Here is a 115,343-nt window from a genome sequence, read left to right as displayed (position 1 = left end):
CCGGCGGGCACGACGGCCGTCCGCTGGACCTGGCCGACGTGCAGGGCCGCCGGGTCGTGGAGACCCGGCACCAGGGCCGGATCTCGATCCGCGAGGAGAACGCGGCAGCGGCCCTCGAGGTCATGAGCCGCTTCGCGGTGGACCCACGGCTGCTGCCGTACCTCCCGCCGACCATGGCACCCACGGCGACCAGCAAGGTCGACGGCTACCTCGAGCACCCGGCCGAGGCCTTCGCGCAGTACGCGGCGGACGGTGTCGCGCGGGTCGTGTGCGAGGAGAAGCACATGGGTTCGCGGGCGGTGGCCCTGGTGTGCCGGGACGCGGAGACGGCCCGCACGCGCTTCGGCGTGGACGGACCCACCGGGTCCCTCTACACCCGCACCGGCCGCCCGTTCCTCGACGACGACACCCTCACCGAGGAGATCCTCGACCGGCTGCGCACGGCGATCGGCGCGGCAGGCCTCTGGGACGAACTGGCCACCGACTGGCTGCTGCTGGACGCCGAGCTGATGCCCTGGTCGCTGAAGGCGTCCGGGCTGCTGCGGTCGCAGTACGCCGCCGTGGGTGCCGCGTCCGGCGCGGTGCTCCCGGGGGCACGGGCCGCGCTGGAGGGCGCGGCCGCGCGCGGCGTGGATGTGACCGGCCTGCTGGCCCGCACCCGCGAACGTTCCGCCGACGCCGCCGCGTTCACCGAGGCCTACCGCCGCTACTGCTGGACCACGGACGGCCTGGACGGTGTCCGCCTGGCGCCGTTCCAGATCCTCGCGGTCCAGGGCCGCAGCCTCGCCGCCCTGCCGCACGACGAGCAGCTCGCCCTGCTCGACCGGCTCGTCGAGCACGACAGCAGCGGCCTGCTCCGGACCACCCGGCGACTGTACGTCGACACGGCCGACCCCGAGTCCGTCCGGGCCGGAGTCGACTGGTGGCTGGAGATCACCGGCCGCGGCGGCGAGGGCATGGTCGTCAAGCCGATCGGCGCCCTCGTCCGCGACCCCCAGGGCCGCCTCGTCCAGCCCGGCATCAAGTGCCGCGGCCGCGAGTACCTGCGGATCATCTACGGCCCCGAGTACACCCGCCCGGAGAACCTGGCCCGCCTGCGCTCCCGGTTCCTCAACCACAAGCGGTCCCTGGCGATCCGCGAGTACGCCCTGGGTCTGGAGGCCCTGGACCGGCTGGCCGACGGCGAACCGCTGTGGCGGGTGCACGAGGCGGTCTTCGGCGTGCTGGCCCTGGAATCGGAGCCGGTGGACCCGAGGCTGTGAGCCGTAAGGCCGGCCGCCGCGACGGCCGGCCCGATCGAATCCGGCCAGGCTTGTCCCGCCTGGGGCGATCCTGGCCGGACGTCGCCCTTCCGGTCCCATTCGTCCCTGGTTAACCGCTGGTTGCCGTGCTAACTTCGCTGGTCGATCAGGCAGGTATACCGGCTCAGGGGGAAAGTCGGTGGAGACACACGCGGGGTTCGGCGAACCCGAGGGCGGGTCCGGGCGTGCGGACGGCTTACGGCTGCTGCTGGGGCTGACCAACGCCCTGTGCGGCCTGGGCTGCATGGAGGACGCGCAGGGGCGGCTGCACTTCGGTGTCGTCCTGGGAGACCTGCTGGGGCGTCAGATCGACCTGCGCGGCGTCAAGTTGCGCGAGGACGTGGTGCTGCTGACGCGCGCCGCGCTGAACATGCCGGGCGGCGAACGCGTACTGGTCGAGGTGGTGCGGATCCTCGAAGGAGACCTGGCGGGCGACGAACTCGACCAGCTGCTCGACCAGTGGCTCGCGCCCGCCCCGCCCCCCGCCCTCCAGGGGCCCCTCACCCGCGACGAAGAGGCCGGTGCCCGCGCCGTCCTCGCCAAGGGCGAACTCCCCGCCGCCCGGCTGCGCGACGCCCTGGTCGAGGAACTCAACGGCCTCGACCTGCCCACCGGACTCGCCCCGGAACAGCTCCTCGCGCACGTCCTGGACTGGAACGTGCAGCCGGACGGACTGCCCCCCGCCGTCCTGCTGATCGACCACGCCGCCCGGCTCGCCGCCACCCCCGGGCACCGCACCGCCCTGTCCGGCTGGGCCGACGACTGGGCCCGGCGCGCCGGCCTGACCGGACCGGTGGAGGAACGCCGGAAGGCCCGCGGCACGACCCAGAGCGATCCGGACATCCCGCGCTGTCTGGTCGTCGCCGTCGAACCGGCACGCGACGGCTCCGGCGAGGTCGTCGTCCGCCCCTGGCTCAACACCGTCCCCGGCCGCTGGGACCCGCAGCCCGGCGAACCCGCCACGACCACGCTCGACGAGCTCGGCACGGCCGTCCAGCGCGCGTTACGGCAGGGCGCCCGCCTCTGGTCGGCGCCCCGCGAACCCGACCCCGACGGACGCCGGCAGCCACCGCCGTACATCGAGTTCGTCCTTCCGTACGACCTTCTCAACCACGATGTGGCCGGTCTGACCTTCCGGGTCGGGGACGGGCAGCCGCTGCCGCTCAGCCTGAAGTACGGGGTGCACCTGCGCAGCCTGGAGCGGATGCGCACGGACGACGCCCTGGTCCGGGACCAGTGGCAGGAGCGTTGGCGAACCCTGCGCGAGCACGGCGTCCTGGTGCACGGCTGGCGCGAGCCGGACGGCGGCCGGCTCGGCGCGTGGCAGGCAGGGCTCGCCGGGGAACCAAGACATACGGCGGTGGTGCTCGACGCCCCCGCCGACGTCCTGGCACTGGAGGCCCTCAAGGCCGCCATAGCGGAGGGGGTGGGGCTCGCGATCTGGGACCGCAGGGGCGTCTTCCGCGAGGAGCGCCGGGAAGTGGTGACCGCCCTGTTCGCCGCGGCGCCCACACCGGCGAGGATCCCGGTGGCCGTCCACCTCCTGCGCAGGAACGCCGAGAGCGAGGGCCGGGGCCCCGGCGAGCTGCTCGGCCGGCACATCGGCTTTTTCTGGGACGATCCGACACGTCCCGTTGACTTCCAGCCCACCGACCCAGGCGATCTCGCCAGCGAGGAGGCATCCGCATGAGCGGGCAGGAGCAGACGGTCCCGAACGGCTGGCGGATCTTCCACGGCACGGGCAGCGCCCCCGCCGTCCCGCCCGAACTGCCCGCGTCGCCGCCCTGGCGCCGCTTCCGGGGCGACCCGCCCCGGCCCGTGCCGGCGGCCGACCCGCAGGCCGCGCTGCGCCGCCTGGGCCCCGGCGACGTCACCCCGCAGCTGGGCGAGGAGGAGATCGACGTCGTCAACGCCGCGCTGCTGCTGCGCCGGCCCCTGCTGATCACCGGCCCGCCCGGTGTGGGCAAGTCCACCCTCGCCTACCTCGTCTCCCGCGAACTCGGCCTCGGCCGGGTCCTGGAGTGGAACATCGTCAGCCGCACCACCCTGCGCGAGGGCCTCTACGCACACGACGCCATGGGCCGCGCCCAGGCCATCGCCGCCTGGCGGGCCGGCCTGCGGCACGCCGCGTCCCTGGAACCGGACGACACCGCCGACCCGGCTACGGACGTCAACACCGCGCTTCCTCAAAGATCTCGTCAACTTCCCCCGGTCCTGGGCGACTTCATCACTCTCGGCCCCCTGGGGACCGCGCTGCTGCCCTACGATCGTCCCCGTGTGCTTCTCGTCGACGAGCTCGACAAGAGCGACATCGACCTGCCGAACGACCTGTTGCACGTCCTGGAGAACGGAAGCTATGACGTCCCCGAGCTGGTACGCGACGCCGCGGACAGCGCGCGTGTCCACACCAGCGACCCCGGGGGCCGCGCCGAGGTGTGCGACGGGCGGGTCGAGTGCCGGGAGTTCCCGGTCGTGGTGATCACCAGCAACGGAGAACGCGAATTCCCCGCGGCCTTCCGCCGGCGCTGCTTGCCGCTGGAGATGCGCACGCCCACCCGGGAGCAACTCCTGGCCATGGTCGAAGGGCACCTCGGAACCCGCCCGCAGGGCACGGAAGACCTCGTCGACCTGTTCGTTCAGCGGGTCCAGGCCGGCGGAACCCACTCCCTGGACCAGTTGCTCAACGCTGTCCAGATGACGACCGCGGGTGGTTTCCAGGCGGATGGTGACGGGCGTAAGCTCGTGGAAATGCTCCTGCGCGACCTCGCGAAGGGCCGCTGAATTGAAGGGCTATCCCAGGGAGCACGCATCCGGGCTCGGCGACGGTTTCCCCGTTTCGGGGTCGTCGCCTCCTTCGGCGTTGCCCGAGTCCGCCGACCAGGCGGCTGAGCACGGAGCGACGGTCCCGGTCGCCCTGGAACAGTCCGTCCCGCGCTGGCAGGACATCGCAGACGCGGTCTGGCTCGCCGCCCACTGGAACCGCCACGGCGGCCCGGCCGCTTCCGGCCCGGAACCTGCGCGGGCCCGGACGGCGGCACCCCCGGCCCCGCCTCCCGTACACCCGCGGGAAGCAGACGACATGGACCAGCCGGACACGCCGCCGGCCGGCCGGCCCCGTCCCGCCGACACCGCCCCCGGCGCAGCGCGCCCGCCTCAGCCGCTCCCCGGGCCCGGCGCCCCGCCCCCTCTCACGGACCCCACCGACAGACCGCAGCCAGGGGGTGCTCCCGTCCGGCCCGCGGGACGGGCTGCCCCGGCCCGCCTGTTACCCGACGCCGACGGCCGTTTCACCCTGCGCCTCGGGCAGCCGCTGCTGCCGGCCGACGACCCCCCGCAGCAGGCCCCGGGCCGCACCACCGCCCGGTTCGCCCGTGCCCTGCACCAGCTGGCCCGCCGCGTGCCGTCCCGCGACACGCTCGAGCTCGACGAGGAGACCACGGCCGAGCAGGGGATCATCGACGGCATGTGGATGCCGTTCCTGCGTCCCGCCCGGACGGCCGCCTTCGACCTGGTCCTGCTGGTCGACGACGCGCCCACCCTGCGCATCTGGGACGAGTCCACCGCCCGTCTCGCCCAGGCCGCCGAGCACAGCGGCGCCTTCCGGGCCGTGCGAACGGTCCGGGTGAACGTGCCGCGCACCGGGACCGCCACCCTGCGCTGGAGCGCCGGCCGGGCCGCCGCAGACCCCGCCGAACTCCTCGACGGACGCGGCGACCGCGTCTTCCTCGTGGTCACCGACGGGCTCGCCCACGGCTGGGCCTCTCCCGCCGCCGACGACCTGCTCGCCCGGCTCGCCCACGCCGGCCCCACGGCCCTGGTGCACCTGCTCCCGCCGCATCTGCGCCACCGCGCCTCCCTCTACCCGTATCCGGCCGTTCTGGAGGCCGGCGGATTCGGCGCCGCCAACGACGGACTCGAACACTGGGCGCCGCCCGGCGGCCCCGACCCCCTGCGACCGCTGCCCGACGCGGGCGACGGCTCCGTGCCCGTCCCCGTGCTCTCCCTGAAGCCCGGCTCCCTCGCGGCCTGGGCCGACCTCGTCACCGGGGAACGCGGAGTGCGCCGCGCCCTGCCCGTCGTCCTGGCCGGCACCCTCAGCAAGGGATCGCCCGCGCCCGGCCTGCGCGCCCCCCGCTTCCCGCGCGCCGCCAAAGCCGCCGTACGCCGATTCTTCACGCTCGCCACCCCCGCCGCGCGTCGGCTCGCCACCCAACTCGCAGCCATTCCCTTCGACTTCGACCTCGTGGAACAGCTGCGGCGGCGCACCATGCCGGAGACCGGCCCGGACCACCTCGCCGAGATCCTGATGGGCGGGCTGATCGACTGGGACAGCGGCGGCGAGGGGCACCCCGAGTTCGCCGACGGAGTCCGCGAGGAACTGCTCGCCACCACCACCCGCAGCCAACTCGCCCACACCGTCAGCGTGGTGGGCGAGCTGCCCGCCGCGGGCGCCCGGGGCCTCGCGCTGCGCGCCGCCCTGCGCGACCCGATGGGCACCACGCTGCCCGACCCGTCCGAGCGGAGCTGGGCGCGCAGCGAGCTGGCCGTGATGCGCGCGCTCTCGGGGCCGTACTCCGAGCGGGCCCGCCGTATCGAGCCCGGTCTGACCAGGGCCCGCGGGCCCGGTGACGCCGAACGAGTGAGTCCGGGAATGCCCGGAGCTGCAACTTCTGAGGTGAACCGCGCGGCTCCTGGGGGATTGTCCGACGGAACGGGAAGTCTGCCACCGTCGAACGCCCCCCAAGAAGCTGGAGAACCACCCGTGCCACCCCTGGTATCCGACGCCGTCCCACAAGAACCCTCGGAGGCTGAGCTCCCCATGCCGAGCACCACGACCGGAACGCCCGCCGCACTCCTGGTGAACGTACCTCTGCGTAACACGTCGTTCGTCGGCCGGCAGGCGCTGCTGAGTGCCGTGGAGGAGCAGCTGGGGGCTCAGGACACGGCGGCGGTGCTGCCGCACGCGCTGCACGGCCTCGGCGGTGTCGGAAAATCCCAGCTGGCGCTGGAGTACATCTACACCCACCAGCACGACTACAAGGTGATCTGCTGGATCCCTGCCGAGCGGGAGAGCCTCATCCTGGCCGCGCTGGCCCAGCTCGCGGCCCAGCTGGGCGTCGCCCCGACCGGCCAGGACAGCCTGGGCGCCCCCGCCGCCAACACCGCCGTGCCCGCCGTGCTCGAAGCGCTGCGCAGTGGAGCGCCCTACGACAACTGGCTGCTCGTCTTCGACAACGCCGAGGACGTCGAGGCCGTGCGCCAGTACTTCCCCACCAACGGCCCCGGAAAGGTCATCGTCACCTCCCGGAACCGCGCCTGGGAGAGGGTCGCCACCCCGCTGCCGGTGAACGTCTTCGAGCGGCAGGAGTCGGTCGAGCTGCTTCAGAAGCGCTCGCCCGACCTGACCACCGAGGACGCCGACCGGCTCGCCGAGGCCCTGGGCGATCTGCCGCTCGCCGTGGAGCAGGCGGGCTCCTGGCGTGCCGTCACGGGCATGCAGGTCGACGAGTACCTCGACCTGCTCGCCCAGCGCAGCCCGGAGATCCTCGAACTCGACCCGAACCCCGACTACCCCGTCTCCGTCGCCGCCGCCTGGGACATCTCGCTGGAGCGGATCAAGGAGAACAACCCCGGCGCCCGGCAGCTGCTGGACATCTGCGCCAGCATGGCCCCCGAGCCCATCCCGCGGTCCATGCTGCGCGGCAGCCGGGGCGTCAGCATCACCCCCGAGATCGACCCCCTGCTGCGCGAGTCGATCAAACTGAACCGCGCCGTCCGCGACCTCAGCCAGTTCTCCCTGGTCAAGGTCGACCCGCGGTCCGACACCCTCCAGATGCACCGCCTCCTCCAGACCGTGCTCCTGGCCAAGCTCAGCCGCCAGCAGCGCGAAGGGATGCGGGACGCCGCCCACCAGCTCCTCTCGGCCGCCAAGCCCGGCCCCTACGGCTCGTCCCTGGAATGGCGCGCCTACCAGGCGCTGCTCCCGCACATCCTCACATCCCAGGCGGTGACCAGCAGCGACACCTACGTGCGCGATCTCGTGTACGACACGGTGTGGTTCCTGTACTTCTGGGGCGACCACGAAGGCGCCGCCGACTTCGCCCGGCAGGCCTGGAGCGCCTGGCTCGCCGCCTCCGGCGAGGAGGACGTGCACGTCCTGCGGATGACGAAGACGTTCGCGTTCCTGCTGCGCCAGATCGGACAGGTCCCCGAGTCCATCCCGCTCACCGAGAAGGCGCTGGAGGTCTCCCGCCGCCTCGAGGGCTACCCCGAAGACCTGATCGACTCCCTGTGCGAGATGGCCGACGCCCACAACTACCAGGGCCGCTTCGAGGAGGCCCGGCAACTGACCGAGGAGGCCACCGAGCTGGCCCGGTCCCTGTTCGGCGCCGACGACCCGGCCACGCTGCGCGCCACCCACACCTACGGCGTCGCCCTGCGGCTGTGCGGCCGCTTCCGCGAGGCGCTGCCGATGGACCAGGAGAACGCCCGGCAGCGCGAGCTGCTGTTCGGCCCTGCCAGCTTCTTCGCCCTCAACACCCTCAACGCGCTCTCCATCGACATGCGTGAGGGTGGCGACTATCCCGGCGGCCGCGACTTCCAGGAGGACGCTTACCGCCGGGCCCGCACGGCACTCGGCGACGAGCACCCGCTCACCCTGCGCATTGCCCGCAACCTCGCCGTGTGCCGGCGCCGCGACGGGGCGCTCACCGAGGCCGCCAAGCTCTCCGAGGAGACGCTGCGGCGCTTCGTCGCCCGCTACGGGCCCGACCACTTCGACTCGATGTCGACCGCGACCAACGTGTTCGTCGACATGCGCCTGGCCGGGGACTTCGAAGGTTCCCGCCAGCTCGCGGAGGTGACGGTACGGCGGTTCGAGCAGCGCCTCGGTGAGAACCACGCGTACACCCTGCTGGCCCGGGCCAATCTGGCCGCCACCCTGCGGGCGCTCGGGGCCATCGACGCAGCGCAGGAGCAGGAGGACGACGCGGCCCGCAGACTGGCCGACTCGGTGGGAGCCCGCCACGTCACCACCCTGACCGTGGCCATCGGCCAGGCCAACACGGCGTACGCCCGTCTCGACTTCGACCGGGCGTGCGAGATCGACGAGGCCAATCTGCCGGTGCTCGCCGAGGTCGCGGGGGAGGAGCACCCCCTGACGCTGTCCGTGATGGCGAACCTCGCCCTCGACCTGCGGGGTCTGGGCCGCGGGCCCGAGGCGGACGAACTCCAGCGCAAGGCGGTGGAGGGCTTCGCGCGGGTGGTCCGCGCCGATCACCCCTGGCTCGCGGCGGCCCGCCAGCGCCGCCGCATCGAGTGCGACATGGCTCCGATGCCGATGTAGCGGCCGGTTCGGCCGGGGTGGCACCCGTGTGCCACCCCGGACCGGTCAGGTCGCGTCCGCCACCGGCGTGGTGGGTGCGCCGTCCGAGGGATGCGGAGGCACCGGGGCGTTCGCGGAGTGGTCCGGGCGGGGCAGGTGCACGGCCACGACCTCGGCGTGGCCCGGGGCGCGTGTCGGCTCGTGCTCCGACAGGCGGCGGACCAGGATCAGCAGGGGCTGGGTGAGCAGTGTCGTCGCCAGGGCCATGAAGACCAGCACCGTGTAGAGGGGCTTGCTCACCAGACCCGCCTGGAAACCGGCGTTCAGGGCGATCAGCTCCGTGAGGCCGCGGGCGCTCAGCAGCACACCGACGGTCCGCGCGTCGTCACGGTCGAGACCGCCCATCCGCGCTGCCACCACGCCGCTGCCGACCTTCGTGGTCACCGCCAGCACCGTCACCACCAGCAGCGTGATCCACCCGGTGGCGTTCATGCTGTTGAGGGTGACCGACTGCCCGGAGAAGACGAAGAAGTAGGGCACCAGCAGCGAGCTGACGACATGCAGCGGCCGCAGCAGATCAGGATCGAGGGTGCCGCCTTGCTCGCGCGGGCAGACGATCCCCGCGAGCAGCGCACCGCAGATGGCGTGCAGCCCGAGGAACTGCGTCACGGACGCCGACGCACAGGCGAAGCCGATGAGCAGCGCCAGCCGCAGGGACGGCTCCATCCGGGTCCGCCACAGCAGCCTGCGCAGCACGGGCCGGGCGGCCACCAGCATCAGCACGGCGAAACCGGCCGCGATGAGGGCCCGCCACTGCCAGCCCAGGCCGTGCTCACCGCTGTCGCTGTCCAGCATCGTCCCGGCCAGCACCGTCCACCCGATCACATCGAGCAGCCCGGCCGCGGACACCGCGAGGACGCCCGGCACCGTGTCGGCCAGGTTGTTCTCCCGCACGATGGCCGTCAGTACCGGTACGGCCGTTATGGACAGGGCGACGCCGGCGAACAGCACCATGCCGGTGGTGAGCGGGGGCATGTCCAGGGCCCGCAACTGCTCCCGGAACAGCAGCGCACAGCCGCTGCCCACGACCATCGGGACCACGAACGCCGCCAGCGCCACCGTCACGACCGTGCGCGCCCGGTCGCCCAGGATCTTCAGATCCAGCTCGTACCCCACCGCGAACAGGAAGACCACCAGGGCGAACTGCGCGAGCCCGGTCAGCGCCGTGCCGATCTCCTGGGGGAACAGCATCCGGTAGGCATCCGGCGCCGTACTGCCGAGCAACGAAGGACCCAGGGCGATGCCCGCTGTCAGCTGCCCCACGATGTACGGCTGCTTCAGCCGCTGGGCCACCCAGCCGGCGCCATGGCCGACCGCCAGGATCAAAGCCGAGGCGAACAGGAAATGCGTGACCACCGCGTCAGCGCTCATGCGTCCCCCTGTGTCCAGTTGTCATGGCCGGTGGTTCGGCCGCCGGCGGGTCCTCGCACGTGTGCTCGACCCCCAACCTCCTTATGATACTGGTAACTTGACGGCTTAACGGCAGTCGTACACAACTCTGTACCGGTGTCACGGGGGGCACATGGCGACGGTCGTCTTCATCCATGGAACAGGGGTGCGCGAACCAGGCTTCTCGAAGCTTGCGGGGCGCGTGGCGGCCGGACTGACCGCCCTGCGCGACGGACTACGCATCGTGCCGTACTACTGGGGCGGCACGCACGGCGCCACGCTCGCGGCGGGCGGGGCCAGCCTTCCCGCCGGGCCGGGCGGCACGTCCCGGGGCCTGTCCGAGGGCGACCCCGACGACGCGTCGGCCGCCGCGTGGGCCGCCCTCTACGCCGACCCGTACGCCGAGCTCGTGCTCGCCGCGGCCGGTGCGCCGCAGGTCAACGAGCGTCCGCCCGGTTCCCTGCCCCCCGACCAGGTGATACGGGCGGGGCTCACCGCCCTCGCGGCCCGGGGCGACACTCCCGCCGCCGAGCTGGGTCCGGGGCTGGCCCGCGCCGCCACCGATCTGGCCGCCCATCCGCTCCTCGCTCCCGCCGCCGTTGCCCTCGCCCCCGACGACCTCGCGACCCTCGCCGGACGCAGTCTCACGGCCCGGGTCATCGCCGATGCCCTGGACTCCGACGCCCCGTTGGTACCGGTCGGCGACAGCCGCGACGCCGTCGCCGACACGCTTGCCGTGGCACTCGGTGCACAGCCCCGGGGAACGGAACGCGGGGTGCGCTCCCTGGTGCTGCGGGTCGCGGGTTCGGCGGCATCCCGTGCCGTCGTGCGCCGTCGCCGCGCCCTCACCGAGGCCGCCCACCCCGCCGCTGGTGACATCCTGCGCTACCTCAGCCGCGGCGAGGCGGTCCGAGCCGAGCTGCGTCACCTGGTCACGGGCCTCGAACCGCCCGTCACCCTCGTCGGCCACAGCCTGGGCGGCATCATCGCCCTGGACACCCTGATCTCCGCCCCGCTGCCGCAGGTCCGGCTCCTGGTGACGGCGGGATCCCAGGGTCCGTTCCTCTACGAGTCAGGGTCCCTGCCCTCCCTCGAACACCCCGCCTGCCTGCCGTCGCACGTACCGCACTGGCTGAACCTGTACGACCCCCGCGACCTGCTCTCCTATCTCGGCGCGGGCCTCTTCCCCGGACGTGTCACGGACGTGGCGGTCGACAGCCGTCAGCCTTTCCCGGCCTCGCACAGCGCCTACTGGACGAATCCCGAGGTCTACCGCCACATCGTGGACCGGCTGCCGTGAACCCCGCCCGGGTGCATGCGCTGATCGTCGGTGTCGAGCGGTACGACGCCGGGTCCGGCTGGGATCTGCCCGGACCGGCGCGGGACGCCGTGGCCTTTCACCGGCTGCTGCGTACGGCCGGGGTGCCGGACGAGCAGCTCCGGCTGCACCTCGCCCCGTTGCCGCCGTACACGCCCGGCGTTCCGTACCAGTCCGCCGACCACGCCACCCTGCGCCGTGTCCTCGTCCGCGAACTGCCGCTGGCCCAGGGCGATGTCCTTTGGGTGTGGTGGGGCGGGCACGGCGTCCTCGACCGGGCCGGGCACCTGCGGTTGTTCTGCTCGGACGCCACCACCGCCGACAAGCTCGGCATCGACCTGGACTCCGCGCTCGACCGGTACGCCGGGGACGCCGTACCTGCCTTCGGGGATCAGCTGTGGATCGTGGACGCCTGCGAGACCTTCGAGGAGGACCTGGCCTTCCGGGAACAACTGCCGCCGGACGCCCTGCCGGTGGGGCGGCGCGACCTCGCCCATCGGCAGACGCTGCTGCGGGCAGCCGGGCGCGGGCGGGCCGCCGCCAACGACCCGGAGCGCGGTACGGGGCTGTTCTCGGAGATCCTGCTCGGGCTGTTGGCCGACCGAGCCGCCGTTCTGCCCGCGTTGCCCGATCCGGAGGGACTGTTTCCGGCCGTACGGTCACGTATCGCGGCCCTCAGGGAAGCGGGACGTACTCTGCAGTATCCGGAGATTCGGCTGCAGAGCCCCGAGCGCACCGAGATCGTGGCACCGGCCGCACCGCCGCCCGAGCAGCGCCCTGCCTCGCCGTTGCAGCGGGCCGTGGACGCCCTCATCGCCTATCCGCTGATGAGGGATCCCGCCGAACGGCAGACGGTGGTCGCCTCGTTGGACCCGCGTGTCACTGCCACGCTGCCCCGTCACAGCAAGGCCCGCACCGATGTCGTCGGCATCCTCAACAGGCTGGCCCGGGGCCGGCCGGAGATGCTGTGGGAGCTGTTCGACGCCGTGGTCTCCCTCGATGACGATCCGGACCTCAGGGCCGAACTGGACACTGCGTTAAGGGATTTCGAGGCCTCGGCGATGCGTCCGCGTGATCGGAAATGATCGAGTGGCGTGATCGTACGGTTTTCGACCCGGGCAGGAATGGCCATGATGGAAAAGGAGACGGGCACGGGGCATCGCGTGCCACCGTGCGAGAAGGGGGAGCACCTTGGACCAGCCGCCCGCTCTGTGCCACGCCGGAGCCGCCGTCCGTGAGCATGCCACCGCTGCGGGTACCGACGTCTGGGAGTCGGATCTTGCCGACCTGACGGGGCTGCCCCTGACCGCCCTGGACGGTGTCGCCCCGCTGCGACCCTCCGCCCGGCTGCTCGGGGAGGTACTGCGCGCCCGCGGCAGTATCAGAGGCGGGAACGACGGTCCGGGGGGTGCCAGGGCCGAATAGCCGCACCCTGCCGCACGGCAGACCCTGGGCGGGCATGCCGTGTGCCCGCCGGGGCCTGTACGCCCGCACCCCGACCGGAGGTCCCGCATGCCCAGCGAGCCGCGCCACGCCCCGTTCCGCATGCCCGAACGGCTCTTCGCGGAACTGGCCGCGGGAGGGGGCTCCGCCGAGGCCGTCGGCTTCCTCGAACGGGCGGAGCGGGCACGGCGGCTGCTGCTTCTGCGGACCCTGCTGGACCGGCTCGGCACGCTGCGGACGCCGCTGAGCCCGGCCGCCGAGGCCTGGGACGTCCTCAAGGAGGCCGCCGCCGCGGCACCCGGGCCGGTCGACCGGCTGCTGCTCGCCCCGGCGACCGGCGGCTGGCTCGCCCATGTGCTGCGCCGGCTGCACGGCACCGCGTCGGGCCCGCCGCTGTGGGCGGAGGCAGGGCACCTGTGCGCCCTGGCCGTCGCGGCGTCGCTGCACGCGGGTACGGGGGCGGACCTCAGGGTGGCCCTCACCGACGGCGGACTGCCGCTGCCGGGGCTGGGACTGGCCCGGCTCACCGGAGCGGAAGACGGATTGACGGTCGCCGGCGCCCGTACGAGCGGGGGCGAGCTGACACTGTCCGGTCCGGGTCGAGACGGCGGCACCGTCGCCGTGACGATCAGCCCTGCGACGCAACCCCTGCCGGCACCGACGGTGCCCGACACCACCCCTGGCTGGCTCCCCCTGCGCACCCTCACCCACCCCACCCCCGCCGGAACCGTCGCCATCCCCCTCGAAGACCTCGACCCCTACCGCGACCTGGACGACCCCTTGCCGCCCGCCCGGCTCGACGCCGGCGAAGCCGAGGCCTGGCAGCGGCTGTTCGAGGAGGCCGTCGCGCTGCTCGCCACGCCGGGCGGCGACGGGCCGGGCCGGTTCGACCCCGGCGCGATACGGGCCGTGGTGCCCTGGGGGCGTACCGGCACACTGCCGCCCGCGCCGCCCACCGTCCTGGTGTCCGCCTCCAGCGGTGACGCCTTCGGGGCCATGGTGATCGCCCGTCCGTCATCCGCCCTGGCGCTCGCCGAGACCCTCGTCCACGAGTTCCAGCACAGCAAACTGGCCGCCCTCCTGCACCTGTTCCCGCTGCTCGAAGACGACCGGGAGGAGCGCTACTACGCCCCCTGGCGGCCCGACCCGCGGCATCTCACCGGTCTGCTGCACGGGGCGTACGCCTTCACCGGTGTCGCGGGCTTCTGGCGGGACCGGATGGCCGTGGCGCGGGACGACGAGGCGGCCGACACGGCCGGGTACCACTTCGCGCTGCGCCGTCTGCAGAGCCGGCTCGTCGTACGCACCCTGCTGGTGGAGGGGCGACTCACCCCGCAGGGCCGGGCCCTCGTGTCGGGTCTCGCCCGTACGCTCGACGGGTGGCTGCGCGAGCCGGTCCCGTACGCCGCGCTGACCCGCGCCAGGACGGCCGCCGCCCTGCACCGCACCGAGTGGCGCCTGCGCAATGTCGCCCCGCCCTCCTCCGGAGCGGGAGGCCCCCGCTTCCGCCCCGACCGCACCTCCTGGCCCGACGTCCGCACCCACGCCTTCGCCGCCCGCCCCGTCGCCCCGCGCACCGCCGACGAGCAGCTGGCCGCCGGGGACGCCGCCGCCGCGCTCGCCCGGTACGCCGGCCAGCTCGCCACCGACCCCGCCGAACCGCACGCCCTGGCCGGCTGGATCGTCGCCCGTGCCGTGCTCGACCCGGGGCGGACCACCCGGCGGATGCTGGCCCGGCCGGAACTGCTCCAGCCGCTGCCCAGCGGATGACCGCCCCGGTTGTCGTCACGCCGACGCAAACAAGAGTGCGCGGAAACGCGCGAGCAGCGCGTCAACGGGCGCCCCGATGGTCAGGATGGAGGCATGGCATACCACGTCCACTCCGAGGCCGGGCGGCTGCGCCGCGTCATCCTGCACCGGCCCGATCTCGAGCTCAAAAGGCTCACCCCGAGCAACAAGACCTCGCTGCTCTTCGACGATGTGCTGTGGGTGCGCAGGGCCCGCGCCGAGCACGACGGGTTCGCCGATGTGCTGCGCGACCGGGGCGTCGCCGTCCACCTCTTCGGTGACCTCCTGGCCGAGACGCTTCAGGTCCCGGCGGCCCGAACCCTCGTCCTGGACCGGGTCTTCGACGAGAAGGAGTACGGCCCCCTGGCCACCGACCACCTCAGAGCCGCCTTCGAGAACCTGCCGGCGCGGGAACTGGCCGAACTCCTGGTCGGCGGCATGACGAAGCGCGAGTTCCTGGACGGGCACCCGGAGCCGACCTCCGTGCGCTTCCACGTCATGGACCTGGACGACTTCCTGCTCTACCCCCTGCCCAACCACCTCTTCACCCGCGACACCTCCGCCTGGATCTACGACGGCGTCTCCATCAACGCCATGCGCTGGCCCGCCCGGCAGCGCGAGACCGTGCACTTCGAGGCGATCTACCGGCATCACCCGCTGTTCCGGGACGAGGCCTTCCACGTGTGGTCCGAGGGACAGGCCGACTACCCCTCGACCATCGAGGGCGGGGACGTACTGGTCATCGGCAACGGGGCCGTCCTCATCGGCATGAGCGAGCGCACCACACCGCAGGCCGTCGAGATGCTCGCGCACAAGCTGTTCGCCGCCGGTTCCGCCGAGACGATCGTGGCGCTCGACATGCCCAAGCGGCGCGCCTTCATGCACCTCGACACCGTGATGACGATGGTCGACGGCGACACCTTCACCCAGTACGCGGGCCTCGGCATGCTCCGCTCGTACACCATCGAGCCGGGGGTCGGCGAGAAGGAGCTGAAGGTCACCGACCATCCGGCGGAGCACATGCACCGCGCGATCGCCGCCGCGCTCGGCCTGAACGAGATCCGGGTGCTGACCGCCACCCAGGACGTGCACGCCGCCGAGCGCGAGCAGTGGGACGACGGCTGCAACGTCCTGGCCGTCGAACCGGGCGTCGTGGTCGCCTACGAGCGGAACGCCACCACCAACACTCATCTGCGCAAGCAGGGCATCGAGGTGATAGAGATCCCGGGCAGCGAGCTGGGCCGGGGGAGGGGCGGGCCGCGCTGTATGAGCTGCCCGGTCGAAAGGGAGCCCGTATAGGCATGCTGAGCTTCGTATAGTATTCCAGGAGTCTGTGTCCCCGTATCCCTGGAGCGCCCCCATGGCGACAGCCCCGAGCGCCCTCGCCGGCCGCCACTTCCTCAAGGAGCTGGACTTCACCGAGGATGAGTTCCGCGGTCTGGTCGAGCTGGCCGCAGAGCTGAAGGCCGCCAAGAAGGCCGGGACCGAGACCCAGTACCTGCGGGGCCGGAACATCGCGCTGATCTTCGAGAAGACCTCCACCCGCACCCGCTGCGCCTTCGAGGTCGCGGCCGCCGACCAGGGCGCCTCGACCACGTACCTCGACCCGTCCGGCTCGCAGATCGGTCACAAGGAGTCGGTCAGGGACACCGCGCGGGTGCTGGGCCGGATGTACGACGGGATCGAGTATCGGGGCGACAGCCACCAGAAGGTCGAGGAGCTGGCGGCGTACGCCGGTGTGCCCGTCTTCAACGGGCTCACCGACGACTGGCACCCCACCCAGATGCTGGCCGACGTGCTGACCATGACCGAGCACTGCGCCAAGCCGCTGACCGAGACGACCTTCGCCTACCTGGGTGACGCCCGCTTCAACATGGGCAACTCCTACCTGGTCACCGGCGCCCTGCTCGGCATGGATGTGCGTCTGGTCGCGCCGAAGGCCTACTGGCCGGCCGAGGAGGTCGTCGAGCGGGCCCGTGCGCTCGCCGAGAGCAGCGGCGCTCGGATCACGCTCACCGAGACCCTGGACGACGGCGTCCGTGGCGCCGACTTCGTCGCCACGGACGTCTGGGTCTCCATGGGCGAGCCGAAGGAGGTCTGGGACGAGCGCATCACCGCCCTTGGTCCGTACGCCGTGACCATGGACGTCCTGCGCGCCACCGGCAACCCGGACGTGAAGTTCCTGCACTGCCTGCCCGCCTTCCACGACCTGGGCACCAAGGTCGGGCGCGAGCTCCACGCGTCGCACGGCCTGGCCCACCTCGAGGTCTCCGACGAGGTCTTCGAGTCGGCCCACTCGGTGGTCTTCGACGAGGCGGAGAACCGGATGCACACCATCAAGGCGGTCCTGGTGGCGACCCTGGCGTGAACAGGTCCTAGGCCGACGGGCGCCGCTGAGCCGGCACCGCGGGCAGCCTGAACCACACGGCCTTGCCGGACTCGGTCGGCCGGTGCCCGCACGACGAGCTCAGGGCGCGGATCAGCAGCAGCCCCCGCCCGTGCTCCTGCCAGGGGTCGGGCGGCCCGCCGGCCGGGCGGGTGAGGTCGCCGGGCGGGGCGGGGTCGGTGTCGTGCACCTCGACCTGACATCCCGACGGCATCAGCTCCACCACCAGCTCTATCGGAGCCTCGCCGGTGGTGTGCTCCACCGCGTTGGCCACCAGCTCCGCCGTGAGCAGCTCCGCCGTGTCGCAGTCGGCCCCGTACTCCAGCTCGGCCAGCGCCGTACGGACCAGGGCACGGGCCACGGGCACCGCCGCGACGGTGTGCGGCAGCGCGATGCGCCAGGAGGCGGGGGCTGAGGGGAGTTCGTACAAGGCGGGTCCGTTCATGGAGCAGGACATCCTGCTTTCAACCTGATGAATGGTACGGCGCCGCTCTTCAGAGGCGTCCGAGGGGCCACCGTCGGGGGGCGTCTTCGCCCCCTTGCCGGACGGCTTACCCAGGTGAACGCGGTGCCGCGCGCCGCTGCTCCCGCCGTTACGCCGGTGTGGATGATCTGTGACGGATGTGACCGGGCCGAGTCACCCCGGATCCACACAGAAGTCCTACCCGGACGGTCTATCGCGCACTCATGACGACAGTCACGGATGAGTGATAGCTTCGTGGGGTAGAGCTCAGTGAGACAGTGCCCGCCCGAGGAGGCCGCACGTCATGAGTCCCTTCACCGGCTCCGCCGCCCGCACCCCCCGCTGGGAGCACCTGCGCGTCGACCTCACCGACGGCGTCGCCACCGTCACCCTGGCCCGCCCCGAGAAGCTCAACGCGCTCACCTTCGGCGCCTACGCCGACCTGCGCGACCTGCTCGCCGAGCTGTCCCGGGAGCGGTCCGTACGGGCCCTGGTGCTGGCCGGCGAGGGGCGCGGCTTCTGCTCCGGCGGCGACGTCGACGAGATCATCGGCGCCACCCTCGGCATGGACACCGCCCGACTCCTGGACTTCAACCGCATGACCGGCCAGGTGGTGCGCGCCGTCCGGGAGTGCCCCTTCCCGGTGATCGCGGCGGTGCACGGCGTGGCGGCGGGCGCCGGAGCGGTGCTCGCCCTGGCAGCGGACTTCCGCGTCGCCGACCCCACGGCCCGCTTCGCGTTCCTCTTCACCCGGGTCGGCCTCTCCGGCGGCGACATGGGCGCGGCCTACCTCCTGCCCAGGGTCGTGGGCCTGGGCCACGCGACGCGCCTGCTGATGCTGGGCGACCCGGTCCGGGCCCCCGAGGCCGAGCGCATCGGCCTGATCAGCGAACTGACGGAGGAGGGCGCCGCCGACGAGGCAGCCCACCAACTGGCCCACCGCCTGGCCGACGGCCCGGCCCTGGCCTTCGCCCAGACCAAGGCCCTCCTCACGGCAGAGCTGGACATGCCCCTGGCGGCATCGGTCGAACTCGACGCCTCGACCCAGGCCCTCCTGATGACAGGCGAGGACTACGCAGAGTTCCACGCGGCCTTCACAGAGAAGCGCCCCCCGAAATGGAGCGGACGGTGAGTGCGACCCCCTCAGGGGCGCGGGGAACTGCGCGACAAGCCACAACGCACCCGCAGTCGCACCACGACAACAGCCACCCCCTACGCGTGGCGATCATCGGCGGCGGCCCCGGCGGCCTCTACGCCGCGGCCCTGCTGAAACGCCTCGACCCGTCCCGAGACATCACCGTCTGGGAACGCAACGCCCCCGACGACACCTTCGGCTTCGGAGTCGTCCTCTCCGACGAAACCCTCGGCGGCATAGAACACGCGGACCCCCAGGTCTACGAGGCCCTCCAAAGAGACTTCATCCGCTGGGACGACATCGACATCACCCACCGCAACACCCGCCACACCTCCGGAGGCCACGGCTTCGCCGCCCTCGGCCGCAAACGGCTCCTCGAAATCCTCCACACCCGCTGCCGCGACCTCGGCGTGGCCCTCCGCTTCCACACCGAGGCCCCGAAAGACCTCCCGCAGACCCACGACCTGGTCATCGCGGCGGACGGCATCCACAGCACCACCCGCGAGACGTACGCGGACGTCTTCCGCCCCCATGTGACGGCACACCACTGCCGTTACATCTGGCTCGCCGCCGACTTCCCCTTCGACTCCTTCCGCTTCGACATCGCCGAGACCGAACACGGCGTGATGCAGCTGCACGGCTACCCCTATGCCCCCGACTCCTCCACCGTGATCATCGAGATGCGCGAGGAGGTCTGGCAGCGGGCCGGTTTCGACGAGCTCGACGAGACCGAGTCGACCGAACGCTGCGGCAAGATCTTCGCGGAAGCACTCCGCGGCCGCCCCCTGCGGTCCAACAGCTCGGCATGGACGACCTTCCGTACGGTCGTCAACGACCGCTGGTCGCACGGCAACCTCGTCCTGCTCGGCGACGCCGCCCACACCGCCCACTTCTCCATCGGCTCCGGCACCAAGCTCGCCGTCGAGGACGCCCTGGCCCTGGCCGCCTGCCTGGAGGAGCGGGACTCGCTGGAGGAGGCCCTGGCCGCGTACGAGGCGGAGCGGCGGCCCGTCGTCGCCTCCACGCAGCGCGCGGCCCGCGCCAGCCTGGAGTGGTTCGAGAACCTCGGCCTGTACCTGGACCAGCCGCCCCGCCAGTTCGCCTTCAACCTGCTCACCCGCAGCCGCCGCGTCACCCACGACAACCTCAGGCTGCGCGACCCGGACTTCACGGAGGCGGTGGAGCGCGAGTTCGGCTGCCCGCCCGGCACGCCCCCGATGTTCACCCCGTTCCGGCTGCGCGGACTGACCCTGCGCAACCGCGTCGTCGTCTCGCCCATGGACATGTACTCGGCGGTCGACGGCGTCCCCGGCGACTTCCACCTGGTCCATCTGGGCGCGCGGGCGCTGGGCGGGGCCGGGCTGGTGATGACCGAGATGGTGTGCGTCAGCGAGGAGGGCCGGATCACGCCCGGCTGCGCCGGCCTCTACACCGGCCGGCAGGCCGAGGCGTGGCGGCGCATCACCGACTTCGTGCACGACCGGGCGCCCGGCACCGCGATCGGCGTGCAGCTCGGCCACAGCGGCCGCAAGGGCTCCACGAAGCTGATGTGGGAGGGCATGGACGAGCCCCTCGACGAGGGCAACTGGCCCCTCGTGGCCGCCTCCGCACTGCCGTACAAGCCGTACAGCCAGACCCCGCGCGCTCTGACCCGCGCACAGCTCACCGACATCCGTGAGCAGTTCACGGCAGCCGCCTCCCGTGCCGCCCGGTCCGGTTTCGACCTGCTCGAACTGCACTGCGCCCACGGCTACCTGCTCTCCGGTTTCCTCTCCCCGCTGACCAACCGGCGTACCGACGCCTACGGCGGCTCGTCTGAGAAGCGGCTCCGTTTCCCGCTGGAGGTGTTCGACGCCGTACGGAACGTATGGCCGGGGGAGCGGCCCCTGACCGTGCGGATCTCCGCCACCGACTGGGCCGAGGGCGGGACCACGGGCGAGGACGCCGTCGAGATCGCCCGGGCCTTCGCCGCGCACGGCGCCGACGCGATCGACGTGTCGACGGGGCAGGTCGTGGCGGACGAGCGGCCGGAGTTCGGGCGGTCGTACCAGACGCCGTTCGCGGACCGTATCCGGCGTGCCACCGGCGTCCCGGTGATCGCGGTCGGCGCGATCTCCTCCTGGGACGACGTCAACTCCCTGATCCTGGCAGGCCGCACGGATCTGTGCGCCCTGGCCCGCCCGCACCTCTACGACCCGCACTGGACCCTGCACGCGGCGGCCGAACAGGGCTACACGGGCCCGGGCGTCACCTGGCCGGCCCCGTACCGCGCGGGCAGCCGCCGGCCCCAGACGGGCCGCACGGACGCGCCGAAGCCGCGGCTGAGTATCTAACCACCGGGGGGTGTGAAGTCGGTTTCCTTCGCCGCGGTGATGTGGGCGCCCATGTTGCGCTCCATCATCTCCAGGGCGGCGGAGGCCAGATGCGGGTGGATGGAGGCGACGGCGTCCCTGGGGACCGTGACCTCCAGATGGCGGATGTGCGCGTCGAGGGCCGAGTAGAGGACGCACTGCTCGGTGACCTGGCCGGTCAGTACGACGTGTCCGACGTCCAGGCTCCACAGGAGGTAGGACAGCGGAGTCTCGAAGAAGACCGAATGGCGGGCCTTCACCACGAACAGCGACTCGTCGTCCGGTCGGATCGGCTCGATCAGGTCGGCGTGCGGCCGGGCCAGCGCGCTCTCCACGAGCTCTCCGTGGTGCGAGCGCCACCGTCCGAAGTTGTCGTTCGCGTAGATCACCGGCACGTCCGCCTCGCGGGCCCGGCCGATCAGCTCGGCGATGACGGGCACGACCCGCTCGACGGACGGCACGAGCAGCTCGGCGTCCTCGTGGTCGTACGTGTTGATCATGTCGACCACGATCAGAGCCGGCCGCGTCGGACCTGCCCGCCGTTCCATGGCCTCCGCCGTCCGTCCGGTGCTCATCGCGCTGCCGAGTACCCGGTGGCCCCGTGGGCCCAAACGAGGGGACGCGATCTACAGCCCCACGAATTCCGCCCCCGCGTCCCGCAGCCGCTCGTGCAGCGCCCGGAACACCGCCGACGAGCGCTCCCCGGGCCAGTCCCGGGGGAGCAGCGCGGACGGCAGGCCGGGGTCGGTGTAGGGGAGGTGGCGCCAGGAATCCAGGGCGAGCAGATAGTCGCGGTAGGCCTCCTCGGGCGGGGTGTCCTCGCGCTTCTCCCAGCCGTGCAGCACGGGCGCGTGGCGGTCGAGGAACGCCTCGTGCTCCTTGGCGATGGCGGCCAGGTCCCACCAGCGGGTCACGGCCTCGGCGGTCGGCGCGAAGCCGAGGTGCCCGCCGCGGAAGAAGTCGACGTACCCGTCCAGCCGCAGCCGCTGGAGGGTGTGCCGGGACTCCTCGTAGAGCCGCGCGGGCGCGATCCACACGCCCGGAGCGGCTGTGCCGAAACCGAGGCCGGCCAGCCGGGAGCGCAGCACGTGCCGCTTCTGCCGCTCCGACTCCGGCACGGAGAACACCGCGAGCACCCAGCCCTCGTCCTCGGGCGGTGCCGTGGCGTAGATGCGCCGGTCGCCGTCGTCGAGCAACTGTCTGGCGTCCGGTGACAGTTCGTACCCGGCGGCACCCTGAGCGGTGCGGGCGGGCACGAGCAGTCCTCGTCTCTTGAGCCGCGACACCGAGGAGCGTACGGACGGGGCGTCCACACCGACCGCGGCCAGCAGCCGGATCAGTTCGGCTACCGGCACGGGGCCCGGTACGAAGCGGCCGTACGCGCCGTAGAGCGTGACGATGAGAGACCGTGGTGCATGCTGGTCGGACACGTTGATCATCTTAGGTCGTACGGATCAATCCTGGTCGCCTTCGGTGCCGCCGTCCGGGACCCCTCCGGTGCGCAGCCGGAATCGTTGGAGCTTGCCGGTGGCGGTGCGCGGCAGCGCGTCGAGGAAGACGATCTCGCGCGGGCACTTGTACGGGGCCAGCTCGCTCTTCACGAAGTCGCGCAGTGCTCCGGCGTCCCGTTCCGCGCCCTCCTTGAGGACGGCGTAGGCCACCACGACCTGGCCGCGCGCCTCGTCGGGCCGTCCCACGACCGCCGCCTCCAGCACGTCCGGGTGGCGCAGCAGCGCGTCCTCGACCTCGGGTCCCGCGATGTTGTACCCGGCCGAGATGATCATGTCGTCGGCGCGGGCGACGTACCGGAAGTAGCCGTCGGGTTCGCGGACGTAGGTGTCGCCGGTGATGTTCCAGCCGCCGCGTACGTACTCCCGCTGCCGCGGGTCGGCGAGATACCGGCAGCCGACCGGTCCGCGCACGGCGAGCAGCCCGGGCTGCCCGTCGGGCACCGGTCGGCCGTCCGTGTCCTGCACGCGCGCGTGCCAGCCCGGTACGGGGACGCCCGTCGCCCCGGGCCGGATCCGTTCGTCGGCCGCCGAGATGAAGATGTGCAGCAGCTCGGTGGCGCCGATGCCGTTGATGACGCGCACGCCCGTGCGTTCGTGCCAGGCCCGCCAGGTGGCCGCGGGCAGGTTCTCGCCTGCGGAGACGCAACGACGCAGGGACGAGACGTCGTGGCCGTCGAGCCCGTCGAGCATCGCGCGGTACGCCGTCGGCGCGGTGAACAGCACGGAGACCCGGTGCCGGGCGATGGCGGGCAGCAGCTGCTTCGGGCCCGCCTGCTCCAGCAGCAGGGCGCTCGCCCCGGCCCGCAGCGGGAAGACCACAAGACCGCCCAGCCCGAAGGTGAAGCCGAGCGGCGGGCTGCCGGTGAAGACGTCGTCGGCGCGGGGCTTGAGCACATGCCGGGAGAAGGTGTCCGCGATGGCCAGCACGTCCCGGTGGAAGTGCATACAGCCCTTGGGGCGGCCGGTGGTGCCGGAGGTGAAGGCGATCAGCGCCACGTCGTCGGCCGCCGTCCGGACGGCCTCGTACGGCGTGCCGGGCGCCTGCCGGTTGAGCAGATCGTCCGGGGCGTCACCGCCGTAGGTCGTGATCCGCAGGTCCGGGATCTCGGCCTTGGCGAGGTCGTCGACGGCCCGGATGTCGCACAGCGCGTGCCGGACCCGGGCGATCTCGCACATGGTGCTCAGCTCGTGCGGGCGCTGCTGGGCGAGCACCGTGACCGCCACGGCCCCCGCCTTCAGCACGGCCAGCCAGCAGGCGGCGAGCCACGGTGTGGTGGGGCCGCGCAGCAGCACCCGGTTGCCGGGGACGACGCCGAGGTCACCGGTGAGCAGGTGCGCGATGCGGTCGACCCGGGCGCGCAGCTCGCCGTAGGTCCATGGCTCACCGGTGGGGGTGAGGAACGCGGGCCGGTCGGCGGGAGGGCCGTGGAGCAGTTCCTCCGCGCAGTTGAGCCGTTCGGGGTAGCGCAGCTCCGGCAGGTCGAAGCGGAGCTCGGGCCAGTGGTCCGGGGGCGGCAGATGGTCGCCGGCGAAGGTGTCGACGTGCGCCGTGTCCCGTGGATTCATACGGTTCGCCCCCTTGGCGTGGTGGGCTCGCCCCTGGAGCGTATCGTGTTGGTGACGACAGTCAACGGTCCGCGATAGCCTCGGAGTGGCCCAGCCGGGAAGCAGGGTGGCGGAGAAGGGACCGGCAATGACCGCATTCTCGCTCGAACCGGCACAACTCGCCTGGTGTGCCGAGCTGCGCACCCTGGCCGCCGAGCGGCTCCGCCCGCTGGCCGAGAAGGGGGAACCGGGTCATGTGAACCGGGCGCTGGTCGCCGAACTGGGCCGACTGGGCCTGCTCGGACGGCTCTTCACCTCCGGCGCCCTCGAGCTGTGCCTGATGCGCGAGTCCCTGGCCCACGGCTGCACGGAGGCCGAGACCGCCCTCGCCCTCCAGGGCCTCGGCGCCCATCCGGTCCACGCCCACGGCACCGAGGCCCAGCGGGCCCGATGGCTCCCCCGGGTGGCCGACGGCACGGCGGTCGCGGCGTTCGCGCTGAGCGAGCCGGGAGCGGGATCGGACGCGGCGGCGCTGGCCCTGCGAGCGGACCGGGACGGCCCGGCTCGCTGGCGCCTCACCGGCGAGAAGTGCTGGATCTCCAACGCCCCCGAGGCCGACTTCTACACCGTCTTCGCCCGGACCGTCCCCGATGCCGGGGCCCGGGGCGTCACGGCCTTCCTGGTGCCCGCCGACCGCCCGGGTCTGACCGGCACGGGCTTCGACATGCTCTCCCCGCACCCCATCGGAGCGCTCGACTTCGACGCCGTACCGGTGACGGCCGGGGACGTGCTCGGCGAGGTGGACCGCGGTTTCCGGGTCGCGATGGGCACGCTCAACCTGTTCCGCCCCAGCGTCGGCGCCTTCGCGGTCGGCATGGCCAGGGCCGCTCTCGACGCGACCCTCGCCCACACGGCAGGGCGGGACGCCTTCGGCGGCAAGCTGAGCGACCTCCAGGCCGTCTCCCACCAGGTCGCCGAGATGGCCCTGCGCACGGAGGCGGCCCGCCTGATGGTCTACGCGGCGGCGACCGCCTATGACGAGGGCGCTCCGGACGTGCCCCAGCGCGCCGCCATGGCGAAACTGCTCGCCACCGAGACCGCGCAGTACGTCGTCGACACGGCCGTCCAGCTGCACGGCGCCCGGGCGCTGCAACGCGGCCACCTGCTCGAACACCTCTACCGCGAGGTGCGCGCCCCGCGCGTCTACGAAGGGGCCAGCGAGGTGCAACGCGGCATCATCGCCAAGGAGTTGTACGCCGAGTTGTACGCCCACCAGGAGGCCCGGTGACCACCGAGCGCGTCAACCCGCCCGACCTGTCCCCGCCGACGGGCTTCTCGCACGCCGTCGTGGCCTCCGGGTCGAGGGTGGTGTTCCTGGCGGGCCAGACCGCCCTCGACGCCGACGGCAAGGTGGTGGGGCGGACCCTGCCGGAACAGTTCGCGAAGGCGCTGGCGAACCTACTGGCCGCTCTCAAGGCGGCCGGCGGCACACCCTCCGACCTCGCCCGCGTCACGGTCTACGCCACGGACGTCGCCGCGTACCGCGCCCACGCACCCGAACTGGGGCGGCTGTGGCACGAGGCGGCCGGGCGCGACTATCCCGCCATGGCGGTCGTGGAGGTCGTCCGGCTGTGGGACGAAGAGGCGCTGGTCGAACTCGACGGCTTCGCGGTGCTGCCGTAGAGCCGTCTCAGGCCGCGACGGCCAGCCCCTGCGTCGTCACCCGGTGCGGCTCCACCACACGTCCGTCCGGGAGCAGCTCGCCGGTGTCGTCGAAGACGACCGCCCCGTCGCACAGCAGGCTCCAGCCCTGCTCGGGGTGGGCGGCGACGACATGCGCCGAGGAGGAGTCGGTCGCGGGGCACTGGGTCTGGTGGGCACACATGGCGCACCTCCACGTCGGTAGGGCCATCCGGAGGATTCGTATGACTCTTACGTACAGACCATGCTCCCGACTCGAACTCATCGGAACGGCTCGTCAGGAAGCGTGACACGCCCCGGACATTCCCCGGACCGTTCCACGACGGTCGGTGCGGGCTCGCCACCGAAGGAGTGAGGGGCCCGGGCGTCGCCCCGGGCGCCGGGTACGAGTGGAACAAAAAACCACTCCTTTCGGGAGGTTCCCCCCATGCGTGTACGTCCCCTGCTCGGCGCGACGGCCGGTGCCGCGCTGCTCCTGCTCACCGGTGCCGGCGCGGCACCCGCCACCGCGTCCGCCGCGGCCCCGTACGAGGCCGTGACGGTCGACTCGGTGGGCCGGATCACCGCCGACGGCACCGTCACCCTCTCCGGCACCTACCGCTGCCGGAGCGCCATCGGCCCGGTCTTCGTCAGCTCCTCCGTGAGCCAGGGTGTCTCCACCACCCGCTACGGCATCGGCGGCACCCGGGCCGTGTGCGACGGCGTGAAGCACCGCTGGGTCAACACGGGCCGGCCCAAGCCCGGCGCGCTCGCGCCCGGAGCGGCCCACGTCGAGGCCACGCTGATGGAACTGCGCACCTTCAGCGGCCTGCCGCTGCCCAGCTTCCACGCGGTCCACGGACGGGACATCACCCTGACCCGGCCCTGAGTACCGGCCGGTGACCTGGGCCTCCCGCACCGCGGTGGTGCGCGGAGGCCCTCTTTGACTGTTTAATTGCGAGGCCTGTGCAAGAACTTGACTACAGCAACAACGGGGTGAGGTCATATGTCGACCCGTCGGATACGAGGAGCCGCCGCCACGGCGGCGCTGGCCGCGGCGGTCACCGCCTGCTCGGCCCCCGGCAGTGGCGGCGAGGGCGACGCCAAGTCCGGATCCGTCGTCATCGGGGTGGCCTCCGAGCCGGACACCCTCAGCCCGCTGCTCGGCTACGGCAAGGACGGCAACTCCAAGATCTTCGACGGGCTGCTCGCCCGCGACGCCGGCCTGAAGCTGAAGCCCGCCCTCGCGGCGGCGCTCCCCGAGGTCGCCGACGGCGGCCGCACCTACACCTACACCCTGCGCGACGGGGTGGAGTTCAGCGACGGCGAGCCGCTGACGGCCGCCGACGTCGTCTACACCTACCGGACCGTCCTCGACGCCAAGACCAACAACACCTTCAAGAGCGAGCTGGACGCCGTCAAGGAGGTCAGGGCGAGCGGCGACGACAAGGTCGTCTTCACCCTCAAGTACCCCTACGCCGCCTTCGCCGCCCGCACCGTGCTGCCCATCGTCCCGGAGCACATCGCCGGCGAGCAGGACCCCGACACCGGCGCCTTCAACACCGAGCCGGTCGGCACCGGCCCGTACGTCCTCTCCAAGTGGAGCAAGGGCGAGAAACTCACCTTCAAGGCCAACCCCCGCTACTGGGGCGGCAAGCCCAAGGTGCGCGCCTTCACCATGGCGGTCATCGCCGATGACAACGTCCGCGCCACCCGGCTGCGCTCCGGCGACCTCGACGGCGCGGTCCTCCCGCCCAACCTCGCCGCCACGTTCAAGGGCGACGACGGCAGGCGCACGTACGACGCCAGGTCCTACGACTTCCGGGCCGTCACCCTCCCCACCTCGAACAAGGTCACGGGCGACCGCGCCGTCCGGCAGGCCCTCGACGCCGCCGTGGACCGCGAGGCCATGGTCGCCAAGATCCTCGACGGCGCCGGCCGCCCGGCCTACGGGCCGCTGCCCGTCGACGACCCCGCCTTCACCAAGGCCGTCGAGCGCTCCCAGGACCTCGGCGAGGCCAGGAGGATCCTGGACGAGGCCGGCTGGAAGCCCGCCGGGGACGGCATCCGCGCCAAGGACGGACAGCGGGCGTCCTTCACCCTCCTCTACCCCTCCGGCGACAAGGTCCGCCAGGACCACGCCCTCGCCTACGCCTCCGACGCCAAGAAGGCCGGCATCGAGGTGAAGGCGGAGAGCGCCACCTGGGAGGTCATCGAGCCGCGCATGAAGAACACCGCCGTCCTCGCGGGCTTCGGCAGCACCGGCGACCCCGACTTCGGCCTGTACACCCTGCTGCACTCCTCCCTCGCCGGCGACGGCTTCAACAACATGGCCCGCTACGACAACCCGGCCGTGGACCGCGCCCTCGACAACGGCCGCCGCAGCCAGAACCCGGCGGAGCGCACGGCCGCCTACGACAAGCTCCAGCGCGCCCTGGTGCAGGACCCCGGCTACACCTTCCTCACCCACATCGACCACCTCTACGTCCTGGCCGACCGCTGGGACGGCCTGAGCACCCAGCTCGAACCGCACGAGCACGGCTTCGCCAGCGGCCCCTGGTGGAACATCGAGGACTGGCAGCCGAAGAAGTGAACCGACTCCCCTGGGGAGCGATGGCACGGCTGGCGGGGCGGCGGGCGCTGTTCGCCGTCCCCGTCCTGCTCGTCGTCACCTTCGCCGTGTTCGCGATCGCCGCCGCCTCCCCGTTCGACCCCGTCAAGGCGTACGCCGGCACCGCCGCGCTCGGCGCCGACCAGCAGACCCTGGACCGGCTGCGCGAGAACCTCGGCGCGGACCAGCCCTTCGCCGCCCGCTGGTGGCAGTGGCTGACCTCCGCGCTCACCGGCGACCTCGGCCACTCCAGCGTGCTGCGGCAGCCGGTCGCCCAGGTGATCGGCGAACGGCTCGTGTGGTCCTCGCTGCTGTGCGCGGTCGCCTTCGCCGCCGCCGTGCTGGTGGGCACGGTCCTCGGCGTGCTCGCGGCCCGCCGTCCCGGGTCGCTCCTCGACCGGGCCGTCACCTCCCTCGCCTACACGCTTGAGGCGGCCCCGGTCTTCTGGATCGCCCTGCTCGCCGTCTGGCTGTTCGCCCTCCAGTGGGACGTCCTCCCGGCGGGCGGCCTGACGGACACGGCCAGCGAACAGGTCACGGCGGGCCAGGTGGCGAGCCACCTCGTCCTGCCGGCCGGTGTCCTCGCGGTCTCCCAACTGCCCTGGTTCACGCTCTACGTCCGCCAGGGCGTCGGCGACGCACTGGCGGAGGACCCGGTACGCGGCGCCCGCGCACGCGGCCTGAGCGAACGCACCGTCCTGCTCGGCCACGCCCTGCGCTCCGGAGTGCTGCCGGTGCTCACCCTGATCGGCTCCCGCGTGCCCGAACTCATCACCGGGGCCCTGCTGGTAGAGAGCGTCTTCAGCTGGCCGGGCATCGCCGCCGCGACCGTCGAGGCGGCCACCGCCGTCGACTTCCCGCTGCTCGCCGCCCTGACGACCCTGGCCACGGCCGCCGTCCTCGCCGGGAACCTGCTCGCCGACCTGCTCTACGGACTGTTCGACCCGAGGGTGAAGCTCAGTGACATGTGACGCACCGGCGCCCGCCGCCCCGGCCGAGACCGAGTGGCGCTCGCACGGCCCGAAACGCCGCTCCACCCGCACACTGCGCGTGCGCACCTCCGCCGTGCTGGTGGGCGCGACCGTCCTCGCCGTGCTGCTCGTACCGCCCCTGGTCCAGCTCGACCAGCAGGCCGTCGACCTCGCCGCCAAGCTCCGGCCGCCGTCCTGGGCCCACCCCTTCGGCACCGACGACGTCGGCCGCGACCTGCTGCTGCGCTGCGTCTACGGCCTGCGCGTCTCGCTGCTCGTCGGAGTGGCCGCGGCCCTGACGGCGACGGTCGTGGGCACGGCCGTCGGTGCGGCCGCCGGGGCGCTCGGCGGCTGGGCCGACCGCGCCCTGATGCGGGTCGTCGACGCGTTCTCCTCCGTGCCGCACCTGCTGCTCGGCATCTTCATCGTCGCGATGTTCCGCCCCGGTGTCTGGCCGGTGGTCGTCTCCGTCGCGCTCACCCACTGGCTGTCCACCGCGCGCATCGTCCGCGCCGAGGTGCTCTCCCTGCGGTCGAGGCCGTACGTCGACGCCGCGGTCTCCGGCGGGGCGTCCCGGTGGCGGGTGACGGTACGGCATCTGCTGCCCGCCGTCCTGCCCCAGGCCGCCCTGGCCGCCGTGCTGATGGTGCCGCACGCCATGTGGCACGAGTCGGCGCTGTCCTTCCTCGGACTCGGGCTGCCCAGCCATACGGCGAGCCTCGGCACCCTGATCCAGACGGCCCGCGGCTCCCTGCTCGCCGGACAGTGGTGGCCGACCCTGTTCCCGGGCCTGTTCCTCATCCTCCCCACCCTCGCGATCGCAGGGCTCGCCGGAGCCTGGCGGGAGCGGATCCATCCCCGTCACCGATCGGAGCTGATGCTGTGAGCACCGGAGTCGAGACCGGCCCGGGCGAAGTCGCCGCGGTGCCGGCCGGAGACGAGCCCGTGCTGTCGGTGCGCGGCCTCTCCGTGCGGTTCCTCATGCCCGGCGGGCGACGTGTCGCGGCCGTCACCGACGCCCGGTTCGACGTGGCGGCCGGCGAGTGCCTGGCCCTGATCGGGGAGAGCGGCTGCGGCAAGTCCGTGCTGGCCTCCGCGCTGCTCGGCCTGCTCCCCGGCAACGCGCAGACCGCCGGTGCGGCTCGCCTCGGCCACCTGGACCTGCTCGCGGCCGACGAGCGGACCCTCGCCCGCACCGTACGGGGCCGGCTCATCGGCCTCGTACCGCAGAGCCCGGCCGCCCACCTCACCCCCGTGCGCACCGTCCGCTCCCAACTGGAGGAGACGGTCGCCGCTTTGACCGCGACCCGGGGACGCGCCGCCCTGCGCGCCGCCGCCGAGGCCGCCGCCGAACGGGCCGCGTTCCCCGCGGATCACCTGGACCGCCACCCCCACCAGCTCTCCGGAGGCCTGGCCCAGCGTGCCGCCACCGCCCTCGCCCTCGTCGGCGACGCGCCCCTGCTGCTCGCCGACGAACCGACCACCGGGCTCGACCGCGACCTGGTGGACCGTACGGTCGACGAACTGCGGCGGCACGTCGACGCGCCGGGGGAGACGGGCGGCTGGGGACGGGGCCTGCTGATGATCACCCATGACCTGGCGGCCGCCGAGCGCATCGCCGACCGGGTCGCCGTGATGTACGCGGGACGGATCGTCGAACTGGCCGCCGCCGAGGACTTCTTCGGCTCGCCCGGGCCCCGCCACCCCTACAGCCGCGGCCTGCTCCAGGCCCTCCCCGGCCGCGCCTTCACGGCCATCCCCGGCATGCCGCCCGAACTCGGCGACCTCCCCGACGGCTGCGCCTTCGCCACCCGCTGCGACCGGGCCACCGGCACCTGTGCCGCCCCGCCGCCGCCGGGCGCGGTCGTCTGCCACCACCCGCACCTGCCGGAGGACGCCCGTGCTTGAACTGCGCTCCATCACCGCCGGATACACCAGGAACGCGCCGGTGGTCCGGGGCGTCTCCCTGACCGTGGCACCGTGCGAGTCCGTCGGCCTGCTCGGCCCGAGCGGCTGCGGCAAGTCCACCCTGGCGCGGGTCGCGGCCCTTTTGCACCGGCCCGACTCCGGAACCCTCGTCCTCGACGGCGACCCCGTACGGCACTGGCGCCACCGCGCCCCGCGCACCCAGCGCACCGCCTTCGGGGTCGTCTTCCAGCAGGCCAGGCTCTCCGCCGACCCCCGGCTGCCGCTCGCCGACCTGATCGCCGAACCCCTGCGCGCCACCGGCCGTGGCAGGGAGATCCCCGGCCGGGTGGCCGAGTTGGCCCCCGTCGTCGGCCTCACCCCGGACCTGCTGGCCCGACGGCCGCACGAGGTCAGCGACGGTCAGCTGCAACGCGCCTGCCTCGCCCGCGCCCTCGTGCTGCGCCCGCGCCTGCTGGTGTGCGACGAGATGACCGCCATGCTCGACGCCTCCACCGCCGCCGCCCTGGTCACGGCCGTGGAGGACTACCGGGCCGCGACCGGTGCCGCGCTGCTGGCCGTCGGCCACGACCGCACGCTGCTCGGGCGCTGGTGCGACCGCACGGTCGACTGGGACAGCCTGTCCTGAGCCGGGCTACCGCGGGATTCGTTCGCGGTTCAGTGACGCGGTTCAGTGATCGTCCCAGTGTCCTTCGTGGCCGGCGTGGCGGTGGCCGTCGTGCACGTAGTCGGTGTGGTCGCCGTGCCGCACGGCCAGATGGCCGCAGTCGTCGCCGTGCTGGTGGTCGTGGTCGAGGTGCACCGTGTGGCCGGCGTTCACGCACTCGTCGACGTGGCCCTGGTGCATCCGGTGGATGTGGCCGTCATGGGCGTAGTCGGTGTGGTCGCCGTGGGTGAAGGCGACGTGCCCGCAGTCGTCGCCGTGGGCGTGCGGGTGGTCCTCGTGCGTGAGGTGCTCGGCGGTGGTCATGGGGTGGCTCCTCAGGTGTGGGCGCGCTGCGGTACGGCGGCAGGAATATATGGCGATATCTGCGTGTATTGTCCGAGCACTCGCCGCTACCCGCCATCTGAGGGTGCGCGAAGGGGCCATGCGGGGAGCGGGCCCTTCTGATGGATCTCCGCGGCGTCGCGACGCCCGGCACGCACGCTCGAACGCCGCTCCTTCTCCCACGGAGATCCATCAGAAGGACCCTAGCGGACCGCGACGACCACGCAGCTCTCGCCGTACTGCCAGACCGGCCCCGCTGTGCCGAACCCCGCCTGCCGCAGCAGCTCCAGATGCGTGGAGAGGGGGAGTTCGGCCGGGCGGCCGCTGTCGAGAGGCTCCTCCCGGCGGCGGCGCTCCGCGAGGAGGTCGGTCAGCTCGGGGTCGCGGGAGAGTGCGGCCCACCAGGAGCCCCAGTCCTCATGGGTGAACACCCGCTGCCGGTCGGCCCGGCACCGCCCGACATGGGCGGCGATCCCGGCCGGGCCGTCGGCGCCCTGGGGGAGATGGTCGCCGTTGACGAGGACACCCCCGGGCCGCAGCAGTGAGGCGAGCTGCCGATAGGTGCGCAGCAGGGTGTCGCGGTCGAGGTAGTGCAGGGCCGTCGTCGAGACGGCCGCGTCCAGGGGCCGGTCCAGGCCCATCGTCCCGGTCCAGCCGGGGGCGCCGATCTCCGCGTCGACATAGCGGGCCGCGTCCGGATGGTGGGTCCGGCCCAGCTCCAGCAGGACGGGGTCGCGGTCCACGGCCACGATCTCCGCGTCCGGCAGCCGCCGGACCAGCCGGGCCGCCAGGGAGCCGGGCCCGCAGCCCAGATCGACGACGAGCGGCCGGTTCCCGTGCCCCGCCGTGACGTGCTCGACGACATCGGCGATCACCGTGAACCGCTCCTCGCGGTCGACGGCGTACCGCTGCTGCTGGAGCTCCCAGCGCTCCACCCACCGCTCCGCCGTCGCCAGACTCAGCCCCATCCGGTCGCGCCACCTTGCCGTCTCGCACCTGACTCCTGCCGGGGCCCGAGCCTACAGGTGGAAACGGTTCCCATTACGCATAGTCGGCGGAGTCACTGGAGTGAAGCAAGGACGGTCAGCAGCCGGTCGACCTCCTCCACGGTGTTGTACACATGCAGACTCACCCGCACCGAACCGGTCTTCTCGCCCGCGTCGCCCTGGCAGTGATGGTCGGAGCGAACCATGAAACCGTGACTGAAGAGGATGAAGCCCAGGTCGCCCGAGTCGATGGCGCGATGCCGCAGGGTCACGATGCTCTGGCGGCGCTGCACGGTCGAGTCCGCCGCCAGGCTGAGCGGGCAGCCGAGGATCTCGTAGGCGTCCAGCCGGCGCAGCCCGTCGGTGAGCCGGGCCGCCAGGGCGACCGTCCACCGCTCGATGCGCTCGACACCGGCGGTGTCCAGCCAGTCCAGGGCCGCTTCGAGCGAGGCGATGCCCACGGTGTTCGGGGTGCCGCTCCACCCGCCGGGCGTGAACGCCGGACCGCGCGCCTGCCGGGCCCAGACCGCCCCGGAACCCGGCAGGGCCAGCGCCTTGTGCCCGGAGAAGACCACGAAGTCGACATCCAAGTCGCCCACGGACACCGGCAGATGCCCGACGCTCTGGGCCGCGTCCAGACAGATGACCGCGTCCGGTCCGACCGCCTCGCGGATCCGGTGCACATTCATGTCGCCGCCGTACACGTGGTGCACATGGGTCGTGGCGACGAACCGGGTGCGGGGCCCGGCCCGTTCGGCCAGCGCGGTGTGGTCGTAGTCCCCGGAACCGCTCTGGTACGGCATCGGCAGCACCCGGACGTGCAAACCCTCCTTCGCGAGCAGCCGCTGGGCCTCCAGCCAGGGGGCGATGTTGGCCTGGTGGTCGGCGTCGGGTACGACGATCTCGTCGCCGTCGCGCAGCAAGCCCGGCAGCCAGTCGCGGGCGATCGTCCGCAGCCCCTCGGTCGTGCCGCCGGTGAAGTGGACGGCGGACCGCTCCGGCCGGTCGTCCCCGAGGAACCGGGCGACGCGCTCGCGGGTCCGCTCCACCAGCTCCGTGGTCCGGTTGGCCCAGGTGTAGGTGCCGCGCGCGGAGTTGGCGTTGCTGGTGGTGAGATACGTCTGCACGGCGTCCAGGACGGCCTGCGGCTTCTGTGCCGTGGCCGCGCTGTCCAGATACGCCAGCTCCGGGTGCCCGGTGACGATGGGGAACTGGGCGCGCAGCGCCTGCTGCCACGGGACCGTGTCCTCGCGGGTGATCGGTGCGGTCATGGCCGTCAGTCCCGCACCAGGGGCGCGCCCGCGTCCCGCCAGGCGATGATGCCGCCGGTCAGGCTGCGCACGTCGGCATGTCCCATCCGGGTCAGCAGCGCCGCGTACCGCGCGGACTGCTCGCCCACCGGACACGCCAGCAGCACCGGCCGGCTCCGGCTGAACGGCAGGCCGCCCCGCAGGAGTTCGGCGAACAGCTCGTCGACGATGTTCACCGACCCGTCGATGTGCAGCGCCGCGTACGCGAACGAACTGCGCAGGTCGACCACGAGCGGCCGGTCGGTGTCGATCCAGCGCTGGGCTTCGGCCACGGTGACCGACGGCGCTCCGCGCACCTCGGCCTCGGTCAGGTCGGCCGGGGAGTTCTTCCGGGCCGGCCGGCCCAGCAGGTCGGGCCGCCGCAGACGGACGTAGCTCAGATAGCTCTCGACCCGGTCGCAGACGATGAACACGGCCGTCCGGCGCTCGCTCGACTCCTCGTCCAGGGCGCGTAGATGGCGGACCGCGCCGAAGTAGGCCGCCCCTGCGGTGGGGCCGCCCAGGATGCCGCAGCGGCGGTTCAGGGTCAGCATCCCCTCGATGGCCTCGTCGGCGCTCACCGACTCCATCGTGTCGTAGGTCTCCGGGTCGAACAGGCCGACCTCCTGCACCTCGTCGATCGTGCGGATCCCGGGGATGAAGTCCGACTTGGCCGCGACCAGCCCGACCACCCGCACCGAGGGGTCCTCCTCCCGCAGCGCGCGGGCCACGCCCGTGGAGGAACCGGCCGTGCCCACACACGCGACGAACCAGTCCGGCACCCGGCCGTCCAGGTCCTTGACGATCTCCGGGCCGGTCCCGGTCAGATGGGCCTCGGTGTTGCGCGGGTTGAAGTACTGGTCGGTGTGCAGACTGGCGCTGCCGGAGGCGGACAGCGTCCGGTGGAAGAGGGTCAGCGGATCGTCCGTCGCGGTCGGGTCCAGACACTCGCTCTGCCCCGGCAGCTCCTCGATCTCCGCGCCGAGCAGCAGCAGGAGGTCCTTGATCTCCGGCACCCGCATCCGGTTGGTGACGCTCTTGAAGCCCAGTCCGTGCATGCCCGCGACGACCGCCAGCGCCTTCGCCGTGTTGCCGCTGGACAACTCCACGATCTGGCTGCCGTGTTCGACGGCCTCGGGGAGCAGCGGTCGGGCCATGCTCCAGGCCGCCCGGTCCTTGACCGAGCCCCAGGGGTTGAGCATCTCCAGCTTGGCGAACAGGTCGATGTTCCGCAGTCCGTGCACGGCCGGGTCCAGCCGCACCAGCGGGGTGTTGCCTATCGCCTCCGTGATGCTGTCGTACCTCACTGAGCTCCCCCCGAGGGCGTGATCGGCCAGAACTGGTCGTCGAGGCACCAGCGCCACCCGTCGCCGTCCTGCCAGGCGGCGACCTTGCGGGCGGCGGGCTGGTGCTGGGCGCGGGTGGCGTGGAAGTCCATGGCGTACCCGGCGGTGTTGGCGAACGCCAGCAGATCGCCGGGAACCGGACGGCGGGGCAGGAACACAGTGCGCCGGGTGATCAGGTCGGTCTCCAGGCACAGGCTGCCGAAGAGGTGGACGGCGACGGGCCCCTCGCCCGGCCCCGCCCCCCTTCCGGGGACGACGACCGGGTCCATCAGCACTCCGTGGTCCTCCAGGGCGATGTCGTCCGCCTTCGCGGCCAGCCGCACGAGCAGCTCCCCGCCGGCCTCCTGCTCGCGCACCTCCAGCACCTTCGCCAGCGACAGCCCGCACTGGTCCAGCAGCGCCCGGCCCGGCTCGGTGTGCAGGTCGTACAGGTGCTCCAGCAGCAGTCCGGCCAGCGGACGGCCGCCCAGGGAGGCTGCGGGCCGGCCCAGCAGCTCGTCCAGATAGGCCGCGCCGGCGACGGGCCGGTGGGCGGGGTAGAGGCCGAGCGTGCCGCGCAGGGTGCCGGACTCGTTCCGCAGCCCGTAGCCGTGCCCGCCCCACGTCAAGGGCGGACGGCGGCCCAGGACGGCGGCCGTGAGCGCGGTCGTGTACGCCTCCCACTGCTCCCGCTCGGCGAGGTAATCGACCCCGAACCCGCCGCCGACGTCCACGGCCCGGGGCCTGAGCCCCCGGCTCCGGCACGCCTCCAGAGCGGCCAGGCACCCTTCGAGGGCGGTCGCCTTCTCCGCCACGCTGGTGGTGTCCAGATGGAAGGCCGCGCCCGTGAGCTCCACCGCGTCACCGTGCCGCTCGACCGCCTCCAGCAGCGGCTCCAACTCCCGTACGGGCGTGCCGAACCGGCTGCGCCGGCTCAGCACTCTCACCCCCGCCGTCTCGAACCCCGACAGCCGCAGCAGTACCCGCACCGGGGCGAGCGCGTGCTTGCGCACCAGGGCGGCCAGTTGATCCAGCTCGGCGGTCCCGTCCACGCTGACGGTCACGCCCGTACGGGCCGCGAGCCACAGGAACTCGGGGTTCTTCGGCCCGGTGGCCGTGATCCGGTCGGCGGTGAAACCGGCACCGAGAGCGTGCTGCAACTCGCCCAGCGACGCGACGTCCACGCCCGCGTCCGTGGCGGCCAGGCGGCGCAGCAGCGCGCTCGACCGGCTGGCCTTGTGGGCGTAGAAGACCTGGCCCGACAGATGGTGCGCCCGGTACACCGACCGGAAGCGCTCCAGATTCTCGGCGATCTGGTCCGGCACCACCACGTGCAGGGGTGAGCCGAGCGCGTCCATGAGCGAGTGCAATGTTCCGGTCGCCGCCACGAGCGACCTCAGCCGTGGCTCCAGCCGCGGTTCGAGGTATAAGGGCCGGCCGTCCATGCGCGCTCCCTCCCCTGAAGCCGCTGCGCGCGGCATCCGGGCACGTCGGACACTCCCCGCGTTTCGCCGTATAGCCCATATCCATTCTTCGGTCGCTTTACGCCCTGAAAGACCTGAAGCCGTCCCTGACATGGTCGAAGACGGGGCGGTTGGTGTCCCAGTCCTCCTCGGGCGCCGAGAGGTAGATGTCGTACTCGCGTTCGCCCTCACGGCCGTAGCCGAGGTCGATGGCACGGAACGGGCGGGCCCGGCCCTGGAAGGTGAACTCCCATATGGCGGCGGGCTGTTCGCGGAAGGTCGTCCGCTCCATGCGCAGCCGGCGGTACGAGGGGTAGTTGACCTTGGTGTTCGCCTCGATGTCGGCGAAGTGGCCGGCCGGGTTCGGTCCTGCCGGGGTGACTGTGCCGATGGTGATGCCGGCGAGGCCGGTGGGGTCGGCGTAGGTGACCTGTTCCGCGGTGCGGGTGCGGGCGGTCCAGTCGTCCGGGATGGGGAAGGAGACGCCGAGCTTCTTCTCGTGGACGAGGTGGTAGCCCTTGGGTACGGGGCTGGGGCTGGGTGTGGCGGTGGGGCGGCTTGTGGTTTTGCGTGGTCTGTCGGATTGCGGTGGATATGTGGTGTACAGGGTGGCGGTCACGGCGAGGGCTGCGGTGAGTGCCGCCGCGGCGGTGGCGATGCGGCGGCCACGGCGGGTGCGGGTTGTTCGTGGTTGATCGCGCAGTTCCCCGCGCCCCTTGAGGGCGTCCACTGCTGTCCGTAGGGAGTGTTCTGTCTCCTCTGCGGATGGGCGGGTGTCCGGGTCCCTGGCCAGGAGGGACTCGATGAGGGGGGCCAGGGGGCCGGCCTGGGTCGGTGGGGGCGCGGGGTCCGTGGCGATGGCGTAGGCCGTCTCCATTGCCGTGGGGCGGCGGAAGGGGGTGTGGCCCTCCATCGACTGGTACAGCGTCGCGCCCAGGGCCCACAGGTCCGAGGCGGGGCCCGGGGTGAGGCCTCTGACGCGTTCCGGGGCCATGTAGTCGATGGATCCGACCATCTCGCCGGTCCTGGTCAGGGTGGGCGACCCGGCTGTGGTGGCGATGCCGAAGTCGGTGAGCACGACCCGGTCGCCCGCGCCCAGCAGCACGTTGCCGGGCTTGACGTCGCGGTGCAGGACCCCGGCCTCGTGCGCGGCTCGCAGGGCGGACACCATGGCCACGCCGATCCGGGCCGCCTCGTGGGGCGGGAGGGTGCCGCCGTCCCGGAGGAGGTCGGCGAGCGTGTGGCCGGGGACGTACTCCATGACGACGCAGGGCCGCCCCTCGTCCTCCACGACGTCGTGCACGACGATCACATTGGGGTGGACGATACGCGCGGCGCTGCGCGCCTCACGGCGCATGCGCTCGTCGCGTGTGCCGAGCTCGTCGGCCGACAGGTGCGGCTGCTCGTGCAGCCGCTTCAGCGCGACCCGGCGCCCCAGCGCCTCGTCGTCGGCCAGCCACACCGTGCCCATGCCGCCCCGGCCGATCCGCTCGGCGAGCCGATAGCGCCCGGCGACGAGTCGCCCCTGGTCCGACACCGTGTGTCCTCCGCCACATTGTCCGTGTTGGGCACCTTGATGCGCCCTGGTCACCATAACTGCCGACCCTGGGTCGACCCGGGCCGGTGGTGAGGGGGATCACGGCCCCCTCGTAGTCGGCCACGTCCCCGCCCCCGACGTCGATCCCCTGTAGCGCGCCGGTGACATTCGGGACGGATCCGTAGCGGGCGGGCAGGGCAACGTATGCGGGCGGTTACGGGTCGTAGGGGGTGCGAGGGCTGAAGCCGCGCGTTCGACGAGAACAATCAAGAAAATCATGGGGGAAACATGGGGAAGACCGTGCGGATCCGCGCCCGAGGCGTCCGTACCACCGTGGCCGCGCTGGCGGCCGTGGCCGGTGTCGCCGCAGTCGCCGTACCGGCCGCCGCCGCACCGGCTGCCGCCACACCCCGGTTCCTGGAGCCGGCCGAACTGCCGCCGCACCCGACCTCGCCCTGGTACGCCGGACCCGTCACGGCCGGTCAGCCGGACCCGCTGCCGGTCTGCGTGGGCGAGGCCCTGCCGTCCATCGCCAGCCACCGCTCCTACTGGACCGAGTTCGACACCAGCGCACAGCAGATCACGGTCGTGGAGCGCACGGAACAGCGCGCCAAGGATTTCGCGGCGCTGCTGCGCGAGGACATCACCGGCTGTGCGGAGAAGCTGATGGAGCAGGACCCCGACCTGACGGCGACGCAGAAGTCCTACGGCCGGCTGAACGTCGAGGAGGGCGCCCACGTCTACGGCCTCCACACCGCCTCGGCATGGGGCTCCTCCGACATCGGCCTGTTCTCGGTCGGCCGCGACGGCCGGACCGTGACGGTCGTCCTGTGGGGCCAGATGGGCAACTTCCAGCACGCCCAGGTGGCCGACTTCAAGGCGACCACCGTCACGGCCGTCAACAAGCTGTACTGACCGCCCCGGCGAGCTCAGATGTCCCGGAACGTCTCGATCTGCGCCCCGATCGAGTTCAGTCGCTCCGCCAGGTCCTCGTAACCCCGGTTGATGACATACACGTTGCGCAGCACCGACGTGCCCTCGGCGGCCATCATCGCCAGAAGGACGACCACCGCGGGGCGCAGGGCGGGCGGGCACATCATCTCGGCGGCGCGCCAGCGGGTCGGGCCCTCGACCAGGACGCGGTGGGGGTCCAGGAGCTGGAGCCGGCCGCCGAGGCGGTTGAGGTCGGTCAGGTAGATGGCGCGGTTGTCGTAGACCCAGTCGTGGATGAGGGTCTTGCCCTGGGCGACCGCCGCGATGGCCGCGAAGAACGGGACGTTGTCGATGTTCAGGCCGGGGAACGGCATGGGGTGGATCTTGTCGATCGGCGCCTCCAGCTTGGAGGGCCGGACCGTGAGGTCCACCAGCCGGGTGCGGCCGTTGTCGGCGAAGTACTCCGGCGTGCGGTCGTGGTCGAGGCCCATCTCCTCGAGCACGGCCAGCTCGATCTCCAGGAACTCGATCGGCACCCGGCGCACCGTCAGCTGCGACTCGGTGACGACGGCCGCGGCGACCAGGCTCATCGCCTCGACCGGGTCCTCGGAGGGGGAGTAGTCCACGTCGACGTCGATGGCGGGCACGCCGTGCACGGTGAGCGTGGTCGTGCCGATGCCGTCGACCTTGACGCCGAGGGCCTCCAGGAAGAAGCACAGGTCCTGGACCATGTAGTTGGACGAGGCGTTGCGGATGACGGTGGTGCCGTCGTGCCGGGCGGCGGCGAGCAGCGCGTTCTCGGTGACCGTGTCACCCCGCTCGGTCAGCACGATCGGACGTTCGGGGCGGACCGATCGGTCCACCACGCCGTGGTACTGGCCCTCGGTCGCGGCGATCTCGAGACCGAACCGGCGCAGCGCGATCATGTGCGGTTCGACCGTGCGCGTGCCGAGGTCGCAGCCGCCGGCGTACGGCAGCTTGAAGTGGTCCATGCGGTGCAGCAGCGGGCCGAGGAACATGATGATCGAGCGGGTGCGGCGGGCCGCGTCCGCGTCGATGGCCGCCAGGTCCAGCTCGGCCGGCGGCACGATCTCCAGGTCGACGCCGTCGTTGATCCACCGGGTGCGGACGCCGATGGAGCCCAGTACCTCGAGGAGGCGGTAGACCTCCTCGATGCGGGCGACGCGGCGCAGCACTGTGCGCCCCTGGTTGAGCAGTGAGGCGCACAGCAGCGCCACGCACGCGTTCTTGCTCGTCTTCACGTCGATGGCCCCGGAGAGCCGGCGCCCGCCGACCACCCGCAGATGCATCGGACCGGCGTAGCCGAGCGACACGATCTCGCTGTCGAGGGCCTCCCCGATGCGCGCGATCATCTCAAGGCTGATGTTCTGGTTGCCGCGCTCGATCCGGTTGACGGCGCTCTGGCTGGTTCCGAGCGCCTCGGCCAGCTGCGACTGCGTCCAGCCCCGATGCTGCCGGGCGTCACGGATGAGCTTGCCGATGCGTACGAGGTAGTCGTCTGCCATGAGGTTGAGGTTATCTCAGATATGAGATGGTGCCCGAGTGGGGGGTCCATTCGGGTGATGGGGTGTCAATCCCGCCCGGTGGCGTCAGTGCCGCCGTGCCTTCGTGGTGCGCCGCCACCCGAAAGGCCCGGGCAGGTCCATCGAGGTCGTACGCCGTCCGGTGCTGCTGCGGGTGTAGCGCGGGCCGTTCTTTCCGCCGCCGGTGGTGATGGACCAGGAGCGCTTGTTGATGTTCAGTCGCACCCCCGGAAGGATCCGGAAACTCTTGCGGAACGTGAGCGGCATGCCTGTCTTCCTTCCGTTCGTGGCGTGGATACCTCGTTCGGATACCCCGGGAAGGGATGCGTATGACCGCATGACGGGTGCCGGGGCATGACCATCCGGCCCTCGTGTATTAGAGTTATCTCGACATCGAGATATCTGCCGAGGTGCACCGCAGCCGCGCGGCGCCACCGGTCCGGTGGTAAGGGCTACCTAACTTAGCCTTACCTTAGCGGATCGGCCAAGTAGCCGTGGCGGCAGGATCGTGGTGGTACGCGCACATCAATGAAGGAGACTGTCGTGTCGGCGAACAGCTTCGACGCCCGCAGCACGCTGCAGGTGGGCGACGAGTCGTACGAGATCTTCCGGCTGGACAAGGTCGAGGGCGCCGAGCGCCTCCCCTACAGCCTGAAGGTGCTGCTGGAGAACCTCCTCCGCACCGAGGACGGCGCGAACATCACCGCCGACCACATCCGCGCCCTTGGCGGCTGGGACTCGCAGGCCCAGCCCTCCCAGGAGATCCAGTTCACGCCGGCCCGCGTGATCATGCAGGACTTCACCGGCGTGCCCTGTGTCGTGGACCTCGCGACCATGCGTGAGGCCGTTAAGGAGCTCGGCGGCGACCCCGCGAAGGTCAACCCGCTCTCCCCGGCCGAGCTGGTCATCGACCACTCCGTCATCGCCGACAAGTTCGGCACCAACGACGCCTTCAAGCAGAACGTCGAGCTGGAGTACGGCCGCAACAAGGAGCGCTACCAGTTCCTGCGCTGGGGCCAGACCGCCTTCGACGACTTCAAGGTCGTCCCGCCCGGCACCGGCATCGTCCACCAGGTGAACATCGAGCACCTGGCCCGCACGGTCATGGTCCGTAACGGTCAGGCGTACCCCGACACCCTCGTCGGCACCGACTCGCACACCACCATGGTCAACGGTCTGGGTGTCCTCGGCTGGGGCGTCGGCGGCATCGAGGCCGAGGCCGCCATGCTCGGCCAGCCGGTCTCCATGCTCATCCCGCGCGTCGTCGGCTTCAAGCTGACCGGTGAGCTGAAGCCGGGCACCACCGCCACCGACCTGGTCCTCACGATCACCGAGATGCTGCGCAAGCACGGCGTCGTCGGCAAGTTCGTCGAGTTCTACGGCGAGGGCGTGGCCGCCACGTCGCTCGCCAACCGCGCCACCATCGGCAACATGTCGCCGGAGTTCGGCTCGACCGCCGCGATCTTCCCGATCGACGCCGAGACGATCAACTACCTGAAGCTGACCGGCCGCAGCGAGCAGCAGCTGGCGCTCGTCGAGGCCTACGCCAAGGAGCAGGGCCTCTGGCTCGACCCGGCCGCCGAGCCCGACTTCTCCGAGAAGCTCGAGCTCGACCTCTCCACGGTCGTCCCGTCCATCGCCGGCCCGAAGCGCCCGCAGGACCGTATCGTCCTGGCCAACGCCGCCGAACAGTTCAAGACGGACGTCCTCAACTACGTCGACACCGTCGACGAGTCGGGCAAGGAGTCCTTCCCGGCCTCCGACGCCCCGGCCGTCGCCCCGAACGGCGCCCCGTCCAACCCGGTCACCGTGACCGCCCCCGACGGCACGTCGTACGAGATCGACCACGGTGCGGTGACGGTCGCGGCCATCACCTCCTGCACCAACACCTCCAACCCGTACGTCATGGTCGCCGCCGCCCTGGTGGCCAAGAAGGCGGTGGAGAAGGGCCTGACCCGCAAGCCGTGGGTCAAGACCACGCTCGCCCCGGGCTCCAAGGTCGTCACCGACTACTTCGAGAAGTCGGGCCTGACCCCGTACCTCGACAAGGTCGGCTTCAACCTCGTCGGCTACGGCTGCACCACCTGCATCGGCAACTCCGGCCCGCTGCCGGACGAGGTCTCCAAGGCCGTCAACGACCACGACCTCGCGGTCACCTCGGTCCTCTCCGGCAACCGGAACTTCGAGGGCCGTATCAACCCCGACGTCAAGATGAACTACCTGGCGTCCCCGCCGCTGGTCGTGGCCTACGCGCTCGCCGGCTCCATGAAGGTCGACATCACCCGGGACGCCCTGGGCACCGACCAGGACGGCAAGCCGGTCTTCCTCGCGGACATCTGGCCCTCCGAGGCCGAGGTGAACGACGTCGTCGCCAACGCCATCGGCGAGGACATGTTCTCCAAGTCCTACTCGGACGTCTTCGCGGGCGACGCCCAGTGGCAGGCGCTGCCGATCCCGACCGGCAACACCTTCGAGTGGGACGCCGAGTCGACCTACGTCCGCAAGCCCCCTTACTTCGAGGGCATGACGATGGAGACCACCCCGGTCTCCGACATCTCCGGCGCCCGTGTGCTCGCCAAGCTGGGCGACTCGGTGACGACGGACCACATCTCGCCCGCCGGTGCCATCAAGGCCGACACCCCGGCCGGCAAGTACCTCACCGAGCACGGTGTGGAGCGTCGTGACTTCAACTCCTACGGCTCCCGCCGAGGCAACCACGAGGTCATGATCCGCGGCACGTTCGCCAACATCCGCCTGCGCAACCAGCTCGCGCCGGGCACCGAGGGCGGCTACACCCGCGACTTCACCCAGGACGGCGGTCCGGTGTCGTTCATCTACGACGCCTCGCGCAACTACATCGACCAGGGCATCCCGCTGGTCATCCTGGGCGGCAAGGAGTACGGCTCCGGCTCGTCCCGCGACTGGGCCGCCAAGGGCACCGCGCTCCTCGGCGTCAAGGCCGTCATCACCGAGTCGTACGAGCGCATCCACCGCTCGAACCTCATCGGCATGGGCGTCCTGCCGCTCCAGTTCCCCGAGGGCGCCTCGGCCCAGTCCCTCGGTCTGACCGGCGAGGAGACCTTCTCCTTCACCGGTGTCGAGGAGCTCAACAACGGCACCACCCCGCGCACGGTGAAGGTCACCACCGACACCGGCGTCGAGTTCGACGCGGTCGTCCGCATCGACACCCCCGGCGAGGCGGACTACTACCGCAACGGCGGCATCATGCAGTACGTGCTGCGCAGCCTGATCCGCAAGTAAGCGGGCCGGCAAGGCAGTCGGAGGCAGTTCGAGGGCCGCGTTCCCGGGTGACCGGGGGCGCGGCCCGCGCCGTTCGTACGGGGACATCGCCGGTGCTCAGCCGGAACACAGGCTTCCCTCAGCGGACCGGTTCAGGATCGGGACATGTCTGGCACCCCCGGGTCCCTGCGCACCCGGCTCCTCCTCCGCATCGGCGCCGCCCTGGTCGCCGTCTGCGCCGCGATGGCGCTAGCCGCCGTCCTCGCCCAGCGAGCCCTGCTGCTGGACCATCTCGACGGCCGGGTCATGGACGCCGCCGAACACGGCCTGGCCGGTGCCTCGGCCCGGCCGGGCGACGACCGGGACCTCACGTTCCTCGACGGGAACGCCCACCCCGACGGACTCCTCGCGGCCCGTCTCGACACGCACGGCGTGGTCACCGCCGCGGCGGTCACCGGCCCGGACAGCACGCCCCGGCCCCTCACCGCCGGCCAGCGCGCCGCCCTGCGCGGCATCGCCCCCGACGGCACGCCCCACACCCGGACCGTCCCCGGCCTCGGCACCTACCGGGTCACGGGGCTGGACGCGAGCGGGGTCCGGATCCTCGCCGGGCTCCCCATGGACGACGTACGGGACATGCTGAACCGCCTGGTCGTGGTCGAGGCGGTCGTCGGGGCCGCCGGACTCACCGTCGCGGGCTGCGTCTGTGCCGTGGCCGTACGGCGTCAGCTGCGGCCCCTCGGCCGGGTCGCCGCCACCGCCGCCGATCTCGCCCGGGCACCGCTCGGCCACGTCCCGCTCACCGGCCTGCCCCGGGTGGCCGAGGCGGACACCGACCCCGGCAGCGAGGCCGGGCAGGTCGGCGCCGCGCTCAACCGCATGATCGACCAGGTCGAGAGCGACCGTGCGGCCCGCCGCCGCGGCGAGGAACGCATGCGCCGCTTCCTCGCCGACGCCGGCCATGAACTCCGCACCCCGCTCGCGTCGATCGCCGGATACGCCGAGCTTATGAACCGCGGCACCGCACCGGTCGAGCCGATGCTGGCCTGGCGCCGGGTCTCCGCCGAGTCGGCGCGCATGACCGGCATCGTCGAGGACCTCCTGCTGCTGGCCCGGCTCGACGAGGGCCGCCCCCTGCGGTCCGCCGAGGCGGACCTGGTGGCCCTGGTCGCCGAGGCCGTCCGCAAGGCACGGGCGGCGGACCCGGACCGCACCTGGCGACTGGCGCTGCGTCTCGACGCGCCGGCACTGGTCCTCGGCGACGAGATGGGGCTGGCCAGAGCCGTGACGAACCTCCTCGCCAACGCCCGTGCGCACACCCCGCCCGGCACCACGGTCGTGGCCGCGGTGGAGGCCACCGCCGAGCGCCGCGTCATCCGCGTCCGGGACGACGGCCCCGGCATCCCGCCGCACCTCCTCGCCTCGGTCTTCGACCGCTTCACCCGCGCCGACGCCTCCCGCTCGCGCCGCGGCCCGGGCGACTCCGGGTCCGGCCTCGGCCTGGCCGTCGTCGAGGCGATCGCGTCGGCACACGGCGGACACGCCGCGGTGCGCAGCGCGCCGGGGTACACCGAGTTCACCATGGAGTTGCCGCCTGCGCCGGAGGCGGAGCCGTGTTCGCCGGTCGAGGTGTCGGAGCTTTCCGAGCGGCGCTGACGGATGGTGTGCTGTGTGTCGGGGGACGCTGAGTCACGGTGGGGTCGTCTCCCGCCCGGGAGGTGGAGGGGGAGCCGTGTTTGCCGGTCGAGGTGTCGGAGCTTTCCGAGCGGTGCTGACGGTGGTGTGCTGTGCGTCGGGGGACGCCGAGTTACGGTGGCGTTGCCTTCCGCCCGGGAGGTGGAGGCGGAACAGGCCTTGCCGGTCGTAGTGCCGGAGCTCTCCGAGCGGCGCTGACCGCCGGCTCACTCACCCCGGTACTTCGCCGCCGCGGCCTGGGCGAGGTCCTGTGCCTTGTCCAGTGCCGTGTCCACCGACTGCTGCCCGGCGATGGCCGAGGCGATCTGCTGGGAGACCGCCGTGCCGAGCACGGCGAACTCGGGAATGCCCAGGAAGCCGATGCCGGTGTACGGGCGGGGGTCGACGCCGGGGTTCTTCGGGTCGGCGGAATCCGTCGCCGCCGTGTACTCCTGCCGGTACCAGGCGCCGGCCGCCTGCTGGTACTCGGGATTGGAGTAGAGCGACTTGCGGTTCCCGGCGGGTGCCGAGGTCCAGCCCATCTCCTGGCCGACCTGCTCCTGGTACTCCTTGGAGGAGGCCCAGGAGATGAACTTCCAGGCGGCGTCCTTGTCGTCGGAGGCCTTCTGGACGCCCCATGCCCAGGTCCACAGCCAGCCGGCCTTGTCGGTCCTGTCGTGCGGGGCCGGGACGTAGCCCACCTTGCCCTTGACCGAGGAGCCGTCGGCCTCGATCGACGAGGCCAGCGACGTGGCGTCGTACATCATGGCGCACTTGCCCTCGACGAAGCGGTCCAGGATCTCCAGCACGCCCATCCGGTCGGCGCCGGGCTGGCCGTGGGAGCGGAGCAGGTCGACGTAGAACCCGACGGCCTTCTTGAACTCGGGCGAGTTCAGGCGGGCGTTCCAGTCCATGTCGTACCAGGCGCCGCCGAAGGTGTTGACGACCGTGTTGATCGGGGCGAGGTTCTGGCCCCAGCCGGGCAGTCCGCGCAGACAGATGCCGCTGGCGCCGTCGGTGCCGTCGACCCGGGCGGCGAGGCCGGCGACCTGCTCCCAGGTCGGGTTCGGCGGCATGACCAGACCGTCCTTGCGGAAGAGGTCCTTGCGGTACATCAGGAAGGAGCCCTCGCCGTAGAAGGGCTCGGCGTAGACCCTGCCGTCCCGCCCGGTCAGCGACTCCACCAGGTTGGGGAAGACGTCGTCCTGGTCGAAGTCCTCGTCCGCCTTCACATAGGAGTCCAGCGGGGCGAGCCAGCCGTTGTTCGCGTAGATCGGCACCTCGTAGGCGCTGAGGCTCGCCACGTCGTAGTTGCCGGCCTGCGTCGCGAACTCGCGGTTCATCCGCTCCCGCGCCTCGTTCTCCGGCAGCAGGGTGTAGTCGACCGTGAGGCCGGTCTCCTCGGTGAAGTGCTCCTTGGTGAGCTTCTTGAGGGTCTGCACCTGGGGTGCGTCCATCGCGAGCACCTTGAGGTCGGCCTGCTCGCCGCCGGGCTGGTCCGTGTCACCGCATCCGGCGAGAACGAGGCCCATGACGGCCGTGGCCGCCATGGCCGTCTGGACGAAGCGGCTGCGTTTCATGACAATCCCGCGCCTACCCACCTTTGCCATTTATTAGGCATATCGAGATAAAAGGGATAGCTATGGACGACCCCGGCGGGCCTCCCCGCGTCTGGAGAGCGCGTCGGCCGCCACGGCGGCCAGCAGCACCCCGCCGGTGATCATGAACTGCACCGCGTCCTCGACCCCCAGCAGCCCCATGCCCGAGGCGATCGACTGGATGACCAGCACCCCGAGCAGCACCGACCAGGGCGAGCCGCGCCCGCCGAACAGACTCGTACCGCCGATGACGGCCGCCGCGATGGCGTTGATCAGCAGCATCCCCGAACCGGCGGCACGAGCCGTCGTGGGGCTCGCCGAGGTCAGCTCCGAGGCCACGAACAGCCCGCCGAACGCGGCCAGCGTCCCCGACACCATGAACATCGCGACCCGCACCCGGTCCACCCCGATGCCCGCCCGCCGCGCCGCCTCGACCCCGCCACCGAGCGCGTACACCCGCCGCCCGTAGCGGGTGCGGCGCAGCACGTAGTCCGAGACGACCAGGACCACCAGGAAGATCAGCAGCGCGAGCGGCAGACCCTGGAACCGGTTGAGGGTGTAGGCCGCGGCGAAGGTGATCCCCGCGAGAAGTCCGGTGCGCAGCCAGATGTCACCCGCCGGCCGGTGCGGCATCCCGGCGGCCAGATGGCGGGCGCGCTTGCGGCGGGCTGCCAGGAAGTACCCGGCCGTGCCGAGCGCCGCGACCGTGTAGGCCGCCGCGTCGTCCTCGAAGTGGCGGCTGGTCAGGGAGGCGACCAGTCCCTCCTCGTCGATGTTGATCGTGCCGCTCGCGCCCAGCAGGTAGAGCGTCAGGCCGTTCCAGATCAGCAGGCCCGCCAGCGTCACGACGAACGCGGGCACGCCGAGCGAGGCGAAGAAGAACCCGTGGAAGGCGCCCACGGCCATGCCCACCGCCACCGCCACGATCACCGCGAGCCACTCCGGCATCCCCTGGTTCACGTTCAGCACGGCGAACGAGGCTCCCGCCAGGCCGCTGACGGACCCGACCGACAGATCGATCTCCCGGATCAGCAGCACGAACACGATGCCGACGGCGACCAGACCGGTCCCGACGATGCCCACGCCGAGGTTGGACAGATTGCGCGGCGAGAGGAACTTGTCGTCGAGACCCTGGAAGACGCACCAGATCACGATCAGCCCGGCGATGACCAGCAGCGGCCCGCGCTCGCCGTCGCGCACACTGCCGCGCACCTCCAGGGCGTACTCGCGCAGATTGCCGGACCAGCCCCGGACGCGCGGTCCACGGTCGGGCGCGACCGGTCCGGCGCTGCCCGGCCCGCCGTCCCGGTGCGGCCCGCCCCGGCTCACGGCCACGCCCCCTCGTCGCCCTTCGAACGATGCGCCACGGCGTTGTCCGCGGCCCCGGTCACGGAGGAGATGATCTGCTCCTGTGTCACGGTGCTCACGTCGAACAGACCGTTGTTGCGCCCGAGCCGCAGCACGGCGACCCGGTCCGCGACGGCCTTGATGTCGCCCATGTTGTGACTGATCAGGATGATCGCCATCCCGCGGTCGCGCACCTCCTCGATGAGGTCGAGCAGATGGCTCGTCTGCTCCACGCCCAGGGCGGCGGTGGGCTCGTCGAGGAGCAGGACCTTGGGTGCTCCCATGAGCGAGCGGGAGATCGCGACGGCCTGCCGCTGACCGGCGGACAGCGCCGCGACCGGCACCCGCACATCGGGGATCCGGATCGACAGGGCGCGCATCAGATCACGGGAGCGGCGCTCCATCTCCACCTCGTCGAGGACACCGACCCGGTCGATCTCACGGCCGAGGAAGAGATTGCCTACGACGTCCAGGTTGTCGCACATGGCGAGGTCCTGGTAGACGGTCGCGATGCCCAGGGCGTGGGCGTCGTGCGGGCGTTTGATCTGCACGAGCCGCCCCTCCCACTCGATGACGCCCCGGTCGGCGGGGCTGACGCCCGAGATCACCTTGATCAGCGTGGACTTGCCGGCGCCGTTGTCGCCCGCCAGGGCCACGACCTCACCGGCCCGGACCTGCAGATCGACGTCGACGAGCGCCTGCACGCCGCCGAACCGCTTGGAGATGCCGCGCAACGCCAGAACAGGGGGATGGGCCACGGGGAATCACGTCCCTCACCGGGTGAGCCCGATCCGGTCACAGGCCGGCCGGAGCTTCGGGGTGCAGATCTGGTCGATCGTGTAGACGCCGTCCCGGACGAGCGTCTGCCCGATGGTCTCGGCCGTCACGGCGATCGGGTTGAGCAGCACCGCCGGGACGTCCTGTTCGGTCGGGCTGTCCACGGTCCGTGTGACGAGGGCGTCCAGGTCGTTGCCGCGCGCCAGGGCCACGGCCATCGCGGCGGCCGCCTCGGTCTCCTGCCGGAAGGGCTTGTAGACGGTCATGTACTGCTCGCCCTCGACGATGCGCCGCACGGCGTCGAGATCGGCGTCCTGGCCGGTGACCGGGGGCAGCGGCGAGACACGGGCGCTCTTGAGCGCCGCGATGACACCGGCGGCGATCGAGTCGTTGGCTGCCAGCACCCCGTCGATCTGGTTCGGGCCGAGGTCGCTGATCGCGGCGGACATGTGTTCGTGCGCGTTCTCCGTGCGCCACCCCAGGGTGCTGTACGACTTGAGGATCCGCACCTTTCCCTGGAGGACGGACCGGGACCCGCCCTCGTACCAGGCGGCGTTGGGGCTGGAGGGATCGCCGTTCATCATGACGATGCCGCCGCCGTCGGCCCTGGCTCCCATGCCCTTCAGCAGGCCTTCGCCCTGGAGCCGGCCGACCTGGTCGCCGTTGAAACTGACGAAACCCGAGATCGGGCCCTCGGCGAGCCGGTCGTAGGCGACCACGGGGATGCCCTCGCGGTCCGCCGCCCGGACCGAGGAACGCAGCGCCTTGGGATCCACGACGTCCAGGATCAGGGCCGAGACACCCCCGGTGATCATGGAGTTCATCTGCTGCCGCTGGCTCGCCGCGTCGTTCTCGGCGTTGGCGTACACCACCGTGCACTCGGGGCACAGCTCCTTCACCCGCTTCTCGATCAGGGGCTTGTCGGACTGCTCCCAGCGGGGCACCGCGCGGCTCGGCAGCAGCAGGCCGAGGGTCAGGCTGTCGTCGCCCTGCTCGCCGCTGTCGGTACAGCCGGCCAGGGACGCGGCCAGAACACCGGCCATCAGCGCGACAAACACACGCCAGCTGCGCCCGCTCACGGCGGACCTCCTTCATCGGGCGGCGTGGGGCCCTGGCCGGGGGTTCGATCGGGGGCCGGGCTCGGGGTCGGGTCCGGGGTCTGGTCGCGGTGGCTGTTCCGGCCGGTCTCGCGGTCGGGGGGTGGGCTCGGGGCGGGGGTGGAATCCGTAGTCTGGTTCCCGCTCCGGCCACGGTCTCGTCGGCCCGGGCTCGGGGCCGGGGGCTCGGCCGTGTTCCGGCCCCCTTCTCGTCGGCCGGGGGGCGTCGGGTCCGGGGTCTGGTTCCTGTCCCTGTTCCGGCTGCGGATCCGGCGGCCCAGGGGTGGGTCCGCAGATCCGTCCCCGGCCTTGTTCCGGTCGCGGTTGCGGCCCATGCCCCAGCCGCGGTCGCGGACCAGGCTCCAGCCGCGGTCCCAGGTCCGGCCCGGCTCCGGCACCCGCTCCGGCTCGACCTGCGGCGGTTCCGCTCCCAGCTCGGGTTCCGGTTCCTGTTCCGGATCCGGCCGGGACACGACGATCTCGCTCCACACCTGCTTGCCGCCGCCGACCGGCACCGAACCCCAGGCCGTCGACATCGCCTCCACCAGGAAGAGCCCACGGCCGCCCGTCGACTCCCAGTCCACCACCACCGGCTTGGCGGGCGCGCGCGGCGAGGAGTCGCTCACGGTCACCCGCAGCCGGTCCGCGGCCAGGGTCAGATCCACCCGGACCGCGCCCTGGGTGTGCACCAGCGCGTTGGTGACCAGCTCCGACACCACCAGCAGGACGGTGTCCGCCTCGGCCACGACGTCCCACGAGCGCAGCGTGCGCGCGCTGAACCGGCGGGCGTGCATGACCGCGTCCGGCAGCCGCCACACCACCCAGCCCGCCCGCACCGGCCGGACCCGCATCCCGTCGTAGCGCAGCAGCAGCAACGCCACGTCGTCCTCGCGGCGGCCGGCGTCGCCCAGCAGATCGTCGGCCATCCGTCCCGGGTCGGCGGGGTCGGCCGCGGCGAGTGCCTCGCGCACGAGCCGCATGCCCTCGTCCACCTGCAGATCGGCCGACTCGACCAGGCCGTCCGTCACCAGCGTGAGCACCGAGCCGGGGGCCAGGGCCATTGCCGTCAGCGGGAACTCCGCGTCCGCGAGGACGCCCAGCGGGAGCCCGCCCTCCACCGCGATCTCCTCGGTGCCGCCGTCCGGATGCCGCACCAGCGGGGACAGATGCCCGGCCCGCACGAACAGCGCGTTGCCCTCCTCCATGTCCAGTTCGACATAGCAGCAGGTGGCGAACAGATCGGTCTCCATGCCGACGAGCAGCCGGTTGGCGTGTCCGACGACCACGTCCGGAGGATGGCCCTCCACGGCGTAGGCCCGGACCGCCGTACGCATCTGGCCCATGATCGTCGCGGCCCCGGCGCTGTGCCCCTGCACATCACCGATGACCAGGGCCACCTTCCCCTCCGACAGCGCGATCACGTCGTACCAGTCGCCGCCCACCTGAAGCCCGCGCCGGGCGGGCAGATAGCGGGCCACGGCGGTGCCCCCGGGCAGCCGGGGCAGCCGGCGAGGCAACAGGCTGCGCTGGAGCATCGTCGCGAGTTCCTGCTCGGCGTCGTAGGCGTGCGCGCGTTTCAGCGCCTGGCCCACCAGCCCCGCGGTCGCCGTCAGCAGGGCCCGCTCCTCGGGGGCGAACTCGTGCGGTGCGTCCCAGCCGACCAGGCACACCCCGGTCACCCTGCTCTTGGCCGGCAGCGGCAGGACCGCGAGCCCGCCGGGGCCGATCCCGTCCAGCCCGGGTTCCAGTACGGCACCCGCCGGCCACAGGCTCATCCGCCCGTCCCGCAGCGCCGCCTGGAGCGTGGGCAGGGCGGCGACCGGCGCGTCGGGCCACTCCGAGCGCCACTCGGCACGCCACAGCTCCGGCCAGGCGCCCGCACCCGGCGGATCGAGCACGGTGACCGCCAGCCGGTCCTCCAGCAGCTCGGCGAGCGCCACCCGGTCGGCGTCCAGCGGCTCGCGCAGCGCTGCGACCACCACGCGGCTGACGTCCCGGACCGTCACGGCGTCGTCGAGCGCGGCCGTCAGCCACTGGATCCGGGCGACGTCACTGGCGCTCCGGCGCAGCACGGGTGCCGCGGTCACCACGCCGAGCACCCGCTCCGGAGCGCCCTCGGGTCCTTTCCGCACGCGGCAGTTCAGGCGCAGCCAGCACAGTTCGCCGGTGGGCCGGCGGATCCGGAACTCCAGCTCCCGGCGGCCGGGGGTCTGCGCGGACGGTTCGATCACCGACATCAGGGCGGGGACGTCCTCCGGGACGCTGCACGAGAGCAGGGTGTCGGTCTTGCCGTCGAAGCCGTTCTCGGGGATGCCGACGAGTTCGAGCAGGGCCTGGTCCGTCTCGACCAGGCCGGTGCCCGGCGCCAGGGCGAAGGATCCGACGCCCATGGCGCGCAGCGCCGAATCCAGCAGGGGGGAGGGGGCGCACCGGTCGGCCTCGCCCCGGAGCCGCCCGGCGACCGCCTCGGCGTACCGCTCCAGGAACTCCCGCTGCTCGGCCCCGAAGCCCTCCCCGGCCTCTCCCACCACGACAAGACACCCCAGCCATCCACCCGCGGCCCCCAGCGGCAACGCCCCGAGCGGCGCGGCGACGGCCCCGCCCTCCTCCCGACCGGCGAACACCACACCCCCGATCCACAAGGCCCGCCCGGTCCGAAACGCCTTGGCGACGACCCCCGCTCCGTCTGCGGCACCGGGCGGGACTGCGAGGGAGGGCAGGGGAGGGGGCGAGTCGGAGGGTTTTGGGGTGGCTGAGCGTGATTCCGGCCTGGGCGGGGCGCTGCTTTGCTCTGGTCCGGGCGGTCCGAGCGGCCCCGATGCCCCGGGCGGTCCGGGCGGTCCGGGCGGTCCGGGCGGTCCGGGTGGCCCCGATGCCCCGGGCGGGGTGCGGAGCTGCTCCGGCCTGGGCGCCCCCTCCGCGACCGGCACACGCCCCGGCAGCCCGTACCGCTCAGGCTCGGCGCCGGCCGATTCCACCGAGCGGAGTTCCGTACCGTCCTCGCTCCGTACGTACACCGCCGCCAGCGCCACCCCCGCGAACGCCAGGACCCGTTCCCGCGCGGCGAGCTCCGGCGCGGGACGAGGCGGACCGGTGCTCCCGTTCCCCGGCGCCCGAAGACCGGGGACCGCGGCCCGGGCATCGCCGTAATGGGGCATGTCCGCATCCACCTCCCGTCCATGCCGCAGCCACCGGCAGGTGGGAGTCCCCGGAACTCAGGCGACGACGACACGGCGGATCCACGCCGCGACTGAGCGGCAGGGCACCCACACAACAGAATCGCACACCTGGATAACAGCGACATATGGGGCAGTCGGTCCGACCCGGTCGGCACACCCCGCGATTTCCGGCCACTCGCACCCCTCCGTGTCACCGCCCGGCTACGGTTGCCCCGCATGACCCACACCGAGATCGAGATCACGCCGGAACTGATTCGGGAGCTGCTGCGCGACCAGCACCCCGACCTGGCCGATCGCCCTCTGCGACTCGGCGCGCGCGGCTGGGACAACCAGCTCTGGCGCCTCGGTGGCGACCTCGCCGTGCGGCTGCCCTGGGCGACGAACTCCGCGGACGTGCTGCTGCGCAAGGAGCACACCTGGCTCCCCGTGCTCGCCCCGCGTCTGCCTCTGGAGGTTCCGGTCCCGCAGCGCCTCGGTGAGCCCTCCGACCGCTTTCCGTACGCCTGGATCGTCACCACCTGGGTGCAGGGCGTCCCGGCCGACCGCGCCCCCGCCACCCGCGCCGCGGAATCGGCCGAGGCCCTGGCCGCCTTCCTGACGGCTCTGCACCGCCCCGCCCCCGAGGACGCGCCCGTGGGCCGGGGCCGCGGCGGGCCGTTGTCCGAATACGCCGAAGGGCTGGCCCACCAACTCGAAACGGCCACGGAGCTCGGCCTGCTCCCGGACCCGGAGCCGGTCCGCGCCATCCTGGAGGACGCCCTCGCCGCGCCCCACTGGACGGACCCGTCGGTCTGGCTCCACGCCGACCTGCACGCGGCCAACGTCCTTACCGCCGACGGCACCTTCTGCGGTGTGATCGACTTCGGCGACCTCTGCGCCGGCGACCCCGCCTGCGATCTCGCCGCCGCCTGGACCCTGCTGCCGGACGGCGCCGCCGACCGCTTCTACGACCTCTACCGCCCGGCCGCGGACCCCGCGACCCGGCGCCGCGCCCGGGGCTGGGCCGTCGCGCGCGCCCTCGCCTGCATCGCCATCGGACACGCCGGAGACCACGGCCGCCCCGGCGGCAAGTCGACGTGGGGCCCACCGGCCCGGGCCGCCCTGCACCGCCTCCTGGCCACGGCCGACCACACGTGACCCGGGCGGGTGCCGTCACCCGGCAACAGACGCGGCAACGGGCCCGGCGACCGGGGCGCACCGGTCACCGGGCCCGCCCGGAGTGACGGTTCAGCCCACCCGGCAGGGCAGGCTCGTCGTACTGTCACCGCCCGGAGCGGTGGCGGTGTAGCCGAAGGTCGTGCTTCTGCCCGGGGCGAGGGAGCCGTTCCAGCCGGCGTTGTGGACCATCACCGACTGGCCGTTGTAGGTCGCGTTGCCGCTCCACAAGCTCTCGATCCTGTGGCCGGCGGGGAGGTTCCAGTCGACCATCCAGCCGAGCATCGGGACGGTGCCGGTGTTGGTGACGGTCACCTCGGACTGGTAGCCGCCGTTCCAGCTGCCGGTCGTCTTGCGGGTGGCCGTGCAGGTGCCGGGCACCGGCTCGGACGGGTTGCCCGGCTCCTTGATCCCGGTCACCTCGCCGTTGCCGCCGTCGAAGACGACGTCGGAGCAGGAGTAGAAGGTCTCCTGGCTGTCGGAGCGCTGCCAGACCATGTAGATGATGTGGCGGCCGTCCTTGTTGGCCGGGAGCTTGCCCGTCCAGGAGTAGTTGGCCTCGACCGTGCCCGGGGAGCCGTTCAGCGGCGGGTGGTCGACGCTCAGGAACGGCCGTTCCTCCATGTCGTTCCAGGTGAGGGTCTTGGCCGGGTCGAAGCCGTCCTTGGTGATGTAGACGTAGAACCAACCCGGGTGCGCCGCCCAGGCGTTGTACGAGAAGTCGACCGTCGCCCCCGAGGTGAGATGGGTGAGCGGCCAGTCCTTGCTGGGGGTGTTGAACCCGGTGAAGTTGGTGTTGCCGCCGCTGCACAGCTCGCCGTCCGGCACGAAGCCCCGGGTGCGGCCGGCGCCGTCCGAGCGGAGCACCGAGAACCAGTTGTAGAACGGCGTGGTGCCGCTGACCTGCTGGGCATTCCGGCAGGCCGGGTTGACCGGCTTGATCTCACCGGTGTCGGTCAGACCGTCCTGCCAGCACAGGAAGGTACGGCTGCCGGGCTTCATGGGCGTGCCGTGGGCCTCCGCCTCACTCCCGGACGTCATGACCAGCCCGAGGGCCGGGACCGTGACGAGCAGAGAGAGCAGGACGAGAAAGAGGGACCTGGTCCGGGTGGGGAGCGTTAATCGGCGTATCGGGAGCCTTCCCGGCTCTTTTGTCAGGATCATGACAGCATCATCCGTTCCTTGGGATACGGGCCTGCGGATGCGTGTGTGGGGATGCGGGTGCGGATGGGCGGGGTGGGGGCGACTTCAGGGCGGGTTCCGGTCCACCGTTATGGGAGCGCTCCCACCCCGCTTGTTGCGGAAGTTAGCGCCGAGGGACGCGGTTGTAAACGGTTGTCGCACCCGGACTGCCGGTCAGGGGCCTTCTGGTGCCCGCGCCCTGTTGCGAAAGGGGAGTTGGTTGCCGGACTGAACGGGCCCCGCGGCAGGTGCCGTGCCGGGTCAGGCCCTGGGGGCCCGCTGCCGCTGAGGGCCGTCAGCTGCGATCGGGAGACTGCGCAGTGTCAGCGCGCTCGGCGGAGGCAGCGGCTCGCCGGCCGTGTCGGCGCGGAACGACTGGAGCAGGTAGGCCATCAGGCGCCGGGACGCCGCACCGTCATCCGGTAGGGCGGTCACCAGACCGCAGTGTGCCAACAGGACCACGGCGAGGTCGGAAGGGTGAAAGTCGGCCCGCAGAGCGCCCGACGCCTGAGCCCTGCGTACCAGGGTGGCGAAGTCCCGCTCGGCTCGTTGCCGGGACCGCGCGTGTTCCGACGTGCTTTCCGGGAAGGCCGCGACGAACGCGGCGGGGAACCCGCGCTCCTCCCGTTGCAGAGCGCAGACCGTCTCGATCAGCTGCTGGAATCCCTGCCACGGGTCAGGGGCGGCCAAAGCCTCGGTGAGCGCCCGCATGCAGGTGTCCATCTGCTGCGCGAACGCGCCCCGCACCAGGGCGTCCCGGGTCGGGAAATGCCGGTACAGCGTCGCCACACCGACTCCGGCCCGACGCGCCACGGTCGCCATCGGGGCGTCGATCCCGTGCTCCGCGAAGACCGCGCGGGCGGCGGCGAGGACGCGCTCCCGGTTGCGCCGGGCGTCGGCCCGCAGCCCGTCCTGGGCTGCGATCCGAGACGATTCCACCATCACTGCCTCTCGCTTCGGCCCAAACGGACGATTGCGTCCACTTAGGAGCCTACCGTCGGCCTCAGTCCCTGTACGACCACCGGCGGCAAAGGCGGAACGATGAACGACCGCATGATGAAGGCAGTGCTCTACGACCGCTACGGCGGCCCCGATGTGCTGTACCTGGGCCGCGTGCCACGCCCTGAGCCGGCCGCCGGCGAGGTGCTGGTGAAGGTGCACGCGTTCAGCGTCAACGGCGGGGAACTGGCAGCCCGTGCCGGCCGCGTCCGCCTCGTGACCGGCCGGAGATTCCCCCAGCGGGTCGGCTTGGACTTCACCGGCGAGGTCGCCGCACTGGGTGCCGGAGTCACACGGTTCGCGGCCGGCGACCGCGTATGGGGAGTCTTGGGCCGCACCTCCGGGTTCGGCAGCGCCGCCGAGTACGTGACCGTGCCTGCCGAGCGGATCGGCCGGGTCCCCGACGGACTGGATCTGGTGGACGCCGCCGCGCTGCCGGTGGCCATCACGGCCGTCACCGCCCTGCGGGACAAGGCCGGGCTGCGCCCCGGCGAACGACTCCTCGTCCGGGGCGCGGCGGGCGGCGTCGGCAACGCCGCCGTCCAGCTGGGACGGGCGTACGGCGCCGAGGTCACGGCCCTCGCCCGGTCAGCCAACCTCGGCTTCGTCCGCGGGCTCGGCGCGCACAAGGCCGTCGACCACCGGATCGTGCGGCCGGGGGAACTGGGCCGCTTCGACGTGGTCCTGGACACCGCGGGGACCGAACTGCCGGCCTTCCGCGGCCTGCTGAATCCCGGCGGGCGCATGGTCACCATCGCCTTCGACCTGAAACGGCCCGTTGCGTCGCTCGGCTACCTCGCTGCCAGCACAATCCACGGACACGGCCGGGTGCGCTTCTTCAGCGGCAACCCCACGCGGGCGCACTTCGACGACCTCGCCCGCCATGTGGCCGAGGGGAAGCTGACTCCCGCGGTGGACACGGTCTTCCCCCTGGAGGAGACCGCGGCGGCCCACCGGGCGCTGGAGGCGGGCGGCGTCCGGGGCAAGTACGTGGTCAGGGTCGTGTAGGCCTGTTCAGTGAGATCTCCCCGCGCCGTGAATCCCGATCATTCCTGCCCCGGGATCCACTTCCGGGACACCACCGCGTGGTCCCGGCGCAGAACACGCTGGGCCGCCTGCCGCAGGGCCGCGACGAGCGGCTCGTCCCGGCGGCTCGGCAGCCAGCCCAGTGCGGCCGTCCAGGGTTCGAGGTCGGTGACGTCGACGTACGACACCCCGCGGCGCGGATAGAGCCAGCGGGTCGCGTCCGGCGGCAGCTGGATGCCCTGCCCCATGGCGATCAGCGGCAGGGCGCTCTCGTAGTCGACGATGGCGTGCGGGCTGTATCGCACGGAGGTGCCGTCCGGTCGCGGGTCGGCGGACCAGAAGTCCCGGAACACCTTCGGGACCTGCTCCGACCAGCCGATGCGGGGCTGGCCGGCGAGGTCCGCGAGGGTCAGCGCGTCCCGGGAGGCGAGAGGGTGACCGTCGGCCATCGCCACACAGCGCGGGCCGCAGGCCAGGGCCAGGGTCTGGACGCCGTCGGGCACGGGCAGAAACAGGAACGCCGCGTCGACCTCGCCCCGCAGGATCGCCGGGCCGGCGTCGAAGCCGATGCGTACGACGTCGACCTCCACCTGCGGGAAGTTCTCCCGCAGTTCCTCCAGGACGGCCGGGATCGGGTCCATCGAGGTGATCGCCTCCAGCGAGCCGATCACGATCCGGCCCGCGGCCGCGTTGGCCTGGCTCTCCGCCTCGCGGCGCAGCTCCTCGGCCGCCTCCACCACGCTCCGGGCCCGCCCCACGAGCGCCTCACCCGCCGCGCTCAACGCGACCCTGCGTGTCGTCCGGTCCACCACGGCGACACCCAACCGCTCCTCCAGAGCGGTGATGTGCCGCGAGAACGTCGGCTGCGCCATGAACGCCCGCCGCGCCGCCCGCCCGAAGTGCAACTCCTCGGCGAGGAGCAGGAACAGCTGCAACTGCTGGATGCTCGGATACCTCACGTCGCTCCTGGTGCAGCCATGTCTTCGAGGCTACCAACGCCTCGAAGACAACCAACTTTCTTGGGGCCGCGGAGCTGTGTCGAGTAGTGGCTTCGTCCGGTGGACGCCATCAAGCACAACCGTCGCGCACACGGCCACTGGAGCCGTGTGCAAGAGGCACTCTCCACGCCTGCGGTTGGGTCTGCTGCCGTCGTGTATGCGGCTTGACCGTGAGCTGCTGGAGTCGAGCCATGACGCTACTTCCTGTCAGGCGTCAGGGCCGCCTTGATCTATGCCGAAGTGGCGGGAGACCTCTTCGATCGTGAAGCGAGCGCGGAGCTTACAGGCGGAGTTCTGGTTGGCGAAGAAGCCCGTACGCCACAGTGCCTTTTCGCGAGGCACGGCCCGCTCCCAGGTAACCGGGACGATCCACTCACGAGGATCCTCCCCGTTCGTCGTTGCCTGCTCACCGCGTCGGTAGGTGCCCTCCAGTGGGAGATCAGCCAGCCGCTGGCTTTCACCGTTGATGCTGAGGACGGCGTCCTCGAACGGTTGCGGTTCACCGGAGACCGTGCCGACGCCCACATAGCCCACCTTGGGGATGTGAGTGAACACCCGCGCTCCAAGTGGCAGGGACCGAATCGTCCGAGAGAACCACTCTCCACCGCCGGCCGACACGAAGCCGAACCCAAGGGCGTCGCCCCAGTTCCGGCCGCCGGGTTCATCGCCAAAGATCGAAGTCGACCGCGCACCGCCGGTTCCTGATCTGGTCGCGGGCAGGGGTGTGGGGCCGGCGGCACGAGGCGGTGCTGCACCGACTCGATGACGCCGGCCTCGTCGACGTCTCGCGCGTGGTCCTCGACTCCGCTCACCTGCGGGCTAGAAATGGGGGCGAACTCAAGGTCCGGGACCCCCTTCTTCGTGTCGATGTGGCTGCCGTCGATCTCCGCCCGGGACCAGCCGATCTCGTTTGCCGCATTCAGCTGGGCAAGCAGGATCCGATGCAGATCGTCGAACACCCCGGCGTTGATCCACCGCTTGATCCGCCGCCAGCACGTCATGCCTGACCTGAAGCCGAGTTCCTGCGGAAGGTCTTCCCAGCCGATCCCGGTATGCAGCACGTACAAGATGCCCTGCAGGACTGCCGATCCGGCACCGGCCGCGGACCGGGCGCCTTCATCGGGCCACGGCGGAAGCAACGGCTCGAGAAGCTCCCACAATTGATCATTTAGCAGAGCGCGTGAGCAGCTCTTTAACGTTCGTCTCAGGTTCGCTCGGTAGGAAATAGGCATGCGGGTGAGCGATGCAACCCGTATGCAGGAGGCTAGTGATGGAAGTCGACGCAGCACCATCGGGGAAAGCGCAGCCCGGCTGGTTGCGGTTCGAGGCGGCCACCAGGGCGCTGGCGACGGCGTTCCCTGTCGCCGCATGCGGGGTCACACGCCGACAACAGTGCGGGGTCCGCCGCGGCCCGGCCCGCACAGCGCGCACGCGGGCGGTCGTCAGCTCGAAGACCCCCTGAAGCATCTCGCAGACGGATGCCGTACGGATACCTCGCCACACAAACGCCTGAAGAGAGGGACTGACATGAAGCCCATGGGACGCCGCGGCTTTCTCACCGCCAGCACGGCACTTGGCATTGGTGCCGGCTTGTCCACGTACGCCATTGTCTCGGAAGCGAGCGAGAACGAGACTTCGGACAAGACTTCGGACATTTCACGGCGGGACCAGGACCTGCCCTTCATCGGCACGGAGGAGACCTTTTCGACTCCCACGTTGTTGAAGCTGAACTCCATCAATCAGGATCACATAGCGTTCCTTGAGGAAATTGGTCTTTCGGATCTAGGGCAACGCCGCATCGGCGATATGGATGCGGGGGGACTCAACGTTCAAATCCTCTCTGCTCATACACCTTCCGTACAAAATGTCCCTGGGCAAAGGGGCATCGACCTTGCCTATCGTCTTAACCGGCAACTTGTAGACGGGCCAATCGCCAAATATCCGGGCCGCTTCAAGGCTTTCGCCACCTTGCCCTTGCGGAGCCCGGAGGCGGCGGCGGACGAACTGGAACGCTCGGTTCGGGAAGATGGCTTCTTGGGCGCACTGACCAACGGACACATCGCGAAGAAGTATCTCGATCATCCCGATTTCGAGCCTGTGCTGGCACGTGCCGTTGCTCTCGATGTGCCGATCTACCTGCATCCCGGATATCCAGCTGACGAGGTCTTCAAGATCTACTACAGCACCACACGGTCTAAATACACGGAAGAGTACCAAGACTACATTTTCAGTGGTTCTGGATATGGCTGGCACCAGGAGGTGCTGACCCAATGCATTCGGATGATCGCGTACGGGGTTTTCGACAGATTCCCCAAACTGAAAATCATCATCGGCCACATGGGCGAAGGTCTCCCCTTCTACTACGAGCGGATCGTCAATGACATGGGCGAGCCGACCAAAGACTCGCTCGAGAAGCCCATCGGGCAATACTTCCAGGAAAACTTCTGGGTCACAACCAGCGCATTCCCCCAGACCGAACTGCTCGATCTCCTGCTGAAGTACATAGGCGTGGATCGAGTGATGTTCGCAACCGACTATCCGTTCGCGGACATAAAGGAGCAGACCGACTGGTTCCGCGGAGTCGATTTACCGCGCGAAGACAAGGAAAAGATTGCGTTCCGAAATGCAGAGAAACTGTTCAGAATGAAAGTGTCCGTGAAGTGATACGCCAGCTTCGGCCGGAGTGAAAGAATGCTTGGCTGCAAGGCGAGAGTACGGCCGAAGTATGCGATGCGCGGCTGCCCCATAACGCGGTCTCATACAGGCTCTTCTATAGTAAGTGGATGTCTCACGTGCTCGTGTGGTGAGCTGCGGCACCCGGGACGTACTCCGGCGCGCTGCCCTCCTGTTCGACGAGGTCGTCGTCTGCGTGATGTTCAACTCGAACAAGACCGGCCGCTTCCCCATCGCGGAACGGCTGGACCGGCTCCGCGCGGCGGCAACCGGCTTGAGCAACGTGACGGTGGACTCCCACACGGGCGGCCTGCTGGTCGACTACTGCCGGCGAGTCGGAATCGACGTCGTGATCCGTGGCGTCCGCGGCGTTCCCGACCTGGACTACGAGATGCCGATGGCTCGTATGAACCACGAACTGGCCGGAGTCGAAACGCTCTTCATCCCTGCGGACCCCGCCCTGGCACACATCTCCTCCACCCTCGTCACCGCGATGAGCCAACAGGACCGTGTCCCTGATTGATGATGTGAGCGAGCCTCTTCCAGGAGGCGGGGGGCGGCAGCGAGCGGTCCTAGGGCGTGTCCTGTGTGGTGAGGCGGACACGAGGCGACGCACCCCCGACCACCCCCACCACCCACCCCAACTGACGCCGCACATGCACCGCATCCCCGCCCTCATGCCCATTGAACGGATAGGCATGGATCTCCTTCACAGGGCCCGCGGCCGCCCCCGCCGACTCTCCGTAGACATTGAACGCCCCGTATGCCCCACTAGGAGGGCACACCGTGTCCCGCAGGCCCACGCCGAAGTGGGCGGGGGCCGAGGCCCGTCGGGCGAAGGAGATGCCCTCCATGTAGGACAGCGTGCGATACGCCTCTCGCTCGGCGCCCCGATGGACGGACAGATACGCGGCGATCTCCCCGTACGGCCCCGCGTCCGTGAGGTGCAGGGCCCGTCGGATCCCGCACAGCAGTGGCGCGGTGACGAGCAGTGCCGCCAGGTCGGGGACGAGTCCCGCTACCGCCAACGCCACCCCGCCCCCCTGGCTGTTGCCGACCGCGACGGTCCGCCCGGCGTCCACCCCGGGCAGCGCCCGTACCGCCGAGACCGCACGCACCGCGTCGGTGATCAGGCGCCGGTAGTGATAGTCGTCGGGCGCGAGCAGACCGCGTACGGCCGGTCCGGGCCCGCCCGGTGCCCCCGCGTGCGGATCCGGGGTGTCCCCGCCGCACCCGTACTGGTCGCCCTGGCCGCGGTTGTCCATGAGCAGATGCGCGTACCCGGCGTTCACCCACGTCAGACGCTCATGCGGAAGCCCGCGCCCGCGCCCGTACCCGGCGAACTCGACCACGGCGGGCAGGGGTTCACCGACCCCGGCGGGGCGGCTGAACCACGCCCGTACCGGATCGCCCGCGAAACCCCGGAACGTCACGTCCCAGGTCCGTGTCAGCCGAAGCCCCGTCTCCACCGGCCGCACCGACACCAGCGGATCCGCCTGCCCGGCCTCCTTCAACGTGCCCAGCCAGAACGCGTCGAAGTCGGCGGGCTCCTCCAAGTCCGGGCGATGACGCTCCAGTTCCGTCAGCGGCAGGTCGAAAGCGGGCACGGCGGCACCTCGCAGGAGTCGGTGGTCATCCAGAAACTTGCGACGGACAGAGGGTGGTAGTCCCCAGGGTCTACCCAGGTTCCCCGCGATTCCAACGCGGCACGGACGCCCCGGACGACTGCCGCAGCACCCATTGACAGCGCTTTCTACTGGCCTTAGGTTGCCGCGAAGTTACCGGTAAGAGCTCGAAAGTTTCGGTTCCGCGTCCCTTGCCCACGGGAGGCCCGAGCAATGAGCACGTCCACCACGTCGGCCCCGCCGGGCACCCAGGACCCGCCTCCGGCACGGGCAGCACCCCGACGCGGCAACCGGGTCTCCGCCCGGACCGGCTGGCGGCGGGCGCTGCGCCGCGACTGGCAGTTGTACTCGCTGGCGATCCTGCCGCTGCTGTTCTTCCTCGTCTTCCGCTATCTGCCGATGATCGGCAATGTGATCGCCTTCCGCCGCTTCGAGCCCGGCGGTTCGATGTTCGGCGAGGACTGGGTGGGTCTGCGCTATGTGCGCATGTTCCTCAGCGACCCGACGTTCTGGCAGGTGTTCCGCAACACCCTGTGGCTCGGCGGGCTCACGCTGGTGTTCTGCTTCCCGATCCCGATCGTTCTCGCCCTGCTGCTCAACGAGGTCCGGCGGCGCTCCCTGAAGCGGTTCGTGCAGTCGGTGTCGTACCTTCCGCACTTCTTGTCGATCGTGATCGTCGCGGGTCTGACCATGCAGATGCTCGCCACCGACGGCCCGGTCAACCACGTCCTCGGCTGGCTCGGCCACGACAAGATCCGTTTCATCCAGGAACCCGAGTGGTTCCGCACGATCTACGTCGGCTCGGAGATCTGGCAGACCGCCGGCTGGGGCACGATCCTCTACCTCGCCGCGCTCACCACCATCGACGAGGACCTGTACGAGGCCGCGCGCATCGACGGCGCCAACCGCTGGCAGCAGATCTGGCACGTCACCCTGCCCGGCATCCGCCCCACCATGATCACGCTGCTGATCCTCAACGTGGGCACCTTCATGGCCGTCGGCTTCGAGAAGGTCCTGCTGCTGTACAACCCGCTGACCTATCCGACGGCCGACGTGATCTCGACGTACGTCTACCGGGCGGGCGTCGAATCCAACAGCTTCAGCTACGCCGCCGCCATCGGGCTGTTCGAGGCGATCATCGGCCTGGTCCTGATCACCTCCGCCAACACGCTCTCGCGCCGCACAGTGGGGACCAGCCTGTGGTGAAGCCGAGCCGTTCCTATCGGGTCTTCCAAGGCGTCAACGGGGTGATCCTCACCCTCGTCGTGGTTGTGACCCTGTATCCCTTCGTCAACATCGTCGCGCGCTCCTTCAGCGGGGAGCGGCAGATCCGGGCCGGTGAAGTGACCCTGTGGCCCAAGGGGTTCAACCTCACCACGTACAAGATCGTGTTCCAGGACTCGATGTTCTGGCGGAACTACGGCAACACCGTGCTCTACACCGTCGTCGCCACCGCCGTCGCCATGGTTCTGACGACCTGTTACGCCTACGTTCTGTCGAAGAAGCAGCTCAAGGGGCGCGGGGTGCTCGTCGGCATCGCCGTGTTCACGATGTTCTTCACCGGCGGTCTGATCCCCAACTACGTCCTGGTCACCAGCCTCGGCCTGAAGAACAGCGTCTGGGCGATCGCGCTGCCCAACGCGATCAGCGTCTTCAACCTGCTGGTGATGAAGGCCTTCTTCGAGAGCCTGCCGACCGAACTGGAGGAGGCCGCGCAGATCGACGGACTGAGCACCTACGGCACCCTGCTGAGGATCGTGCTGCCGCTGTCCAAGGCGGTCGTCGCGACCATGGTGCTCTTCTACACGGTGTCCTTCTGGAACTCCTGGTTCAGCGCGTTCCTGTACATGGACCACTCCGATCTGATGCCGGTCACCGTCTATCTGCGCAACCTCATCGCGGGCGCCACCGGCGGCGGGAACGCCGGTGCCACCACCGCGGAGCTCAGCCAGGTCGGCGCGAGCATCCAGGCGGTCACCATCGTGCTCACCGCGCTGCCGATCATCTGCGTGTACCCGTTCGTCCAGCGCTTCTTCGTCTCGGGCGTGATGCTCGGCGCGGTCAAGGGCTGACACCCCCTCACCTCACCCACGCCCCAGAGGAGTCCTCGTGAAGAACGCAGGAGAACTGTCGCGACGTCAGATCCTGGCCGCCGCGGGCTTCATAGGCCTCGCCACCCTCACCGGCTGCGGCAGCGGCGACGACGGAGGCGACTCCAAGGACCTGACCAAGAAGCAGAACGGCGCGATGAAGGACTACCAGGCCGGCCAGCAGTTCAAGGCCGCCAAGGCGCTGTCCTTCTCGATGCTGCACAACGACAACCCGGTCTACCCCCTCAAGAACGGCTGGCTGTTCTGGAAGGAGGTCACCAAGCGCACCGGGATCACCATCAAGCCCCTCGACGTCCCGCTGGCCGACTACGAGAAGAAGCGCAGCGTCCTCATCGGCTCGGGCGACGCCCCCTTCATCATCCCGAAGACGTACCACCCCGGCGAGGTCGCCTTCGTGTCCTCTGGGGCGATCCTCCCGGTCAGCGAGTACGTCGACCTGATGCCCAACTTCCGGGACAAGGTGAAGAAATGGAGTCTCGAACCCGAACTCGACTCCATCCGCCAGTCCGACGGCAAGTACTACCTGCTGCCCGGCCTCCACGAGAGGCCCAAGTCCGGCTACTCGCTGTCCTTCCGCACCGACATCCTCGACAAGCACGGACTCCCTCTGCCCACGACCTGGGACGAGGTGTACGACGTCCTCAAGGCGCTCAAGGCGGAGTACCCCGACAAGTACCCGTGGACCGACCGCTGGAGCACCAACACCCCCTTCCCGTGCGGGGCGTTGTTCCAGTACCTCGGCCAGGCCTACGGGGTGAAGGCGGGCTGGACGTACGACAACATCAGCTTCGACACCAAGGCGCGGAAGTTCGTCTTCACCGGAGCCCGGGACGCGTACCGGGACATGATCGAGTACCTGCGCAGACTCGTCTCCGAAAAGCTCCTCGACCCGGAGAGCTTCACCCAGCAGGACGACCAGGCCGTGCAGAAGCTGCTGGCGGAGAAGTCCTATGTGATCAGCGCCAATCCACAGGAGCTGGTGCAGAACTACCGCTACAACCTGAACAAGCAGGTCAAGGGCTCGAAGATCGAGATGATCCCGGTGCCGCTGGGCCCGGCGGGGCCGATCCTGCTGAGCGGCATCCGGCTGGAGAACGGCATCATGATCTCCAGCAAGGCCCTCAAGGCCGACACCTTCGTCGCGATGATGCAGTTCGTGGACTGGCTCTGGTACTCCGACGAGGGCCAGAAGTTCTGCAAGTGGGGCGTGAAGGGCGTCACTTACACCGAGTCCGGCGGCACGTACACGCTGAAGCCCGGGATCTCGCTGATGGGCTCCGACCCGGACGCGCCTAAGGACCTCCAGAAGGACTACGGCTTCTTCAACGGCGTCTTCACCTACGGCGGCAGCTGGGAGCTGGTGTCCTCCAACTTCAGCCCGGACGAGAAGAAGTTCCAGGACGTCATGTCCCAGCGCAAGGAGCTCCCCGTCGACCCGGCCCACCCGCTCCAGTCCTTCGAGCAGGAACAGGCGACCCTCTGGGACACCCCCCTCAAGGACACCGTCATCCAGAACACCCTCCAGTTCGTCCTCGGCAAGCGCCCGATGTCCCAGTGGGACGCCTACCTCGCCGAGCTGAAGTCGAAGAACATGCAGCAGCTCGTCGACCTGCACAACAAGGCGTACGAGCGGTTCAAGAAGGAGAACGGGTGATCCTCCGCGTCCCCGATGCGCCGAGCGGCCGGCTCACCGACGCCTGGCGGACGGAGGTGGCGGCATGAGCACCGTACGCACCTCCGACTTCGGCACCGGCGCCCTCTCCCGCGTCTCCGCCCTGATCCACACCGTCCTGACCGTCGAGGCGCTGCTGCTCCTCACCGCCTCCCCGGGCCTGGCAGGCCTGCTCCTGCTCGGCCCCGACCCCGCGGGCCTCCCGCTCGCGGCGCTGTGCCTGCTGCCCCTCGGACCGGCCCTGTCCGCCGCGCTCTACGCACTCCACCACCGCAGCCGTGATCTCACCGAGCTGCGTCCGGCCCGCGCCTTCCTGCGGGGCTGGCGGCTCAACGCCGTACCGGCGCTGAAGCTGTGGACGCCCCTGCTGGCCTGGCTGACGGTCATCACCTTCACCCTCACCCACTTCTCCGCCACGGGCCTGCCCGGCTGGTGGGCGCTGCTGCTGGCGGCGATCGGCGCCCTCGCTCTCCTCTGGGGCGCGCACGCCCTCGTCCTCACCTCGCTCTTCGCCTTCCGCGCCCGGGACACCGCCCGCCTCGCCGGGTACTTCCTGTTCCGGCACGGCCGCGCCACCCTCGCCGCCGCCTCCCTGCTGATCCTGACGGCCGCGCTGACCGCCCTGCTGACGGAGGCCCTGCCCGCCCTGCTGGCCGCCCCGCTGCTGCTGTCCCTGCTGCACGGCAGCCGCACGGTGATCACCGAGACCCAGGAGGAGTTCACGGCATGACCGCGCCCCGCACCCCGAAGATCCCGTACGGCGGCGACTACAACCCCGAGCAGTGGCCCGAGGACGTCTGGGACGACGACTATCGCCTGTTCACCAGGTCCGGCATCGACACGCTCACCGTCGGCGTCTTCACCTGGTCCCTCACCCAACCGGCCCCGGACAGCTACGACTTCACGGTCCTGGACCGCGTCCTGGACCGGGCCGCCGCCGAGGGCCGGCAGATCTGCCTGGCCACCGGCACCGCCGCCCTCCCGCCCTGGCTCGCCAAGCGGCACCCCGAGGTCAACCGCACCGACTTCGAGGGACGCCGCCACCGCTACGGCCAGCGGCACAACTTCTGCCCCAGCTCACCGGTGTACCGCGAGCACGCCACCGCGATGGCCTCACGCCTCGCCGAACGGTACGCGCACCACCCGGCCCTGCTCGCCTGGCACATCAACAACGAGTACGGCGGCGTCTGTTACTGCGACCTGTGCGCCGAGGCGTTCCGGGAGTGGCTCCGGGACCGGCACGGCACCCTCGACGCCCTCAACGACGCCTGGTGGACCACCTTCTGGTCGCACCGCTACACCGACTGGGACCAGATCGAGCCGCCCAACGCCCTCACCGAGCACTGGCGCGGCCCCGACCACACCGCCTTCCAGGGCATCACCCTCGACTACTTCCGCTTCACCACCGACGCCCTGCTCGGCTGCTTCCTGGCCGAGAAGGAGGTGATCCGCGCCCATGACCCCGACACGCCCGTCACCACCAACTTCATGGGCACCTTTCGCCCCCTCGACTACCACCGCTGGGCGCCCCACCTCGACTTCGCCTCCTGGGACAGCTACCCGCCGCTCGACGCCCCGCCGACCCGGCCCGCCCTCGCCCACGACCTGATGCGCCGCCTGAAGGACGGCGCCCCCTTCTGGCTGATGGAGCAGACGCCCTCCACCACCGCCTGCCGAGACGTCAACCCGCTCCGGCGGCCCGGCGAGCTCCGTCTCGCCACCTTCCAGGCCATCGCCCACGGCGCCGACGCCGCCCTCTACTTCCAGATGCGCGCCTCACGGGGCGCCTGCGAGAAGTACCACGGGGCGGTCATCGGTCACGCGGGCCGCGACGACACCCGTGTCTTCCGCGAAGTCGCCGAACTGGGCCGGGAGTTGGAGCGCCTGGGTGACCGGACCCTGGGCGCCCGCACCCCGGCCCGCACCGCCCTCCTCTTCGACTGGGACAGCTGGTGGGCCCTGGAGATCTCCGACGGCCCGTCCCGGCTGGTCAAGTACCCGGACGTGGTCCACGCCTACTACCGGGCCGCCCGCGAGGCCGGCGCCGACGTGGACGTCATCCCGCAGACCGCCGACCTCACGCCCTACGACGTGGTGCTCGCGCCCGCCCTGCACATGGTCAAGGGCGACCTCGCCCCCCGCCTCGAAGCCGTGGCCGCACGCGGCGGCACGGTCCTGACCACCTTCCTCTCCGGCCGCGTCGACACGCACGACCGCGCCTTCCTCACCGACGTGCCCGGCCCGCTCGCGCCCCTCATGGGCGTCCGCGTCGACGAATGGGACGCCCGAGCGCCGGAGTTCGCCCAGACCATCCCGGAGCTGGGGGCGGAGGCGCGGCTCGTCTTCGAGATCGTGCTCCCGCGCGGCGCCGAGCCGGTCGCCACATACGGCACCGACTTCTACGCGGGCACCCCGGCCGTGACCCGCAACCGCTTCGGCGAGGGCGAGGGCTGGTACGTCGCCACCGCCCTCGACCAGCAGGGCGTCGACGAGGTCGTCCGCCGGATCCTGGCCCGCCACGACCTGCTCGGTCCCTACGCCGGCCACCCGGCGGTCGAGACGGCGACCCGCGTCGCCCCCGACGGCACCCGCCTGTTCTTCCTCCTCAACCACGCCCCCGAACCGGCCCGACTCACCGCCCACACCACCGCCACCGACCTGCTCACCGGCAAGCGGGTGGACCGGGGCGAACCCCTGGTCCTCGATCCCCTGGGCGTGGCGATTCTTCAGTAGATCCGCCGCCCCCGCTCGTCCGGCACCCCGGACTTGCGGAAGAAGTAGCTGTTGATCTGGTCGCGCCACTCGCGGGCACTGCGGAGCTGCTCCTCGTACCGCTCCGCCACCCGCGCGTGACGCACCGGATCCACCAGCCCGGCCAGCGAGGACCACACCTCCCGGGCCTTCTCGACCTCCGCCACGCCCTCGAAGTGCGTGTCGTAGATGTGCTGGACCACCGTCTTGCCGCTGTGCAGGGTGTGCCCGTACGGCACATGGTGGAAGAACAGCAGCAGCTCGTCCGGGCAGGTGTCCGGCGACTCGTACAGCTCGGCCCACGGCTTGGCGTACTGCCCGGCGTAGCCTGTGCCGGTCGCCACGCTGCGGTCGACGCCGATGCCGTCCCGGTCGGCGAAGTGGTAGGTCCCCCAGGGGCTGTACTCGTAGCCGTCGACGCTCGGCCCGTAGTGGTGCCCCGGCTGCACCATGAAGCCCACGCCGAGGGGAGCGGTGTACTTCTCGTACGTCCGCCACGAGCCGTCGAGCACGGCGTGCAGCCCTTCCGCCGGCCCCGGCCCGAAGGTCAGCCCGATCCACTCGTCGAGCACCTCGCCCGGCTCGGCGTCCGGCTGCCAGGCCAGCCGCCCGAAGGTGTAGAGGTTCGCCTGGGCGAGGGGATGCCCGGTCCAGAACGGGTCGTCGCCGGCGTTGGACACGGCGATCAGCCCGCCTCGCGCCAACTCGCCGACAGAGGAACCCTGTTCAGCCGGGACCCGCAGCACCTCGCTCCACATCGGCCCCAGCCAGCAGACGTGCCGCTGCTGCCCGGTGTACTCCTGGGTGGCCTGTAGCTCCACCGCCAGCCGGGTGCCGGGCATCGCCCCGATCAGCGGCGAGACCGGCTCGCGCACCTGGAAGTCGATCGGCCCGTGCTTCACCTGGAGCACGGCGTTGGCGGCGAACTCGCCGTCCAGCGGCACGAAGTGGTCGTAAGCGGCCCTGGCCCGGTCCGTCCTCCGGTCCCGCCAGTCCTGGCAGTGGTCGTAGACGAACGCTCTCCAGTGCACGGTGCCGCCGTACGGTTCCAGCGCGGCGGCCAGGAGGTTCGCCCCGTCGGCGTGGCTGCGGCCGTAGGCGAACGGCCCCGGCTGGCCCTCCGAGTCGGCCTTCACCACGTACCCGCCGAAGTCGGGGATCGCCTCGTAAACCGCTGCCGTGGCCTCGGCCCACCAGCCGCGCACGGCCTCGTCCAGCGGGTCGGCCGTGGGCACCCCGCCGAGCACCACCGGCGCGGCGAAGGACACCGACAGATGGGTGCGGACCCCATAGGGCCGCAGCACCTCGGCGATCGCGGCGACCTCGCCGATCCGGTCGGTCAGCAGACGCGCCTCGGTCTCGTGCACATTGACGTTGTTGACGGCGACCGCGTTGATCCCGCACGCCGCCAGCAGCCTCCCGTACGCCCGCACCCGCTCCAGGTCCCCGCGGGCCCGCCCGTCCTCCCAGAACAGCGAGCCGCCCGCGTACCCGCGCTCCACCTGGCCCATGACCGGGTGCACGGCGACGTTGTCCCAGTGGTCGAGCATGCGCAGGGCGAGAGCGGGGCGATGGGTCTCCCGCGCCCGCTCGCCGGTGAACGCCGCCTCCCCGAGCCGTACGACATGGAACAGGCCGTAGAGCAGCCCGCGTCCGCCGGAGGCGGTGACGGTCGTCGTGCCGCCCTCCCGGGCGACCGTGTAGTCCTCGTCGCCGAGGTCATGGACGCCGAGGTCGAGGACCAGGTCGTACGCGCCGTCCGGCTCGGCCTCGCGCACGACCCGGCCTCCGAAGCGCCGGCAGGCCTCCGCCACCTCCCCGTGCACCGTCTCCGCCGGCGGGCCCGATCCACGGATCAGCGTCCGCCCGCTGCCCACCGCGCGGAAGGCGGCGGGCGGCAGCCAGGCCGGGTCGACACCCTCGGGCAGGACGGGCACGGGAAGCGGCATGAGACCCCCAACTCGGTTGCTCAGGAGAGCAGTTCGACCTCCGCCAGCGTGCCCTCGCCGTCGAGGACCAGGCGGTATTTCTCGTACGTACCCGGTGACCTCACCGTGAACGCGCGTGTCTGCCTGTCCCATGCGAAGGACTCATCGGAGCGCCGGTCCAGCGTCCGCCAGCTCTTGCCGTCGGAGGAGCCCTGGAGCGTCCAGCCGGCCGGTGCCTTCGCCCGGTCCGACGACGACGTCAGCGTGTACTGGACGGTTTTGGCGCCCTCCGGAACCGGAAGATCCACGGACGTCACCGCGGTGTCCGTCGCCGACGTGTCGTCGAACAGGGCACCCTCACCCTTCAGCACGTCCGCGCGGGGCACCGGCACTTCGTCGTCCCGGGTGATCGACACGGGCGCGGCGTGCTTGCCCGTGCCCCAGGACGACGGCCGTGGGCCCATGTCGAACTCCAGGACACCGCCCTTGGCGACCAAGGAGTGGGGGAGCGAGGTCTTCGACCAGCTGCGGCCGTTGACCTTCAGCCCCTGCACGTACACGTTCTTCGCGCTGTTCCGGGGCGCCTTCACCACCAGCTCGCGCCCGTTCTCCAGGTGCACGGTCGCCTTGGTGAACAGCGGTGAGCCGATCGCGTACTCGCCGCTGCCCATCACCAGTGGGTAGAAGCCGAGCGCGGAGAACAGGTACCAGGCCGACTGCTCGCCGTTGTCCTCGTCGCCGTGGTAGCCCTGGCCGATCTCGCTGCCCGTGTACAGGCGCGACAGCACCTCGCGGACGTTCTTCTGCGCCTTCCAGGGCTGCCCGGCCGCGTCGTACATGTAGATCGCGTGGTGGGCGACCTGGTTGGAGTGCCCGTACATGCCCATCCGCACGTCCCGCGCCTCGGTCATCTCGTGGATGACACCGCCGTAGGAGCCGACGAACTCGGGGGAGGCCGTCTCCGGTGTGGAGAAGTAGGTGTCGAGCTTGTCTCCCAGGCCCTTCCGGCCGCCGTACAGGTTCGCCAGACCCCTGCTGTCCTGAGGGGCGGTAAACGCGTACCCGTATCCATTTGTCTCCGTGTAGTCGTGGCCCCAGACCCGTGGGTCGTACTTCGAGGACTCGACCCGCCAGTCGCCCTTGGCGTCCTTGCCCTGGAAGAAGCCGGCCTTCGTGTCGAAGAGGTTCACATAGTCCCGGGCGCGGTTCAGGAAGTACTCCGACTCCTCCTTGTAGCGCCGCTCGCCGGTCTCCTCGTAGAGCTTTTGGCCCATGCGGGAGATGCCGTAGTCGTTGAGGTAGCCCTCCAGCGCCCACGACAGGCCCTCGTGCGTCTCGGTGCTCGTATAGCCGAGGAAGGGGGAGGTGGTCATGCCCTTGCGGCCGACGCCCGGGTTCGGGGGGACGACCGTCGCGTTCTTCACAGCCGCGTCGTACGCCGCCTTCGCGTCGAAGTCGACGCCCTTGACGTATGCGTCCGCGAACGCCACGTCCGAGGACGTGCCCGTCATGAGGTCCGCGTAGCCGGGGGAGGACCAGCGCGAGGTCCAGCCGCCGTCCTTGTACTGCTGCACGAACCCGTCGACCAGCTCACCGGCCCGCGACGGAGTCAGGAACGAGTACGCCGGCCAGGTCGTCCGGTAGGTGTCCCAGAAGCCGTTGTTGACGTACACCTTGCCGTCGACGATCTTCGCGCCGGTGTGGGTCGAGGTGTCCGGGTTGGGCATGGGCGAGAAGGGCGAGGCGTACTGGTGCTTCCCGCCGACCTTCTCGAAACCGGAGTTCGGGTACAGGTAGAGCCGGTAGAGGCTGGAGTACAGCGTCGTCAGCTGGTCCGGTGTCGCGCCCTCGACCTCGACCTTGCCGAGCAGCCGGTCCCACTGCCGCTGGGCGCTCTTCTTCACCGCCTCGAAGGACCTGCCTTCGGGGATCTCCTGGCGGAGGTTGTCCTTCGCCTGGTCCACGCTGATCAGCGAGGTCGCCAGGCGCAGGGTGACGGTCCGGTCGTCGGCCTTGAAACGCAGATGGCCCTTGACTCCGGACGACGAGCCCTCGGTCACCGGCTTGTCGAACGTGCCGTAGACGAACAGCCGGGTCGCGCCCGTCGAAAGACCGGACTTCACGTCCGAGTAGCCGGTGACGATCCCGTTCTCCTTGTCGAGGGTCAGGCCGGCCTGGTCGGTGACGTTGTCGAAGAGGACGCTCGCGTCGTCTCCGGGGTAGGTGAAGCGCAGGGCCGCCGCGTGGTCGGTCGGCGCCATCTCGGCCTTCAGCCCGTTCTCGAACCGCACCCCGTAGTAGTAGGGCCGCGCGGTCTCGTTCTCGTGCCGGAAGGCCAGCTCCCGTGCCTCCCGGCCGAGGTCGGGGGTGCCGGGGGCGAGGGACGGCATCACCTGGAAGGTCTGCCGGTCGCCCATCCAGGGGCTCGGCTCGTGGCTCGCGCTGAACGCCTGGATCGTCGGCAGGTTGTCCGCGTTGTTCGCGCGTGCGTAGTCGTACAGCCAGCTCAGCGAGCCCGCGTTGGTCACCGGCGTCCAGAAGTTGAAGCCGTGCGGCACCGCCGTCGCCGGGAAGTTGTTGCCCCGCGAGAAGCCGCCGCTGGAGTTGGTGCCGCGGGTCGTCACCGCGTAGTCGGACAGATGGGCCTTCGGACGCTCGGGAGCGGCGGACTCGATGGTCACGTCGTCCAGCCAGCCCCGGAACTTCGCCGGGCCCTTCGGGGAGTCGTACGCCACCAGGATCCGGTCCACGGTCTTCCCGGCCGCCACCGACCCGATCCGCGAGGCCACGTTGTTCCATTGGTTGACGTAGAGGATCTTCGCCTCACCCTGCCCCCGCGGCGTCAGCGGGAAGCCGTGCTGGTCGGTGGCGCGCAGCTCGCTCAGGTGGGTGCCGTCGGTGAAGGCGAGGTCGACGGAGACGTTCGTCGCGTCGTAGTCGAGGTCGCCGTCAGCCATCGACGGGAAGATCCGGTAGCCCAGCCGCGTGTCCCGGCCGACGGCCACGTTCACGTCGAAGACCTTGTTGTACGAGTACGCCCGCCCGTCGGCGGTGTGCCGGCCGGCGTAGCGCAGGGCCCGCTTCCCGGTGAACCCGGCGCCCGCCTTGGCGGTGGGGGAGCCGCTCGGGCCGCGGTCGACGAGGGAGAGCATGTCCTGCGGGACGGGCCCTTCGCCGCCGCCCGTGGACAGCTGGAGGTCGGCGAGCTGGAGGATGTCGCCGCCGTTGTTGCCGGTGATGTCGAGCCGGAAGTGCCGGTACTCGGCGGGTTCCGCGATGTCGTACGTCTTCGTCCGGAAGCGCTCGGAGAAGGACTCGCCGGAGCGGGAGTCGAGGGTCTTCCAGTCCTTGCCGTCGGCGGAGCCCTTCAGGGTCCAGTCCTTCGGGTCGCGTTCGTCGTGGTCGTTGGCCGACGTCAGTGCGTAACGCACCAGTTTGACTGGTTTGTCCAGATCGAACTCGGCCCAGCCGGTGGGCTCGAAGGTGAGCCACTTGGTGCTCGGCTCGCCGTCGACGAGGTTCTCCTTCACCTCACCCCCGCCCGTGTTCTCGTCGCTGGCCCGGACGTCGGTGACATGGTCGGTCACATTGCCCGGTATGCCGCTGCTGTAGCCGCCGTCGACGCCCGAGGCCCGCTTGCTGCCGTCGGGTGCGGTGTCGACCGTGTTCAACCAGTCCGGAACCGGGTCGTCCGGCTCGAAGGAGGAGACGAACCTCCGGTCGGGGGTCTCGGGGGCTTCGGGCAGTGCGACCGCAACGCCCTGTGAGCTCAGGGCCAAAGCGAGGGCGGTCGCCGACACGACCGCCGAACCCCATCTGTGCCGAGCTTTCCGTTGCATCAACGGGTACCCTCCCTGCGCAGTGGACAACGTTGTCAGCTTCGATGCGCAAGGACCAGTAGTTGCCCAAGTGAGGGGGAGTGTCAAGGGTGTTGGTTGTGGCGTTCGAGGGCGGCGACCGGGATATTTCCGCCGAGGAGCACACGGACCGCTCGACTTTCCGTGAGGTCTCAACTCGGATAAGACCCAGGGTCAACCTTGTGTTCGATCTTGATCCGCTGGCGGGAAGTGGACTATACCTGTCGGGCGCTTCACACCATCCGCACGTCACCACCCGCACTTTCCTGCACGACCCAGCTTGACCCGATCGCGGTGCCGGGGAGGATCCGGTTCACCGCCTGAGTCCTGGAGAAGGCGAGGACTTGAGCATGGGATCCACTTCCGCCGAGAACCACGGCACCGAGGGTGTCGGCCGCCGTGATCTGATCAAGAGGTCCGCCGCGCTCGGGCTGATCTCCGTACCGACGATGAGTTTCCTGTCCGCCTGCGCCAGCAGCGGCGGCGGCGACAGCGGCGACAAGGCCAAGGCCGGCAAGAAGACCGCCAAGAACCCGCTCGGTGTCAACGACACCGCGGGCATGGAATTCGTCCTGTTCGACGGCGGCTTCGGCAAGGAGTACGCCGAGGACGCGGTGAAGATCTACGAGAAGAACTTCCCCAAGGTGAAGGTGAAGTTCTCCGCCACCCAGAAGATCCAGTCCACGCTCCAGCCCCGCTTCAACCAGGGCACCCCGCCGGACCTCATCGACAACTCCGGCGCCGAGCAGATGGACATGGGCGTCCTGGTCGGCAAGAACCAGCTCACCGACCTCACCCCGCTGCTGGACGCGCCCTCCTATGACGACCCGGACAAGAAGGTCCGGGACACGCTGCGCCCCGGCATCGTCGAGATGGGCCAGTTCGACGGCGAGAAGGTGTGGATCTTCTACTACGCCTACACGGTCTACGGCGTCTGGTACTCGCAGAAGGCCCTGGACTCGCTCGACGAGCAGTACCCCGAGACCTGGGACCAGATGCTCGCGGTCTGCGCGAAGGCCAAGAAGAAGGGCATGGCGGGCTGGACGTACGCGGGCAAGTACCCGTACTACCTGCCGTTCTCGCTCTACCCGATGATCGGCAAGGTCGGCGGCGCCGAAGTGCTCGACGCCATCGACAACCTGGAGCCGAACGCCTGGAAGCACCCGGCCGTCAAGGCCTGCTTCGAGGCCTACTACGAGCTCTTCAAGAAGGGCTACGTCCTCAAGGGCACCCCCGGTCTGGACCACATCCAGTCGCAGACCGCCTGGGCCCAGGGCAAGGCGCTGTTCATCCCGAACGGCTCCTGGGTGGAGAACGAGTCGGCCAACGTCATCCCCAAGGACTTCGCCCTCTCCGTCTCCGCGCCCACCGGACTCGACTCCTCCGACAAGCTGCCCTTCGGCACCATCTGGGCCTCCGGCGGCGAGCCCTTCATCGTCCCGTCCAAGGCGAAGAACGCCGAGGGCGGCATGGAGCAGCTGCGCATCATGCTCAGCGAGGCGTCCTCGAAGAACTTCACGAGCAAGGTGAAGTCGCTGACCGCGTTCAACGGCGGCACCGACGGCATCGCCCTCACCCCGGGTCTGAAGTCGGGTGTCGCGGCCCTGGAGAAGGCCGGCGACAACGTGGTGAATCCCCGTCTCCAGGACTGGTACGTGCAGTTGCAGAAGGAGAAGATCGGTGTGTCCGGCCTGGGCGAGATGATGGCCGGCCGCCTCACCCCGGCCGAGGCGATCAAGAAGATCCAGGGCTTCGCCGACGAGGCCGCCAAGGACGACTCGATCAAGCACTACAAGCACCAGTAACGGCACCGGAAACTCATTTCCGCAACGGCACCGGAGTGGCGATGCAGCACGGCAAGTACCGGTTCATCGTGGGCTTCCTCGCGCTGCCCCTCGGCCTGTACGCGCTCTTCGTGGTCTGGCCGTTCATCCAGTCCATCTATTACTCGTTCACGGACTGGACCGGCCTGAGCCCCGAATTCAAGATGGTCGGCTTCGACAACTACAGTCGGCTGCTCGACGACGAGATCTTCTGGAAGTCGTTGCAGCACAGCCTGCTGTTCGCGCTTCTGCTGCCGGTCGTGACGATCAGCCTGGCGCTGTTCTTCGCCTTCATGATCAATGTCGGCGGACGGAAGAGGAGAAACGGACCGGTGGTCACCGGCGTCCGGGGCTCCTCCTTCTACAAGATCGTCTATTTCTTTCCGCAGGTGCTGTCCATCGCCATCGTCGCGCTGCTGTTCGCGTTCGCGTACAACCCGGACAGCGGCGCGATCAACTCGATCCTGCGCGGGATCGGCCTCGACGGCGTCCAGCCGCTGTGGCTCGGTGACCCCGATCTCGCGCTGTGGGCCGTCATGGCCGTGCTCGTCTGGTCCACGGTCGGCTTCTTCGTGGTGCTCTTCTCCGCCGGCATGGCCTCCATCCCGGCGGAGATGTACGAGGCGGCCCTGCTGGACGGGGCGGGCCGTGCCACGACCTTCTTCCGCGTCACCCTGCCGCTGCTGTGGGACACCGTGCAGTCCGGCTGGGTCTACATGGGCATCCTCGCCCTGGGCGCCGAGTCCTTCGCGGTCGTGCAGATCATGACGACCGGGCCCGGCGGTCCCGACTACTCGACCACCGTCATGGTCCTGTACGTGTACCAGAAGGCGTTCCGTGACGGGCAGGCCGCCTACGCCACCACCATCGGTGTCGCCCTGCTCGTCGTCACGCTGGCCTTCGCCGCCGTGGTGATGCGGCTGGGCCGTCGCGAGCGGCTGGAGTACTGATGAAGACGACGCAGACCCCCGCGCCCGTGCCGGCCGAGTCCGGCGCGCCCGTCACCAAGGAGGACATCCCGCCGGGCCCGCCGCCCAAGGCGAAGAAGGAAGGCACGGTCCTCAACGTCTTCTCCCACGGCGTCCTCGTCATCTGGGCGTTCATGGTGGTCATGCCGCTGCTGTGGGCGGTGATGACGTCCTTCAAGGACGACCGGTCCATCTTCTCCTCGCCCTGGTCGCTGCCGGACTCGCTGCACTTCGACAACTGGTCGCGGGCGTGGACCGAGGCCAATATGAGCGACTACTTCCTCAACACCGTCCTGGTGGTGGGCGGTTCGCTCGTCGGCACGCTGGTGCTCGGCTCGATGGCGGCCTATGTCCTGGCCCGCTTCGACTTCCCGGGCAACCGCTTCATCTACTTCCTCTTCATCGGCGGCATGAGCTTCCCGATCATGCTCGCGCTGGTCCCGCTCTTCTACGTCGTGAACAACATGGGCCTGCTGAACACCATCCACGGGCTGATCCTGGTCTACATCGCCTACTCGCTGCCCTTCACGGTGTTCTTCCTGACGGCGTTCTTCCGGACCCTGCCGACGTCCATCGCGGAGGCGGCCTTCGTCGACGGCGCCTCCCACAGCCGCACGTTCTTCCAGATCATGCTGCCCATGGCCAAGCCGGGCCTGATCAGCGTCGGGATCTTCAACTTCCTGGGGCAGTGGAACCAGTACATGCTCCCCACGGTCCTCAACACCGACCCGGACAAGCGCGTCCTCACCCAGGGCCTCGTCCAGCTGGCGGTCAGCCAGGGCTACAAGGGCGACTGGTCGGGCCTCTTCGCGGGCCTGGTGATGGCGATGCTGCCGGTGCTCGCCGCGTACATCGTCTTCCAGCGGCAGGTGGTGCAGGGGCTGACGGCCGGCGCGCTCAAATAACCCTGCGCGTTCGCTCGCGTACACGCCGCTCCCGCTCTCGGGGGCGGCGTTCAGGCGTGTGTCCATGGACCCGGAAACGGTTCAACCTCTTGACGGGAGGCGACCCGAACAGCTCAGCTTAGAGTTCACTAGTTGGACATGGACGGGGTCTCATCGAAGCGACCCCGCGCGCAGGAGGTCGTCGTGGAGACTCCGGGGTCGCAGTCGTCGCTGCACCGAGCCAACCTGGAGCGTGTCGTACGAGCCGTGCGGCTGGCGGGCTCCCTCACCCAGGCCGAGATCGCGCGGACGACAGGCCTGTCCGCGGCGACGGTCTCCAACATCGTCCGGGAGCTGAAGGACGGCGGAACCGTCGAGGTCACGCCCACCTCCGCGGGCGGGCGCCGGGCCCGCAGCGTGTCGCTGAGCGGGGACGCCGGGATCGTCATAGGGGTCGACTTCGGGCACACCCACCTGCGCGTCGCGGTCGGGAACCTCGCCCACCAGGTGCTCGCCGAGGAGGCCGAGCCGCTGGACGTGGACGCCTCCTCGACCCAGGGCTTCGACCGGGCGGAACAACTGGTCAGCCGGCTGATCGAGGCCACCGGGGTCGACCGCTCCAAGATCGCCGGGGTCGGCCTCGGCGTGCCCGGCCCCATCGACGTCGAGTCGGGGACCCTCGGCTCGACCGCCATCCTGCCCGGCTGGACCGGCACCAAGCCCGCCGAGGAGCTGCGGGGGCGGCTCGGCGTGCCGGTGCACGTGGACAACGACGCCAACCTCGGCGCCCTCGGCGAGATGGTCTGGGGCAGCGGTCGCGGGGTGCGCGACCTGGCGTACATCAAGGTCGCCAGCGGTGTCGGCGCCGGTCTGGTGATCAACGGGAAGATCTATCGCGGTCCGGGCGGCACCGCCGGGGAGATCGGGCACATCACTCTCGACGAATCCGGTCCCGTCTGCCGCTGCGGGAACCGCGGCTGCCTGGAGACCTTCGCGGCGGCGCGCTATGTGCTCCCGCTCCTGCAGTCCAGCCACGGCACCGACTTGACCATGGAAGGCGTCGTGCGGCTCGCACGCGACGGGGACCCGGGCTGCCGTCGGGTGGTCGCCGACGTGGGCCGTCACATCGGCAGCGGAGTGGCCAATCTCTGCAATCTGCTGAACCCGAGCCGCGTGGTCCTCGGCGGTGATCTCGCCGAGGCCGGTGAGCTGGTGCTCGGGCCGATCAGGGAGTCCGTAGGGCGCTACGCGATCCCCAGCGCGGCCCGGCAGTTGTCCGTTCTCCCGGGCGCCCTCGGCGGCCGTGCGGAGGTCCTCGGAGCGCTCGCTCTCGCCCTCAGCGAGATGGGCGATTCGACGCTTTTGGACGGGACTGCTCCCGGTGCACTCCAGGCAGTCACCCCTGCCTTCACTTAGAGAACGGATGGCACCGTTGCCATCTCGTTAAGGATTTACTTCTTGACGTCGCACGTGTGGCCGAGTTGACTTCCAGCCACCTCGGCCGCAATGTCGCGGCCTCGTCAGGGAGGTTTCTGAAGTGAACACGCGTATGCGTCGCGCCGCCGTTGCGATTGCCGCCGGTGCGATGGCCGTTTCGCTTGCTGCCTGTGGCAGCGCCAAGGAGTCCGGCGACAACGCCGATTCCAGTGGGTCCGCCAAGAAGGGCGACGACATCAAGGTCGGTCTGCTCCTTCCGGAGAACGCGACCGCCCGCTACGAGAAGTTCGACCGGGTGCTCATCGAGAAGAAGGTCAAGGAACTCACGGGCGGCAAGGGCGAGGTCGTCTACGCCAACGCCAAGCAGGACGCCAGCACCCAGAACCAGCAGGTCGACACGATGGTGACCAACAAGGTCGACGTGCTGATCATTGACGCGGTGGACTCCAAGGCCATCGCCGGCTCGGTGAAGAAGGCCAAGGACGCGAACATCCCCGTCGTCGCCTACGACCGCCTGGCCGAGGGCCCGATCGACGCCTACACCTCGTTCGACAACGTCACGGTCGGCAAGACCCAGGGCGAGGCCCTGCTGGAGGCTCTGGGCGACAAGGCCAAGGACGGCCAGATCGTCATGATGAACGGGTCGTCCACCGACCCCAACGCCGCCATGTTCAAGGAGGGCGCGCACGCCGTCCTCGACGGCAAGGTGAAGGTCGGCCGCGAGTACGACACCAAGGAGTGGAAGCCGGAGAACGCCAACGCCAACATGGAGGGCGCCATCTCCGCCCTCGGCAAGGACAAGATCGTCGGCGTCTACTCCGCCAACGACGGCATGGCGGGCGGCATCATCACGGCCCTGAAGGCCGCGGGCATCGACGACGTCCCGGTCACCGGCCAGGACGCCGAACTCGCGGGTGTGCAGCGCATCGTGACCGGTGAGCAGTACATGAGCGTCTACAAGCCCTACCCGCAGGAGGCCGACGTCGCCGCCGAGATGGCCGTCGCGCTCGCCCAGGGCAAGTCGCTCGACTCCATCGCCAAGGACAAGGTCGACAGCCCGACCACCAAGGCCGTCCCCTCCGTCCTCGTCCCGGTCGTGTCGCTGACCAAGGACAACATCAAGGACACCGTCATCAAGGACGGCATCTACACCGTGAGCGAGATCTGCACCGGCAAGTACAAGGCCGCGTGCGACAAGATCGGCCTCGAGTAGTCACCCCGAGTTCCTCCGGCGCCCCGCACACCAGCCCCGCAAAGCTACGCGGGGCGCCGGAGTGATCACTCCTCCCACACTTCTGCACAACCTCCCGCCGGGTCAGGCGGCGAAGGAGATGGTTCACGTGTCCGCTACGCCCGTGCTGGCGTTGCGCGGGGTCTCCAAGCGGTTCGGTGCCGTACAGGCGCTCACCGACGTAGAGCTTGAGGTCCACGCCGGTGAGGTGGTCGCCCTGGTCGGCGACAACGGCGCCGGAAAGTCCACGCTGGTCAAGACGATCGCCGGCGTGCACCCCATCGATGAGGGCGTCATCGAATGGGACGGCAGGTCCGTCCAGATCAACAAGCCGCACGACGCCCAGAACCTGGGCATCGCGACCGTCTACCAGGACCTCGCGCTGTGCGACAACATCGACGTCGTCGGCAACCTCTACCTGGGCCGGGAGATCCGCAAGCGCGGCGTCCTGGACGAGGTGGAGATGGAGCGCCGCTCCCGCGAGCTGCTCGACACGCTGTCGATCCGCATCCCCAGCGTGCGCATCCCGATCGCCTCGCTCTCCGGCGGCCAGCGCCAGACGGTGGCCATCGCGCGGTCCATGCTCGGCGAGCCGAAGCTGGTCATCCTCGACGAGCCCACCGCCGCCCTCGGCGTCGAGCAGACCGCCCAGGTCCTCGACCTCGTCGAGCGGCTGCGCGAGCGCGGCCACGCCGTCATCCTCATCAGCCACAACATGGCCGACGTCAAGGCCGTCGCGGACAAGGTCGCCGTGCTGCGCCTCGGGCGCAACAACGGCGTCTTCGAGGTCAAGTCGACCTCGCAGGAAGAGATCATCTCCGCCATCACCGGCGCCACCGACAACGCCGTGACCCGCCGTGCGGCGCGCACGAACGGGGAGGTTTCCAAGTGAGCATCGACAAGACCTCCGCGGCTCCGGACGACCACGTCGTGGAGAACCCCGAGGCGGCCAAGGCCGCCGTCACGGTGGTCGACCCCCGGCTGCTGGTCCGCGAGCAGGGCCTCAAGGGCTACGTCACCGAGTTCAAGCGGAAGATGAAGTCCGGTGACCTGGGCTCCATCCCGGTCGTCATCGGCCTGGCGATCATCTGGATCATCTTCACGAGCCTGAACTCCAACTTCCTCACCGCGGGCAACCTGTCCGACATGTCCGTCGCCATGGTCGGCACCGGCATGATCGCCGTCGGCATCGTGTTCGTGCTGCTGCTCGGCGAGATCGACCTGTCGGTCGGCTCGGTCAGCGGTGTGGCGGGCGCGAGCTTCGCCGTGCTCAACGTCACCAACGGCATGAACGAGTGGCTGGCCTTCATGCTGTCCATCGTCACCGGCACGGTCGCCGGCGCGCTGCACGGCTTCTTCTTCGCGAAGATCGGCGTCCCCGCGTTCGCCGTGACGCTGGCCGGCCTGCTGTTCTGGAACGGCTTCATGCTCCAGATCCTGGGCGACAACGGCACGATCAACCTCGACCCGGACGGGGTCGTGGCCCAGCTGACCAGCTACTACTTCTCCGACGTGGCCGCCGCCTACGGTCTGGCCGCGGTGGTGACCGCCGGGTACTTCCTCAGCTCCTTCCTCGGCAACCGGCGGCGTGAGGCCGCGGGCGTGCCGTCGCGGCCGCTGAGCGAGACGGTGGTGCGGACGGTACTGCTCGCGGTCCTGGCCTTCACCGTCGCGATCGTCTTCAACCAGTACAAGGGCCTGCCGCTGGCCGTGGTGATCTTCATCGTGGTGCTCCTGGTCACGGACTTCGTGCTGCGGCGTACGGCGTACGGGCGGAAGGTGTTCGCGCTCGGCGGCAGCGTCGAGGCGTCGCGGCGTGCCGGTATCAACGTCGAGCTGGTCCGGATCTCGGTGTTCGCGATCTCCGGGACCTTCGCCGCGGTCGGCGGTCTGTTCATCGCGTCGAAGATCGCCGCGGCGAACCAGGGCGCGGGCGGCGGTGACCTGCTGATGAACGCGATCGCCGCGGCGGTGATCGGCGGTACGTCGCTGTTCGGCGGCCGCGGCCGGACGTGGAACGCGCTGCTCGGTGTGCTGGTGATCGTGTCCATCCAGTACGGGCTCGCCCTGGAGGGCATCGCCTCTCCGGTGCAGTACATGATCACCGGTGGTGTGCTGTTGGCCACGGTCGTGATCGACGCGGTGACGCGCAAGACGCAGAAGACCGCCGGCCGCGCGTAGCGCTGACCGACCCCCCTGTGCCCGGCATCGGCAGGTGCCGGGCACAGTTGTGTCGTAGGTGTGGCACAACTTGGGTACAGCCGAATGCGTGATGTATCCCCCACGGCCTCGGCGCAGTCCTCAGGAGCGGAACATTAGACTCGACACGCCCGGCAACTGCTCGATCAGCTCTACTGCAAGGAGGCACGGGTGCCGCTGCTGACCCGTATCAGGGGACCGCGCGATCTGGACCGGCTCAGCCTGGAAGAGCTGAACCAGCTGGCGGAGGAGATCCGGAGCTTCCTCGTCGAAGCGGTCTCCAAGACCGGCGGTCACCTCGGCCCCAATCTCGGCGTGGTGGAGCTCACCATCGCCCTGCACCGGGTCTTCGACTCGCCCAGGGACAAGGTGCTCTGGGACACCGGCCACCAGTCCTACGTCCACAAACTGCTCACCGGCCGTCAGGACTTCTCCAAGCTCAAGATGAAGGGCGGCCTGTCCGGCTACCCCTCGCAAGGAGAGTCCGAGCACGACGTCATCGAGAACTCGCACGCCTCGACCGTCCTCGGCTGGGCCGACGGCATCGCCAAGGCCAACCAGATCAAGGACCGCGACGACCACGTGGTCGCCGTGATCGGTGACGGCGCCCTGACCGGCGGCATGGCCTGGGAGGCGCTGAACAATATCGCCGACGCCAAGGACCGGCCCCTCGTCATCGTCGTCAACGACAACGAGCGGTCCTACGCGCCGACCATCGGCGGCCTCGCCAACCACCTCGCCACGCTGCGGACGACGGACGGCTACGAGCGGTTCCTCGCCCGCACCAAGGAGGTGCTGGAGCGCACCCCTGTCGTCGGCCAGGCGCTCTACGACACCCTGCACGGCGCCAAGAAGGGCCTGAAAGACTTCATCGCCCCGCAGGGCATGTTCGAGGACCTCGGCCTGAAATACGTCGGCCCGATCGACGGGCACGACCTCGAGGCCCTGGAGTCCGCACTCGCCAAGGCGAAGCGGTTCGGCGGGCCGGTCATCGTGCACTGCCTTACCGAGAAGGGCCGCGGCTATCAGCCCGCCCTCCAGGACGAGGCCGACCGCTTCCACGCCGTCGGCAAGATCCACCCCGACACGGGCCTGCCGATCAAGAGCTCCGGCGCCGACTGGACCTCCGTCTTCGGCGACGAGATGGTCGAACTCGGCAAGGAGCGCGAGGACATCGTCGCCATCACGGCCGCCATGCTCCAGCCGGTGGGCCTGGAGAAGTTCGCCAAGCGCTTCCCCGACCGGGTCTACGACGTCGGCATCGCCGAGCAGCACGGCGCCGTCTCGGCGGCCGGCCTGGCGACAGGCGGAGTGCACCCAGTGTTCGCCGTGTACGCCACCTTCCTCAACCGCGCCTTCGACCAGGTGCTGATGGATGTGGCCCTGCACAAGTGCGGTGTCACCTTCGTGCTGGACCGGGCCGGGGTCACCGGCACCGACGGGGCCTCCCACAACGGCATGTGGGACATGTCGATCCTCCAGGTCGTGCCGGGGCTGCGGCTGGCCGCGCCGCGGGACGCCGACCAGGTCCGCGCGCAGCTGCGCGAGGCCGTCGCCGTCGACGACGCGCCGACCGTGGTCCGCTTCTCCAAGGGCGCCGTCGGTCCCGCCGTACCCGCCGTGGGCCGCGTCGGCGGCATGGACGTGCTGCGCGAGCCCGGCACCGACCGGCCGGACGTCCTGCTGGTCTCCGTCGGTGCCCTCGCCCCGATGTGCCTGGAGATCGCCGGGCTGCTCGACAAGCAGGGCATCTCCACCACCGTCGTCGACCCGCGCTGGGTCAAGCCCGTCGACGAGGCCATGGCCCCACTCGCCGAGCGGCACCGCGTGGTCGTCACCGTCGAGGACAACAGCCGGGTCGGCGGGGTGGGATCGGCGATCGCGCAGGCGCTGCGTGACGCCGGCGTGGATGTGCCGCTGCGGGACTTCGGCATCCCGCCGCGCTTCCTCGACCACGCCACGCGTGCCGAGATCCTCGCCGAGATCGGCCTCACCGCGCCGGACATCGCCCGGCAGGTGACCGGGCTGGTCGCCAAGCTGGACGGACGGTATGAGCGGGCCGTGGACGCGGTGGACTCCGTGGAGTCCGTGCGCGACTGACGCGGCTCGCGGCGGACGCCGCCGAACGGGTTCCGATGGGCCGGTTTTCCCACCGTGAGGGTGGTGGAACCGGCCCATTGGCGTGAATCGGTCCGTGCCGGGGCATACGGAGTGTGCCACCTCTCGATCATGTCGAGGACGACAAGCGTGGGAGGTACCCCGTGAGCAGTACCCTCTTCCGGACGAAGAAGGTCGAGCAGTCCATCCTCGATACCGAGGAGCCAGAGCACGCGCTCAAGAAGTCCTTGTCCGCGCTGGATCTGACCGTCTTCGGCGTCGGCGTGATCATCGGCACCGGCATCTTCGTACTCACCGGCACCGTCGCCAAGGACAACGCCGGGCCCGCGACGGCCCTGGCGTTCGTCGCGGCCGGCGTCGCCTGCGCCCTGGCCGCACTCTGTTACGCCGAGTTCGCGTCCACGGTCCCGGTCGCCGGGTCCGCCTACACGTTCTCGTACGCGTCCCTCGGAGAACTGCCCGCCTGGATCATCGGCTGGGACCTGGTTCTGGAGTTCGCGCTGGGGACGGCGGTGGTGGCTGTCGGCTGGTCGGGCTACATCCAGTCGCTCATGGAGAACGCGGGCTGGACGATGCCCGCGGGCCTGGGCAGCCGGGAGGGCGCCGACGCCTTCGGCTTCGACATCCTCGCCGCCGCGCTCGTCCTTGTCCTCACCTGCATCCTCGTCATCGGCATGAAGCTGTCCGCGCGGATCACGTCGGTCGTCGTCGCCATCAAGGTGACGGTCGTCATGGTCGTGATCATCGCGGGTGCGTTCCTCATCAACGGCGACAACTACGACCCGTTCATCCCGGAGGAGAAGCCGGTACCGGCCGGCTCCAGTCTCGATTCCCCGCTGATCCAGCTCATGTTCGGCTGGGCGCCCTCCAACTTCGGCGTGATGGGCATCTTCACCGCCGCCTCCGTCGTGTTCTTCGCCTTCATCGGCTTCGACGTCGTGGCCACGGCCGCGGAGGAGACCAAGAACCCCCAGCGCGACATGCCGCGCGGCATCCTCGGCTCCCTCCTGATCTGCACGACGCTGTACGTCCTCGTGTCGATCGTCGTCACCGGTATGCAGCACTACAGCGAGCTGTCGGTCGACGCGCCGCTCGCCGACGCCTTCAAGGCGACCGGGCATCCGTGGTTCGCCGGCTTCATCAGCTTCGGGGCCGCGGTCGGCCTGACGACGGTGTGCATGATCCTGCTCCTCGGCCAGACCCGGGTGTTCTTCGCGATGAGCCGCGACGGGCTGCTGCCGCGGTTCTTCTCCCGCGTCCACCCGCGGTTCAAGACCCCGCACCGGCCGACGATCCTGCTCGGTGTGATCATCGCGGTGCTGGCGGGCTTCACGCCGCTGACCGAACTCGCCGCGCTGGTGAACATCGGCACGCTGTTCGCCTTCGTGGTCGTCGCCATCGGTGTGATCATCCTCCGCAAGACGCGTCCCGACCTACCGCGGGCCTTCCGGACCCCGTGGGTGCCGGTCATCCCGATCCTGTCGGTGTGCGCCTCCCTGTGGCTGATGATCAACCTGCCCGCCGAGACATGGGTGCGGTTCGGCATCTGGATGGCAGCCGGGTTCCTCGTGTACTTCCTCTACGGCCGCACGCACAGCCGCCTGACGACCGGAGAGGAACCGAAGGCCGAGAACGCGCCGTAGGGGCCGCCGCGGGGTGCCGGTCCGCCTAGCTGCGGACCCACCCCGCCCTCAGCCCCCGCCCGGGGCACCTCACTGCGGCCCTACGGCCACACCGTACGCGGCCCCGCCACCTCCGCCCCCAGCTCCCCCACCCGCCGCCGCAGCTCCCGGTCCGCCGTGATCACGAGTACGGGCCGCCCGGCCGCCCGGCCGACCACCTCCACGATGTGATCGTCACCGCTGCCCGGTGCCGACTCCACCCGCACCCCCGGCACCGACTCCACCCCCCGAGCCGCCCCCTCCACCACGAGCACGATCTCCACCGGCCCGGAAACCCCCGGCACCCCCTCCGACGCCAGCCGGTCCCGCAGCCGCTCCCCGGCGCCCCGTCGGTCCCGCCACCAGCCGTCCGGTACCGACCCGACGACGTTCGCGGCGTCGACGACGACGAGGACAGGCGCGTTGTCGTTCATACGGCCAGGGTCGCACGGCGGTTGTCGGCCAGGCAGGAGGCGGGCCGGGCGCCGAGCCGTCCCGCACGACTAAAGTGAACTGGTGAACGGCGACTGGCTCATCCGCGGCCGCGACGGCCGCCTCACCGTCTATCTCCCCTCCGGCGACGCCGTCCTGTGGCGTGCGGAACGCGGGCCCGCGGGCCCCTGGGACGCCGCCCGCACCGTCGGCGGCAGCCAGAAGCTGCACCCGGGCCCGGCGATCGGGCAGGGCGCCGACGGCTACGCCCATCTGGCCGCCTGGCGGCCCACCGTGCCCGGCGAGTCGGGGCTCGTGCACTCGACGCACTTCCGGCCCCGGCTCGCGCCCCTGGACTGGGTCTCGATCGGGCACCCGGACAAGAAGGGCGACCGGACGGGCCCGCCGGCCGTGGCCGTGGACTCGGCGGGGCGTGGCTATGTCTTCGTCCGCAACAAGGGCGGCGGGGTGAGCCTGCGCAACCAGAAGGAGAAGGGCGGCTGGGGGCCCTGGCAGAACCTCGACGGGCACGATGTGGAGGGCGAGCCGGCCGCCGTGACGGGGGAGTCGGGGCTGGTGGAGGTGTACGCCTCCACGCCCGGCGGGATCCTGCACTGGAGGCAGCAGGAGCACGGCAGGACACCCGTACGGAGCGAGGGGGTCGATGTACCGGTTCGGCCGGGGACGCTGCGGGCGCTCGCCACGTCCGCCGAGCACACGACCCTCTTCTTCACGGACACCTCGGGCGATGTGTGCGCCTGGCGGCCGGGCGAGAAGCCGGTGACGCTCATCGCCTCCGCCGGGCCCGGGCCGGTGTCCGCCGTGCGCTGTGACATCGAGGGGCACGACTGCACCGTGCTCGCCCAGCGGTCGGCGAGCGGCCGGGTGGCCTTCGCCGCCTATCCGACCGAACAGGAGGCGGCCGGTGCCTGGTGGACCGAGTCCGGCCCCCAGTTGCCCTCGGACGCCGTGGTGGCGGTGGCGCTCGACGAGCACGACGAGGTCGTAGCGGCTTCCCTCTCACCCTCGACCGGGACCCTGCTTCTCACCCGCCGCAAGGACGAACCCGGGCTCGCGCTGGAGGCCTGGCGGGAGATCTGACACCCGGACAGGGCCGTTCCTTTTGTGGCTCCCGTCGCTCCAGACACACCAGGTGTGTCAAGGGTTGTACGGATGTGTGCGTGACAAGGCGCACCTCGGGTGGACGTGGTCAAAAAGTGAAGGTCTTGTTAACCTCTTCGCACTTGTTCGATTTTGCTCGGGGGGCCGGTTGCTGTGCGCCTGGCCGGGGCCGTGGCAACGGGGTTGGGAATGATGTCGTGAGCAGATCCTCCACGGTGGATCTTGTGGTTGTCGGACTTGGTTACGTGGGGCTGCCGTTGGCCAGGTCCGCGGCCGCCGCGGGACTGAAGGTGGTCGGCCTCGACCGCAGCCGCAGGGTGGTCGACGGGCTGAACGCCGGCTGTTCGCATGTGGACGACATCACCGACTCCGATGTGCGCGCCATGCTGGAGCGGGGCTTCGAGGCCACCGACGGGGCCGAGGTCATCGCGGATGCCGCCGCCGTCGTGGTGTGCGTGCCGACGCCGCTCACCGACCACGGTGCTCCCGACCTCGGCGCGGTGCACGCGGCCGTGGACGACATCGCCGCCCACCTCAGGGCCGGCACGCTCGTGGTGCTGGAGTCGACGACGTACCCGGGGACCACCGACGAGGTCGTCAGGCCGCGGCTGGAGGCCGGGGGCCTGCGGGTCGGGGCCGACTTCCATCTCGCCTTCTCCCCGGAGCGCATCGACCCGGGGAACCCCCACTTCGGTCTGGAGAACACGCCCAAGGTCGTCGGCGGCATCACGGCCGACTGCACCAAGGCCGCCCGCGCCCTGTACGAGCGTTTCGTGAACCGGGTCGTCGAGGCCAAGGGCACCCGCGAGGCCGAGATGGCCAAGCTGCTGGAGAACACCTACCGGCACGTCAACATCGCGCTCGTCAACGAGATGTCGATGTTCTGCCGTGAGATCGGCGTCGACCTGTGGGACGCGATCCGGTGCGCGTCCACGAAGCCGTTCGGGTTCGCGCCCTTCTACCCCGGCCCCGGCGTCGGCGGGCACTGCATTCCGATCGACCCCAACTACCTTTCGTACAAGGTGCGTTCGCTCGGCATCCCGTTCCGGTTCGTGGAGCTGGCGCAGGAGATCAACCAGCGGATGCCCGTGCACGTGGTGAACCGCGTGGCCGATCTGCTCAACGACCAGGGCAAGGCCGTGCGCGGCTCCCGGGTGCTGCTGCTCGGCGTGACCTACAAGCCGGACATCTCCGACCAGCGGGAGAGCCCCGCGCTGGCCGTCGCGGAGAACCTCCTCGCGCGGGGTGCCGAGCTCGTCTACTTCGACCCCCGGGTCGAGGACTGGCGCGTCGGCGGGATGCCCGTCGAGCGGGCCGGTGACTATCTCGCCGCCGCCGAGAGTGCCGACCTGACCGTCCTGCTCCAGCCGCACCGCGAGATCGACCTCGACGAACTCGCCGACCGTGCCCGCGCGTTGTTCGACACCCGGGGCAAATCCGCCGACCACCCGCGGGTGGTCAAGCTGTGACTTCCGAAGATACGTACATACCCGGGGCCGTCGACTCCGGTGGGCGTCGAGCGCACCGGAAGCGGCGGCACCTGAAGGTCTCGTACTTCGTCTTCCTGGGCCTGGCCGCGCTGATCGCCACCAGGCTCGACGCCGGTTCCCTGCACCTGTACTCCATGGGTGCCATGGGCCTGCTGACCCTGAAGATGTTCGGCGCGCTCTTCTACCGTCCGGCCAAGGCCGGGCGGGAGGAGCTGGAGTACCTGGAGAACGCCTGGGTCACCGCGGTCATCCCGATCTACAACGAGGACCCGGTGATGTTCGAGCAGGGCATGCGCAGCCTCCTCGCGCAGAGCCGCCTGCCGAACGAGATCCACATCATCGACGACGCCAGTGCCGATGACTCCGGCATCAGGGCCGCGAAGAAGATGCGCCGCGAGTTCGAGGCCAAGGGCGTCAAGTACACCGTCAGCGTGCAGCCCGAGAACAAGGGCAAGCGTGAGGCGCTGGCGCTGGGCTTCGAGGCCGCCCCGTACTCCGACATCTTCCTCTGCGTCGACTCGGACACCGTGCTGTCCCGGGACACCGTGCGCGAGCTGCTGCTGCCGCTGGCCGACGAGAAGATCATGGCCTCCACCGGCATGGTGCTGGCGCTCAACCACGACAGCAACATCTTCACCCGCCTCCAGGACCTGCGGTACGGCAACTCGTTCCTCTTCGAGCGGGCCGCCTACTCCCGGCTGAAGTCGGTCCTGTGCTGCTGCGGCGCGCTGTCGGCGTACCGCGGCACGCTGGTGCGCAAGTACCTGCCGGACTTCCTCAACCAGCAGTTCCTGGGCAAGCCGGCCGTCTTCGGCGACGACCGCCGGATGACCAACTACTGCCTGATGGAGGGCCAGGTCGTCTTCCAGGAGACGGCCGTCGGCTACACCGCCGTCCCCGAGAAGCTGCCGCACTTCCTGCGCCAGCAGGTCCGCTGGAACAAGTCCTTCTTCCGCGAGTCGCTGTGGGCCTTCCGGCACCAGAAGAAGTACCGGCCGGCCTTCTGGCTGACCTGCATGGAACTCGCGCTGTGGCTGGTCTTCGGCTCGGCGATGTTCTACTCGATGGTCATCCTGCCCATCATCAAGCCCCAGCAGTTCGTCCACCACATCGGCGACTACCTGGTCTTCATGGTGCTGATGGGCTATCTGCGCAATGTGCGGTACCTCGACTTCCCGCGGCGCGGGATGGGCTTCATCAAGCGGTTCGGCATGTTCCTGCTCGCGCCGATCTACGGCGTGATCCAGCTGACCCTGCTGACCCCGCTGCGCTTCTATGCCCTGTTCACCCTCCACAAGGGGAGCTGGGGCACCCGCCAGGGCGGCGTCGAGGTGTCCGTGGCCGGTGATCACGAGAACGATGTGACGGAGATCTTCGAGGAAGAGGACCCGTACTCCGACAAGAAGGTCACCGAGACACTCCAGTTGATGCGTCTGGAGGGCGTGGCCCTGCGCACCCGGCCCCGACCGACGGGCGGCATCCCGTCCCAGCCGCAGCCGATTCCCGGCTACGACGAGGAGCAGCACGCGGCGGTACCGCAGCAGCGTGTGAGCTGGGGGGCGCCGGCCCCGGCCGGACAGCAGCAGTGGCAGGGCGAGTACGAAGGGCAGCACGGCTACCCCGACCCGTACCAGCAGCAGTATCAGGGGCAGGGCCATCCGCCGCAGCAGGGCGCGTACCCGTACCAGGACCCCTCCTGGCAGCAGCAGGGGCAGCAAGGACGGCAGGGCAACGGCCAGGGCGGCTGGTAGACCCTGGGAGAAAGCACGGGAGAGGGGCGGCCGGGGGGCCGCCCCTCTCCCGTGTCCGGGCCTCAGGTGTACGAGGCCATGGCCTCCTCGACCGTCAGCACCGGGATGTCCCGGTCGTCGATCGCTTTCATCAGGGTCTCCAGACCGGCCTTGCCGATCTCGGTGCTCGTCGCCGGAGGACCCTCGGTGACCTTGTGCAGACAGAGGATCAGCCAGTCGCCGCTGTTCACGCACCGGTCGAGCCGGCCGCCCGCGCCCGTCAGCTTCGACAGCGCCGTACCGCCGATGCCGTTGCCGTCGTTGATGCCGGTCAGCGCCTTGAGGCGGTACGGCATCGCCGGGGCGAACGACTCGATCGTCTCGGAGATGATCGACCGGGCCGTGGTGAAGTGCCGGCTCGCGATCTGGTCGACGGGGACGCCGTCGGAGGTCTTCTGGAACGCGCCGTGCGGATAGGCGAAGTGCTCGCTGGTGAAGCCGTTGGACACCAGCCACTCGCGCAGCTTCCGGAAGTCGTCGTCGGCCTGCTCGGCGGTGAGCTTGGGATAGCTGGCCGTGTGGACGGCGTTCGCGTACGAGTGGCCCGCCATCTCCCAGCCGGAGAAGTCCTGCATCGACTTCATCTGGTTCAGCGTCAGGAAGCTGCCCGTGCCGATGGCGTCAGCGATGTTGTAGACCGTGCCGGAGAAGCCGTAGCCGTCCATGACCGGCCGGGCCAGGTCGTGGATCGACTTGTGGGAGTCGTCGAAGGTGATGGAGACGACACCCTTGGGGAAGACGGAGACCGTGTCCGGTATCAGCTCGACGGCCTGGAGCCGGTAGGTGACCGGGCCGCCCGCGTTGTCGTACACCGCGAACGACATGTCGGTGAAGCCGGTCTTCGTGGACGGCTTGCCGTCGGCGCCGATGGAGTACGAGCCGGCCGCCCCGCTGACGTCGGCCCACTGGAGGTGGACCGTCACCCACTCGCCGGACTGGACGTAGTTGGCCCCCGTCTTGGAGTGGGCGTGGAACGTCCAGGCGAAGTGGTTCGCGAGGGAGCCGCTGCCCAGGTAGAAGACCATCTTGGCCAGGTTCGCCACGTCGTCGACGCGGAAGACGAGCCGGATCATCTTGCCGGACAGGCTCATCGCCGACAGGCCGGTCTTGCGGACGTACGACTGTTTGCCGGTGCCGTTGGTGGTGACCCGGACCGACTGGGTGCCGCGCACGAACTGGGACTTGTCGTTCGCCTCGGCCGACGTGGTGCCCGCGCCGCCCGGCGTCCAGCCGTGGCCGGACTGGAACTGCTGGGACCAGCTCGCCCGGCGGTACTTGGGGCGGCGGCCGGAGGGGGCGTAGAGGGGAGGCGTGGTGAGACCTCCGATGGCGCCTTCGGCGGCCGGCGCGGCCGCCGGCTGGGCCACCACCTGGCCCAGCCACGCGCCGCCGCCGGCCATGGCGACGCCTCCTGTACCGCCCATCAGCAGGGCGGAACGCCGGCTCACCACCGGCTTCTTCTCCGCCTCCGCCGCAGCGTGCCTGTGGGCGTTGGACCGCCTTTTCCTCACCGGGACTCCCGAACCGTGTCGAAGTAGTTCATTCCCTTGTCGGTGAAGCCCTCGACCGCGGACTGGACTTCGTTCACCGACAGGGTTTTGTTCGCGTTGTAGTAGAGCCAGTCCACCTTCATGTCCCACGCACGGTCGCCCTTGAACGGCAGATCGATGAACCAGTGGTTGAAGTTCACCGACATGTCGGCGCGCGGGGCGTACTTCCCATTGCTGAGGAAGAGCTTCTCGCCGTCCATCCAGTACGCGACCACGCCGTCCTTCACCCTGATCATCACGGTGTGCCAGGCGTCGAGGCTCTTCTTCGTGGTCTCGTAGACACGGTCGTTCGTCTTGTGGTCGTACCAGGTCACGGTGTCGAGCTTGGGACCGGGCCGGCCCCAGCCGCCGTTGGGCATGTACTCGTTGTCCAGCTCGCTGTACTTCGAGCCCTTGCCGCCGATGGTGTAGAAGGTCTGGTTGACGTGATCGCCGGCGTCTCCGGAGGCCGGCTCGTCGCTGAAGTGGATCCGGGCCGCGTAGGTGCCGTCGCGGAACTTGCCGGCGGCCGTGCCGAGGCTGGCCTGCTTGGTCCCGGACTTGGTGCCGTCCGTGCTCGCCCGCAGGTTGAGCACCTGGCCGTCGGCCAGTGAGCCCTTGGCGGTGGGGAAGGTGACGCCGTCGGCCGACCAGGTGTTCTCGACGCCGGGGCCGCCCTTGCTGGTGCGGACGAGCCAGCCGTGCTTGAACAGGGCCGGGTCCTTGGCGCCCTGGTAGGTGAAGTCGTCGAAGAGCACCCCGGCCGGGGGAGCGGGCACCGGGTCGGGCGCGGCGGCCTTCGCAGAGGCCTTCTTCTCGTCGCTCGCCTTGGTGCCGTCCGGCTCCTCACCCCAGGCGAGGACGCCCCGCTTGTACGCGGTGACGTTCTCCGCCTCCTTGTAGCTCGTCATCTCGGCGTCGAAGGAGCGGTCGTCGGACTGCTTCAGCTTCTTGTGGTCGGTGCGGAAGAGCTGGAGGTCGATGCCCTTGCTGTTGGCGCCGGGCTTCAGACTGCCCGCGCCTTCCCCGAACCTGATCTCCAGGTAGTGGTCGGCGGTGTCGGTGGCCTTGTCCATCGCCACGATCCGGCCGGCGACGTTCGAGCAGCCGAAGACGGCGTTGACGCAGTTGAAGGCGTACGGCGCGGCGCCCGGGGCGTCGTCGGCGGTGAAGTAGTACCGGAGCGTCACATCGCTCAACGGCAGTGCCTTCCCGGTGTCGTTGAAGACCTCGAGCGACGGCTTGGCCGCCGGGGCCGTCGCCTGGGTGTCGGTCCGGTACCGGACCTTCAGCTCGGGCGGATCCGGATTCGCCGCCTTCCACACGGGATAGAGCGCCGTGCCGCCGGCGGCGACCACCGCCACGAGGAGCAGGAGTCTGATCTTGGGCCAAACCCGGCTTCGGGCAGGGCGGCGGCGGGAGGACGCCACGGAGACTCCTTCTAAGGCATCCGGTGGCCTCTGGTGGAGACCGTCAGAGCCGGGTAAACAATGGTCGGATTGTGTGAGGATCCTATCTGTGCGTGCATACAAAAAGGGGGGCGGGTGCACGGATTGTTACCGTACGCCCCACCCCCCTCAGGGGTTACGCGTTACGCGGGGATGCTCGCCACACCCTGCGCGAGGAACCTCTTGCCGTTGACCCGCTCGGAGACGCCCTCGCGGTCCAGGTACGGCGTGATGCCGCCCAGGTGGAACGGCCAGCCGGCGCCCGTGATGAGGCACAGGTCGATGTCCTGCGCCTCGGCGACGACGCCCTCGTCGAGCATGAGCCCGATCTCCTGCGCCACGGCGTCCAGGACGCGGTCGCGGACCTGCTCCTCGGTCAGGACGGAGTCGCCCTGCTTCAGCAGCGCGGCGACCTCGGGGTCCAGCTCCGGCTTGCCGGAGTCGTAGACGTAGAAGCCGCGCTTGCCCGCCTTGACGACGGCCGCGAGGTTCGGGGAGACCGTGAAGCGGTCCGGGAACGCCCTGTTGAGCGTCTCCGAGACGTGCAGACCGATCGCCGGGCCGACCAGCTCCAGCAGGACCAGCGGCGACATCGGCAGACCGAGCGGCTCGACGGCCTTCTCGGCGACCGCGACCGGGGTGCCCTCGTCGATGACGTTCTGGATCTCGCCCATGAAGCGCGTCAGGATGCGGTTCACGACGAACGCCGGGGCGTCCTTGGTGAGGACCGCGGTCTTCTTCAGCTTCTTGGCGACGGCGAACGCCGTGGCCAGGGAGGCGTCGTCGGTCTTCTCGCCGCGCACGATCTCCAGGAGCGGGAGGACCGCGACCGGGTTGAAGAAGTGGAAGCCCACGACCCGCTCGGGGTTCTTCAGCTTCGACGCCATCTCGGAGACCGACAGCGAGGAGGTGTTCGTCGCGAAGATGGCGTGCGCCGGGGCGACCGCCTCGACCTCCGCGAACACCTGCTGCTTGACGCCGATCTCCTCGAAGACCGCCTCGATGATGAAGTCGGCGTCCGCGAAGCCCTCGGCCTTGTCCAGCACACCGGACACCAGCGCCTTGAGGCGGTTGGCCTTGTCCTGGTTGATACGGCCCTTGCCGAGCAGCTTGTCGATCTCGGCGTGGACGTAGCCCACACCCTTGTCGACGCGCTCCTGGTCGATGTCGGTCAGCACGACCGGCACCTCGAGGCGGCGCAGGAACAGCAGCGCCAGCTGGCTGGCCATCAGACCGGCGCCGACGACACCGACCTTGGTGACCGGGCGGGCCAGGTTCTTGTCCGGGGCACCGGCCGGGCGCTTGCCGCGCTTCTGCACCAGGTTGAAGGCGTAGATGCCGGAGCGCAGTTCACCGCCCATGATCAGGTCGGCGAGCGCCTTGTCCTCGGCGTCGTAGCCCTGCTGGAGGTCGCCGTTCTTGGCGGCGGCGATGATGTCCAGGGCGCGGTAGGCGGCCGGGGCGGCGCCGTGCACCTTGGAGTCCGCGATGAAACGGCCCTTGGCGACGGCCTGGTCCCAGGCCTCGCCGCGGTCGATCACCGGGCGCTCGATCTCGATCTCGTTCTTGAGGACGGCCGCGGTCCAGATCAGCGACTGCTCCAGGAAGTCCGCGCCCTCGAAGATCGCGTCGGCGATCCCGAGCTCGAAGACCTGCTTGCCCTTGAGCTGCTTGTTCTGGTTGAGGCTGTTCTCGATGATCACCGAGACGGCCTTCTCGGGGCCGATCAGGTTCGGCAGCAGGGCGCAGCCGCCCCAGCCGGGCACCAGACCGAGGAAGACCTCGGGGAGCGAGAACGCCGGGAGGGCCGCGGAGACGGTCCGGTAGGTGCAGTGCAGACCGACCTCGACACCGCCGCCCATCGCGGCGCCGTTGTAGTACGCGAAGGTCGGGACCGCCAGCTTGGACAGCCGCTTGAAGACCTCGTGGCCGCCCTTGCCGATGGCGAGAGCGTGCTCGTACTCCTTGAGGATCTCCACGCCCTTGAGGTCGGCGCCGACCGCGAAGATGAACGGCTTGCCGGTGAGGCCGACGCCGACGATCTCGCCGTCCGCCGCCTCCTTCTCGACCTGGTCGATCGCGGCGTCGAGGTTGGCCAGCGAGGCCGGGCCGAAGGTGGTCGGCTTGGTGTGGTCGTGCCCGTTGTCCAGGGTGATCAGGGCGAAGCGCCCGGCACCGAGGGGGAGGTCGAAGTGGCGTACGTGCGCACTCGTGACGACCTCGTCCGGGAACAGCTCGGAAGCCTGCTTGAGAAGCTCGGCGGTGGTGCTCACTTGTCCCCCTCGAAGTGCGGGTTCTCCCAGATGACCGTCGCGCCCATGCCGAAGCCGACGCACATGGTGGTCAGGCCGTAGCGGACGTGCGGCTGCTCCTCGAACTGGCGGGCCAGCTGCGTCATCAGCCGGACGCCGGAGGAGGCCAGCGGGTGGCCGAAGGCGATGGCGCCGCCGTACTGGTTGACGCGCGCGTCGTCGTCGGCGATGCCGTAGTGGTCGAGGAAGGCCAGGACCTGGACGGCGAAGGCCTCGTTGACCTCGAACAGACCGATGTCGGAGATCGACAGGCCGGCCTGGGCCAGCGCCTTCTCGGTGGCCGGGATCGGGCCGTAGCCCATGACCTCCGGCTCGACGCCCGCGAAGGAGTAGGAGACCAGGCGCATCTTCACGGGGAGGTCGTTCTCCCGCGCGAAGTCCTCGGAGGCGATGACCGAGGCGGTGGCGCCGTCGTTCAGACCGGCCGCGTTACCGGCGGTGACCCGGCCGTGCACCCGGAACGGGGTCTTCAGGCCGGAGAGGTTCTCCAGGGTCGTGCCCGGGCGCATCGGCTCGTCGGCGGTGACCAGGCCCCAGCCCGTCTCGCCGGCCTCGGGGGAGGTACGGCGGACCGAGATCGGCACCAGGTCGGCCTGGATCTTGCCGTTGGCGTAGGCCTTGGCGGCCTTCTCCTGGGAACGCACGGCGTACTCGTCGGCGCGCTGCTTGGTGATGTGCGGGTAGCGGTCGTGCAGGTTCTCCGCGGTCATGCCCATGAACAGGGCCGACTCGTCGACCAGCTTCTCGCTGACGAACCGCGGGTTCGGGTCGACGCCCTCGCCCATGGGGTGGCGGCCCATGTGCTCGACACCGCCGGCGATGGCGACGTCGTAGGCGCCGAAGGCGACGGAACCGGCGACCGTGGTCACGGCCGTCAGGGCGCCGGCACACATGCGGTCGATGGAGTAGCCCGGGACGGACTGCGGGAGACCGGCCAGGATCCCGGCCGTGCGGCCGATGGTCAGGCCCTGGTCACCGATCTGCGTGGTCGCGGCGATGGCGACCTCGTCGATCTTCTTCGGGTCGAGACCGGGGTTGCGGCGCAGCAGCTCCCGGATCGCCTTCACGACGAGGTCGTCGGCACGGGTCTCGTGGTAGATGCCCTTCGGTCCCGCCTTGCCGAACGGGGTGCGGACGCCGTCGACGAAGACGACGTCCCTGACGGTACGAGGCACGATGGCTCTCCTCCAGGGTCCGGAACTGCATTGCTGCTGCGAGGTGCGCTGAGCGCGCGCTCAGGCCCATGCTACTTATGGGTAACGTAGCTGCACAGTCCTGACAGGCGGAGCGGTGAAGGTCACACCTTCGGGGGTGCCGTGGATCCCCGAGGGGTCAGTACGGGCGTGGGCACGGGATGCGATCCAGCCGCCCCCTCTCCGGTGATCACCCCGAACAGCGTCCGGGCCACCTCCGCTCCGAACCCGTGCACGTCATGACTCATCGCGGACAACGTCGGATGCGTCAGCCGGCACAGCTGCGAGTCGTCCCACGCCAGCAGCGAGACGTCGTCCGGCACCCGCAGCCCCATCTCCGCCGCCACCGACAGCCCCGCCACCGCCATGATGTCGTTGTCGTACACGATCGCCGTCGGCCGGTCGGGCGGCGCGGCCGTCAGCAGGGACCGCGTCGCCCGCGCCCCCGCGTCCCCGGAGAAGTCCGTCGCGACCTGCCACGCCCCGGCCAGTGCCAGCGCTCCCGCCGCCTCGTCGAAGGCCGCCGTCCGGATGGCCGTGTGCCCGAGGGCCGCCGCACCGCCGACCCGGGCGATCCGCCGGTGCCCGAGCGCCGCCAGATAGCGCACCGCCTCCGTCACGGCCGTGGCGTCGTCCGTCCACACCGAGGTGAGCCCCCTGGTCAGCGAGGGATGCCCGACCGCGACCACCGGCAGCCCGAGCCGCTCCACCAGGCCCACCCGGGGATCGTCGGCGCGGAAGTCGACCAGGATCGACCCGCCGACCTGCCGCCCCCGCCACCACGCCTCCTGGACCCCGGTCTCCTCCTCCAGGTTCCGTACGAGCCTCAGCAGCAGCGAGCAGGAGTGCTCGGCCAGCACGCTCTCCACACCCGAGACGAAGTCCATGTACCAGGGCTCGAGCCCCAGCATCCGCGCCGGCCTGCACACCGCGAGACCCACCACGTCCACGCGCGAACCGGCCAGCGTCCGCGCCGTGAGGTTCGGTGCCCAGCCCAGCTCCCGCGCGGCCCGGAAGATCCGGTCCCGGGTTGCCTCCGACAGGCCCGGCTTGTGGTTGAAGGCGAGTGACACGGCACCCTTGGACACACCGGCACGCGCGGCGACGTCCTTGATGGTGACGCGAGGGGGCGGTGCTGCCGTCATCGGGTGGGCTCCACGCAGTACAGGGCCGAACGAGCACGCCGGGCGTCCGGAGTCTTCCAGCCGAGCACCCCGATGGTCACCTCTTCGCCCGGCAGCAGCGTGACCAGCCCCCGGTCGGCCCGGGCCTCCGGATCCAGCCGGTCGGCCTGGAGCAGCAGGTCCCGGACCAGGGTGCGGGCGGTCACGGTGACACCGCCGGGCGCGAGTGCGACATCGAACCGCGGTGCGGGGTAGGGGACTTCGCGGTCCGGCACCGGGAAGTGCAGGGCCCGCAGGCCGTCCGCGTCCGCCACCAGGAACTCCTTCGGCCCGTCGGGCGTCAGCTCGGGCGGGACACCGACCCGGGCCACGGCCCGCCTCCCGGCCGCCAGTTCCACATCCGCCTGCCCCAGCACCTCGCCCTCGACGGACATCCGGCGCAGGGTCAGCGTCCCCCTCCACTCCTCCGCCCCCTGGTTCACGGCGGCCAGCACCAGCCCGCCGTCACCCTCCTGGAGCGTCAGCAACCGGTCCGCGTACAGCCGCTTCAGCTCGTGGAACAGCGGCTTCTCGCGGCCGTCCCCGTCGACCGCCGCCCACGAGGTCACCGGCCAGCAGTCGTTGAGCTGCCAGACGACCGTGCCCGCGCACACCGGCCAGTGCGAGCGCCAGTGCTCGATCCCGGCGGCGACCGCACGCGCCTGGTTGACCTGCGTCAGATAGTGCCAGCGATCGAAGTCCCGGTCCGGTACGGCGAAATGCCGGGCCAGCCCCCGTTCCAGTTTGCCGTTGCCGTCGTCGGCCTTCTGGTGGTGCAGCATGCCGGGGGAGTCCGGCGCGAGCGCCTCCCCGGGCAGCGCCCGGCGCAGGGTGGAGTACGCGGGCGGCGCCTGCCAGCCGAACTCGGCGACGAACCGCGGCACGCTCAGCCGGTAGTCGGCGTAGTCCTCCCGGTTCCACACCTCCCACGAGTGGTGCGTGCCGTGCGCCGGGTCGTTGGGGTGATGCCGCCAGGACCCGGACCAGGGGCTGCCCGCCGTGTACGGCCGGGTCGGATCCAGCTCGGCCACCACACGCGGCAGCACGCCCAGGTAGTAGCCCTCGCCCCAGGAGTCCCCCGCCAGCCTCGGCTCCCACCCCCAGTCCCGGAAGCCCCACAGGTTCTCGTTGTTGCCGTTCCACAGCACCAGCGACGGATGCGGCATCAGCCGTACGACGTTCTCCCGCGCCTCGGCCTCCACCTCGCCGCGCAGCGGCTGCTCCTCCGGGTAGGCCGCGCAGGCGAACGGGAAGTCCTGCCAGACCAGCAGCCCGAGTTCGTCGCAGGCGTCGTAGAAGTCCTCGCTCTCGTAGATCCCGCCGCCCCAGATCCGTACGAGGTCCACGCCCGCCCCGGCCGCCTGCTCCAGCCGCCGCCGGTAGCGCGCGCGGGTGATCCGGGACGGGAAGACGTCGTCCGGGATCCAGTTGACGCCTCGTGCGAAGAGCCGCTCGCCGTTGACGACGAGAGTGAAGCCGGTGCCGTGCGCGTCGGGCCGCCGGTCGAGCTCCACGGTCCGGAAGCCGATCCGCCGCCGCCACACGTCCAGGGCGCCGCCATCGCCCAGCAAGCTCAACTCGACGTTGTACAGCGGCTGTTCGCCATAACCGCGCGGCCACCACAGCTCCGCGTCCGGCACCCGCAGTCGTACCACGCCGTGCGCCCCGTCAAGCTCCGCGCGGGCCCGCACCCCGCCCACCGTGGCCTCCAGGGCGAGCGGCACCTCCACCCGGGTCCGCTCGACATCGACGGCCAGTTCGACAACCCCCGCGCCCTCCTCGACGGTGACCAGCGGACGCACCCGGGCGATCCGGGCCGTGGACCAGTGCTCCAGGCGCACCGGCCGCCAGATCCCGGCCGTCACCAGGGTCGGCCCCCAGTCCCAGCCGAAGGAGCAGGCCATCTTGCGGACGTACTGGTAGGGCTCGGCGTAGGCGGCGGGCCGTTCGCCCAGGCGTCCCCGCACGGCCTCGGCCTCCGCGTACGCGGAGACGAACCGCACCGACAGCGGCCCGGACAGCCCCGTCACATCGAACCGGTACGAGCGGTGCATGTTCCGCACCGTGCCCAGCGGCCGCCCGTCCAGGGAGATCTCGGCGACGGTGTCGAGCCCGTCGAAGACCAGGTCGGTCTGCTCCTGTGTGCCGGGGGCCCCGAGCTCCCGCTCGTACGTCCAGTCCCGGCGCCCCACCCACGCCACCTCGGACTCGCCCTGGCCCAGGAACGGATCCGGGATCACCCCGGCCGCCATCAGATCGGTGTGCACGCAGCCCGGCACGGAGGCCGGCAGTGTGTCCGACTCGTGCCGCAGGATCCATCCGTCGCCGAGCGGTGTGGCCTCCAGCATGCGCACTCCCTTAACCGGTCCAGTGAAGAGTCGTGTCCAGGCTTCGCATCGTTGGCGGGAATGGGACTTTACCGGTTGAGGAAAGCGCTGTCAGAGTGCCGAACCAGCCATACCGCACGTGCTCTTCCGTCCCGAGTTCTCCTCCGCGAACGGAGCTGATGCACATGAACCGCCGTACTCTCCTCGCCCTCGCCGTGGGCGCCGCCCTGCTGGCCTCGGGCTGCACCGGCACCGGAGGCACCTCCAAGGGCGCGGATGCCGAGGCGCCCGACGATCCCGGCAAGGTCAGCGGGACCATCACCGTCCTCACCCACCGGACCGACCTCGTGCAGGACGGGACGATGAAGAAGTACGCCGCCGAGTTCAGCAAGACCTACCCCAAGGTGAAGGTCGAGTTCGAGGGCCTCACCGACTACGAGGGCGAGGTCAAGATCCGTATGAACACCGAGAACTACGGCGACGTCCTCATGATCCCGGCCGTGATCGAGAAGAAGGACTACCCGAAGTTCTTCGCCTCGCTGGGCACCCGGGCCGAGCGGAGCGAGAAGTACCGCTTCACCGACTACTCCACCGTGCGGGACAAGGTCTACGGGCAGAGCCCGATCGGCGTGGTCCCCGGCTTCGTCTACAACAAGAAGGTGTGGAGCGCGGCCGGCATCACCGACTGGCCCACGACCCCGGCCGAGTTCCTCGACGACCTCAAGGCGATCAAGGCCAAGTCCGAGGCGGTGCCGTACTACACCAACTTCAAGGACATGTGGCCGCTGACCCAGTGGACGAACGTCAACGGCTCGGTCGGCTGCGACACCGGGGCCACCACGCGACTCGCCGAGGGCGACCCCTGGGCCGCCGGTGCCGATCTGCGGGTCGGTGACACGCTGCTCCACGACATCGTGAAGTCGGGCCTGATCGAGAAGGACCCGACGACCACCAACTGGGAGGCGTCCAAGCCCAAGCTGGCCAAGGGCGAGATCGCCACGATGTGGCTCGGCTCCTGGGCGATCGTGCAGATGCGGGCCGCGGCGAAGCAGGCGGGCACCGACCCGGCCGACATCGGCTTCATGCCCTTCCCCGCCCAGAAGAACGGCACGTTCTGCGCGGTGACGTCCCCCGACTACCAGCAGGCCGTCAACGTCAACTCCGACCACAAGGCCGCCGCGCGCGCCTGGATCGACTGGTTCACCGACAAGTCCGGCTACGCGGACGCCAACCTCGCCCTCTCACCCCTCAAGGACGCCCCGCTGCCCGACGTCCTGAAGCCGTACGAGGAGGCGGGCGTGAAGCTCCTCGACATCGACGACACCAAGGGCGCCGAGGTCAAGTCCATCGACAACCAGTCCGAGGTCGGCATCTACAAGCCCGACTACCGCCAGGACCTCGTCGACCTCGCCCGCGGCGCCCGCAAGGGCGGCCTGGACGACTTCCTGGCCGGACTCGGCGACAAGTGGACCGAGGCGCAGCGGAACCTGGGGTCCTGATGGCCCGGTCCATCCGGCGGTGGCGGGGCGTGCCCCCCTGGCTCTTCCTCCTCGCCCCGCTCCTCCTGCTGATCACGTTCACCTACGCGCCGATCGTCAACATGGTCGCGTACAGCTTCACCGACTGGGACGGTGTCAGCCCCGAGCTGCACTACACGGGCGCCGAGAACTACGCCGAACTCTTCACCCGCTCCGAGCTGTTCGAGGTGTTCTTCGTCAGCGGGTACTACCTCGCCGCTTCCGTGGTGCAGATCGCCGCCGCGCTCTACTTCGCGACCGTCCTGAGCTTCAACGTCCGCTTCCGCAACTTCTTCAAGGGCGTGCTCTTCTTCCCGTACCTGATCAACGGCGTCGCGATCGGCTTCGTCTTCCTGTACTTCTTCCAGGACGGCGGCACCCTGGACGCGATCCTGGGCCTCGTCGGCTACGACGGCGACCGCGCCTGGCTCGGCACCCCCGCCTCGGCCAACGTCTCGCTCGCCGGCGTCTCGGTCTGGCGGTACATGGGCCTGAACTTCGTCCTCTTCCTCGGGGCGATCCAGTCCATCCCGGGGGAGTTGTACGAGGCGGCCGAGATCGACGGGGCGAACCGCTGGCAGCAGTTCCGCCACATCATCGCGCCCGGCATCCGGCCCGTACTGAGCCTCTCGGTGATCCTGTCCGTCTCCGGGTCGCTGTCCGTCTTCGAGATCCCGTACATCATGACCGGCGGCGCGACCGGCACCGAGACCTTCGTGATCCAGACCGTGAAGCTGGCCTTCCAGTTCAACAAGACGGGCCTCGCCTCGGCGGCGGCCGTCGTACTGCTGCTGATCATCCTGGCGGTGACCTGGGTGCAGCGGCGCCTCGTCCCGGACGACAAGGTGGACCTCGTATGACACGCCGTACGGTGGCCCGGGCCCTCGTGTATCTGTCCCTGGTCCTCGCGACACTGGTCGTGTTCCTGCCGCTGGCCGTGGTCTTCCTGACCTCGCTGAAGACCTCCGGGGAGATGGCGGACGACAGCGGCGCGCTCACGCTGCCCGACGACCCGCTCAACTTCTCCAACTACGTGACGGCGTTCCAGGACGGCCGGATGCTCTCGGCGTTCGCCAACACGGCGATCATCCTGGTGGTCGCCATCGGGGGCACGATCCTGATCGGCTCGATGACGGCGTACGCCATCGACCGCTTCCGGTTCCGCTTCCGCAAGCTGGTCCTGGCGCTGTTCCTGGTCGCCGCGCTGGTCCCCGGGGTGACCACCCAGGTGGCCACCTTCCAGATCGTCAACAGCTTCGGCATGTTCGACAGCCTCTGGGCGCCGATCGCGCTCTACATGGGCACGGACATCGTCTCGATCTACATCTTCCTGCAGTTCGTACGATCGATCCCGGTCTCGCTCGACGAGTCGGCCCGGCTGGACGGCGCCAACGCCTTCACGATCTACCGGAAGATCATCTTCCCGCTGCTGAAACCGGCGATCGCGACGGTCGTGATCGTGAAGGGGATCAACGTCTACAACGACTTCTACATCCCCTTCCTCTACATGCCCTCCGAAGATCTTGGCGTGATCTCGACGTCCCTGTTCCGCTTCAAGGGCCCTTTCGGCGCCCACTGGGAGACCATCTCGGCAGGCGCGATCCTGGTCATCGCCCCGACGCTGCTCGTCTTCCTGTTCCTGCAGAGGTTCATCTACAACGGCTTCACTCGAGGTGCCACGAAGTAGACGCCCTTCTTTCAGGGGCGCGGGGAACTGCGCGAACGACCACATGCGCCCCGCAGCCGCCGTACGGCGAAGACCGCTACGGCGGCTAGGCCTCCTTCACGGACAGCGCCTCCACCAGCACCGGAGTCACCAACTCCACCTGCCAAGCCCGAGCCCCATACCCCTCAAGAGCCGCGCTCACAGACTCCGCGTCCACCACACCCGGCGGCTCCCAGCAGACCCGCCGCACCGTGTCCGGCGTGATCAGATTCTCCTGCGGCATGTTGATCCGCTCAGCCAGCGCCGAAACCCCCGCCCGCGCGGCGGACAGCCGCGCCGCGGCGACGGGATCCTTGTCGGCCCAGGCCCGCGGCGGCGGCGGCCCCGCGACCGGCTGCCCCGGCTGCGGCAACTGCGCCTCGGTCAGCGCCTTCGCCCGGTCCACGGCCGCCTGCCACTGTTCCAGCTGCCGCTTGCCCGTCCGGTGTCCGAAACCGTTCAGCGCGGCGAGGGCGTGCACGTTGGCCGGAAGGGACAGCGCGGCCTCCACGATGGCCGCGTCCCCGAGCACCTTGCCGGGCGAGACGTCCCGCCGCTGCGCGATCCGGTCCCGGGTCTGCCACAGCTCCCGCACAACGGCCAGCTGCCGCCGCCGGCGCACCTTGTGCATGCCCGACGTACGACGCCACGGGTCCTTGCGCGGCTCCGGCGGCGGGGCCGAGGCGATCGCGTCGAACTCCTGGCGGGCCCACTCCAGCTTGCCCTGCCGGTCCAGCTCCTTCTCCAGCGCGTCACGCAGGTCGACGAGCAGCTCGACGTCCAGCGCCGCGTACCGCAGCCACGGCTCGGGCAGCGGCCGGGTGGACCAGTCGACCGCGGAGTGTCCCTTCTCCAGGACGAAGCCGAGCACGCCCTCGACCATCGCGCCGAGGCCGACCCGGGGGAACCCGGCGAGCCGGCCGGCCAGCTCGGTGTCGAAGAGCCGCGTCGGCACCATGCCTATCTCGCGCAGACAGGGCAGGTCCTGGGTGGCGGCGTGCAGCACCCACTCGACGCCGGAGAGGGCCTCGCCCAGGGCGGACAGGTCGGGGCAGGCCACGGGGTCGATCAGAGCCGAGCCCGCGCCCTCACGGCGCAACTGCACCAGGTAGGCGCGCTGGCCGTAGCGGTAGCCGGACGCCCGCTCGGCGTCGACGGCGACCGGGCCGGTCCCCGCCGCGAAGGCGGCGATCACCCGGGCCAGGGCGGTCTCGTCCGCGATCACGGGCGGAATGCCCTCGCGCGGCTCGAGCAAGGGGGTCGGCGCCTCCGTAGCAGAAGATCCGCCGTCGTCCGGAGGGGCGCCTCCGGTGGTTCGCAGTGAGCTGTCTGCTGCGGTGTCGTGGGCGTCGGTCACCTGTCAAGGGTATCCATGTATGGACAGCGCCCGCCGAGGGACCGTTCCGTCGACGGGCGCCCGAGGGTCGCAAACCAGTCACGTCGGGGAAGTACGGGGTTCGCGAGCCACGTCTGGGGTGAAGGGGATCGGCGGCCGATCCCGTTCACGTGAGTGAATGATCACAAAGGGTCATGGCGGAGCGGGTCAGTGGATGATCCCGGTCCGCAGCGCCACCGCCACCATGCCGGCGCGGTCGCCCGTGCCGAGCTTGCGGGCGATGCGGGCGAGGTGGCTCTTGACGGTCAGCGCGGACAGGCCCATCGAGACGCCGATCGCCTTGTTCGACTGGCCCTCCGCGACCAGTCGCAGCACCTCGACCTCACGGCCGGACAGTTCGCGGTAGCCGCCCGGGTGACTCGGGGCACCCGGGGGGCGGCGGTGCAGACGCGCGGCGGCGGCTCCGATGGGAGCGGCGCCCGGCCGGGTGGGGAGCCCGACGTTGGTACGGGTGCCGGTGACGACGTAACCCTTCACCCCGCCGGCGAGCGCGTTGCGCACGGCGGCGATGTCGTCGGCGGCGGAGAGGGCGAGGCCGTTGGGCCAGCCCGCCGCGCGGGTCTCCGACAGCAGGGTGAGGCCGGAGCCGTCCGGCAGGTGGACGTCGGCGACGCAGATGTCGCGGGGGTTGCCGATGCGGGGACGAGCCTCCGCGATGGACGAGGCCTCGATGACATCGCGCACACCGAGCGCCCACAGGTGGCGGGTGACGGTGGAGCGGACGCGCGGGTCGGCCACGACCACCATGGCGGTCGGCTTGTTCGGGCGGTAGGCGACCAGGCTTGCGGGCTGCTCGAGGAGAACGGACACCAGGCCTCCTGGGGTGCGGGACGGGGCCGGCTCGTGGGGATGAAGCCGGGACGAACCGTGCTTTCAAGGTCACAGTCGTCTTCGGCACCGAACCCGTCCGCCTTTAGAGAATGATCACGATTCGGTGATAACAATCCGTGCAATTCGGACACGCGGTCGATCATTCGAAGGTCGAACGGTTTCGCTCTGCGTCGCTACGCGGTCGAAAGTGGCCGTATCGACAAAGTGATTCGGCCAAGAGGGGGATGCGGGTGTGATCGTCGACCGGACATGGCTGACCGCCCCGCACAAGGTCGATCAGTGCGGGGCGGTCAGGGGTAGGTCAGCAGGCTCGCGATCAGCGGGACTGGGGTCCCCGCCGCTGCGGCAGGGTCACCACCGACGCGTCGCCCGGCCCGGCCGGCGGCAGTCCCGCGACCTGGGCGAGCAGATCACACCAGGCCGCCAGGTGCCCGGCCGTGTCCGGAACCCCGCCCATGCCCTCGCGCGGCGTCCACGACGCGCGGATCTCGATCTGTGAGGCGGCCGGGCGCGCGGACAGACCGCCGAAGTAGTGCGAACTCGCGCGCGTGACGGTGCCGCTCGGCTCCCCGCACGCCAGCCCGCGCGCCTGGAGCGCGCCGGTCAGCCAGGTCCAGCACACCTCCGGCAGCAGCGGGTCCGCCGCCATCTCCGGCTCCAGTTCGGCGCGTACCAGCGTCACCAGCCGGAAGGTGCCCTGCCAGGCCTCGTGGCCCGCCGGGTCGTGCAGCAGCACCAGCCGGCCGTCGGCCAGGTCCTGGTCGCCGTCGACGACCGCCGCCTCCAGCGCGTAGGTGTAGGGGGCGAGCCGCTGCGGCGGGCGCGTCGGCTCGATCTCGATCTGGGGCCGCAGCCGCGCCGTCCTGAGCGCGTCGACGGCGGACCGGAAGGGCAGCGGGGCGGTGTCCGCCTCCCTCCGGTCGTTCTCGGTGTCCTTCGCTTCGTCCATTCCGCCAGCGCCGTCCGACAGTCGTCCCTGAGCCGCAGCCATGCGGGAAGGTTACGGGGACCGGGCCCCGGGTGCCGGGCTAGACACCCCGCACCGCTCCAGGGGCTGAATCGCGCTCCTTGACGGCGTGCGAAACTTGGCCCCGTGAGTGCCAACGACGCCCCCCGGGCCCAGCAGCCGTCCGCCACATACGACTCAGCCTTCCTCAAGGCCTGCCGGCGCGAGCCCGTGCCGCACACCCCGGTGTGGTTCATGCGGCAGGCCGGGCGCTCACTGCCGGAGTACCGCAAGGTCCGTGAGGGCGTTCCGATGCTCGAGTCCTGCATGCGGCCGGAACTGGTCACCGAGATCACGCTCCAGCCGGTGCGCCGGCACGACGTGGACGCGGCGATCTACTTCAGCGACATCGTCGTCCCGCTCAAGGCCATCGGCGTCGACCTCGACATCAAGCCCGGCGTCGGCCCGGTCGTCGAGCGCCCGATCCGCACCCGGGCGGACCTCGCGCAGCTGCGCGACCTGACCCCCGAGGACGTCTCCTACGTCACCGAGGCCATCGGCCTGCTGACGCGCGAGCTCGGCGCCACGCCCCTCATCGGCTTCGCCGGCGCCCCGTTCACCCTCGCCAGCTACCTCGTCGAGGGCGGCCCGTCCCGCACGTACGAGAACGCCAAGGCGATGATGTACGGCGACCCCGAGCTCTGGGCCGACCTGCTCGACCGCCTCGCGGACATCACGACCGCCTTCCTCAAGGTGCAGATCGAGGCGGGCGCCTCCGCGGTCCAGCTCTTCGACTCCTGGGCCGGCGCCCTGGCCCCCGTCGACTACCGGCGTTCGGTCCTGCCCGCCTCGGCGAAGGTCTTCGAGGCCGTGGCCGGCTACGGCGTACCGCGCATCCACTTCGGCGTCGGCACCGGCGAGCTGCTGGGCCTCATGGGCGAGGCCGGCGCGGACGTCGTCGGCGTCGACTGGCGCGTCCCGCTGGACGAGGCCGTCCGCCGCGTCGGCCCCGGCAAGGCGCTCCAGGGCAACCTCGACCCGACCGTGCTCTTCGCCCCGACGGAGGCCGTCGAGGCGAAGACCCGGGAGGTCCTGGACGCGGCGGCGGGCCTGGAGGGCCATGTCTTCAACCTCGGCCACGGCGTCATGCCGTCCACCGACCCGGACGCGCTGACGCGGCTCGTGGAGTACGTGCACACGCACAGCGCCCGCTGACGGGACGGGGTCAGGACGGGTCAGGACGACGGGCCCTCCCGCGTCGCCCGGATCAGCCGCCAGGCAGCCGGCCGCGGGCAGGGCCAGGAGCACCGGCAGACCCCGCCGATCATCGAGGCGGCGATCACATGGGCTCCCGCCCGCCGCGCCCGCGGCACCGCCCGGGACAGCCGGCGATGACGACCGCGTCGACATGCCGCCCGGCAATCGCCGAGCCCGGTGAACGCTGCCGTAGGGGCGTGCGTATGTGTCGGCAACCGCCCGCGGCGCGGGGAAGGCGGGTCGCGGGGCCGACGTGAGGAACAGGCGATGAACGACCGAGTTACTCCCGCGATGCACGCACTGCCCGACGGCGAGGCGGAGCTCACGCTGGTGGTGCGGCTGCCCTGGGAGGACGTGGCCCGTCTCGGCCAGGACGCGGGGCGGCTGGCCACCCAGTTGCGACGGCCCGTGACGCTGGAAGAGGCGGTGAGCCACCGGTTGCGGTCGACCCGGGTGGCCTCGCACGCGAAGCCGGCCGGGGAGCAGCCGCCGGCGGTGACGGCGGCGCCCGCGTCGGTGTCCTCGTTGCCGTCCCGGCCGCCGGCGGAGCAGGCGCGGCAGGCGATCGACCGGATCAACGGTACGGCTGGGACTGCGTAGGGGTTCGCCGTGGGGGTGCGGGTGCGTGGCCGGGTGCGGCGCCGTCGTGGCCGTTCGCGCAGTTCCCCGCGCCCCTGAAAGAAGGGCATCGCCCGCCGCCCCTATGAGGTCTCGCGGACCTTCGCCGCCGCCTTGCGGGCCGCTACCAGGATCGGGTCCCAGACGGGGGAGAACGGTGGGGCGTAGCCGAGGTCCAGGGCCGTCATCTGTTCTGCCGTCATGCCCGCCGTGAGGGCGACCGCCGCGATGTCGACGCGCTTGCCCGCGCCCTCCCTGCCCACGATCTGAACGCCTAGGAGGCGGCCCGTGCGGTGTTCGGCGAGCATCTTGACCGTCATGGGGGAGGAGTTCGGGTAGTAGCCGGCGCGGCTCGTCGACTCGATGGTGACCGCCTCGAAGCGCAGGCCCACACGGTGGGCGTCCTTCTCGCGCAGTCCCGTGCGCGCGATCTCCAGGTCGCAGACCTTGCTGACGGCCGTGCCGACCACGCCCGGAAAGGTGGCGTAGCCGCCGCCGGCATTGGTGCCGATGACCTGGCCGTGCTTGTTGGCGTGGGTGCCGAGCGGGATGTGCCGTTGCTGGCCGGAGACCAGGTCGAGGACCTCGACGCAGTCGCCGCCGGCCCAGATGTTCTCGTACCCGCGCACCCGCATCGAGCGGTCGGTGAGCAGACCGTGGTGCGTGCCGAGCGGGAGGCCGGCCGCCTTGGCGAGCGTCGTCTCGGGGCGTACGCCGATGCCGAGCACGACGACGTCCGCGGGGAAGTCGCGGTCCTTCGTGGCCACCGCGCGTACCCGGCCGTCGTCGCCCGTCAGGATCTCGGTGACCTCGGCGTCGTTCACCATCGTGATGCCCAGGCCCTCCATGGCCTCGTGCACCAGGCGGCCCATGTCGGGGTCGAGGGTCGCCATGGGCTCGCTGCCGCGGTTGACGACCGTCACCTCGTAGCCGCGGTTGATGAGCGCCTCGGCCATCTCCACGCCGATGTAGCCGGCCCCCACGACCACCGCGCGACGGCCGCGCGTGCGTGTCAGCGTGTCGAGCAGCGCCTGCCCGTCGTCCAGCGTCTGCACCCCGTGCACCCCGGGCGCGTCGACCCCGGGCAGATCGGGTCGGATCGGCCGGGCGCCGGTCGCGATCACGAGCTTGTCGTACGACGTCCAGGACTCGGCGCCGGAGTCGACGTCACGCGCGCGTACCCGCTGTCCGTCGGGGTCGAGCTCGGTGACCTCGGTGCGCAGCCGCAGATCGATGTCCCGCGCGCGGTGTTCCTCGGGAGTGCGGGCGATGAGCCGGTCCCGGTCCGGGACGTCGCCGCCCACCCAGTAGGGGATGCCGCACGCCGAGTACGACGTGAAATGGCCGCGCTCGAACGCCACGATCTCCAGCTCGTCGGGCTTGTTCAGACGGCGTGCCTGCGACGCCGCGGACATCCCCGCGGCGTCGCCGCCGATCACGACCAGTCGCTCCCGTGTATCCCGCGTACGGTTCATGCTCATGCGAACACGCTACGGGAGCAGGGCATTTCAGTCCTGCTCGCCGGGGGTGCGCGGCTGCCCGGACTCCGGGGCCGGGCGGGCCGTCGGCAGCGGGCCGAGCGCGCTCGTGGCGGGCGCGGGCCGCGGGCGGCGCGGGAGGCGGGGGCGGACGACCCGCAGCCACAGCAGCGTGATCAGGGCCGCCACCGCGGCGAACGGCAGGATCGCGCCGAGGGCCACGGCGAGCCAGCGCAGCATCGTCACGAAGGCGTTCCAGCCGCCCGCGAGCGCGTCCACGAAGCCCGGGTCCTCGTCCTTCGCCTCCTTCTTCTTCGCCGGGGTCTCGGACAGCGAGAGGGTGATGGTGGCCAGGCTCGTGCGGTCCTTCAGGGACGTCTGGCGGGCGAGCAGCGCCTCCAGGTCGGCCTGGCGGGTGCTCAACTCGCCCTCCAGGGTCACCACGTCGCTGAGCTTGGTGGCCTGGTCCATCAGCTCGCGGATCCGGGCCACGCTCGCGCGCTGCGACTTGATCCGGCTCTCCACGTCCACGACCTGGTCGGTGACGTCCTCGGCCTTGGCGTTGCGGTCGAGGAGTTTTCCGGCGCCCTCCAGCTCGGCGAGGACCTGGTCGTACTTCTCGACGGGCACGCGCAGCACGACCCGGGTCCGCTCATGGCCGTCCTCGTCCCGGGTGGTGGTCTCGTTGCCGACGTAGCCGCCCGCGTTCTCGGTGCCGGTGCGGGCCTCCTCCAGGGCCTTGGGGACGTCCTTGACCTGGACGGTCAGCGAGGCGGTGCGGATGATGTGGTTCGCGGTGAGCTTCGGCGGTGCGGTCGCCCTGGCTCCGCTTCCGGCGCCGCCGGGCGCCGCCTCCTGCGCGCCGGACGTGTCGCCCGCCTTGTCGTCGGCCTGCGGGGCGGCGACTCCGCGGTCGGCGCTGCTGCCGCCGGACTCGTCGCCCGCGCCGCTGCATCCGGTGAGGGCGAGGGCCGCGGCCAGCAGGAGCGCGGCCAGGGTCGGGACCGGATGACGTGCGGTTCGTCGTGTGCGCATGTGGGCTACCCCCGGGGCTCGATTCCGCTGACGCTTCTTCGACGCCCGGACGGCGCCTGACGTTTGGTCCTGGACGGTTCCGATGCGGTCACGGTCGGGACTCGTGCGGGACACCGGGGCACGGCCGCGCTGTCAGGGGGCTTGCGTTGGTGGACGGGAGTTCTTGTTCCGAACGGGTGACCTTTCTGGGTGGTGGTCGTTGGGTGTGACGACGGGTGTTCTCGGTGCCTTGAGGGGAGGGTGGTGGCGGTGGGTGGACTGCGGGAGGTGGCGGCGCCGTTCGTCGCGCTCGGCCCGTCCGGTGTGGCGGTGCGGGACCGTCTGAAGCACCTCACGGCCGAGGACGAGAAGGTGCTCCAGCGGGTGGGCGCGCATCTGGGATCGCTGGCGTCGAAAGACCTCAAAGCCCGCTGCAGGGACGGGCTTGGACACTGCGCCGATAGCTGGGCGGCGCGTAAGCGGGAGCTGACGGCGGAGTCGTCCTCGCGGTGGGCCGGGTCGATCACGAAGGCCACGCACGACCAGTGGGCACTGGCCCGGCGCGGGCAGGCAGCGCATGTGCAGTCGCTCGAGGCCGGTATCGCCGCGATCCGGCATCGCCTGTCGCTCCCGGTCGGCGCCAAGGGCACCAAACACGCTCCGGGCGGCTACCGATCGGCGCGTGAGTGGTTCAGCAAGTCGCGCCGCCTGCAGGTCCTCGAAGACCGGCTGAACCAGGTCCGCGCCGACCGGGAAGCGGGCCGGATGCATGTCGTGCGGGGCGGCAGACGGCTGCTGGGCACCCGCCACCACCTCGACGATGCGCAGCTCACCGAGGCCCAGTGGCGGACCCGCTGGGAGGCCGGGCGCTGGTTTCTCGCCGCTGACGGGGAGTCCGGGAAACGCTTTCGGCAACGAGACGACCGCGCATCACGCCCGACGGCGAGGTCAGCATCAAGCTCCCGGCCCCGCTCGCCGAGCTGGCCAACGCCGGGCACGGCCGGTACGTCCTCGCCGCGCGGGTGCGCTTCCCGCACCGGGGGCAGGAGTGGGCCGATCGTGTGGAGGCCAACCGGGCGGTGGCCTACCGCATCCACCACGACGTGCAGCGCGGGCGCTGGTATGTCACGGCGTCCTGGCAGATCCCGCCGGTGCAGACCGTCCCGATCGAAGCCGCCCTCGCCCACGGCGTGATCGGTGTCGACACCAACGCCGACCACCTGGCCGTTTGGCGCCTCGACGTCCACGGCAACCCGATCGGCCGGCCCCGCCGCTTCCACTACGACCTGTCCGGCAGC

At 70.7% G+C, this 115,343-nt stretch carries 86 protein-coding genes and 4 pseudogenes (1 of these 90 running past the window's edge); 51 read left to right on the top strand and 39 right to left on the bottom strand.

Translation table 11 applies throughout. The features are described from left to right. The 4 genes from ACWIF2_RS02135 to fxsT all read left to right on the top strand — a co-directional run. A protein-coding gene (locus tag ACWIF2_RS02135; RefSeq protein WP_454358095.1) for a polynucleotide kinase-phosphatase crosses the window boundary here: on the top strand, nt 1–1,262 show its final stretch. It extends 1,279 nt beyond the left edge of the window; only the last 1,262 of its 2,541 coding nucleotides appear in the window; its start codon lies off the left edge, out of view; it ends in the stop codon at nt 1,260–1,262. Between the two features lie 178 nt (nt 1,263–1,440). Beyond that, the gene (locus ACWIF2_RS02130; protein ID WP_454358094.1) at nt 1,441–2,991 is read left to right on the top strand and encodes a VMAP-C domain-containing protein; all 1,551 of its coding nucleotides are present in this window, start codon (nt 1,441–1,443) and stop codon (nt 2,989–2,991) included. Further along, nucleotides 2,988–4,082: an AAA family ATPase gene (locus ACWIF2_RS02125; protein WP_454358093.1), complete on the top strand. Its 1,095-nt coding sequence runs from the start codon at nt 2,988–2,990 to the stop codon at nt 4,080–4,082. Before ACWIF2_RS02130 ends, ACWIF2_RS02125 begins: the two co-directional genes overlap by 4 nt. Before the next feature lies 1 nt (nt 4,083). After that, nucleotides 4,084–8,646: an FxSxx-COOH system tetratricopeptide repeat protein gene (fxsT, locus tag ACWIF2_RS02120; protein ID WP_454358092.1), complete on the top strand. Its 4,563-nt coding sequence runs from the start codon at nt 4,084–4,086 to the stop codon at nt 8,644–8,646. Nucleotides 8,647–8,691: 45 nt separating this feature from the next. On the opposite strand, the gene ACWIF2_RS02115 is transcribed toward fxsT, so the two are convergent. Beyond that, nucleotides 8,692–10,056 carry a cation:proton antiporter gene (locus ACWIF2_RS02115; protein ID WP_454358091.1) on the bottom strand — a complete coding sequence of 455 codons (1,365 nt, stop codon included), beginning with the start codon at nt 10,054–10,056 and terminating at the stop codon, nt 8,692–8,694. Between the two features lie 184 nt (nt 10,057–10,240). Between ACWIF2_RS02115 and ACWIF2_RS02110 the strand changes: the two genes are divergently transcribed. From ACWIF2_RS02110 to argF, 6 genes are all read left to right on the top strand, one after another. After that, nucleotides 10,241–11,374, top strand: a complete 1,134-nt coding sequence (locus ACWIF2_RS02110; protein WP_454358090.1) for a hypothetical protein — start codon at nt 10,241–10,243, stop codon at nt 11,372–11,374. After that, nucleotides 11,371–12,477, top strand: a complete 1,107-nt coding sequence (locus tag ACWIF2_RS02105; protein ID WP_454358089.1) for an effector-associated domain 2-containing protein — start codon at nt 11,371–11,373, stop codon at nt 12,475–12,477. Before ACWIF2_RS02110 ends, ACWIF2_RS02105 begins: the two co-directional genes overlap by 4 nt. Nucleotides 12,478–12,583: 106 nt before the next feature. Beyond that, the gene (locus ACWIF2_RS02100) at nt 12,584–12,817 is read left to right on the top strand and encodes a hypothetical protein (RefSeq protein WP_454358088.1); all 234 of its coding nucleotides are present in this window, start codon (nt 12,584–12,586) and stop codon (nt 12,815–12,817) included. A gap of 87 nt (nt 12,818–12,904) precedes the next feature. Then, nucleotides 12,905–14,605: an HEXXH motif domain-containing protein gene (locus tag ACWIF2_RS02095; protein WP_454358087.1), complete on the top strand. Its 1,701-nt coding sequence runs from the start codon at nt 12,905–12,907 to the stop codon at nt 14,603–14,605. A 93-nt stretch (nt 14,606–14,698) separates the two neighbouring features. Next, nucleotides 14,699–15,922 (top strand): arginine deiminase, encoded by a 1,224-nt coding sequence (locus ACWIF2_RS02090; RefSeq protein ID WP_454358086.1) that lies wholly within the window; start codon nt 14,699–14,701, stop codon nt 15,920–15,922. 61 nt (nt 15,923–15,983) lie between these two features. Further along, a complete protein-coding gene (argF, locus tag ACWIF2_RS02085; protein WP_454358085.1) occupies nt 15,984–16,991 on the top strand; it encodes an ornithine carbamoyltransferase in 1,008 nt (335 codons plus the stop codon). A 7-nt stretch (nt 16,992–16,998) separates the two neighbouring features. On the opposite strand, the gene ACWIF2_RS02080 is transcribed toward argF, so the two are convergent. After that, a complete protein-coding gene (locus ACWIF2_RS02080; protein ID WP_382498220.1) occupies nt 16,999–17,466 on the bottom strand; it encodes an ATP-binding protein in 468 nt (155 codons plus the stop codon). A 310-nt stretch (nt 17,467–17,776) separates the two neighbouring features. Here ACWIF2_RS02080 and ACWIF2_RS02075 point away from each other — a divergent pair, with 310 nt between their 5' ends. Next, nucleotides 17,777–18,604, top strand: coding sequence for an enoyl-CoA hydratase family protein (locus ACWIF2_RS02075; RefSeq protein ID WP_454358084.1), 828 nt, complete (start codon nt 17,777–17,779; stop codon nt 18,602–18,604). Next, complete coding sequence (locus ACWIF2_RS02070; protein ID WP_454358083.1) at nt 18,589–20,940, top strand: bifunctional salicylyl-CoA 5-hydroxylase/oxidoreductase; 2,352 nt, start codon at nt 18,589–18,591, stop codon at nt 20,938–20,940. Before ACWIF2_RS02075 ends, ACWIF2_RS02070 begins: the two co-directional genes overlap by 16 nt. Here the strand turns inward: ACWIF2_RS02070 and ACWIF2_RS02065 are convergent. The 3 genes from ACWIF2_RS02065 to ACWIF2_RS02055 form a co-directional block, all read right to left on the bottom strand. Further along, nucleotides 20,937–21,506 carry a cysteine hydrolase family protein gene (locus ACWIF2_RS02065; protein ID WP_454358154.1) on the bottom strand — a complete coding sequence of 190 codons (570 nt, stop codon included), beginning with the start codon at nt 21,504–21,506 and terminating at the stop codon, nt 20,937–20,939. The genes ACWIF2_RS02070 and ACWIF2_RS02065 overlap by 4 nt on opposite strands. A gap of 78 nt (nt 21,507–21,584) precedes the next feature. Continuing rightward, the gene (locus ACWIF2_RS02060; protein WP_454358082.1) at nt 21,585–22,397 is read right to left on the bottom strand and encodes a PaaX family transcriptional regulator; all 813 of its coding nucleotides are present in this window, start codon (nt 22,395–22,397) and stop codon (nt 21,585–21,587) included. Between the two features lie 15 nt (nt 22,398–22,412). Further along, the gene (locus ACWIF2_RS02055; protein ID WP_454358081.1) at nt 22,413–24,035 is read right to left on the bottom strand and encodes an AMP-binding protein; all 1,623 of its coding nucleotides are present in this window, start codon (nt 24,033–24,035) and stop codon (nt 22,413–22,415) included. 127 nt (nt 24,036–24,162) lie between these two features. Between ACWIF2_RS02055 and ACWIF2_RS02050 the strand changes: the two genes are divergently transcribed. Together ACWIF2_RS02050 and ACWIF2_RS02045 are read left to right on the top strand one after the other, a co-directional pair. Next, nucleotides 24,163–25,302, top strand: coding sequence for an acyl-CoA dehydrogenase family protein (locus ACWIF2_RS02050; RefSeq protein WP_454358080.1), 1,140 nt, complete (start codon nt 24,163–24,165; stop codon nt 25,300–25,302). After that, nucleotides 25,299–25,697, top strand: a complete 399-nt coding sequence (locus tag ACWIF2_RS02045) for a RidA family protein (RefSeq protein WP_454358079.1) — start codon at nt 25,299–25,301, stop codon at nt 25,695–25,697. Before ACWIF2_RS02050 ends, ACWIF2_RS02045 begins: the two co-directional genes overlap by 4 nt. Nucleotides 25,698–25,704: 7 nt before the next feature. Here ACWIF2_RS02045 and ACWIF2_RS02040 read toward each other — a convergent pair whose 3' ends face one another. After that, complete coding sequence (locus ACWIF2_RS02040) at nt 25,705–25,899, bottom strand: DUF5999 family protein (RefSeq protein ID WP_454358078.1); 195 nt, start codon at nt 25,897–25,899, stop codon at nt 25,705–25,707. Between the two features lie 243 nt (nt 25,900–26,142). Here ACWIF2_RS02040 and ACWIF2_RS02035 point away from each other — a divergent pair, with 243 nt between their 5' ends. The 6 genes from ACWIF2_RS02035 to ACWIF2_RS02010 all read left to right on the top strand — a co-directional run bounded on the left by ACWIF2_RS02035 (nt 26,143) and on the right by ACWIF2_RS02010 (nt 31,830). Continuing rightward, nucleotides 26,143–26,583, top strand: coding sequence for a DUF6299 family protein (locus tag ACWIF2_RS02035; RefSeq protein WP_454358077.1), 441 nt, complete (start codon nt 26,143–26,145; stop codon nt 26,581–26,583). Between the two features lie 117 nt (nt 26,584–26,700). Then, complete coding sequence (locus ACWIF2_RS02030) at nt 26,701–28,287, top strand: ABC transporter substrate-binding protein (protein WP_454358076.1); 1,587 nt, start codon at nt 26,701–26,703, stop codon at nt 28,285–28,287. A gap of 20 nt (nt 28,288–28,307) precedes the next feature. Then, entirely contained in the window at nt 28,308–29,276 is a 969-nt protein-coding gene (locus ACWIF2_RS02025; RefSeq protein WP_454358075.1) for an ABC transporter permease, read from the top strand. Continuing rightward, a complete protein-coding gene (locus ACWIF2_RS02020) occupies nt 29,266–30,162 on the top strand; it encodes an ABC transporter permease (RefSeq protein WP_454358074.1) in 897 nt (298 codons plus the stop codon). Before ACWIF2_RS02025 ends, ACWIF2_RS02020 begins: the two co-directional genes overlap by 11 nt. 95 nt (nt 30,163–30,257) lie before the next feature. After that, nucleotides 30,258–31,184, top strand: a complete 927-nt coding sequence (locus tag ACWIF2_RS02015) for an ABC transporter ATP-binding protein (RefSeq protein WP_454358153.1) — start codon at nt 30,258–30,260, stop codon at nt 31,182–31,184. After that, a complete protein-coding gene (locus ACWIF2_RS02010; protein WP_454358073.1) occupies nt 31,177–31,830 on the top strand; it encodes an ABC transporter ATP-binding protein in 654 nt (217 codons plus the stop codon). Before ACWIF2_RS02015 ends, ACWIF2_RS02010 begins: the two co-directional genes overlap by 8 nt. A 42-nt stretch (nt 31,831–31,872) precedes the next feature. On the opposite strand, the gene ACWIF2_RS02005 is transcribed toward ACWIF2_RS02010, so the two are convergent. The 6 genes from ACWIF2_RS02005 to ACWIF2_RS01980 all read right to left on the bottom strand — a co-directional run bounded on the left by ACWIF2_RS02005 (nt 31,873) and on the right by ACWIF2_RS01980 (nt 38,847). Then, complete coding sequence (locus ACWIF2_RS02005; RefSeq protein WP_454358072.1) at nt 31,873–32,172, bottom strand: hypothetical protein; 300 nt, start codon at nt 32,170–32,172, stop codon at nt 31,873–31,875. A gap of 221 nt (nt 32,173–32,393) precedes the next feature. Next, complete coding sequence (locus ACWIF2_RS02000; RefSeq protein WP_454358071.1) at nt 32,394–33,158, bottom strand: class I SAM-dependent methyltransferase; 765 nt, start codon at nt 33,156–33,158, stop codon at nt 32,394–32,396. Between the two features lie 92 nt (nt 33,159–33,250). Then, a complete protein-coding gene (locus tag ACWIF2_RS01995; protein WP_454358070.1) occupies nt 33,251–34,447 on the bottom strand; it encodes an aminotransferase class V-fold PLP-dependent enzyme in 1,197 nt (398 codons plus the stop codon). A gap of 5 nt (nt 34,448–34,452) precedes the next feature. Next, entirely contained in the window at nt 34,453–35,772 is a 1,320-nt protein-coding gene (locus tag ACWIF2_RS01990) for a pyridoxal-phosphate dependent enzyme (protein ID WP_454358069.1), read from the bottom strand. Continuing rightward, on the bottom strand, nt 35,769–37,235 hold the full coding sequence (locus tag ACWIF2_RS01985; RefSeq protein ID WP_454358068.1) for a Y4yA family PLP-dependent enzyme: 1,467 nt from the start codon (nt 37,233–37,235) through the stop codon (nt 35,769–35,771). Before ACWIF2_RS01985 ends, ACWIF2_RS01990 begins: the two co-directional genes overlap by 4 nt. 97 nt (nt 37,236–37,332) lie before the next feature. Continuing rightward, nucleotides 37,333–38,847, bottom strand: coding sequence for a serine/threonine-protein kinase (locus ACWIF2_RS01980; protein ID WP_454358067.1), 1,515 nt, complete (start codon nt 38,845–38,847; stop codon nt 37,333–37,335). Nucleotides 38,848–39,078: 231 nt separating this feature from the next. On the opposite strand from ACWIF2_RS01980, the gene ACWIF2_RS01975 reads away from it, so the two are divergent. Next, a complete protein-coding gene (locus tag ACWIF2_RS01975) occupies nt 39,079–39,705 on the top strand; it encodes a hypothetical protein (protein ID WP_454358066.1) in 627 nt (208 codons plus the stop codon). Between the two features lie 14 nt (nt 39,706–39,719). On the opposite strand, the gene ACWIF2_RS01970 is transcribed toward ACWIF2_RS01975, so the two are convergent. Both ACWIF2_RS01970 and ACWIF2_RS01965 read right to left on the bottom strand, forming a co-directional pair. After that, complete coding sequence (locus ACWIF2_RS01970; protein ID WP_454358065.1) at nt 39,720–41,249, bottom strand: helix-turn-helix domain-containing protein; 1,530 nt, start codon at nt 41,247–41,249, stop codon at nt 39,720–39,722. 84 nt (nt 41,250–41,333) lie between these two features. Continuing rightward, a complete protein-coding gene (locus ACWIF2_RS01965) occupies nt 41,334–41,534 on the bottom strand; it encodes a DUF4236 domain-containing protein (protein ID WP_033308449.1) in 201 nt (66 codons plus the stop codon). A 276-nt stretch (nt 41,535–41,810) separates the two neighbouring features. Here ACWIF2_RS01965 and acnA point away from each other — a divergent pair, with 276 nt between their 5' ends. Together acnA and ACWIF2_RS01955 are read left to right on the top strand one after the other, a co-directional pair. Then, nucleotides 41,811–44,528, top strand: coding sequence for an aconitate hydratase AcnA (gene acnA, locus ACWIF2_RS01960; protein WP_454358064.1), 2,718 nt, complete (start codon nt 41,811–41,813; stop codon nt 44,526–44,528). 144 nt (nt 44,529–44,672) lie between these two features. After that, nucleotides 44,673–46,163, top strand: coding sequence for a sensor histidine kinase (locus ACWIF2_RS01955; RefSeq protein ID WP_454358063.1), 1,491 nt, complete (start codon nt 44,673–44,675; stop codon nt 46,161–46,163). A 245-nt stretch (nt 46,164–46,408) separates the two neighbouring features. Here ACWIF2_RS01955 and ACWIF2_RS01950 read toward each other — a convergent pair whose 3' ends face one another. The 5 genes and pseudogenes from ACWIF2_RS01950 to ACWIF2_RS01930 form a co-directional block, all read right to left on the bottom strand. Then, complete coding sequence (locus tag ACWIF2_RS01950) at nt 46,409–47,761, bottom strand: ABC transporter substrate-binding protein (RefSeq protein ID WP_454358062.1); 1,353 nt, start codon at nt 47,759–47,761, stop codon at nt 46,409–46,411. A gap of 60 nt (nt 47,762–47,821) precedes the next feature. Next, complete coding sequence (locus tag ACWIF2_RS01945) at nt 47,822–49,114, bottom strand: sugar ABC transporter permease (RefSeq protein ID WP_454358061.1); 1,293 nt, start codon at nt 49,112–49,114, stop codon at nt 47,822–47,824. Beyond that, nucleotides 49,105–49,884 (bottom strand): ATP-binding cassette domain-containing protein, encoded by a 780-nt coding sequence (locus tag ACWIF2_RS01940; protein WP_382498164.1) that lies wholly within the window; start codon nt 49,882–49,884, stop codon nt 49,105–49,107. The genes ACWIF2_RS01945 and ACWIF2_RS01940 overlap by 10 nt, the downstream gene beginning before the upstream one ends. Nucleotides 49,885–49,899: 15 nt before the next feature. After that, complete coding sequence (locus ACWIF2_RS01935) at nt 49,900–50,982, bottom strand: sugar ABC transporter substrate-binding protein (protein ID WP_454358060.1); 1,083 nt, start codon at nt 50,980–50,982, stop codon at nt 49,900–49,902. A 473-nt stretch (nt 50,983–51,455) separates the two neighbouring features. Beyond that, nucleotides 51,456–53,684: pseudogene (locus ACWIF2_RS01930) on the bottom strand (SpoIIE family protein phosphatase); the annotation flags it as partial. A gap of 711 nt (nt 53,685–54,395) precedes the next feature. Between ACWIF2_RS01930 and ACWIF2_RS01925 the strand changes: the two are divergent. After that, entirely contained in the window at nt 54,396–55,316 is a 921-nt protein-coding gene (locus tag ACWIF2_RS01925; RefSeq protein WP_454358059.1) for an aminoglycoside phosphotransferase family protein, read from the top strand. Nucleotides 55,317–55,406: 90 nt separating this feature from the next. Here the strand turns inward: ACWIF2_RS01925 and ACWIF2_RS01920 are convergent, their stop codons facing one another. Both ACWIF2_RS01920 and ACWIF2_RS01915 read right to left on the bottom strand, forming a co-directional pair. Then, on the bottom strand, nt 55,407–56,498 hold the full coding sequence (locus tag ACWIF2_RS01920; RefSeq protein WP_454358058.1) for a lytic polysaccharide monooxygenase auxiliary activity family 9 protein: 1,092 nt from the start codon (nt 56,496–56,498) through the stop codon (nt 55,407–55,409). 279 nt (nt 56,499–56,777) lie between these two features. Next, nucleotides 56,778–57,458: a TetR/AcrR family transcriptional regulator gene (locus ACWIF2_RS01915; protein ID WP_454358057.1), complete on the bottom strand. Its 681-nt coding sequence runs from the start codon at nt 57,456–57,458 to the stop codon at nt 56,778–56,780. Nucleotides 57,459–57,557: 99 nt separating this feature from the next. On the opposite strand from ACWIF2_RS01915, the gene ACWIF2_RS01910 reads away from it, so the two are divergent. After that, nucleotides 57,558–58,523 (top strand): NAD(P)-dependent alcohol dehydrogenase, encoded by a 966-nt coding sequence (locus tag ACWIF2_RS01910; protein WP_454358056.1) that lies wholly within the window; start codon nt 57,558–57,560, stop codon nt 58,521–58,523. Nucleotides 58,524–58,561: 38 nt separating this feature from the next. Here ACWIF2_RS01910 and ACWIF2_RS01905 read toward each other — a convergent pair whose 3' ends face one another. After that, a complete protein-coding gene (locus tag ACWIF2_RS01905; RefSeq protein ID WP_454358055.1) occupies nt 58,562–59,500 on the bottom strand; it encodes a LysR family transcriptional regulator in 939 nt (312 codons plus the stop codon). A gap of 246 nt (nt 59,501–59,746) precedes the next feature. Continuing rightward, entirely contained in the window at nt 59,747–60,094 is a 348-nt protein-coding gene (locus tag ACWIF2_RS01900; RefSeq protein WP_454358054.1) for a hypothetical protein, read from the bottom strand. A gap of 119 nt (nt 60,095–60,213) precedes the next feature. Here ACWIF2_RS01900 and ACWIF2_RS01895 point away from each other — a divergent pair. Continuing rightward, nucleotides 60,214–60,375: pseudogene (locus ACWIF2_RS01895) on the top strand (IS5/IS1182 family transposase); the annotation flags it as partial. A gap of 117 nt (nt 60,376–60,492) precedes the next feature. Here ACWIF2_RS01895 and ACWIF2_RS01890 read toward each other — a convergent pair. Continuing rightward, nucleotides 60,493–60,771 (bottom strand): annotated as a pseudogene (locus ACWIF2_RS01890) (transposase); the annotation flags it as partial. A 295-nt stretch (nt 60,772–61,066) separates the two neighbouring features. On the opposite strand from ACWIF2_RS01890, the gene ACWIF2_RS01885 reads away from it, so the two are divergent. Together ACWIF2_RS01885 and coaD are read left to right on the top strand one after the other, a co-directional pair. Then, nucleotides 61,067–62,203 (top strand): amidohydrolase family protein, encoded by a 1,137-nt coding sequence (locus ACWIF2_RS01885; RefSeq protein WP_454358053.1) that lies wholly within the window; start codon nt 61,067–61,069, stop codon nt 62,201–62,203. 115 nt (nt 62,204–62,318) lie between these two features. After that, nucleotides 62,319–62,735, top strand: coding sequence for a pantetheine-phosphate adenylyltransferase (gene coaD / locus ACWIF2_RS01880; RefSeq protein WP_454358052.1), 417 nt, complete (start codon nt 62,319–62,321; stop codon nt 62,733–62,735). A gap of 49 nt (nt 62,736–62,784) precedes the next feature. Here coaD and ACWIF2_RS01875 read toward each other — a convergent pair whose 3' ends face one another. Then, nucleotides 62,785–63,819 carry an acetylxylan esterase gene (locus ACWIF2_RS01875; RefSeq protein WP_454358051.1) on the bottom strand — a complete coding sequence of 345 codons (1,035 nt, stop codon included), beginning with the start codon at nt 63,817–63,819 and terminating at the stop codon, nt 62,785–62,787. 231 nt (nt 63,820–64,050) lie between these two features. Between ACWIF2_RS01875 and ACWIF2_RS01870 the strand changes: the two genes are divergently transcribed. The 5 genes from ACWIF2_RS01870 (at nt 64,051) to ACWIF2_RS01850 (ending at nt 70,353) form a co-directional block, all read left to right on the top strand. Next, nucleotides 64,051–65,043 carry an ABC transporter permease gene (locus ACWIF2_RS01870; RefSeq protein ID WP_454358050.1) on the top strand — a complete coding sequence of 331 codons (993 nt, stop codon included), beginning with the start codon at nt 64,051–64,053 and terminating at the stop codon, nt 65,041–65,043. After that, complete coding sequence (locus ACWIF2_RS01865) at nt 65,037–65,909, top strand: carbohydrate ABC transporter permease (protein ID WP_454358049.1); 873 nt, start codon at nt 65,037–65,039, stop codon at nt 65,907–65,909. The genes ACWIF2_RS01870 and ACWIF2_RS01865 overlap by 7 nt, the downstream gene beginning before the upstream one ends. A 37-nt stretch (nt 65,910–65,946) precedes the next feature. Continuing rightward, on the top strand, nt 65,947–67,602 hold the full coding sequence (locus ACWIF2_RS01860) for an ABC transporter substrate-binding protein (RefSeq protein WP_454358048.1): 1,656 nt from the start codon (nt 65,947–65,949) through the stop codon (nt 67,600–67,602). 64 nt (nt 67,603–67,666) lie between these two features. Further along, complete coding sequence (locus tag ACWIF2_RS01855; RefSeq protein ID WP_454358047.1) at nt 67,667–68,350, top strand: hypothetical protein; 684 nt, start codon at nt 67,667–67,669, stop codon at nt 68,348–68,350. Further along, on the top strand, nt 68,347–70,353 hold the full coding sequence (locus ACWIF2_RS01850; protein WP_454358046.1) for a beta-galactosidase: 2,007 nt from the start codon (nt 68,347–68,349) through the stop codon (nt 70,351–70,353). Before ACWIF2_RS01855 ends, ACWIF2_RS01850 begins: the two co-directional genes overlap by 4 nt. Here ACWIF2_RS01850 and ACWIF2_RS01845 read toward each other — a convergent pair. Both ACWIF2_RS01845 and ACWIF2_RS01840 read right to left on the bottom strand, forming a co-directional pair. Then, entirely contained in the window at nt 70,347–72,320 is a 1,974-nt protein-coding gene (locus ACWIF2_RS01845; protein ID WP_454358044.1) for an alpha-glucuronidase, read from the bottom strand. The genes ACWIF2_RS01850 and ACWIF2_RS01845 overlap by 7 nt on opposite strands. Before the next feature lie 20 nt (nt 72,321–72,340). Continuing rightward, nucleotides 72,341–76,138, bottom strand: coding sequence for a GH92 family glycosyl hydrolase (locus tag ACWIF2_RS01840; RefSeq protein ID WP_454358043.1), 3,798 nt, complete (start codon nt 76,136–76,138; stop codon nt 72,341–72,343). Between the two features lie 368 nt (nt 76,139–76,506). Here ACWIF2_RS01840 and ngcE point away from each other — a divergent pair, with 368 nt between their 5' ends. The 9 genes from ngcE (at nt 76,507) to ACWIF2_RS01795 (ending at nt 88,459) form a co-directional block, all read left to right on the top strand. Next, nucleotides 76,507–77,961: an N-acetylglucosamine/diacetylchitobiose ABC transporter substrate-binding protein gene (gene ngcE / locus ACWIF2_RS01835; protein ID WP_454358042.1), complete on the top strand. Its 1,455-nt coding sequence runs from the start codon at nt 76,507–76,509 to the stop codon at nt 77,959–77,961. A gap of 41 nt (nt 77,962–78,002) precedes the next feature. Further along, complete coding sequence (locus ACWIF2_RS01830) at nt 78,003–78,929, top strand: carbohydrate ABC transporter permease (protein ID WP_454358041.1); 927 nt, start codon at nt 78,003–78,005, stop codon at nt 78,927–78,929. After that, nucleotides 78,929–79,852 (top strand): carbohydrate ABC transporter permease, encoded by a 924-nt coding sequence (locus ACWIF2_RS01825; RefSeq protein WP_454358040.1) that lies wholly within the window; start codon nt 78,929–78,931, stop codon nt 79,850–79,852. Before ACWIF2_RS01830 ends, ACWIF2_RS01825 begins: the two co-directional genes overlap by 1 nt. A gap of 183 nt (nt 79,853–80,035) precedes the next feature. Beyond that, a complete protein-coding gene (locus ACWIF2_RS01820; RefSeq protein ID WP_454358039.1) occupies nt 80,036–81,247 on the top strand; it encodes an ROK family transcriptional regulator in 1,212 nt (403 codons plus the stop codon). Nucleotides 81,248–81,380: 133 nt separating this feature from the next. Then, on the top strand, nt 81,381–82,481 hold the full coding sequence (locus ACWIF2_RS01815; protein WP_454358152.1) for an ABC transporter substrate-binding protein: 1,101 nt from the start codon (nt 81,381–81,383) through the stop codon (nt 82,479–82,481). Between the two features lie 118 nt (nt 82,482–82,599). Next, entirely contained in the window at nt 82,600–83,391 is a 792-nt protein-coding gene (locus tag ACWIF2_RS01810) for an ATP-binding cassette domain-containing protein (RefSeq protein WP_010033972.1), read from the top strand. Next, the gene (locus ACWIF2_RS01805) at nt 83,388–84,680 is read left to right on the top strand and encodes a sugar ABC transporter permease (RefSeq protein WP_454358038.1); all 1,293 of its coding nucleotides are present in this window, start codon (nt 83,388–83,390) and stop codon (nt 84,678–84,680) included. Before ACWIF2_RS01810 ends, ACWIF2_RS01805 begins: the two co-directional genes overlap by 4 nt. 189 nt (nt 84,681–84,869) lie before the next feature. Continuing rightward, a complete protein-coding gene (dxs, locus tag ACWIF2_RS01800) occupies nt 84,870–86,798 on the top strand; it encodes a 1-deoxy-D-xylulose-5-phosphate synthase (RefSeq protein ID WP_454358037.1) in 1,929 nt (642 codons plus the stop codon). A gap of 161 nt (nt 86,799–86,959) precedes the next feature. Next, the gene (locus ACWIF2_RS01795) at nt 86,960–88,459 is read left to right on the top strand and encodes an amino acid permease (RefSeq protein WP_454358036.1); all 1,500 of its coding nucleotides are present in this window, start codon (nt 86,960–86,962) and stop codon (nt 88,457–88,459) included. 80 nt (nt 88,460–88,539) lie between these two features. Here the strand turns inward: ACWIF2_RS01795 and ACWIF2_RS01790 are convergent, their stop codons facing one another. Then, on the bottom strand, nt 88,540–88,911 hold the full coding sequence (locus tag ACWIF2_RS01790; RefSeq protein ID WP_454358035.1) for an NTP pyrophosphohydrolase: 372 nt from the start codon (nt 88,909–88,911) through the stop codon (nt 88,540–88,542). Nucleotides 88,912–88,993: 82 nt separating this feature from the next. Between ACWIF2_RS01790 and ACWIF2_RS01785 the strand changes: the two genes are divergently transcribed. The 3 genes from ACWIF2_RS01785 to ACWIF2_RS01775 all read left to right on the top strand — a co-directional run bounded on the left by ACWIF2_RS01785 (nt 88,994) and on the right by ACWIF2_RS01775 (nt 93,272). Beyond that, complete coding sequence (locus ACWIF2_RS01785; RefSeq protein WP_454358034.1) at nt 88,994–90,010, top strand: hypothetical protein; 1,017 nt, start codon at nt 88,994–88,996, stop codon at nt 90,008–90,010. A 218-nt stretch (nt 90,011–90,228) separates the two neighbouring features. Then, the gene (locus ACWIF2_RS01780; RefSeq protein ID WP_454358033.1) at nt 90,229–91,500 is read left to right on the top strand and encodes a nucleotide sugar dehydrogenase; all 1,272 of its coding nucleotides are present in this window, start codon (nt 90,229–90,231) and stop codon (nt 91,498–91,500) included. Then, nucleotides 91,497–93,272 carry a glycosyltransferase gene (locus tag ACWIF2_RS01775; protein ID WP_454358032.1) on the top strand — a complete coding sequence of 592 codons (1,776 nt, stop codon included), beginning with the start codon at nt 91,497–91,499 and terminating at the stop codon, nt 93,270–93,272. The genes ACWIF2_RS01780 and ACWIF2_RS01775 overlap by 4 nt, the downstream gene beginning before the upstream one ends. A 62-nt stretch (nt 93,273–93,334) precedes the next feature. Here the strand turns inward: ACWIF2_RS01775 and ACWIF2_RS01770 are convergent, their stop codons facing one another. The 6 genes from ACWIF2_RS01770 to ACWIF2_RS01745 form a co-directional block, all read right to left on the bottom strand. Then, nucleotides 93,335–94,759 (bottom strand): polysaccharide deacetylase family protein, encoded by a 1,425-nt coding sequence (locus tag ACWIF2_RS01770; protein ID WP_454358031.1) that lies wholly within the window; start codon nt 94,757–94,759, stop codon nt 93,335–93,337. A 59-nt stretch (nt 94,760–94,818) separates the two neighbouring features. Then, nucleotides 94,819–96,270 carry a cellulose binding domain-containing protein gene (locus ACWIF2_RS01765; RefSeq protein ID WP_454358030.1) on the bottom strand — a complete coding sequence of 484 codons (1,452 nt, stop codon included), beginning with the start codon at nt 96,268–96,270 and terminating at the stop codon, nt 94,819–94,821. Nucleotides 96,271–96,431: 161 nt separating this feature from the next. After that, the gene (locus ACWIF2_RS01760; RefSeq protein ID WP_454358029.1) at nt 96,432–98,561 is read right to left on the bottom strand and encodes a 3-hydroxyacyl-CoA dehydrogenase NAD-binding domain-containing protein; all 2,130 of its coding nucleotides are present in this window, start codon (nt 98,559–98,561) and stop codon (nt 96,432–96,434) included. After that, the gene (locus ACWIF2_RS01755) at nt 98,558–99,775 is read right to left on the bottom strand and encodes a thiolase family protein (protein ID WP_454358028.1); all 1,218 of its coding nucleotides are present in this window, start codon (nt 99,773–99,775) and stop codon (nt 98,558–98,560) included. The genes ACWIF2_RS01760 and ACWIF2_RS01755 overlap by 4 nt, the downstream gene beginning before the upstream one ends. A 122-nt stretch (nt 99,776–99,897) precedes the next feature. Continuing rightward, nucleotides 99,898–100,938 carry a LacI family DNA-binding transcriptional regulator gene (locus tag ACWIF2_RS01750; RefSeq protein WP_454358027.1) on the bottom strand — a complete coding sequence of 347 codons (1,041 nt, stop codon included), beginning with the start codon at nt 100,936–100,938 and terminating at the stop codon, nt 99,898–99,900. Further along, a complete protein-coding gene (locus tag ACWIF2_RS01745) occupies nt 100,935–103,304 on the bottom strand; it encodes a glycoside hydrolase family 2 protein (RefSeq protein WP_454358026.1) in 2,370 nt (789 codons plus the stop codon). Before ACWIF2_RS01745 ends, ACWIF2_RS01750 begins: the two co-directional genes overlap by 4 nt. Nucleotides 103,305–103,468: 164 nt before the next feature. Here ACWIF2_RS01745 and ACWIF2_RS01740 point away from each other — a divergent pair, with 164 nt between their 5' ends. The 3 genes from ACWIF2_RS01740 to ACWIF2_RS01730 are packed head-to-tail and all read left to right on the top strand — an operon-like array spanning nt 103,469 to nt 106,487. Next, nucleotides 103,469–104,782 carry an ABC transporter substrate-binding protein gene (locus tag ACWIF2_RS01740; RefSeq protein ID WP_454358025.1) on the top strand — a complete coding sequence of 438 codons (1,314 nt, stop codon included), beginning with the start codon at nt 103,469–103,471 and terminating at the stop codon, nt 104,780–104,782. Next, nucleotides 104,782–105,660 carry a carbohydrate ABC transporter permease gene (locus ACWIF2_RS01735; RefSeq protein ID WP_454358024.1) on the top strand — a complete coding sequence of 293 codons (879 nt, stop codon included), beginning with the start codon at nt 104,782–104,784 and terminating at the stop codon, nt 105,658–105,660. The genes ACWIF2_RS01740 and ACWIF2_RS01735 overlap by 1 nt, the downstream gene beginning before the upstream one ends. Then, on the top strand, nt 105,657–106,487 hold the full coding sequence (locus ACWIF2_RS01730) for a carbohydrate ABC transporter permease (RefSeq protein ID WP_454358023.1): 831 nt from the start codon (nt 105,657–105,659) through the stop codon (nt 106,485–106,487). Before ACWIF2_RS01735 ends, ACWIF2_RS01730 begins: the two co-directional genes overlap by 4 nt. An 85-nt stretch (nt 106,488–106,572) precedes the next feature. On the opposite strand, the gene ACWIF2_RS01725 is transcribed toward ACWIF2_RS01730, so the two are convergent. From ACWIF2_RS01725 to ACWIF2_RS01715, 3 genes are all read right to left on the bottom strand, one after another. Next, nucleotides 106,573–107,862 carry a ribonuclease D gene (locus tag ACWIF2_RS01725; RefSeq protein WP_454358022.1) on the bottom strand — a complete coding sequence of 430 codons (1,290 nt, stop codon included), beginning with the start codon at nt 107,860–107,862 and terminating at the stop codon, nt 106,573–106,575. Between the two features lie 186 nt (nt 107,863–108,048). Continuing rightward, nucleotides 108,049–108,711 carry a response regulator transcription factor gene (locus tag ACWIF2_RS01720; protein WP_184589340.1) on the bottom strand — a complete coding sequence of 221 codons (663 nt, stop codon included), beginning with the start codon at nt 108,709–108,711 and terminating at the stop codon, nt 108,049–108,051. 337 nt (nt 108,712–109,048) lie between these two features. After that, nucleotides 109,049–109,723 carry a DUF3000 domain-containing protein gene (locus ACWIF2_RS01715; RefSeq protein ID WP_454358021.1) on the bottom strand — a complete coding sequence of 225 codons (675 nt, stop codon included), beginning with the start codon at nt 109,721–109,723 and terminating at the stop codon, nt 109,049–109,051. 102 nt (nt 109,724–109,825) lie between these two features. Between ACWIF2_RS01715 and hemE the strand changes: the two genes are divergently transcribed. Next, nucleotides 109,826–110,893, top strand: a complete 1,068-nt coding sequence (gene hemE, locus ACWIF2_RS01710; protein ID WP_454358020.1) for a uroporphyrinogen decarboxylase — start codon at nt 109,826–109,828, stop codon at nt 110,891–110,893. A gap of 309 nt (nt 110,894–111,202) precedes the next feature. After that, a complete protein-coding gene (locus tag ACWIF2_RS01705; protein WP_031109274.1) occupies nt 111,203–111,535 on the top strand; it encodes a hypothetical protein in 333 nt (110 codons plus the stop codon). A 101-nt stretch (nt 111,536–111,636) separates the two neighbouring features. Here the strand turns inward: ACWIF2_RS01705 and ACWIF2_RS01700 are convergent, their stop codons facing one another. Together ACWIF2_RS01700 and ACWIF2_RS01695 are read right to left on the bottom strand one after the other, a co-directional pair. After that, nucleotides 111,637–113,034 carry an FAD-dependent oxidoreductase gene (locus ACWIF2_RS01700; RefSeq protein ID WP_454358019.1) on the bottom strand — a complete coding sequence of 466 codons (1,398 nt, stop codon included), beginning with the start codon at nt 113,032–113,034 and terminating at the stop codon, nt 111,637–111,639. A gap of 27 nt (nt 113,035–113,061) precedes the next feature. Continuing rightward, the gene (locus ACWIF2_RS01695) at nt 113,062–114,066 is read right to left on the bottom strand and encodes a DUF4349 domain-containing protein (RefSeq protein WP_454358018.1); all 1,005 of its coding nucleotides are present in this window, start codon (nt 114,064–114,066) and stop codon (nt 113,062–113,064) included. 249 nt (nt 114,067–114,315) lie between these two features. On the opposite strand from ACWIF2_RS01695, the pseudogene ACWIF2_RS01690 reads away from it, so the two are divergent. Beyond that, nucleotides 114,316–115,343: pseudogene (locus tag ACWIF2_RS01690) on the top strand (IS200/IS605 family accessory protein TnpB-related protein); the annotation flags it as partial.

This window comes from Streptomyces sp. NPDC055506 (assembly GCF_053643595.1).
This window is presented reverse-complemented; position numbering and strand designations above follow the sequence as displayed.

Excerpts from the sequence above, each read along its gene's own strand:
- ACWIF2_RS01975 (WP_454358066.1), top strand. The coding sequence starts at position 39,079 with ATGGGGAAGACCGTGCGGATCCGCGCCCGAGGCGTCCGTACCACCGTG.
- ACWIF2_RS01950 (WP_454358062.1), bottom strand. The coding sequence starts at position 47,761 with ATGAAACGCAGCCGCTTCGTCCAGACGGCCATGGCGGCCACGGCCGTC.
- ACWIF2_RS02035 (WP_454358077.1), top strand. The coding sequence starts at position 26,143 with ATGCGTGTACGTCCCCTGCTCGGCGCGACGGCCGGTGCCGCGCTGCTC.
- ACWIF2_RS01745 (WP_454358026.1), bottom strand. The coding sequence starts at position 103,304 with ATGCTGGAGGCCACACCGCTCGGCGACGGATGGATCCTGCGGCACGAG.
- ACWIF2_RS02075 (WP_454358084.1), top strand. The coding sequence starts at position 17,777 with ATGAGTCCCTTCACCGGCTCCGCCGCCCGCACCCCCCGCTGGGAGCAC.
- ngcE (WP_454358042.1), top strand. The coding sequence starts at position 76,507 with ATGGGATCCACTTCCGCCGAGAACCACGGCACCGAGGGTGTCGGCCGC.
- ACWIF2_RS02090 (WP_454358086.1), top strand. The coding sequence starts at position 14,699 with ATGGCATACCACGTCCACTCCGAGGCCGGGCGGCTGCGCCGCGTCATC.
- ACWIF2_RS02070 (WP_454358083.1), top strand. The coding sequence starts at position 18,589 with ATGGAGCGGACGGTGAGTGCGACCCCCTCAGGGGCGCGGGGAACTGCG.
- ACWIF2_RS01845 (WP_454358044.1), bottom strand. The coding sequence starts at position 72,320 with ATGCCGCTTCCCGTGCCCGTCCTGCCCGAGGGTGTCGACCCGGCCTGG.
- ACWIF2_RS02015 (WP_454358153.1), top strand. The coding sequence starts at position 30,258 with ATGCCCGGCGGGCGACGTGTCGCGGCCGTCACCGACGCCCGGTTCGAC.
- ACWIF2_RS01995 (WP_454358070.1), bottom strand. The coding sequence starts at position 34,447 with ATGACCGCACCGATCACCCGCGAGGACACGGTCCCGTGGCAGCAGGCG.
- ACWIF2_RS01740 (WP_454358025.1), top strand. The coding sequence starts at position 103,469 with ATGAACCGCCGTACTCTCCTCGCCCTCGCCGTGGGCGCCGCCCTGCTG.
- ACWIF2_RS01790 (WP_454358035.1), bottom strand. The coding sequence starts at position 88,911 with ATGAACGACAACGCGCCTGTCCTCGTCGTCGTCGACGCCGCGAACGTC.
- ACWIF2_RS01730 (WP_454358023.1), top strand. The coding sequence starts at position 105,657 with ATGACACGCCGTACGGTGGCCCGGGCCCTCGTGTATCTGTCCCTGGTC.
- ACWIF2_RS01985 (WP_454358068.1), bottom strand. The coding sequence starts at position 37,235 with ATGGACGGCCGGCCCTTATACCTCGAACCGCGGCTGGAGCCACGGCTG.
- ACWIF2_RS02000 (WP_454358071.1), bottom strand. The coding sequence starts at position 33,158 with ATGGGGCTGAGTCTGGCGACGGCGGAGCGGTGGGTGGAGCGCTGGGAG.
- ACWIF2_RS01850 (WP_454358046.1), top strand. The coding sequence starts at position 68,347 with ATGACCGCGCCCCGCACCCCGAAGATCCCGTACGGCGGCGACTACAAC.
- ACWIF2_RS01695 (WP_454358018.1), bottom strand. The coding sequence starts at position 114,066 with ATGCGCACACGACGAACCGCACGTCATCCGGTCCCGACCCTGGCCGCG.
- ACWIF2_RS02040 (WP_454358078.1), bottom strand. The coding sequence starts at position 25,899 with ATGTGTGCCCACCAGACCCAGTGCCCCGCGACCGACTCCTCCTCGGCG.
- argF (WP_454358085.1), top strand. The coding sequence starts at position 15,984 with ATGGCGACAGCCCCGAGCGCCCTCGCCGGCCGCCACTTCCTCAAGGAG.
- ACWIF2_RS02080 (WP_382498220.1), bottom strand. The coding sequence starts at position 17,466 with ATGTCCTGCTCCATGAACGGACCCGCCTTGTACGAACTCCCCTCAGCC.
- ACWIF2_RS01735 (WP_454358024.1), top strand. The coding sequence starts at position 104,782 with ATGGCCCGGTCCATCCGGCGGTGGCGGGGCGTGCCCCCCTGGCTCTTC.
- ACWIF2_RS01970 (WP_454358065.1), bottom strand. The coding sequence starts at position 41,249 with ATGGCAGACGACTACCTCGTACGCATCGGCAAGCTCATCCGTGACGCC.
- ACWIF2_RS01830 (WP_454358041.1), top strand. The coding sequence starts at position 78,003 with ATGCAGCACGGCAAGTACCGGTTCATCGTGGGCTTCCTCGCGCTGCCC.
- ACWIF2_RS02125 (WP_454358093.1), top strand. The coding sequence starts at position 2,988 with ATGAGCGGGCAGGAGCAGACGGTCCCGAACGGCTGGCGGATCTTCCAC.
- ACWIF2_RS01915 (WP_454358057.1), bottom strand. The coding sequence starts at position 57,458 with ATGGTGGAATCGTCTCGGATCGCAGCCCAGGACGGGCTGCGGGCCGAC.
- ACWIF2_RS01920 (WP_454358058.1), bottom strand. The coding sequence starts at position 56,498 with ATGATCCTGACAAAAGAGCCGGGAAGGCTCCCGATACGCCGATTAACG.
- ACWIF2_RS01705 (WP_031109274.1), top strand. The coding sequence starts at position 111,203 with ATGAACGACCGAGTTACTCCCGCGATGCACGCACTGCCCGACGGCGAG.
- ACWIF2_RS01955 (WP_454358063.1), top strand. The coding sequence starts at position 44,673 with ATGTCTGGCACCCCCGGGTCCCTGCGCACCCGGCTCCTCCTCCGCATC.
- ACWIF2_RS02065 (WP_454358154.1), bottom strand. The coding sequence starts at position 21,506 with ATGGAACGGCGGGCAGGTCCGACGCGGCCGGCTCTGATCGTGGTCGAC.
- ACWIF2_RS01870 (WP_454358050.1), top strand. The coding sequence starts at position 64,051 with ATGAGCACGTCCACCACGTCGGCCCCGCCGGGCACCCAGGACCCGCCT.
- ACWIF2_RS02115 (WP_454358091.1), bottom strand. The coding sequence starts at position 10,056 with ATGAGCGCTGACGCGGTGGTCACGCATTTCCTGTTCGCCTCGGCTTTG.
- ACWIF2_RS02030 (WP_454358076.1), top strand. The coding sequence starts at position 26,701 with ATGTCGACCCGTCGGATACGAGGAGCCGCCGCCACGGCGGCGCTGGCC.
- ACWIF2_RS01855 (WP_454358047.1), top strand. The coding sequence starts at position 67,667 with ATGAGCACCGTACGCACCTCCGACTTCGGCACCGGCGCCCTCTCCCGC.
- ACWIF2_RS02005 (WP_454358072.1), bottom strand. The coding sequence starts at position 32,172 with ATGACCACCGCCGAGCACCTCACGCACGAGGACCACCCGCACGCCCAC.
- ACWIF2_RS01965 (WP_033308449.1), bottom strand. The coding sequence starts at position 41,534 with ATGCCGCTCACGTTCCGCAAGAGTTTCCGGATCCTTCCGGGGGTGCGA.
- ACWIF2_RS01750 (WP_454358027.1), bottom strand. The coding sequence starts at position 100,938 with ATGACGGCAGCACCGCCCCCTCGCGTCACCATCAAGGACGTCGCCGCG.
- ACWIF2_RS02050 (WP_454358080.1), top strand. The coding sequence starts at position 24,163 with ATGACCGCATTCTCGCTCGAACCGGCACAACTCGCCTGGTGTGCCGAG.
- ACWIF2_RS02095 (WP_454358087.1), top strand. The coding sequence starts at position 12,905 with ATGCCCAGCGAGCCGCGCCACGCCCCGTTCCGCATGCCCGAACGGCTC.
- ACWIF2_RS01910 (WP_454358056.1), top strand. The coding sequence starts at position 57,558 with ATGAACGACCGCATGATGAAGGCAGTGCTCTACGACCGCTACGGCGGC.
- ACWIF2_RS01810 (WP_010033972.1), top strand. The coding sequence starts at position 82,600 with ATGGTTCACGTGTCCGCTACGCCCGTGCTGGCGTTGCGCGGGGTCTCC.
- ACWIF2_RS01980 (WP_454358067.1), bottom strand. The coding sequence starts at position 38,847 with ATGGTGACCAGGGCGCATCAAGGTGCCCAACACGGACAATGTGGCGGA.
- ACWIF2_RS01925 (WP_454358059.1), top strand. The coding sequence starts at position 54,396 with ATGACCCACACCGAGATCGAGATCACGCCGGAACTGATTCGGGAGCTG.
- ACWIF2_RS01700 (WP_454358019.1), bottom strand. The coding sequence starts at position 113,034 with ATGAGCATGAACCGTACGCGGGATACACGGGAGCGACTGGTCGTGATC.
- ACWIF2_RS01815 (WP_454358152.1), top strand. The coding sequence starts at position 81,381 with ATGCGTCGCGCCGCCGTTGCGATTGCCGCCGGTGCGATGGCCGTTTCG.
- ACWIF2_RS02055 (WP_454358081.1), bottom strand. The coding sequence starts at position 24,035 with ATGAATCCACGGGACACGGCGCACGTCGACACCTTCGCCGGCGACCAT.
- ACWIF2_RS02060 (WP_454358082.1), bottom strand. The coding sequence starts at position 22,397 with ATGATCAACGTGTCCGACCAGCATGCACCACGGTCTCTCATCGTCACG.
- ACWIF2_RS01840 (WP_454358043.1), bottom strand. The coding sequence starts at position 76,138 with ATGCAACGGAAAGCTCGGCACAGATGGGGTTCGGCGGTCGTGTCGGCG.
- ACWIF2_RS01825 (WP_454358040.1), top strand. The coding sequence starts at position 78,929 with ATGAAGACGACGCAGACCCCCGCGCCCGTGCCGGCCGAGTCCGGCGCG.
- ACWIF2_RS02025 (WP_454358075.1), top strand. The coding sequence starts at position 28,308 with ATGGCACGGCTGGCGGGGCGGCGGGCGCTGTTCGCCGTCCCCGTCCTG.
- ACWIF2_RS01715 (WP_454358021.1), bottom strand. The coding sequence starts at position 109,723 with ATGGCTGCGGCTCAGGGACGACTGTCGGACGGCGCTGGCGGAATGGAC.
- ACWIF2_RS01885 (WP_454358053.1), top strand. The coding sequence starts at position 61,067 with ATGAAGCCCATGGGACGCCGCGGCTTTCTCACCGCCAGCACGGCACTT.